Annotated in this window: 110 protein-coding genes, 3 tRNA genes, 2 pseudogenes and 1 other annotated feature (1 of these 116 running past the window's edge); of the genes and pseudogenes, 65 read left to right on the forward strand and 50 right to left on the reverse strand. The window is 53.6% G+C overall.

What is annotated here, in order from left to right; translation table 11 throughout:
* A pseudogene (locus AC0LWE_RS17150) lies at window positions 1–188 on the forward strand (hypothetical protein); the annotation flags it as partial.
* 101 nt (window positions 189–289) lie between these two features.
* Here AC0LWE_RS17150 and AC0LWE_RS17155 read toward each other — a convergent pair.
* Window positions 290–1705 carry an aminotransferase-like domain-containing protein gene (locus tag AC0LWE_RS17155; protein WP_131487319.1) on the reverse strand — a complete coding sequence of 472 codons (1416 nt, stop codon included), beginning with the start codon at window positions 1703–1705 and terminating at the stop codon, window positions 290–292.
* Between the two features lie 176 nt (window positions 1706–1881).
* On the opposite strand from AC0LWE_RS17155, the gene AC0LWE_RS17160 reads away from it, so the two are divergent.
* Window positions 1882–2043 (forward strand): DUF1127 domain-containing protein, encoded by a 162-nt coding sequence (locus AC0LWE_RS17160; RefSeq protein ID WP_202668126.1) that lies wholly within the window; start codon window positions 1882–1884, stop codon window positions 2041–2043.
* Window positions 2044–2093: 50 nt separating this feature from the next.
* On the opposite strand, the gene AC0LWE_RS17165 is transcribed toward AC0LWE_RS17160, so the two are convergent.
* Window positions 2094–2348 carry a DUF4282 domain-containing protein gene (locus tag AC0LWE_RS17165; protein ID WP_059180233.1) on the reverse strand — a complete coding sequence of 85 codons (255 nt, stop codon included), beginning with the start codon at window positions 2346–2348 and terminating at the stop codon, window positions 2094–2096.
* A 100-nt stretch (window positions 2349–2448) separates the two neighbouring features.
* A complete protein-coding gene (pdxR, locus tag AC0LWE_RS17170; protein WP_202668127.1) occupies window positions 2449–3840 on the reverse strand; it encodes a MocR-like pyridoxine biosynthesis transcription factor PdxR in 1392 nt (463 codons plus the stop codon).
* A gap of 102 nt (window positions 3841–3942) precedes the next feature.
* On the opposite strand from pdxR, the gene AC0LWE_RS17175 reads away from it, so the two are divergent.
* The 4 genes from AC0LWE_RS17175 (at window position 3943) to AC0LWE_RS17190 (ending at window position 7210) form a co-directional block, all read left to right on the forward strand.
* Window positions 3943–4422 (forward strand): carboxymuconolactone decarboxylase family protein, encoded by a 480-nt coding sequence (locus AC0LWE_RS17175; RefSeq protein WP_131487321.1) that lies wholly within the window; start codon window positions 3943–3945, stop codon window positions 4420–4422.
* A gap of 177 nt (window positions 4423–4599) precedes the next feature.
* The gene (locus AC0LWE_RS17180; RefSeq protein WP_059180230.1) at window positions 4600–5064 is read left to right on the forward strand and encodes a MarR family winged helix-turn-helix transcriptional regulator; all 465 of its coding nucleotides are present in this window, start codon (window positions 4600–4602) and stop codon (window positions 5062–5064) included.
* A 2-nt stretch (window positions 5065–5066) separates the two neighbouring features.
* Window positions 5067–6131, forward strand: coding sequence for an HlyD family secretion protein (locus AC0LWE_RS17185; protein WP_216980522.1), 1065 nt, complete (start codon window positions 5067–5069; stop codon window positions 6129–6131).
* 2 nt (window positions 6132–6133) lie between these two features.
* Window positions 6134–7210 (forward strand): DUF2955 domain-containing protein, encoded by a 1077-nt coding sequence (locus tag AC0LWE_RS17190; RefSeq protein WP_174342635.1) that lies wholly within the window; start codon window positions 6134–6136, stop codon window positions 7208–7210.
* Here AC0LWE_RS17190 and AC0LWE_RS17195 read toward each other — a convergent pair.
* Complete coding sequence (locus AC0LWE_RS17195) at window positions 7180–8478, reverse strand: DUF445 domain-containing protein (protein WP_202668129.1); 1299 nt, start codon at window positions 8476–8478, stop codon at window positions 7180–7182. The two genes, AC0LWE_RS17190 and AC0LWE_RS17195, sit on opposite strands and share 31 nt — an antisense overlap.
* 148 nt (window positions 8479–8626) lie before the next feature.
* Here AC0LWE_RS17195 and AC0LWE_RS17200 point away from each other — a divergent pair, with 148 nt between their 5' ends.
* Window positions 8627–9997, forward strand: a complete 1371-nt coding sequence (locus AC0LWE_RS17200) for an NAD-dependent succinate-semialdehyde dehydrogenase (protein WP_219347088.1) — start codon at window positions 8627–8629, stop codon at window positions 9995–9997.
* A gap of 136 nt (window positions 9998–10133) precedes the next feature.
* Here AC0LWE_RS17200 and yjiA read toward each other — a convergent pair whose 3' ends face one another.
* From yjiA to AC0LWE_RS17220, 4 genes are all read right to left on the reverse strand, one after another.
* The gene (gene yjiA, locus AC0LWE_RS17205; protein ID WP_219347087.1) at window positions 10134–11087 is read right to left on the reverse strand and encodes a GTPase; all 954 of its coding nucleotides are present in this window, start codon (window positions 11085–11087) and stop codon (window positions 10134–10136) included.
* A gap of 10 nt (window positions 11088–11097) precedes the next feature.
* Window positions 11098–11301, reverse strand: coding sequence for a YbdD/YjiX family protein (locus AC0LWE_RS17210; RefSeq protein ID WP_059180224.1), 204 nt, complete (start codon window positions 11299–11301; stop codon window positions 11098–11100).
* Window positions 11302–11396: 95 nt separating this feature from the next.
* Window positions 11397–13550: a carbon starvation CstA family protein gene (locus AC0LWE_RS17215; protein WP_131487330.1), complete on the reverse strand. Its 2154-nt coding sequence runs from the start codon at window positions 13548–13550 to the stop codon at window positions 11397–11399.
* 203 nt (window positions 13551–13753) lie between these two features.
* Window positions 13754–14665: a helix-turn-helix transcriptional regulator gene (locus AC0LWE_RS17220; RefSeq protein ID WP_202668132.1), complete on the reverse strand. Its 912-nt coding sequence runs from the start codon at window positions 14663–14665 to the stop codon at window positions 13754–13756.
* Window positions 14666–14903: 238 nt separating this feature from the next.
* On the opposite strand from AC0LWE_RS17220, the gene tsr reads away from it, so the two are divergent.
* Complete coding sequence (gene tsr, locus AC0LWE_RS17225; protein WP_202668133.1) at window positions 14904–16568, forward strand: methyl-accepting chemotaxis protein; 1665 nt, start codon at window positions 14904–14906, stop codon at window positions 16566–16568.
* Window positions 16569–16628: 60 nt separating this feature from the next.
* Here the strand turns inward: tsr and opgB are convergent, their stop codons facing one another.
* From opgB to AC0LWE_RS17270, 9 genes are all read right to left on the reverse strand, one after another.
* Window positions 16629–18920, reverse strand: a complete 2292-nt coding sequence (opgB, locus tag AC0LWE_RS17230; RefSeq protein WP_202665581.1) for a phosphatidylglycerol--membrane-oligosaccharide glycerophosphotransferase — start codon at window positions 18918–18920, stop codon at window positions 16629–16631.
* Between the two features lie 271 nt (window positions 18921–19191).
* A complete protein-coding gene (locus AC0LWE_RS17235) occupies window positions 19192–19674 on the reverse strand; it encodes a YjjA family protein (protein ID WP_219347086.1) in 483 nt (160 codons plus the stop codon).
* Window positions 19675–19758: 84 nt separating this feature from the next.
* The gene (gene dnaC / locus AC0LWE_RS17240; protein WP_012015926.1) at window positions 19759–20496 is read right to left on the reverse strand and encodes a DNA replication protein DnaC; all 738 of its coding nucleotides are present in this window, start codon (window positions 20494–20496) and stop codon (window positions 19759–19761) included.
* Entirely contained in the window at window positions 20493–21038 is a 546-nt protein-coding gene (gene dnaT / locus AC0LWE_RS17245) for a primosomal protein DnaT (RefSeq protein WP_059180220.1), read from the reverse strand. The genes dnaC and dnaT overlap by 4 nt, the downstream gene beginning before the upstream one ends.
* A gap of 125 nt (window positions 21039–21163) precedes the next feature.
* Window positions 21164–21592 carry an organic hydroperoxide resistance protein gene (locus tag AC0LWE_RS17250; protein WP_012015928.1) on the reverse strand — a complete coding sequence of 143 codons (429 nt, stop codon included), beginning with the start codon at window positions 21590–21592 and terminating at the stop codon, window positions 21164–21166.
* Window positions 21593–21676: 84 nt separating this feature from the next.
* Complete coding sequence (locus AC0LWE_RS17255) at window positions 21677–22129, reverse strand: MarR family winged helix-turn-helix transcriptional regulator (protein ID WP_202668136.1); 453 nt, start codon at window positions 22127–22129, stop codon at window positions 21677–21679.
* Between the two features lie 41 nt (window positions 22130–22170).
* The gene (locus AC0LWE_RS17260) at window positions 22171–22812 is read right to left on the reverse strand and encodes a TetR family transcriptional regulator (protein WP_059180218.1); all 642 of its coding nucleotides are present in this window, start codon (window positions 22810–22812) and stop codon (window positions 22171–22173) included.
* 66 nt (window positions 22813–22878) lie between these two features.
* Window positions 22879–23352, reverse strand: a complete 474-nt coding sequence (locus AC0LWE_RS17265) for a threonine/serine exporter (RefSeq protein WP_059180217.1) — start codon at window positions 23350–23352, stop codon at window positions 22879–22881.
* Window positions 23343–24119, reverse strand: a complete 777-nt coding sequence (locus AC0LWE_RS17270) for a threonine/serine exporter family protein (RefSeq protein WP_219347085.1) — start codon at window positions 24117–24119, stop codon at window positions 23343–23345. Before AC0LWE_RS17270 ends, AC0LWE_RS17265 begins: the two co-directional genes overlap by 10 nt.
* A gap of 377 nt (window positions 24120–24496) precedes the next feature.
* Between AC0LWE_RS17270 and AC0LWE_RS17275 the strand changes: the two genes are divergently transcribed.
* Entirely contained in the window at window positions 24497–25219 is a 723-nt protein-coding gene (locus tag AC0LWE_RS17275) for a LuxR C-terminal-related transcriptional regulator (protein WP_059180215.1), read from the forward strand.
* 11 nt (window positions 25220–25230) lie between these two features.
* Window positions 25231–25866, forward strand: coding sequence for a DNA-binding transcriptional activator BglJ (gene bglJ, locus AC0LWE_RS17280; protein ID WP_059180214.1), 636 nt, complete (start codon window positions 25231–25233; stop codon window positions 25864–25866).
* A 45-nt stretch (window positions 25867–25911) separates the two neighbouring features.
* On the opposite strand, the gene AC0LWE_RS17285 is transcribed toward bglJ, so the two are convergent.
* Window positions 25912–26370 (reverse strand): YbaK/EbsC family protein, encoded by a 459-nt coding sequence (locus AC0LWE_RS17285; protein ID WP_131487337.1) that lies wholly within the window; start codon window positions 26368–26370, stop codon window positions 25912–25914.
* Between the two features lie 327 nt (window positions 26371–26697).
* On the opposite strand from AC0LWE_RS17285, the gene AC0LWE_RS17290 reads away from it, so the two are divergent.
* Entirely contained in the window at window positions 26698–28041 is a 1344-nt protein-coding gene (locus AC0LWE_RS17290) for a PTS sugar transporter subunit IIC (RefSeq protein WP_059180212.1), read from the forward strand.
* A gap of 79 nt (window positions 28042–28120) precedes the next feature.
* Here the strand turns inward: AC0LWE_RS17290 and fhuF are convergent, their stop codons facing one another.
* The gene (gene fhuF, locus AC0LWE_RS17295) at window positions 28121–28909 is read right to left on the reverse strand and encodes a siderophore-iron reductase FhuF (protein ID WP_219347084.1); all 789 of its coding nucleotides are present in this window, start codon (window positions 28907–28909) and stop codon (window positions 28121–28123) included.
* 97 nt (window positions 28910–29006) lie between these two features.
* Complete coding sequence (locus tag AC0LWE_RS17300; RefSeq protein WP_131487339.1) at window positions 29007–30071, reverse strand: GGDEF domain-containing protein; 1065 nt, start codon at window positions 30069–30071, stop codon at window positions 29007–29009.
* A 216-nt stretch (window positions 30072–30287) separates the two neighbouring features.
* Here AC0LWE_RS17300 and AC0LWE_RS17305 point away from each other — a divergent pair, with 216 nt between their 5' ends.
* Window positions 30288–30557 (forward strand): DUF1435 domain-containing protein, encoded by a 270-nt coding sequence (locus AC0LWE_RS17305; protein ID WP_131487340.1) that lies wholly within the window; start codon window positions 30288–30290, stop codon window positions 30555–30557.
* Between the two features lie 40 nt (window positions 30558–30597).
* On the opposite strand, the gene AC0LWE_RS17310 is transcribed toward AC0LWE_RS17305, so the two are convergent.
* The 4 genes from AC0LWE_RS17310 to rsmC form a co-directional block, all read right to left on the reverse strand.
* A tRNA-Leu gene (locus AC0LWE_RS17310) sits at window positions 30598–30684 on the reverse strand.
* Between the two features lie 30 nt (window positions 30685–30714).
* Window positions 30715–30801: transfer RNA gene (locus tag AC0LWE_RS17315), tRNA-Leu, on the reverse strand.
* Between the two features lie 28 nt (window positions 30802–30829).
* A tRNA-Leu gene (locus AC0LWE_RS17320) sits at window positions 30830–30916 on the reverse strand.
* Window positions 30917–31071: 155 nt separating this feature from the next.
* Window positions 31072–32100: a 16S rRNA (guanine(1207)-N(2))-methyltransferase RsmC gene (gene rsmC / locus AC0LWE_RS17325; RefSeq protein ID WP_131487341.1), complete on the reverse strand. Its 1029-nt coding sequence runs from the start codon at window positions 32098–32100 to the stop codon at window positions 31072–31074.
* A 102-nt stretch (window positions 32101–32202) separates the two neighbouring features.
* Between rsmC and AC0LWE_RS17330 the strand changes: the two genes are divergently transcribed.
* The 8 genes from AC0LWE_RS17330 (at window position 32203) to AC0LWE_RS17365 (ending at window position 38565) form a co-directional block, all read left to right on the forward strand.
* Window positions 32203–32616, forward strand: a complete 414-nt coding sequence (locus tag AC0LWE_RS17330) for a DNA polymerase III subunit psi (protein WP_174342618.1) — start codon at window positions 32203–32205, stop codon at window positions 32614–32616.
* Window positions 32585–33028 (forward strand): ribosomal protein S18-alanine N-acetyltransferase, encoded by a 444-nt coding sequence (rimI, locus tag AC0LWE_RS17335; protein WP_131487342.1) that lies wholly within the window; start codon window positions 32585–32587, stop codon window positions 33026–33028. Before AC0LWE_RS17330 ends, rimI begins: the two co-directional genes overlap by 32 nt.
* Before the next feature lie 14 nt (window positions 33029–33042).
* The gene (yjjG, locus tag AC0LWE_RS17340) at window positions 33043–33720 is read left to right on the forward strand and encodes a pyrimidine 5'-nucleotidase (protein WP_216980515.1); all 678 of its coding nucleotides are present in this window, start codon (window positions 33043–33045) and stop codon (window positions 33718–33720) included.
* 91 nt (window positions 33721–33811) lie between these two features.
* A complete protein-coding gene (gene prfC / locus AC0LWE_RS17345; protein ID WP_219347083.1) occupies window positions 33812–35401 on the forward strand; it encodes a peptide chain release factor 3 in 1590 nt (529 codons plus the stop codon).
* Window positions 35402–35704: 303 nt separating this feature from the next.
* Complete coding sequence (gene osmY, locus AC0LWE_RS17350; protein ID WP_202694431.1) at window positions 35705–36322, forward strand: molecular chaperone OsmY; 618 nt, start codon at window positions 35705–35707, stop codon at window positions 36320–36322.
* Window positions 36323–36405: 83 nt separating this feature from the next.
* Window positions 36406–36567 (forward strand): DUF1328 domain-containing protein, encoded by a 162-nt coding sequence (locus tag AC0LWE_RS17355; RefSeq protein WP_002887716.1) that lies wholly within the window; start codon window positions 36406–36408, stop codon window positions 36565–36567.
* A gap of 148 nt (window positions 36568–36715) precedes the next feature.
* The gene (locus tag AC0LWE_RS17360; RefSeq protein WP_202668140.1) at window positions 36716–37786 is read left to right on the forward strand and encodes a patatin-like phospholipase family protein; all 1071 of its coding nucleotides are present in this window, start codon (window positions 36716–36718) and stop codon (window positions 37784–37786) included.
* Window positions 37783–38565, forward strand: a complete 783-nt coding sequence (locus AC0LWE_RS17365; RefSeq protein WP_219347082.1) for a TatD family hydrolase — start codon at window positions 37783–37785, stop codon at window positions 38563–38565. Before AC0LWE_RS17360 ends, AC0LWE_RS17365 begins: the two co-directional genes overlap by 4 nt.
* Here the strand turns inward: AC0LWE_RS17365 and AC0LWE_RS17370 are convergent.
* Both AC0LWE_RS17370 and AC0LWE_RS17375 read right to left on the reverse strand, forming a co-directional pair.
* Window positions 38560–39420 carry a YjjW family glycine radical enzyme activase gene (locus AC0LWE_RS17370; RefSeq protein WP_219347081.1) on the reverse strand — a complete coding sequence of 287 codons (861 nt, stop codon included), beginning with the start codon at window positions 39418–39420 and terminating at the stop codon, window positions 38560–38562. The genes AC0LWE_RS17365 and AC0LWE_RS17370 overlap by 6 nt on opposite strands.
* Window positions 39395–40942 (reverse strand): YjjI family glycine radical enzyme, encoded by a 1548-nt coding sequence (locus AC0LWE_RS17375; RefSeq protein WP_219347080.1) that lies wholly within the window; start codon window positions 40940–40942, stop codon window positions 39395–39397. The genes AC0LWE_RS17370 and AC0LWE_RS17375 overlap by 26 nt, the downstream gene beginning before the upstream one ends.
* A 262-nt stretch (window positions 40943–41204) precedes the next feature.
* On the opposite strand from AC0LWE_RS17375, the gene deoC reads away from it, so the two are divergent.
* The 4 genes from deoC to deoD are packed head-to-tail and all read left to right on the forward strand — an operon-like array spanning window position 41205 to window position 45418.
* Window positions 41205–41984: a deoxyribose-phosphate aldolase gene (deoC, locus tag AC0LWE_RS17380; protein ID WP_072241949.1), complete on the forward strand. Its 780-nt coding sequence runs from the start codon at window positions 41205–41207 to the stop codon at window positions 41982–41984.
* 57 nt (window positions 41985–42041) lie between these two features.
* Window positions 42042–43364, forward strand: a complete 1323-nt coding sequence (gene deoA, locus AC0LWE_RS17385) for a thymidine phosphorylase (protein ID WP_219347079.1) — start codon at window positions 42042–42044, stop codon at window positions 43362–43364.
* Window positions 43365–43416: 52 nt separating this feature from the next.
* Window positions 43417–44640: a phosphopentomutase gene (deoB, locus tag AC0LWE_RS17390; RefSeq protein WP_219347722.1), complete on the forward strand. Its 1224-nt coding sequence runs from the start codon at window positions 43417–43419 to the stop codon at window positions 44638–44640.
* 55 nt (window positions 44641–44695) lie between these two features.
* On the forward strand, window positions 44696–45418 hold the full coding sequence (gene deoD / locus AC0LWE_RS17395; RefSeq protein WP_012015954.1) for a purine-nucleoside phosphorylase: 723 nt from the start codon (window positions 44696–44698) through the stop codon (window positions 45416–45418).
* Between the two features lie 141 nt (window positions 45419–45559).
* Here deoD and lplA read toward each other — a convergent pair whose 3' ends face one another.
* Both lplA and AC0LWE_RS17405 read right to left on the reverse strand, forming a co-directional pair.
* Window positions 45560–46576 (reverse strand): lipoate--protein ligase LplA, encoded by a 1017-nt coding sequence (lplA, locus tag AC0LWE_RS17400; RefSeq protein ID WP_219347078.1) that lies wholly within the window; start codon window positions 46574–46576, stop codon window positions 45560–45562.
* Between the two features lie 39 nt (window positions 46577–46615).
* Window positions 46616–47260 (reverse strand): YtjB family periplasmic protein, encoded by a 645-nt coding sequence (locus AC0LWE_RS17405; RefSeq protein ID WP_012015956.1) that lies wholly within the window; start codon window positions 47258–47260, stop codon window positions 46616–46618.
* Window positions 47261–47377: 117 nt separating this feature from the next.
* Between AC0LWE_RS17405 and serB the strand changes: the two genes are divergently transcribed.
* The 3 genes from serB (at window position 47378) to nadR (ending at window position 51043) form a co-directional block, all read left to right on the forward strand.
* Window positions 47378–48346, forward strand: coding sequence for a phosphoserine phosphatase (gene serB / locus AC0LWE_RS17410; RefSeq protein ID WP_059180195.1), 969 nt, complete (start codon window positions 47378–47380; stop codon window positions 48344–48346).
* Window positions 48347–48357: 11 nt separating this feature from the next.
* Window positions 48358–49743 carry a DNA repair protein RadA gene (gene radA, locus AC0LWE_RS17415; protein WP_131487351.1) on the forward strand — a complete coding sequence of 462 codons (1386 nt, stop codon included), beginning with the start codon at window positions 48358–48360 and terminating at the stop codon, window positions 49741–49743.
* Between the two features lie 67 nt (window positions 49744–49810).
* Entirely contained in the window at window positions 49811–51043 is a 1233-nt protein-coding gene (gene nadR / locus AC0LWE_RS17420) for a multifunctional transcriptional regulator/nicotinamide-nucleotide adenylyltransferase/ribosylnicotinamide kinase NadR (RefSeq protein WP_174342612.1), read from the forward strand.
* A gap of 181 nt (window positions 51044–51224) precedes the next feature.
* Here nadR and AC0LWE_RS17425 read toward each other — a convergent pair whose 3' ends face one another.
* Window positions 51225–52226, reverse strand: a complete 1002-nt coding sequence (locus tag AC0LWE_RS17425) for a zinc-binding alcohol dehydrogenase family protein (RefSeq protein WP_202668146.1) — start codon at window positions 52224–52226, stop codon at window positions 51225–51227.
* 106 nt (window positions 52227–52332) lie between these two features.
* Between AC0LWE_RS17425 and AC0LWE_RS17430 the strand changes: the two genes are divergently transcribed.
* Complete coding sequence (locus tag AC0LWE_RS17430; RefSeq protein WP_131487353.1) at window positions 52333–53232, forward strand: LysR family transcriptional regulator; 900 nt, start codon at window positions 52333–52335, stop codon at window positions 53230–53232.
* A 94-nt stretch (window positions 53233–53326) separates the two neighbouring features.
* Here AC0LWE_RS17430 and ettA read toward each other — a convergent pair whose 3' ends face one another.
* Window positions 53327–54994 carry an energy-dependent translational throttle protein EttA gene (gene ettA, locus AC0LWE_RS17435; RefSeq protein ID WP_012015962.1) on the reverse strand — a complete coding sequence of 556 codons (1668 nt, stop codon included), beginning with the start codon at window positions 54992–54994 and terminating at the stop codon, window positions 53327–53329.
* A gap of 227 nt (window positions 54995–55221) precedes the next feature.
* Here ettA and sltY point away from each other — a divergent pair, with 227 nt between their 5' ends.
* Together sltY and trpR are read left to right on the forward strand one after the other, a co-directional pair.
* Complete coding sequence (gene sltY, locus AC0LWE_RS17440; RefSeq protein WP_202668147.1) at window positions 55222–57159, forward strand: murein transglycosylase; 1938 nt, start codon at window positions 55222–55224, stop codon at window positions 57157–57159.
* 62 nt (window positions 57160–57221) lie between these two features.
* The gene (gene trpR, locus AC0LWE_RS17445) at window positions 57222–57551 is read left to right on the forward strand and encodes a trp operon repressor (RefSeq protein ID WP_059180189.1); all 330 of its coding nucleotides are present in this window, start codon (window positions 57222–57224) and stop codon (window positions 57549–57551) included.
* On the opposite strand, the gene yjjX is transcribed toward trpR, so the two are convergent.
* Entirely contained in the window at window positions 57542–58057 is a 516-nt protein-coding gene (yjjX, locus tag AC0LWE_RS17450; RefSeq protein ID WP_219347077.1) for an inosine/xanthosine triphosphatase, read from the reverse strand. The genes trpR and yjjX overlap by 10 nt on opposite strands.
* 50 nt (window positions 58058–58107) lie before the next feature.
* Here yjjX and gpmB point away from each other — a divergent pair, with 50 nt between their 5' ends.
* Window positions 58108–58755 (forward strand): 2,3-diphosphoglycerate-dependent phosphoglycerate mutase GpmB, encoded by a 648-nt coding sequence (gpmB, locus tag AC0LWE_RS17455; RefSeq protein ID WP_219347076.1) that lies wholly within the window; start codon window positions 58108–58110, stop codon window positions 58753–58755.
* Here the strand turns inward: gpmB and robA are convergent.
* Window positions 58752–59621: an MDR efflux pump AcrAB transcriptional activator RobA gene (robA, locus tag AC0LWE_RS17460; RefSeq protein ID WP_219347075.1), complete on the reverse strand. Its 870-nt coding sequence runs from the start codon at window positions 59619–59621 to the stop codon at window positions 58752–58754. The genes gpmB and robA overlap by 4 nt on opposite strands.
* Window positions 59622–59832: 211 nt before the next feature.
* Here robA and creA point away from each other — a divergent pair, with 211 nt between their 5' ends.
* Genes creA through creD form a run of 4 tightly spaced genes read left to right on the forward strand, consistent with a single transcriptional unit; the run spans window position 59833 to window position 63853 of the window.
* Complete coding sequence (creA, locus tag AC0LWE_RS17465; RefSeq protein ID WP_219347074.1) at window positions 59833–60303, forward strand: protein CreA; 471 nt, start codon at window positions 59833–59835, stop codon at window positions 60301–60303.
* A 14-nt stretch (window positions 60304–60317) separates the two neighbouring features.
* Window positions 60318–61007, forward strand: coding sequence for a two-component system response regulator CreB (gene creB / locus AC0LWE_RS17470; RefSeq protein WP_174342609.1), 690 nt, complete (start codon window positions 60318–60320; stop codon window positions 61005–61007).
* Window positions 61007–62431: a two-component system sensor histidine kinase CreC gene (creC, locus tag AC0LWE_RS17475; RefSeq protein WP_219347073.1), complete on the forward strand. Its 1425-nt coding sequence runs from the start codon at window positions 61007–61009 to the stop codon at window positions 62429–62431. The genes creB and creC overlap by 1 nt, the downstream gene beginning before the upstream one ends.
* 57 nt (window positions 62432–62488) lie before the next feature.
* Complete coding sequence (creD, locus tag AC0LWE_RS17480) at window positions 62489–63853, forward strand: cell envelope integrity protein CreD (RefSeq protein WP_219347072.1); 1365 nt, start codon at window positions 62489–62491, stop codon at window positions 63851–63853.
* A gap of 47 nt (window positions 63854–63900) precedes the next feature.
* Here the strand turns inward: creD and arcA are convergent, their stop codons facing one another.
* Window positions 63901–64617 carry a two-component system response regulator ArcA gene (arcA, locus tag AC0LWE_RS17485; protein ID WP_006174002.1) on the reverse strand — a complete coding sequence of 239 codons (717 nt, stop codon included), beginning with the start codon at window positions 64615–64617 and terminating at the stop codon, window positions 63901–63903.
* A gap of 95 nt (window positions 64618–64712) precedes the next feature.
* On the opposite strand from arcA, the gene yjjY reads away from it, so the two are divergent.
* From yjjY to AC0LWE_RS17520, 7 genes are all read left to right on the forward strand, one after another.
* A complete protein-coding gene (yjjY, locus tag AC0LWE_RS17490; protein ID WP_042998021.1) occupies window positions 64713–64853 on the forward strand; it encodes a YjjY family protein in 141 nt (46 codons plus the stop codon).
* Window positions 64854–65252: 399 nt separating this feature from the next.
* On the forward strand, window positions 65253–65939 hold the full coding sequence (locus tag AC0LWE_RS17495; protein WP_202665574.1) for a tRNA/rRNA methyltransferase: 687 nt from the start codon (window positions 65253–65255) through the stop codon (window positions 65937–65939).
* 210 nt (window positions 65940–66149) lie between these two features.
* Window positions 66150–66218 carry a thr operon leader peptide gene (thrL, locus tag AC0LWE_RS17500; RefSeq protein ID WP_107704209.1) on the forward strand — a complete coding sequence of 23 codons (69 nt, stop codon included), beginning with the start codon at window positions 66150–66152 and terminating at the stop codon, window positions 66216–66218.
* Window positions 66157–66275: a sequence feature (Thr leader region), on the forward strand. It overlaps the preceding gene by 62 nt.
* Before the next feature lie 24 nt (window positions 66276–66299).
* The gene (gene thrA / locus AC0LWE_RS17505) at window positions 66300–68762 is read left to right on the forward strand and encodes a bifunctional aspartate kinase/homoserine dehydrogenase I (RefSeq protein ID WP_202668152.1); all 2463 of its coding nucleotides are present in this window, start codon (window positions 66300–66302) and stop codon (window positions 68760–68762) included.
* Window position 68763: 1 nt separating this feature from the next.
* Window positions 68764–69693, forward strand: a complete 930-nt coding sequence (thrB, locus tag AC0LWE_RS17510) for a homoserine kinase (protein ID WP_059180180.1) — start codon at window positions 68764–68766, stop codon at window positions 69691–69693.
* Between the two features lie 3 nt (window positions 69694–69696).
* Complete coding sequence (gene thrC, locus AC0LWE_RS17515; RefSeq protein ID WP_059180179.1) at window positions 69697–70983, forward strand: threonine synthase; 1287 nt, start codon at window positions 69697–69699, stop codon at window positions 70981–70983.
* Window positions 70984–71196: 213 nt separating this feature from the next.
* Window positions 71197–71493: a DUF2502 domain-containing protein gene (locus AC0LWE_RS17520; protein ID WP_059180178.1), complete on the forward strand. Its 297-nt coding sequence runs from the start codon at window positions 71197–71199 to the stop codon at window positions 71491–71493.
* Between the two features lie 125 nt (window positions 71494–71618).
* On the opposite strand, the gene yaaA is transcribed toward AC0LWE_RS17520, so the two are convergent.
* Together yaaA and AC0LWE_RS17530 are read right to left on the reverse strand one after the other, a co-directional pair.
* Window positions 71619–72392: a peroxide stress protein YaaA gene (yaaA, locus tag AC0LWE_RS17525; RefSeq protein WP_202668154.1), complete on the reverse strand. Its 774-nt coding sequence runs from the start codon at window positions 72390–72392 to the stop codon at window positions 71619–71621.
* Between the two features lie 66 nt (window positions 72393–72458).
* Complete coding sequence (locus AC0LWE_RS17530) at window positions 72459–73889, reverse strand: alanine/glycine:cation symporter family protein (protein WP_202665570.1); 1431 nt, start codon at window positions 73887–73889, stop codon at window positions 72459–72461.
* Between the two features lie 374 nt (window positions 73890–74263).
* Here AC0LWE_RS17530 and tal point away from each other — a divergent pair, with 374 nt between their 5' ends.
* From tal to AC0LWE_RS17545, 3 genes are all read left to right on the forward strand, one after another.
* On the forward strand, window positions 74264–75217 hold the full coding sequence (gene tal / locus AC0LWE_RS17535) for a transaldolase (RefSeq protein WP_059180175.1): 954 nt from the start codon (window positions 74264–74266) through the stop codon (window positions 75215–75217).
* A gap of 111 nt (window positions 75218–75328) precedes the next feature.
* Window positions 75329–75916, forward strand: coding sequence for a molybdopterin adenylyltransferase (gene mog, locus AC0LWE_RS17540; protein ID WP_059180174.1), 588 nt, complete (start codon window positions 75329–75331; stop codon window positions 75914–75916).
* A gap of 119 nt (window positions 75917–76035) precedes the next feature.
* Window positions 76036–77337 (forward strand): MFS transporter, encoded by a 1302-nt coding sequence (locus AC0LWE_RS17545; protein ID WP_202668155.1) that lies wholly within the window; start codon window positions 76036–76038, stop codon window positions 77335–77337.
* On the opposite strand, the gene AC0LWE_RS17550 is transcribed toward AC0LWE_RS17545, so the two are convergent.
* The 5 genes from AC0LWE_RS17550 to satP form a co-directional block, all read right to left on the reverse strand.
* Window positions 77324–78448, reverse strand: a complete 1125-nt coding sequence (locus AC0LWE_RS17550) for an ABC transporter substrate-binding protein (protein WP_202694417.1) — start codon at window positions 78446–78448, stop codon at window positions 77324–77326. The genes AC0LWE_RS17545 and AC0LWE_RS17550 overlap by 14 nt on opposite strands.
* Window positions 78449–78472: 24 nt before the next feature.
* The gene (locus tag AC0LWE_RS17555; RefSeq protein ID WP_394373371.1) at window positions 78473–79249 is read right to left on the reverse strand and encodes an ABC transporter ATP-binding protein; all 777 of its coding nucleotides are present in this window, start codon (window positions 79247–79249) and stop codon (window positions 78473–78475) included.
* The gene (locus tag AC0LWE_RS17560; RefSeq protein ID WP_131487368.1) at window positions 79246–80319 is read right to left on the reverse strand and encodes a FecCD family ABC transporter permease; all 1074 of its coding nucleotides are present in this window, start codon (window positions 80317–80319) and stop codon (window positions 79246–79248) included. The genes AC0LWE_RS17555 and AC0LWE_RS17560 overlap by 4 nt, the downstream gene beginning before the upstream one ends.
* A 183-nt stretch (window positions 80320–80502) precedes the next feature.
* Entirely contained in the window at window positions 80503–81753 is a 1251-nt protein-coding gene (locus tag AC0LWE_RS17565; RefSeq protein WP_202668159.1) for a chloride channel protein, read from the reverse strand.
* Window positions 81754–81869: 116 nt separating this feature from the next.
* Window positions 81870–82436, reverse strand: coding sequence for an acetate uptake transporter (gene satP / locus AC0LWE_RS17570; protein WP_202668160.1), 567 nt, complete (start codon window positions 82434–82436; stop codon window positions 81870–81872).
* Window positions 82437–82732: 296 nt separating this feature from the next.
* Here satP and dnaK point away from each other — a divergent pair, with 296 nt between their 5' ends.
* From dnaK to nhaR, 4 genes are all read left to right on the forward strand, one after another.
* Window positions 82733–84655 (forward strand): molecular chaperone DnaK, encoded by a 1923-nt coding sequence (gene dnaK, locus AC0LWE_RS17575; protein ID WP_059180168.1) that lies wholly within the window; start codon window positions 82733–82735, stop codon window positions 84653–84655.
* Between the two features lie 86 nt (window positions 84656–84741).
* On the forward strand, window positions 84742–85890 hold the full coding sequence (dnaJ, locus tag AC0LWE_RS17580) for a molecular chaperone DnaJ (protein WP_202668161.1): 1149 nt from the start codon (window positions 84742–84744) through the stop codon (window positions 85888–85890).
* Window positions 85891–86061: 171 nt separating this feature from the next.
* Complete coding sequence (nhaA, locus tag AC0LWE_RS17585; protein WP_202668162.1) at window positions 86062–87237, forward strand: Na+/H+ antiporter NhaA; 1176 nt, start codon at window positions 86062–86064, stop codon at window positions 87235–87237.
* 58 nt (window positions 87238–87295) lie between these two features.
* Window positions 87296–88198, forward strand: a complete 903-nt coding sequence (nhaR, locus tag AC0LWE_RS17590) for a transcriptional activator NhaR (protein ID WP_059180165.1) — start codon at window positions 87296–87298, stop codon at window positions 88196–88198.
* A gap of 57 nt (window positions 88199–88255) precedes the next feature.
* On the opposite strand, the gene rpsT is transcribed toward nhaR, so the two are convergent.
* Window positions 88256–88519, reverse strand: coding sequence for a 30S ribosomal protein S20 (rpsT, locus tag AC0LWE_RS17595; RefSeq protein ID WP_012015991.1), 264 nt, complete (start codon window positions 88517–88519; stop codon window positions 88256–88258).
* 78 nt (window positions 88520–88597) lie between these two features.
* Between rpsT and AC0LWE_RS17600 the strand changes: the two are divergent.
* The 6 genes and pseudogenes from AC0LWE_RS17600 (at window position 88598) to ispH (ending at window position 94597) form a co-directional block, all read left to right on the forward strand.
* Window positions 88598–88840: pseudogene (locus tag AC0LWE_RS17600) on the forward strand (DUF2575 domain-containing protein).
* 7 nt (window positions 88841–88847) lie between these two features.
* Complete coding sequence (ribF, locus tag AC0LWE_RS17605; protein ID WP_059180164.1) at window positions 88848–89786, forward strand: bifunctional riboflavin kinase/FAD synthetase; 939 nt, start codon at window positions 88848–88850, stop codon at window positions 89784–89786.
* A gap of 37 nt (window positions 89787–89823) precedes the next feature.
* Entirely contained in the window at window positions 89824–92640 is a 2817-nt protein-coding gene (gene ileS, locus AC0LWE_RS17610) for an isoleucine--tRNA ligase (protein WP_202694413.1), read from the forward strand.
* The gene (lspA, locus tag AC0LWE_RS17615) at window positions 92640–93140 is read left to right on the forward strand and encodes a signal peptidase II (protein ID WP_202694412.1); all 501 of its coding nucleotides are present in this window, start codon (window positions 92640–92642) and stop codon (window positions 93138–93140) included. Before ileS ends, lspA begins: the two co-directional genes overlap by 1 nt.
* A 55-nt stretch (window positions 93141–93195) precedes the next feature.
* A complete protein-coding gene (fkpB, locus tag AC0LWE_RS17620; protein WP_059180161.1) occupies window positions 93196–93666 on the forward strand; it encodes an FKBP-type peptidyl-prolyl cis-trans isomerase in 471 nt (156 codons plus the stop codon).
* The gene (gene ispH / locus AC0LWE_RS17625) at window positions 93647–94597 is read left to right on the forward strand and encodes a 4-hydroxy-3-methylbut-2-enyl diphosphate reductase (protein WP_012015996.1); all 951 of its coding nucleotides are present in this window, start codon (window positions 93647–93649) and stop codon (window positions 94595–94597) included. Before fkpB ends, ispH begins: the two co-directional genes overlap by 20 nt.
* A 17-nt stretch (window positions 94598–94614) precedes the next feature.
* Here ispH and AC0LWE_RS17630 read toward each other — a convergent pair whose 3' ends face one another.
* The gene (locus AC0LWE_RS17630) at window positions 94615–95520 is read right to left on the reverse strand and encodes a LysR family transcriptional regulator (RefSeq protein ID WP_219347071.1); all 906 of its coding nucleotides are present in this window, start codon (window positions 95518–95520) and stop codon (window positions 94615–94617) included.
* Window positions 95521–95612: 92 nt separating this feature from the next.
* Here AC0LWE_RS17630 and AC0LWE_RS17635 point away from each other — a divergent pair, with 92 nt between their 5' ends.
* From AC0LWE_RS17635 to folA, 9 genes are all read left to right on the forward strand, one after another.
* On the forward strand, window positions 95613–96242 hold the full coding sequence (locus AC0LWE_RS17635; RefSeq protein ID WP_202668167.1) for an alanyl-tRNA editing protein: 630 nt from the start codon (window positions 95613–95615) through the stop codon (window positions 96240–96242).
* Between the two features lie 152 nt (window positions 96243–96394).
* On the forward strand, window positions 96395–97216 hold the full coding sequence (gene dapB, locus AC0LWE_RS17640) for a 4-hydroxy-tetrahydrodipicolinate reductase (protein ID WP_219347070.1): 822 nt from the start codon (window positions 96395–96397) through the stop codon (window positions 97214–97216).
* Window positions 97217–97670: 454 nt separating this feature from the next.
* Window positions 97671–98819, forward strand: coding sequence for a glutamine-hydrolyzing carbamoyl-phosphate synthase small subunit (gene carA / locus AC0LWE_RS17645; RefSeq protein WP_059180241.1), 1149 nt, complete (start codon window positions 97671–97673; stop codon window positions 98817–98819).
* An 18-nt stretch (window positions 98820–98837) separates the two neighbouring features.
* Window positions 98838–102062 (forward strand): carbamoyl-phosphate synthase large subunit, encoded by a 3225-nt coding sequence (gene carB, locus AC0LWE_RS17650; RefSeq protein WP_059180156.1) that lies wholly within the window; start codon window positions 98838–98840, stop codon window positions 102060–102062.
* Window positions 102063–102189: 127 nt separating this feature from the next.
* Window positions 102190–102678 (forward strand): toxin-antitoxin system YwqK family antitoxin, encoded by a 489-nt coding sequence (locus tag AC0LWE_RS17655; RefSeq protein ID WP_219347069.1) that lies wholly within the window; start codon window positions 102190–102192, stop codon window positions 102676–102678.
* 101 nt (window positions 102679–102779) lie between these two features.
* On the forward strand, window positions 102780–103013 hold the full coding sequence (locus tag AC0LWE_RS17660) for a YgdI/YgdR family lipoprotein (RefSeq protein WP_012016003.1): 234 nt from the start codon (window positions 102780–102782) through the stop codon (window positions 103011–103013).
* Window positions 103014–103117: 104 nt separating this feature from the next.
* Window positions 103118–103648, forward strand: coding sequence for a glutathione-regulated potassium-efflux system oxidoreductase KefF (kefF, locus tag AC0LWE_RS17665; protein WP_219347068.1), 531 nt, complete (start codon window positions 103118–103120; stop codon window positions 103646–103648).
* Window positions 103641–105506: a glutathione-regulated potassium-efflux system protein KefC gene (gene kefC, locus AC0LWE_RS17670; RefSeq protein WP_059180153.1), complete on the forward strand. Its 1866-nt coding sequence runs from the start codon at window positions 103641–103643 to the stop codon at window positions 105504–105506. Before kefF ends, kefC begins: the two co-directional genes overlap by 8 nt.
* Window positions 105507–105620: 114 nt before the next feature.
* Window positions 105621–106100, forward strand: coding sequence for a type 3 dihydrofolate reductase (folA, locus tag AC0LWE_RS17675; protein ID WP_059180152.1), 480 nt, complete (start codon window positions 105621–105623; stop codon window positions 106098–106100).
* Window positions 106101–106141: 41 nt separating this feature from the next.
* On the opposite strand, the gene apaH is transcribed toward folA, so the two are convergent.
* Genes apaH through lptD form a run of 6 tightly spaced genes read right to left on the reverse strand, consistent with a single transcriptional unit; the run spans window position 106142 to window position 112864 of the window.
* Entirely contained in the window at window positions 106142–106990 is an 849-nt protein-coding gene (gene apaH, locus AC0LWE_RS17680) for a bis(5'-nucleosyl)-tetraphosphatase (symmetrical) ApaH (protein WP_059180151.1), read from the reverse strand.
* 3 nt (window positions 106991–106993) lie between these two features.
* Window positions 106994–107371 carry a Co2+/Mg2+ efflux protein ApaG gene (gene apaG / locus AC0LWE_RS17685; RefSeq protein ID WP_059180150.1) on the reverse strand — a complete coding sequence of 126 codons (378 nt, stop codon included), beginning with the start codon at window positions 107369–107371 and terminating at the stop codon, window positions 106994–106996.
* A 3-nt stretch (window positions 107372–107374) separates the two neighbouring features.
* On the reverse strand, window positions 107375–108196 hold the full coding sequence (gene rsmA / locus AC0LWE_RS17690) for a 16S rRNA (adenine(1518)-N(6)/adenine(1519)-N(6))-dimethyltransferase RsmA (protein WP_012016009.1): 822 nt from the start codon (window positions 108194–108196) through the stop codon (window positions 107375–107377).
* Complete coding sequence (pdxA, locus tag AC0LWE_RS17695) at window positions 108193–109179, reverse strand: 4-hydroxythreonine-4-phosphate dehydrogenase PdxA (protein ID WP_202668171.1); 987 nt, start codon at window positions 109177–109179, stop codon at window positions 108193–108195. Before pdxA ends, rsmA begins: the two co-directional genes overlap by 4 nt.
* Window positions 109179–110465: a peptidylprolyl isomerase SurA gene (surA, locus tag AC0LWE_RS17700; protein WP_202668172.1), complete on the reverse strand. Its 1287-nt coding sequence runs from the start codon at window positions 110463–110465 to the stop codon at window positions 109179–109181. Before surA ends, pdxA begins: the two co-directional genes overlap by 1 nt.
* A gap of 53 nt (window positions 110466–110518) precedes the next feature.
* Window positions 110519–112864 carry an LPS assembly protein LptD gene (lptD, locus tag AC0LWE_RS17705; protein WP_202694403.1) on the reverse strand — a complete coding sequence of 782 codons (2346 nt, stop codon included), beginning with the start codon at window positions 112862–112864 and terminating at the stop codon, window positions 110519–110521.
* A gap of 240 nt (window positions 112865–113104) precedes the next feature.
* Between lptD and djlA the strand changes: the two genes are divergently transcribed.
* Complete coding sequence (djlA, locus tag AC0LWE_RS17710) at window positions 113105–113926, forward strand: co-chaperone DjlA (RefSeq protein WP_012016013.1); 822 nt, start codon at window positions 113105–113107, stop codon at window positions 113924–113926.
* A gap of 32 nt (window positions 113927–113958) precedes the next feature.
* Here djlA and rluA read toward each other — a convergent pair whose 3' ends face one another.
* Together rluA and rapA are read right to left on the reverse strand one after the other, a co-directional pair.
* Window positions 113959–114618 carry a bifunctional tRNA pseudouridine(32) synthase/23S rRNA pseudouridine(746) synthase RluA gene (rluA, locus tag AC0LWE_RS17715; RefSeq protein ID WP_131487382.1) on the reverse strand — a complete coding sequence of 220 codons (660 nt, stop codon included), beginning with the start codon at window positions 114616–114618 and terminating at the stop codon, window positions 113959–113961.
* A 12-nt stretch (window positions 114619–114630) separates the two neighbouring features.
* Window positions 114631–115343 carry the 3' portion of an RNA polymerase-associated protein RapA gene (gene rapA, locus AC0LWE_RS17720; protein ID WP_219347067.1) on the reverse strand. The gene runs 2194 nt beyond the window's last position, so the window shows 713 of its 2907 coding nt (coding positions 2195–2907); the start codon falls outside the window, past its right edge; its stop codon occupies window positions 114631–114633.

The raw sequence follows: 115343 nt of genomic DNA on the forward strand, positions 1-115343 counted from the left end.
TCGCCGCCCCCTTAACAATCCCGGCTCCCGGCAAGAAAATCGCCGCTACGCGGTACTTTCGTCTTATTCCCTTCGGCTTTCGGGTCGGTCGCGATCCTGCATCCATGCAGGTCACGCCCTCTCCGCGCATCCCTGCGCGTCGCCCCGGCCTTTGGTCAACGACTCAACGATTTACAGCCGGACCATAGCATCGCTGTAATTTTTCTATGTTAAATGAGCCATTTCCATTGCTTCAGAATGAAGATTACTGCGGCCTCCAGCGCTACGGTTGAGGTATCAGGCCACATCTTTACTCCTCCATCGCAATGTGTATCGCCTCGCCCATTTTCTTCAGCGCCTCGCGGTTTTTCTCGTTTGCCGGCAGAGCAACGTTGATGCGCAGGCAGTTGCGATATTTACCTGAGGCGGAGAACAGCGATCCCGCGGCGGCCTGTATTTTCAGCGCGCACAGCTGTTTGCTGACGCAGACCATATCCACCTGTTCCGGTAATTCCACCCACAGTAAAAAACTCCCTTGTGGGCGCGTCACGCAGATCTCCGCCGGAAAATACTGGCGCACCCAACAGGTGAATGTTTCCATATTTTGCTGATAAATCTGGCGCATACGCCGCACATGACGATGGTAGTGCCCATCGCGAATAAACGCGGCGACCGCCATTTGCGTCGCCGGAACGTTAAACCCGCCCGCCGCATATTTCATGTGCATCACCCGGTCATAATAGCGGCCGGGCACAATCCAGCCCACGCGCAGCCCAGGCGCAACAGTTTTGGTAAACGAGCTGCACAGGATCACGCGGCCGTCGATATCGAAAGAGTGAATCGTGCGCGGACGCGGATATTCCGCCGCCAGCTCGCCATAGATATCGTCTTCGACAATCACGATATCGTGGCGCTGCGCCAGTGCCAGAACCTGCCGTTTGCGCGCTTCCGGCATGATAAAACCGAGCGGATTGTTGCAGTTAGGCACCAGAATCACCGCTTTAATCGGCCACTGCTCCAGCGCCAGTTCCAGGGCTTCAATGCTGATCCCGGTTTGCGGATCGGTCGGGATTTCAATGGCTTTGATATCAAACCCGCGTAGCATCTGCATGGTGCCGTGGAATGACGGCGACTCCACCGCCACGATATCGCCCGGCTTACAGACAGAAAGCAGCGCGATCGACAGCGCACCGTGACAACCGTTAGTGATGACAATTTCATCCGCCGAAACGGTCGAACCGCCGTCGAGCATCAGGCGTGCGATTTGCTCGCGTAGCTCCTGTCGTCCTTCCAGCATGTCGTAGCTCAGCATTTCGCAGGGATTATGTTGTGCAATCCGGCTCATCTCGCGCCACAGTGGTTTCAGGCTCGGCTGGGTAAGATCCGGCGAACCGCCGCCAAAAGAGATCATCTCGCGATCGCCACGTGCATCCAGCAGCATCATCACTTCATCCCACTGGGTTACATCGACTGGACGCTGTACCGGGCGCGTCATGGCGGGCACGGGGGGCTGGGCTTTGCGTTGTGAGACAAAATAGCCTGATCGCGGCTGCGGGGTAATGAGCTGGAGATTTTCCAGAATCTGATAGGCCTGCTGAATGGTACTTATACTGACGCCGTGTTCCTGGCTCAATGCGCGCACCGATGGTAAACGCTCGCCGTTACGATACAGCCCTTGTTCAATACGTTCCGCCAGGAGATTGGCCAGATGTTGGTAGCGCGTCATGCTGTATCCTTTGTTTTTGCCATACAGATTATCAAACCAGTACAGATGGCCGCAGAAAACGGCATTCAGATACTGTTTTAGCGGATCTGTATGTTAAAGAAAAGTTTTTTTTGAATCTGTATTGCAGGCGGGTGTTTCGTTGATGATAAGGCCTCTGGCAACGTGAGGAAATCATCATGGAATTTAACGAAAATCGTTCAGCTCGCCCGTTTTTTGGCTTCGTTTTAATCTGGCGGGCATTTAAAAGATGGCGTCACCGCGAACAAACGCGGCGTATTTTGCAGGCAATGAGTGACGAACAGCTGCGGGATGTCGGATTAACCCGTTATGACGCGTGAAAGAGTGGAAACGGCATTTATCTGCACGGTGGCAGATAAATGCCTGAATATTATTCTGCAGGTGTTTTGCTGGTGTTATCCGCAATGCGGCGCAGATATTCGTTATTTTTAAATGCCACCATAATTAATTCAAACATCACGCGACAGCCAATGAGGCTGAAGATCATGCCGAAAAAGCCGGTGAACAGATGTTCGGTAAACATGGAGTACAGGCCGCCAATCAGAATAAACAGCATGGCGATCCAGTAGAAAAAGACTAATACGCGCGGTGTGAGCAGGTAATCAAATCCCAGGATTGATTTCATTTTATTGTCCTTATAATAAAGTCGATATCGACAAAAGAGCGCAGAGTATAAAGAGATGTACGGTCTCGCACACCTACAAATATTTCCCGGGTAGATGCGTTCATTCTAACAGGCGCAATGTTTCAGCTAACGGTTTGCGTAAAAGGATTAACGCTTCTTCATAGCTGCGCACATTGTTATAGCCCATCACCAGGCCATAACGTTTACCGGAGCTGCGATACCATTCGGATAACGCATTGACCTGAAGCTGATGCTGCTGCCAGATACGCGCGACTTCGCGATCGTCACTGCCTTTGGTTAAAAAGGCGACAATGTGCATGCCGCCATCGTTTTGCTCAGTGAAAAACCGCGCGCCGTACACGTCATGGAGCGCGGCGATCATCCAGTCGCGCCGCTGCTGATACAGCGCGCGCATCTTTTTGAGATGGCGGAAAAAGTGCCCATCGCCGAGAAAAGCCGCGAGGATCTTTTGCGTCAACACTGGCTGACCGCTGGTGACGATATCCGCGCAATCGGTAAACGCCGCGACCGTGCTGACGGGCATTACCAGGTAGCCCATGCGCAATGATGGCATCACGGTTTTGCTAAACGTCCCCATAAAAATCACCCGATCGTGGCGATCCAGACTTTTCAATGATGGCAGCACCTTGCGGGTGTAGTGGAATTCGCCGTCGTAATCATCCTCTATAATCCACGCGTCATTCTGACTCGCCCAGTCGAGCAACTGCTGCTTGCGTGGAAGAGAAAGGGTGACCGCCAGAGGACTTTGGTGCGAAGGCGTGACGATGGCAAACCGTGCGTCGCGATGGTGGCGCAGCAGATAATCAGTATCCATTCCAGAACGATCTACCGGCACGGTGTGCAGGCGGGGAACGAGACGTTTAAGCAGTTGCTGACCCATAAAATAGCCCGGATCTTCAAACACCACCTTATCGCTACGGCTGGCAAGCGTATCCAGAATCAGACGCAGACTGCCGCTGTAACCGCTGGTTATCAGCACTTGCTCAGCCGTACAGGATAAACCCCGCGAAATATTCAGGTAGCTGGCGATTGCCTGACGCAGCGGATACCAGCCCATGACGGGCGGGCTGAGCATCTCTTCCTGGCGCATCGAGCGCGTCGCCTGACCTGCCAGCAGCAGCCATTTCTTATACGGAAAACAGTCCAGCGCCGGAATGCCGGGACGCAGAAAACCGGTGCGTTCACGCTGGCTTATCAGTGATTCGGGCAGTTTTCCGGTTGTTTGATCAAGAGGGGCGTTCTGGCTGGCAGGGAGATTAAGATCCGGATTGACCCGCGTCCCGCGCGCGCCCTGACTCACCAGATAGCCTTCACCAATTAAAATGGCGTAGGCCGTTTCGACCGTTTTACGCGCGACTTTTAGCTCTTCGGCCAGCACGCGAATGGCAGGCACTTTATCGCCAGGCTTCAGCACGCCACGCGCAATGTTGTCGCGATAGCGGGTGTAAATATCGTGATAGCCTGATTTCATGTCCTACCTATTTTTATGGATTTTGTATCTTTTTACTATGCCATTAACGGCGTAAATTTGCTCCATCGCATGACACATGCCGCACAAAAAAGAGGAAAGACCATGAGCACTCGCGTCAATCACCACAAAGCCACTCCCGCACTTGCTAAAGCGCTGTCCGACCTGAGCATGGCGATCGGCAAAACGTCCATCGATCCCGCGCTCAAGCACCTGATCGACATCCGCGTTTCCCAGCTCAACGGCTGTACTTTCTGTCTGGATATGCACAGTAAAGAGGCGAAAATTGCCGGTGAACGTGAATTGCGTCTTTATCACCTGACGGTCTGGCGCGAATCGCCGCTGTTCAGCGCCCGTGAAAAAGCCGCGCTGGCGTTCACCGAAGCGCTGACGCAAATTACCCCGGAAGGGGTGAGCGATGAGTTATACCGGAGCGTGTCAGAGCATTTCTCGGATACTGAGATTTCCGAGCTGAACTTTGCCATCGTGGCGATCAACGCCTGGAACCGTTTGGGCATCACTTCGCGCATGGAGCCGGGCGCGATGGATGTGGCGTATGGACTGAATAAAGCGAATCTGGAATAAGTCGGTATTATGTAAATCTTGTCCGCACAATTAGTGATAATCGCCCTTTCCTCATAGAGAGGGCGAACCGCGCCCACCTCTCTCGCCTCTTTCACAATTCCTGCTCTTTCGCCCTTCGTTTCTTGATACTTACCCTGATAACTATTATCTTGTCCGCGAGTGATGAGAGGATTTCCCATGAGCGAAGAAGATCTGTTCTGCCGCAGGCCGATGGGTATGCGGATGGCCATGATTGTGCGTCAGTGGCGCGCGGTGATTGACGACGCCATTCTCGATACGGGGTTAACTCAGTCGAGCTGGACGGTGATGATGCAGCTTGAGCAGTTGGGGGAAAACGTATCGGTGAGCGAGCTGGCGGAAGTGCAGGGTATCGAACTGCCGCCGCTGATGCGCACGCTTACACAGCTGGAAAAGCAGGGCTATCTGCTGCGCACCACATCGCCTTATGACAAGCGCATCCGGCTGCTGACACTCACGCCGGAAGGCAAAGCGGTGCTGAAAACCCTCACGCGTGTGATTGAGGAATTTCAGACTCGCGTATCGCAAAATATTGCGCCTGAACATCTCGACATTTTCAGCGCAACATTAAATCAAATCGCCTGCAATTTGCGGACAATCCGCGAAGAAGATAACAAGATCTAAAAATGACTCCTGAACAAAAGTTTGCCCGTTGGGTAAGGGTGAGTATTGCCTCTTTCCTGCTGATGTTTGTCTACTTTATCGTTGCCGATATCTGGATCCCGCTGACGCCGGACTCCACCGTGATGCGCGTGGTGACGCCGGTTTCTGCGCGCGTTTCTGGCTACGTGGCGGCGGTCCATGTTCACAATAACAGTCAGGTGAAAAGGGGCGATGTGCTCTTTGAACTCGATCCCACGCCGTTTCGCAATAAAGTCGAAGCCGCACAAATCGCGCTTGAGCAGGCGCGGCTCGCTAACCAACAGCTGGATGCCCAGATTGTCGCCGCCCAGGCGAGCTTGAAAACCGCGCAGCTCACCGCGCGTAACGATAAAGTCACGTTTGAGCGTTATCAAAAACTGAGCGCCCTGCAAAACGTGTCGCAGGCGGATCTGGATAACGTTCGCACCGCCTGGCAGAGCAGCGAGCAGTCGGTCGCGAATCTGGACGCCAACATCCATAACCTGCGCATTGAGCGCGGCGAGCGGGATGAAAAGCGTAACGTGACGCTGCAAAAATACCGCAATGCGCTGGAAGAGGCCGAGCTGAATCTGAGCTGGACGAAAGTCTACGCCCAGGCCGATGGCACGGTGAGTAACGTTCAGCTAAGTCCCGGCTTTTACGCGTCGTCCGGCTCCGCCGCGCTGGCGCTGGTGAACAATCAGACCGATATCGTGGCCGATTTTCGCGAGAAAAGTTTACGTCATACGCATCAGGGGACCGACGCCGCCGTGGTATTTGATGCGTTCCCGGGCCGCGTTTTCCGCGCACATGTTTCCAGCAGCGATGCCGGGATCCTGGCGGGGCAGGAGGCGGTAAACGGCGAGCTGTCTGCGCCGGAAACCTCTAATCGCTGGGTACGCGACGCGCAGCGTATGCGCATTCACATCGCGCTGGACGAAGCGCTGCCAAAACATCTGCCGACCGGCGCTCGCGCTACCGTGCAGCTGTATAACAGCGAAGGGCCGTTCGCACGCTTCTTCTCGGGGCTGCAAATTCATCTCGTCAGCCTGCTGCATTATGTTTATTGATCATGTCTATTAACACTCTTGCGCGGGTGTTTACCCCGCACGGCAATATTGTCTATACGGCCAATGATTTTCGCCAGACGTTGCGCATCGTTTTTGCTGGCATGATTGCCCTGAGCATTTCGAGCTTTTACAACACCACCTACGGCGTGTTTTTCGTGGTATATCCGATCATGCTGCTGTCGCTAGTGCCGGTGTTTAATCGTCATGTCGCAAAACAATTTGTTTTCAGCGCGTCGATAAACTGTATCGAAATGGTGATTATCATCGGCTATTTGTCGCAATGGCCGGTAATCATGACGCTTGTGGTATTTGCTCTGTACGTCATGCGTTTTCGCTTTATGAGCCAGGGGCCGCTGTTTCTGTTTGGCTCGATGGGCGTGGTGTGTCAGAGCGTGATGCTGAACTTTATGAGTTATCCCAGCACCAACTGGCACACCTTGTTGTTTTCAAATATCGAAGCCAGCGTGATGGCGGTGTGTCTGAGCGCGCTGATGCACTATTTGCTGCCGGACGTTGAGCCGCGCAAGCCGCCGCCACTGATCGAGAAAAACGCCGCCCGCGTGCGCCACGAATCCTTGCTTTCCGGAACGGTCGCCACGCTAATTTTCGTCGTTTTTCAGATAAGCGATCTAAGTGATTCCCTGTCGGCGCTGATGGCAGGTGTGTTGATTTTATTCCCAATGCACTATCGCGGCGCGGTGATGAGCTCGCTCTGGCGCGTAGTCGGCGTGGTGCTGGGCTGCTTGTACATTCTGGTGATGCAGCTGCTGCTCTACGATCACACCAGCCATATGGTGCTCATGATGCCGCTGATCGGCCTTGGGCTGGCATTTGGCGCGCGTCTGCACGTGATGGAAAAAGTCGGCGCTGGCGTGGGATTTGCCAGTATCACCACCATCGGCATTATGTTTGGTCAGAATATGCATCCGGATGGCGATCTGGTGTTTAGCGATTTGTACCGCATCGTGTCCGTCACCGTGGCGCTGGTGGCCACGCTGACGCTGGTGTTCCTGGTGCATCTGATTCTGAACTGTTTTGAACCGACGCGTTACGTTATCGAGCCACCAAAAGACGCGTAGTGTGACAGCACGGTGGGCAACTGCGACAGCAAGAACAGAATCAGGCCGATGGTGCCGCCCACCAGCGTGCCGTTGACGCGGATAAACTGCAGGTCTTTACCGATATTCAGCTCAATCTGGCGCGACATGTCTTTGGCATCCCAGCTTTTTACGGTGTCGCTGATGTGGCGCGTCAGAAACGTCGCAAAATCCGGCGCCACGCGATGCGCGGCCTGCTCCAGATGCTCGTTCAGAGAGGCGCGCAGGCTGGCGTCAGCGACCAGCGTTTCGCCAAACCACTTTCCGGCGTTAGCGATACGCTGCTTCACGCGGGAGTCATCGCTTTGCATATCGGCTTTCAGCCAGGCACGCAGATCGGCCCACATCTCGCCCAGATAACGGTTAAACGCCTCGTCATTTTTCAGATAGTGTTTGATGTTCTCGCCTTTGGCCGCCATTTCCGGATCGTTCTTCAGGTTGTCGATAAGTTTCAGCGTGGCGCGGTCAAACGCCTGGCGGATCTGATGGGTGCGGTCATGGCTGATATCGTCAAGAATCGAATTGACCGCGTCCGATACCAGCTCGGCGCTCTGATCGCCCAGCCACTCGGTTGGCAGCATTTTCGACTTGCGCGGATGTTCCGTCTTCAGCCAGTGGACGATTTGCGTGGCAATAAATTCGCGTGAACTCTCCTTTTGAATCAGCGTAATCAATTTGGAAATGATGGCATCCAGCAAAATCTGGTGACGGTTGTTTTTGGTCATGCTTTCCAGCATCACCGCGCTGGTTTGGGTAAAATCGACTTTATCGATAGCTTTGTGCACCGCGCGTTTCAGCAAGCGCTGAATGCGTCCGTCGTCGGTGAGTTCCAGAAACCCGCTCATCACCTGGATTAAATGCTGTCCGACCCGCTGGGCGTTGTCCGGCTGGCTAAACCAGTTGCCGATCATTTGTGCCGGTTCGTAGCGGCGGATTAGCGCCACTAATGATTGCGTATCCAGAAATTTTTCCTGCACGAACAAGCCGAGATTGTCGCCAATCCGGTCTTTATTGCGCGGGATAATCGCCGTATGACGCGAAATAAACGGGATCGGCACGCGACGAAACAGCGCAACCACCGCAAACCAGTCCGCCAGCGCGCCGACCATCGCCGCCTCGGCAATGGATTTCACGCCCCGCACCCAGAAGGTCTGCGGCAGAAAGAGGGTGACAATAAAAGTGGCCACTGCAATCAGCAGCAGCGACAGCGCCAGCAGCTTAGCGCGTTTAAGTTCAGCTAATTTTTCCATGGGTTAAGGATAGAGCGGAGCGTGGGGAAAGTGCAAAAAACGTTATCCAGACCATTATCAGAAACCTCTGGATATACCCAACTTTACGTCAAAAGCCAGTCATCTTGACTACCCTTAATCCCCTGAGCGGTAAATTAAGGAGACCCAAATGGCTTATCAAACAGTGAATCCTGCTAACAACCAGCTTATCAAAGCGTATCCCTCTCATACCGACGCTGATGTTGAAGCGGCGCTAAAAACCGCCGATGCGCTGTACCATTCCGAATGGGCGAAAGGGGATATTTCCCAGCGGCTTCCCGTGCTGCATAAATTGGCCGATCTGATCGACAGCCGCACGGAAGAGCTGGCTAAAATTGCCAGCCAGGAGATGGGGAAACTCATTGAGCAAAGCCGTGGCGAGGTGAAGCTCTGTGCGCAAATCGCGCGTTATTACGCGGATAATGCGAAGCAGTTTCTGGCTCCGGTGACCTATAAAACAGAACTCGGCGATGCGTGGGTGGAACATCATCCCATCGGCGTAGTGATGGCCGTTGAGCCGTGGAATTTCCCGTTCTATCAGCTGATGCGCGTTCTGGCACCCAACCTTGCAGCGGGGAATCCGGTGATCGCGAAACACGCCAGTATCGTACCGCATTGTGCTGAGGCCTTTGAGCATCTGGTGCGCGAAGCGGGTGCGCCGGAAGGGGCGTGGACCAATCTGTTTATCTTGTCGGATCAGGTCGCAACTATTATCGCCGATCCGCGCGTCCAGGGTGCGGCCCTGACGGGGTCTGAAAAGGCCGGGAGCGTGGTGGCGGCACAGGCGGCGAAGCACATCAAAAAATCAACGCTCGAGCTGGGCGGTAACGACGTGTTCGTGGTGCTGGACGATGCCGATCTGGAAAAAGCGGTGGAGATCGGCGTCAATGCCCGACTCGCCAACGCAGGCCAGGTGTGTACCGCTGCGAAGCGTTTTATTCTTCACGAAAAAATCGCCGATCAATTCCTCGCGAAATTCACCGATGCGTTCAAAAAGGTGAAAGTGGGCGATCAGTTTGACGAAAGCACCACGCTGGGGCCGCTGTCATCGAAAGATGCGCTGGAGACGCTCACCAAACAGGTGAACGAGGCGGTGAAAAATGGGGCGAAGCTACACTTTGGTGGCAAACCTGTGCAGCGTGAAGGTAATTTCTTCGAGCCGACGATCCTGACCCATATTTCTCGTGATAACCCGGCCTATTTCGAAGAGTTCTTCGGTCCTGTCGCGCAGGTTTATGTTGTGAAAAATGACGACGAGGCGGTCAGCCTGGCGAATGATTCACACTATGGGCTGGGCGGCGCGGTGTTTAGCCGTGATATTGAACGCGCGAAGAAAATGGCGTCGCGGATTGAAACCGGGATGGTGTACATCAACTGGCTGACGGATACCGCCGCCGAGCTGCCGTTTGGCGGCGTGAAGCGCTCCGGCTACGGACGCGAGCTGTCAGATCTGGGAATCAAAGAGTTTGTGAACCAGAAGCTGGTGGTGGTTCGCCAATAATCTCTCAGTGTGGTGATACCGCGGGCGACAGAGATGTCGCCCGTTTTTTTGTGGAGCATAAAGATAAACGCGACCACAACCCGCTATCAGGGTTTGAAACCTTTGGCCGAAAATGCCGTGATAGACAGCGTCAATGTCAGTGGCGTAAGCCTGCAAACGCTGCGCGGATTTCATCTTCCGGCAGTTGAATCCCGATAAAGACCATTGTGCTGTGCGGCGTTTCATCGCCCCACGGGCGGTCCCAGTCGGCGCTGTAGAGGCGCTGCACGCCCTGGAACAGCAGGCGGTTTGGTTCGCCGTCAATCCACAGCATCCCTTTGTAGCGCAGCAGTTTGTCGGCAAATGACAGCAGCAGGTTTTCCATTACGCGCGACACGTCGCTGATATCTACCGGATAATCCAGCTCGACCACTATCGATGACACGTCGTTTTGCTTGTCACCGATAAAATGAAAACGCGGCTTCGACGTGACGTTCTCTTCCAGCATAAAGCCGTTGGTGTTGAACAGTTGAGCCAGATCGATATCGCCGTGCGTCACGGTGTAAATCGGCGCGCGGGCATTGATACGGGTCAGACGTTCGCGCAGCTTTTCGCTGTCGCCCGCGACGTCGGTTTTGGTCAGCAGAATGCGATCGGCATAACCCACCTGCGACTGCGCGATAGTGAACTGGTTCATCTGATCGTCGGCGTGGGCCGCATCAACCAGGGCGATCACGCCGTCCAGCAGATAGCGTTGGCAGAGGATGTCGTGAGAGAAAAAGGTCTGGATAATCGGGCCAGGATCGGCCATGCCGGTGCATTCGATCACCAGGCGGTCGAACTCAATGTCGCCGCGATCTCGGCTGTCGAGCAGATCGAGCAGCGCGTCTTCCAGCTCGCTTGAGCGGGTGCAGCAGATACAGCCGTTGGTCAGGGTTTTAATTTGGGTGGCGCGATCGCCAATCAACTGATCGTCAACGGAGACTTCGCCAAATTCGTTTTCGATGACGGCGATTTTAAAACCGTGCTGTTCGTTCAGGATATGGCGCAGCAGGGTGGTTTTACCCGCGCCCAGAAAACCGGTGAGGAGGGTAACGGCAATCGGTGTCATGGTGTCTCCTTTAGCAGCAGCGTACGCCGCCTTCTCCACTTCCGCCGTAGCGCGCTTCCTGACGCTCGCGGAAGAATTCGTTATAGGTCATGTACGGCTTATCCGGATGGTTGGTCTTCATATGTTCAACGTAGTTGTCATAGTCCGGAATGCCAATCAGCATTTTTGCTGCCTGACCGAGGTATTTTTTTGCTTCGCCTAAGTTACCAAACATTGCACCTTCCAGATAGAAAAAGCCCGGCAGGGGCTGCCGGGCGATGTTTCCCCTTACCCCAACCCTCTCCAAAAAGAAGAGGGGAGGATGGCGGATCAGTGGTGTGAAGAGGTTTTCACGCCACCTTCTGGCACCGGAACGTACGGGGTTTCTTTATCCGTACGGCCGTCAGCGTTACGCACTTTCATCCAGGTTTTGATGCCGTAGAAGATGATGCTGTAAACCACGACCAGGAACAGAATGCTCAGACCGGCGTTGGTGTAGTTGTTCACCACGATATGATTCATGTTGGCAATCTGTTGAGCCGTGAGGTCACCGCTGCCCGCCGCGATTTTCTCTTTGTACTGGTTAGCCATATACAGGAAGCCTTCCAGCTGTGGGTTGGTGCTGAACAGTTTCAGACCCAGCGCCCAGGTGGTGCAAAGCAGCAGCCACATCGCCGGAACCACGGTCACCCAGATGTATTTGGTGCGTTTCATTTTCACCAGAACAACCGTGCCGAGCACCAGGGCAACTGCCGCCAGCATCTGGTTAGAGATGCCGAACAGTGGCCACAGGCTCTTCACGCCGCCCAGCGGATCCACAACACCTTGATACAGCAGGTAACCCCACAAGCCTACGCAGCCTGCTGTACCCATAACGCCGGCGACCAGAGAGTCGGTTTTCTTCAGGAACGGCACGAAGTTACCGAGTAAGTCTTGCAGCATAAAGCGGCCCGCACGGGTACCGGCGTCCAGCGCGGTCAGGATGAACAGCGCTTCAAACAGGATCCCGAAGTGATACCAGAAGCCCATATCCGCCCACGGCAGCACTTTGTGGAACACGTGTGCGATACCGACGGCAAGCGTAGGTGCGCCACCGGCGCGGTTCAGGATGGACGGTTCACCGATGTCTTTCGCGGTCTGCATGATCTGCTCAGGCGAGATCACAAAGCCCCAGGAGCTGACGGTCGCCGCCGCGTGGGCGCTAACGTCTTTCAACTGCGCCATGATCAGCGCGGCGTTGTCACCGCCCATCTCATGCAGGTTTGGCATGGTGATGCCGAGGCCCGCTGGCGGCGTGTTCATCGCGAAATACAGACCCGGTTCGATGATAGACGCTGCCACCAGCGCCATGATCGCCACGAAGGATTCCATCAGCATCGCGCCATAACCAATGAAGCGTGCGTCGGTTTCGTTGGCCATCAGCTTCGGCGTGGTGCCGGAAGCGATCAGCGCGTGGAAACCAGACACCGCACCGCAGGCGATGGTAATGAACAGGAACGGGAACATCGCGCCTTTCCACAGCGGGCCGGTGCCGTCGATGTACTGCGTGACCGCAGGCATTTTCAGTTCCGGGTTGATGATCACGATGCCAATCGCAAGGCCCACGATCACGCCGATTTTCAGGAACGTCGCGAGGTAATCGCGCGGTGCCAGAATCAGCCAGACCGGCAGCAGCGCGGAGATAAAAGCGTAGCCAATCAGGGCAAAGGTAATGGTGGTGTCTTTAAAGGTCAGCGCCGGGCCCCAGTACGGGTCGTGCGCAATAATACCGCCGAAGTAAATGGAGGCGACCAGCAGGACAATCCCAATGACCGACACTTCGCCGACACGCCCTGGGCGTAGGAAGCGCATGTAGATACCCATGAACAGCGCAATCGGTACGGTTGAACAGACGGTGAAGACGCCCCATGGGCTTTCCGCCAGCGCTTTCACGACGATCAACGCCAGCACTGCGAGGATGATGATCATGATGAGGAAGCAGCCGAACAGGGCAATGGTGCCCGGTACGCGGCCCATCTCTTCTTTGATCATTTCACCCAGAGAAGCACCGTTACGGCGCGTCGAGATGAACAGCACCATGAAGTCCTGCACCGCACCCGCCAGCACAACGCCTGCGAGCAGCCATAACGTGCCTGGCAAGTAACCCATCTGCGCGGCAAGCACCGGCCCGACTAACGGGCCCGCACCGGCAATCGCGGCAAAGTGGTGACCAAACAGCACATAGCGGTTGGTGGGAACGTAGTTCAGGCCGTCATTGTTAATGACTGCCGGTGTGGCACGCGTCGGGTCAAGCTTCATGACCTTTTGCGCGATGTACAAGCTGTAATAGCGGTACGCGACCAGATAGACAGAGACCGATGCAACTACGATCCACAGGGCACTGACGTGTTCGCCCCGACGTAATGCAACAACGGCCAAACAGAACGCACCGAGGATCCCGAGGAGTGCCCAGGGTACGTGCTTGAGAAGTTTTTTAGTATCCATAGTTAGACCTGGTTTTTTAACGGTAAAAAGGGGTCAGAGTTCGTTGTGAGGACGTATTGATTAATGCTGAGACGATCTTGCCAGATCTGCGCGCGTGTAAAGGACGGTAAATCGGTGAGTGGTTGTTTGCGGGCGTTAAGCGGTCAAAGCGAGGGGCGAGTGGTTAAGTCTCGCCGCCAGTGGTCAGTATTATGTGATTGAGATCACAGTGTTTCTTCCAGTGATTCAGCGTGGGCGGTCGACAGGTAACCGTCGAGCGTCTCGAAGAGCTTCACCCGCAGCCACTCAGGCTCTAAGACCTGAATATTGGGCAGCCAGTAGAAGATCAGCGGCAGGATCTGGTTCTCATGCGCCGCCTGGCAGTGGATAGTGATCCCGTCATGGCTTTCCGCCACAATTTCTTGCTCAGGCAGCAGATCGCGGCGCTTAAAGTAGTGGGAGATATTCTTATTGGTAAATATTTTCACCTCGAAAGTCTCTTCACTGACCCAGGGGTCGAGATTTCTTTCCAGTAATTCCTGCGTGTCCGGATCCAGAATAAAACTCTCTTTCTGAATATCAAACCAGCTTATTTGGCTCAACGAAAATGATTTTAACCTGCCATTTTCGGTGGCTTGTAAATACCATATATTTTTTTTGTTAATTAATTTGTAGGGATTTACCAATCGCGTTTTGTCTTTATATGTCATCTGGCAAACATTGCGGTTTTTAATCGATTTCTCGATAGCCGTCAGATAGAGGCGAATATCCTTTTGTACCGTATGTTCGGCATCATTGTTGAGGATGAGAATATGGTTCTCTTCCACGCGCGTTTCCAGGTTCTGCCAGAACGTCGCTCCTCTGTCGGGAAAAAAACTATCCGCATTCAGAAGGTTAGCCACGGCGTTGTGCAACCCCTGGCCGCGAGAACTTGGCGTGGCGTGAATCAAACGATATTGACCGTTACCGGCGTGCTGGACAATTGGAGAGAGCGCATTCAGGTCGCGATATACCGTTCGTTCGGTAATTTTAAATTTTTGCATCAGGTCGCTGCGGTGAACAACACCGTTTATATGCAGCTCCATAAGAATATCGACGAGCCGTTCAGCAGAGCGACTCCGGGCAGGAGTTGTCATAATTTATTCCCGTTTATTGACATGAAAAGGTCTGAATTATGCCAATGGCACTGACAGAATATGTCAGTGCCACAAAGCAAAAATTTATCTTATGGATATATAACGGCCCAATTTAGGATAAACATTAATATTTTTTTGCGAAATGACGTGTAGTCACGCAAATCATCAACACGATTTCCTTAAAGTTTTCACTATCCAGGCCGAAAATTCTGTTATCTGTCTGATGGAAAGCGAAAACATGTTAAATCGTATCAAGATTGTCACCAGCTTGTTGCTGGTCTTGGCTATATTCGGCCTTTTACAACTGACATCCGGTGGTCTTTTCTTTAATGCCCTGAAGCATGACAAAGAAAACTTCACTGTTCTTCAAACTATTCGCCAGCAACAGTCCACGCTTAACGGCAGCTGGGTTGCATTGCTGCAAACACGTAATACCCTGAACCGCGCGGGTATCCGTTACATGATGGATCAGAGCAATATCGGTAGCGGTGCAACCGTGAACGATCTGATGCAGATTGCGTCGACTTCCCTTAAGCAGGCGGAAAAAAACTGGGCCGACTACGAGGCCCTGCCGCGCGATCCGCGTCAGAGCGATGCTGCTGCTCAGGAAATCAAGCGTAACTACGATATTTATCACGGTGCGCTAGCCGAGCTGATCCAGCTTTTGGGTGCGGGTAAAATCAATGACTTCTTCGATCAGCCGACGCAGGGCTATCAGGACGGTTTCGAAAAAGAATATGTGAATTATCTGCAGCAGAACGACCATCTCTACGAAACCGCCGTCGCAGACAGCAATAGCTCTTACACTCAGGCTATCTGGGTGCTGATTAGCGTGCTGATCGCCGTGCTGGTGGTGATTGTTAGCGTCTGGCTGGGCATTAAGCAGTCTCTTATCTCTCCGCTGAACCGTCTGATCGACAGCATTCGTCATATCGCCAGCGGTGATTTGGTGAAGCGTATTGACGTCGAAGGCACTAACGAAATGGGACAGCTGGCCGACACTCTGCGTCATATGCAGAGCGAGCTGGTGAGTACTGTGGGTGATGTGCGTAACGGCGCGAATGCGATTTACAGCGGCGCGAGCGAAATCTCCGTCGGTAACAACGATCTCTCTTCCCGTACTGAGCAGCAAGCCGCTTCTCTGGAAGAGACCGCTGCCAGCATGGAACAGCTGACCGCCACCGTGAAGCAGAACGCCGAAAACGCCCGTCAGGCGAGCAATCTGGCGCTGAGCGCGTCTGAGACTGCGCAGAAAGGCGGAAAAGTGGTGGATAACGTGGTGCAAACTATGCGTGACATCGCCGGCAGTTCGCAGAAGATTGCTGATATTATCAGCGTGATCGACGGAATCGCTTTCCAGACCAACATTCTGGCACTGAACGCTGCGGTTGAAGCGGCACGTGCGGGTGAGCAGGGTCGTGGGTTTGCGGTGGTTGCTGGCGAAGTGCGTAATCTGGCACAGCGTAGCGCCCAGGCCGCTCGTGAAATCAAGAGCCTGATCGAAGATTCAGTGGGTCGCGTTGAACTGGGCTCTACGCTGGTAGAAAGCGCCGGTGAAACGATGGGTGAAATCGTCAATGCGGTCACCCGCGTGACCGATATCATGGGCGAAATCGCCTCTGCCTCTGATGAGCAGAGCCGCGGTATCGACCAGGTAGGTCTGGCCGTTGCTGAGATGGATCGTGTGACTCAGCAGAACGCCTCGCTGGTCGAAGAATCTGCTGCTGCTGCTGCGGCACTGGAAGAGCAGGCGAGTCGTCTGACCCAGGCGGTTGCGGTGTTCCGTATTCAACAGGACCAGATGAAATCGCGCGAACAGACGGGTCTTAAAACGCCAGTCGCCTCGGTGAAAGCACGTAAAGCTGCGGCAACCACGTCTGGTGAAAACTGGGAAACCTTCTGATGTAAAAAAGCGCCCTGTTCAGGCAGGGCGCTTTTCCTTTCTCGTGCTTTCTTATTAACGCTAGCCGTCGCTACGCACAACTTTCATTTCGACCATCCCAATCCCCAGTTTACGCGGTGAATGCCCAAGGATATTGCCTTCGTTAGTCGATTGCGGCTCCGGCGGGACAATCACAACGGTACGGCTGCGCGATGGGTTGTCGAAATGCAGCGTAGTGGTAGTGACGTCATTGCCAAGCGTCAGCATCTGTTCTGTATCGCCAATACGCACCGGAATGGGTTTATTAGCGTTTGGACCAAACGCTTTCGCGGTGATCACCAGATCGAATTTCTCGGGCAGCGGCTCGGCATATTCGATTTTAACTTCGTCGCCAAGCTGGGCGTTTGACCAGCGCCCCCACGACTCAGGGCGAGAAATCCCGCTAAACTGCTTCACTTCTTCCGGCGCACCGGCCACGTTAAACACGAAGCTGTCTGCTTTGTAGCGAATGTCGTTATCGACCACTTTGAGCAGATCGACGTTACGTTTGTAGCGATCGGTATCGATCACCGTATCTTTAAACGCCGTTTTGCCTTTCCACTGCGCTTTATCGACATGCTGTACCGTCTGCTGACCCCCTAACTGACCCTGTGATACGCACCAGTCCGTCGAGAGGGACAACGGCTGTGACCAGAGCTGGCCCATTTTGTAGCAGCGGTCGACCCAGACAAAGTTATCCCGCGGGGCGAAGTCAGCAAGCTGGAAGCGCAGCGGGGCAGAATATTCGCTTTCTGGCAGCGGTTCGACGCGGCTGTCCGAGACGCGCAGCAGCAGCGGCAGACGGAACTGGCTGCCTGAAAACGCAATCATGTTTTTCTGCTGGTCGATGGTGAAATCTTTCATCTCTTTCGGGAAATTCCACAGGCGGATCACGTCCGGCTTCCACGCCAGAATTTTTTCTTTCATGTTCAGGAACACTTCTGACAGCGACTGTCCGGAAAGAGTACTGCGCCCCAGCCCGATAAAGTTGTCGCCGCCCATGATGTCCAGCACCGTGGCGCCGTTATCCATGGTATTCCGTTTGGTGGCAATGACATCCTGCTGAGGCTGGTCGCCGCGCAGGACGAAGAATAAATTGCTGCGGTCCTGTTTGTTCAGCGCATCCCATGCGCTGTTTTTCATCGCCAGATGGTCGGAAGAGACCACGACGACCGTATTTTTAAAGTACGGCGATGCTTTGATTTTATTGATTAAGGCGGCGATATGTTCCTGGCTACAGGTCACGGCGCTGAATGACTGATTCGCTTTTCCATTGATGTCGTAGCGTTTGCGCTGGCAGGTGCGTGAAATAAAACCGTCCGGATGGTGCGTATCGACCGTCAGCGCAAACAGAGAAAAGCGCTTACCGGATTGAGATAGCTCTTCAAATTTTTTCCAGGTTTCGTCCAGCACCGTGTCATCGTAAAACCCCCAGTCATTGCGATAAGTAGGGTCAGCAACGGTGGTTTTTAACTCTTCAGCGCCATACAGATGTTCGAATCCGTGGGATTTCAGGAACACGTCTTTGCCTGCGAAACGCAGATTTGCGCCCTGCATAAAGTAGTTTTCGTAGCCGGAGTTTTTCAGAATATCGCCCAGACAAATATTCTGCGGGAAGAAACTCGACATCGACGCGGAGGCGTTGCCTTCGAACGGTGCAAACAGTGGAATACCGCACTGAGACGCAACCATGCCGGCAATGGTGTAATCCGTACCAGGCAGTTGCGCGGTATGGCTAAAGTCCAGCCCTTCGTTTTTAAGTGCACCGAGATCTGGCGTCAGGTTTGGGAACGCATCGTTATCAAAATAGGTGCGCTCAAGACTTTCGCCGTAGATATACACCAGGTTGAGTTTTGGATTGGGAATGGTTTTGGCGGGCTCTTTGTAATAGGCGGTGAAATCCGGGTCGCCATCGCGCGACTGGGATTTTACCAGCTCGGTCACCTGATGAAACGCCGGGCTGGCATCGACCGACCCAAGCGCCAGCATCAATGCCAGCAGACTGTAACCCACATGGTGCGGATGGTGACGGCGACGGCGAAGGATCCACCCAAGCGCCCCAAACACCGCAACCAGCGCCACAACGACACCTACGCCTGGTAGTATGTACTTACTCACACCAGCGCCCGTCAGGCTATTGGTGAGCGTGTAAAGTACGGCGTCATTGATGCCATCACCGGTAAAATAATCGCTGGCGTACAGGGTAATGTTCAAAACGATAAAAATGCCCAATACCAGAAGCGTGGCAACAAACCACCAGGTATTACGGCCCGCTTTCCACGCGTAAATGCCAATGGAAGCCAGGAAAAGGGTAAGGGATATAAACTCTGACAACAGTATTATCCTCAATAGCGCCAGTCTTTTTGCTGGCCAGCCGATGACTTTTTGGGAAACCAATTTAATAGCGAAGTCACACAGCTGCAATTTTAGTGTCACTAAATTGTGCTGTTGTTAGGATTTGGTTTAGAAATTGGAAATTTTGAACGCCGTCGCATCCCGCTATGAGGGAAAGGAGAGGCTGGCAAGTAAGCAAAATCCGACTCTGACGCCGCGGCGCAAGGATAACCTGGCAAACACGGCGTGTTGTGGCAGAAAATGGGATGGATCAGGAGAGGAAATTAACGCCTTGTTTTAGCACCAGATCGCAGGCTTTGGTTTTCACCTTTTTCGCCAGCGCGGAGTCACCCAGGGTGCTCAGATTCAGCTGTTGGCCGTTCTGCGCATTGAGCAGGCCCTGGATACCGTCCATGTAGTTCGTGTCTTTTTTCTGCTCTTGCGTATCCATGCCCAGTTTGCCCAGAACCTGGTTTTTGATGTTCTGGGTATCCGTCACCGATGCCAGTTTCTCTTTTGCACAATAGCCGAGAATACCCGCAGCATTGTTCATGGTGCCTGCGCTCAGGCTCTGATTGCTGTTACCTAACAGGCTGGTGAGAGATGACGCCGACAGGCCACCACTTTCAGCGCTACTGCCTTTGGTCAGCTCATTGGCTGCGCTGGATAACGAGTCCTGCCATGAGGCGGCGTGTGCGGTGCCAGCGAGCAAAACGACGCCGAAAGCGGTGCTGAGAAGACGATTTTTTTTCATGATATTGACTCGAGAAGGGCCCAGATTGGGCAGGAACGGGCACCAGTATATACTGCTGAAAGGTGCGCCATTCCTGGAAATGTCTTAATACTCTTTGCCTGTCACGCGACTGCGGAAGCTTTCCCAGTCAAAAATCACGTACAGACTATTACCGAGCTTCATACGATCCATCACGCGCTCGCCCAACAGACGGGTCATTTCGTCGATATTGTGGTTGGTCAGCATGCCGGTAGGGCGCTTGGATGAGGAGCGGCGATCGACGATCTGATTAATGATCACTTTCTCATAGCGAGATTCCGTTTGAACGCCGATTTCGTCAATGACCAGCAAGTCGACATTGCTTAAATCATTAAGCAGTTGTTCTTCCGTGGTTTCGCGATTGGTGAAGGTGTCTTTCATGGCCGACATGATATCTGCGACGGTGATGATTAATACCGATTTGCCGCGCAGCAGCAGTTCATTGCAAATGGCCGCTGCAAGATGGTTTTTGCCGGTACCTGGCTTACCGCAAAAGATAAAGCTAGCGATGTTGCCGTCAAACTCGTCCACATACTGACGCGATAAATTCAGGGCGTTCATTTGCCCCTGTGATTCCACTTTGTAGTTATCGAACGAACAGTTCTGGTGAAGCGGACGAATGCCGGAGCGGTTAAACGTCCGTTGCATTTTCATCGCGCGGTTCTCGCGAGCCAGTGCCGCAGCGCGAATCTCACCCTGTTCTTTCTGCCAGGCCAGCAGTTCTTCGCCGGTGGTAAAGGCGGGCTTCACATTGGCTGGCATCATTTTTTGCAGACGCTTCATTAGCTCGCCGACATTTTTCATTTAGCACCTCGGAATCCGTGTGGGATCTGTGAATCCGGTTGGGAAAAGGCATTGATATCGCGTTTTGGCTGCCCGCCGTTGCTGGCGCGATTCATCTGCACGCTGCGGGCTAACTTTTGCTGCCACTGCACATGATGAAACACTTTGCCTTCTGCCTGCCAGTAAGCCACGAATGCGGCCAATTCTTCAGGCGTCACGGGCTGCGCGAGCGCGATGCCCCACAGACCTGCCAGCCGCTGGAAATCAGCATCAGGCTGCCAGCCTGCGTACATGGCGAATTTCCCCATCGGGATGGCAATAGGGGAAAGGGCGGGTTCTTCAAAGAATTGTGTGTCCAGAGCAACGTCGCTCGCCGGGCGCGACAGGCGCGCCTCGATTTCCAAAAGCTGGGCCAGACGATCGGGGGTGATCGCGTAAAAAGCCGGCGCATTGTCGGCAAATACGGCGATAGTTCCGCCTTCGGCGTTATTCAGGACGCCGCGGGGGTCGCGCATAAAAGCATCAATTCCAGCGACGCTGGTGGTCAAAATTCTGGAGGACATACACTTTCTCTACTGGATGACTGCGGGCGTGATATGGGCTTATGGTAGCACAGAGAAGAAGGGCGAAGCAGGGGATCGTGCGGGGCTTTTACCCTCTCCAGAGAGGAGAGGGTAGCGAACCAGAATTACGCGATAATATTCAGTGTGACGTCGATATTGCCACGGGTCGCGTTGGAGTATGGACAAACGATGTGTGCAGCATCAACCAGTTTTTTGGCTTCAGCTGGATCCATGCCTTCAACGTGAATATTCAGTTTGGCTTCGATACCAAAACCGGTTGGCAGTGGCCCGATACCCACTTCACCTTCGATAAAGGCGTCTTTTGGCAGGGCAATTTTGTCGCGGTTAGAGACGAACTTCATCGCGCCCAGGAAGCAGGCAGAGTAGCCCGCAGCAAACAGCTGCTCTGGGTTAGTAACTTCACCCCCCATGCCGCCCATCTCTTTTGGCACGCCCAGTTTGACGTCCAGTACGCCGTCAGAAGAGGTCGCACGGCCATCACGGCCTCCGGTAGCTTTGGCTTTGGCGGTATAAACAACTTTTTCTAAAGACATGGCAGATTCCTCATCTTACTTTTAAGTGTGCTATTAAATAGCGTGCGATATATATGGTTAAATCAATACGTATTAACTATAGCTTCAGGCGCGATGGAGTTGCTGGCGTAGTTGTTCAAGCTGTTGCTTGAGTGCGAGCAGGGTTTCAGTATCACATTGCGCGGCGCATCCAACGTCCTGAGGAATATCCTGCGCCTGCTGTTGCAGTGCGCGACCTTCATCGCTAAGCGTAACTGCAACCTGGCGTTCATCCTGGCGCGAGCGTTGGCGTACAATCAAACCGGCGCTTTCCAGTCGCTTCAGCAGCGGGGTAAGCGTTGCCGAATCCAAAAACAGACGTTCGCCAATTTCCGACACCGTGATGTCATCCCGCTCCCACAAAATCAGCATAACCAGATACTGGGGGTAGGTCAGGTTAAGCGGCGCCAGCAATTGCCGGTACAGCTTATTGAGCGCCAGGTTTGCCGAGTAAAGGGCAAAACAGAGCTGGTTATCCAGCAGCAGCGCAGCGTTGGTGTCGGTCGTTTTCGTCTTCATGAGTTCAATATAGATAGTGCACGATTTAATTGCAAGCGATTTTATGGGCAGGTGTAGCGCAGGGCGACCTGAACGGCCATTTTGCGATAGTGCTGACGTTGTGCCTGTTCATCTGCACCGTCTTCAAACAGCAGCGTGAAGGTGTAACTGTTGGCGACGTAGTGAAAACTGAAACTGCTGATCAGGCGGTGTAAATCTCGGGCATCAACGGTTTGATTAAAAAGCTGTTTTTCTTTGCCGCGACGCAGGATCGCGTCGAGTAAATCCAGCGCGCTGCGGTTGACCTGACGCAAATAGCTGGACTGCTGCATGAAGCGACCGCGCTGCATGTTTTCCATACAAATAATTCGGATGTAATCGGGATGATCGGCGTGATAATCAAATGTCGCTTCGACCAAATGCACCAGCGCTTCAACGGGCGGTAAGCCCGCCAGACTGAGCTGTTTTTCACTGGCGCGTATCTGGGTATAAACATACTCAAGCGCCATAAGATAAAGATTTTCTTTGGTTTTATAGTGATAGACCACCATGCGCTTGGTGGTACCGGCTTTCTCGGCAATTTGTTCCATGCGCGCACCGTTCAGCCCGTATTCAGCAAACAGGGCGATCGCGCTTTGAAAAATTTTGTCCTTCAAACTGGAATCGTCATTGTGATCGGGGAATTCGCTGCCAGGGTTAGCCACTTCCTCTCCTTACCTTGCCAAACAGAATGCAGGGATTATCACCATGGCAGCGCGATAACACAAATCTCATACACGTGGGCGCTTGCGGTACAGCCACAAACCCGGGATCGACAGGCCAATGGAGAGCGCGCCGACAATCGATGACGCTTTCAGGAAGTTGCTCAGCAAAAGGATCATTTGCGGTTCGCTGTAGCCAAAATGGCTAATTTTAACCGCCGAGATCATCGCGGTATAAGCCGAAATGCCGGGGAACATGGGGATCACCGCTGCAACAGTAAAGACTTTTGGATGCGCCAGATACCAGCGTGACCACTGAATTCCGATGCAGCCGACCAGCATGGAGGCCATGAACGTTGACCATTCGATGTTAAACCCGGCCGTCATCATCACCATCCGCGATCCGTGACCGATGGCCCCCAAGAGTGCACACCAGGGAAGGGCGCGATGCGGCACATTGAAAACCATGGCAAACCCCACGGCGGGAATGGCGGACAAAGCCATATCTTGCGCCAGTGCAAACAGAAACTCGATTATGCCCATCCGCGCAGCCCCCACAGCGTCATTGCCATTACCACGCCAATGCAGGTGGCGAGGGTGAGTAAACTTGCAATCGCCCAGCGTGCCAGGCCCGTATTGATATGCCCTTTGAACATGTCTGCGACCGAGTTAATCAACGGAAATCCGGGTACCAGAAGCAACACGCTGGCCGCCATTGCGATGGTTGGCGTGTTGGCAAACGTGGGCAGGCGTAAAAGTAAACCGGAGACGGTCGTGGCCACAAACGCGGCGATACAAAAGTTAATTTGTGGATGCATATGTCGCTGGGTGAGGAGCTGTCGAACGTACATCGCGATAGCGCTGGCGAAAAATGTTACGACGGCACCGTCCCAGCCGCCGTTATTGAGTTTGCAAAAGCAGGCGCAGGAAAGGCCCACCATCACGACCACTAACCAGAGTGGATAACGCAGCGGTTTGATCTGATGAAAACGTTTTTCGACGGTATCCCGATCCAGTAGCTTATGCTCAGCCATGATCACAATGTGCTGAACTTCCGTCACCACGTGCATATTAATGCCGCGATCCTGATTTTTACGCGTTGAGGTGAGGCACTGCCCATCTTTAATGGTGGTTAGCACAATAGCATTTGAAGAGATGGAACTCTCGACGTTGTCCATCCCGAGTGCCAATCCCAGCCGTGTGGAGAGCTCTTCGACCAGCGCACTTTCCGCGCCATGTTGCAATAGAAATAGACCGCACTGAATACAGAGTCGCGTGATGGCGCGTTGTGACGACTGATCTGCCTGCATTTGAAACCCTGAAATATGAGAACTGCCAGATTGTCTGGAATGCCTATTTTTAGCACAAACCACGGGCGCTCTGGCTCTGAGTCAGATCAACATTTGTGCAATCAGTTACAGGAGTAAAACAGATTTTATATATTTTGTGAATAATAAAAGTCTATATATAAAATTTCTTAATTAGCCACTGTTGTTTAATATTTCATGTCCATGCTATTAAGTTATATATTTTTTGTACTATATTACTATTCAGTTTAAGGTCGTCATGATAATTAAGTGCTTTGTAAAATAATATCTGTTGTAATTTCGGGGTAAATATCCTTATCATATCTCAAATTGGACTTTAAATATCTTTATAATAGATGAAGAAAGGAATCGGAGAATCTATGTCATCGGTCAAGGGCAAATTTGCAATAGTGATTAGTAAAATCCCCATGGTGCAAATGGGGTTGGGATGCATGATGGCAAGGCATTTTCCTGAATATGAAACGACCTATTGTCGAACGCAAGACGAACTAACAAGCTTGCAGGTAAAAAGATCGGCCGTCATCATTGCTGATATCTCTGGCGAATACGTTAATCCGCGTGGGGCGCTAGAACAATATTATTTATTAATGAGTCAATATAAAGGTATTCACTGGGTATTTTTAATCTCCCGGCCTCTGTACCCCCTGGCGATTGAGTTGCTGATGTGTCCCGAGAGCACGCTCCTGTCGGATATGGGGCCAGTTGAAGGTGTGATCGATGCCCTCAGTGCAGGGCGCGAGCGTGCTGAGCGGATAAGTCAGGCCTTGTTGCTTCCTGAGCCACAGGTAGTTGATAAAGCGCATGAGCCTTCCGTGACGTTGACGCTTTCCGAGCGTCAGGTATTACGTCTTCTGGGTAAAGGTTGGGGTATTAATCAAATCGCGTCCTTACTGAATAAAAGTAACAAGACGATCAGTGCTCAGAAAAATAGTGCGATGCGCCGATTGTCGTTGCATGGCAACGCTGAAATGTACGCATGGATCAACAGTTCACAAGGAATGAGAGAGTTAAACTTAATTTCAGCCTATGGAGAACCAAAGGAATGGAAAAAAATACCGCAGGAAGACACATTGCTGTCGTAGATCCCTGTAATATGAGTGCTGTTGGGCTGGCGCATCTTTTTATGATGGCCTCATTTCGCCAATACCAATTGCATCTGTTTAATAATTTTGAGAGTTTTAATACTGCCCTTTCGCATATTCCTTTTTTCTCGGTGATCTATTCGCTTTCTGACGCCCGCGAAGAGCGACGAAATTGTCTGGTTTGTATGCGCGAACTTGCGTTTAAACACGGTGCTATACAACGCATTATCCTGGCGGGAGATGAGGTTGAGGCCAGATTGATCGCCCAACTTTCGCCCTCTCTCCTTCACGGGATTATTAGCAAATCGTCATCACTGGTCGATCTTCGAAGGCAGCTCATTGCTCTGCTGGGTGAAACGGGAGAAGTTAACAGCAATGCGTTTACCCACTGGCATGGGTGCCACGCCAGGATGTTAAGTCCAACGGAACGGACGGTTTTGCGCTACATGTCGTCGGGTCTTTCCATCCCCGAAATTGCAGTACAGCTAGAGCGCAATATCAAAACTATCCGTGCGCATAAATACAACGCGATGCTAAAACTGGGCGTGAATTCTGATGTTGGGCTTCTCGATGCCGCCGACATTCTCAGGAATCTACCGAAGGTTAAGCCGCGGTTCGCCTTATGGGTTGCGCCATTTTACTCATAGTGCAAAACCGAAGGCCCCCCTGCGCCAGATCCCTGGCGCAACGGTTTAAATGCAAACATCAACCCATGTAGCCGACGTCAGTTCCGCCATTCGTTCAGGCTTGATGCGCACGGCGCTGTGGATTGACCCTGCCGCGGGCAGGACTTCGTCGTATTGCTTGAGCGAGATGTCACAAAAAACAGACAGCGGATTTTCTAGCCCAAAGGGGCAGACACCCCCAACTGGATGCCCGGTTAATGTCACCACTTCATCGCTGCTGAGCATTCGCGCTTTTGCGCCAAAGGTGTCTTTCAGCTTTTTGTTATCCAGGCGCGCATCGCCTTTCGCCACGACAAGAATCACCTCATTTTTGACTTTGAGCGATAACGTTTTGGCTATTTGCCCCGGCTCAACGTGATGGGCGGCAGCAGCCAACGCAACGGTTGCTGTGCTCTGGCTCAACTCAATGACATCAATATCGGGGGCATTGTCAGCAAAAAATTGCTGTACGGACTGCAAACTCATTGTTATCTCCTGACAATTATCCTGCGTAATCTGTCATAAGAAATTATGCTCTGTAAATATCTCTTAAGTAACAAATATCCCTGACACCCGATTTCTGGATCGCCTTCACAATCACGGAAACCGGTTACAGTAACCGGTTGCAGAGCGAGAAAGAGAGATTAATACTGACTGTGTAACGTCCCCTGTATCCAATAATAAGAGTCAATCATGAAACAATCTGTCCCTGTTGTGTCGCTGGTTCATGACCCAGCAAGGTGGTGAAAATGATGTATGGAACACCGTATGACGCGTCTGCGTCGGAACTGATCATCTGACAGGAGAACCATTATGTCTGCCAACCATGCTGCGTTTAATTTGATATTCCGATTTGTCGAAAACTATGTCAGTCCCATTGCCGGGCGGATCTCCTCCCAGCGTCATGTGATGGCCATCCGCGATGGATTTATTTCTGCGATGCCATTCATGATTGTCGGTTCATTCTTATTAGTCTTTGCTTACCCGCCTTTCTCACCTGACACCACCTGGGGCTTTGCGCGCGCGTGGCTGGATATGGCGAAGCAGTTTGAAGGGCAAATCCTCACCCCGTTTGATATGACCATGGGCATTATGTCCATCTACATCTGCGCGGCGATCGCTTATAACCTGGGCAAGCACTACGTTAAGTCGCATCAGCTTGACCCGTTTATGTGCGCGATGCTGTCCTTAATGGCGTTTTTACTGGTTGCAGCGCCAAAAACAAAAGGGGCGATGCCGGTTGATAGCCTGGGCGGGACCGGAATTTTTACAGCGATTCTGGTGGCGATCTACTGCGTCGAAATGATGCGTTTCCTGAAAGCGCATAATATTGGCATCCGTCTTCCGGATCAGGTTCCGCCGATGATCAAAAACTCATTTGATCTTCTGATTCCTGTGCTGGTTGTCGTCCTCACGCTTTACCCGCTGAGCCTCTTTATCCAGTCTCAGTTTGATATGCTCATTCCGCAAGCCATCATGTCTATCTTCAAGCCGTTGGTTTCCGCAGCCGATTCTCTGCCTGCCATTCTGCTAGCGGTACTGATAGCGCATTTACTGTGGTTTGCCGGGATACACGGTGCGGCGATTGTCTCCGGAATGCTGCAAATGTTCTGGCTGACCAATCTTGGCATGAACCAGTCTGCGCTGGCGCAAAGCGCGCCACTGCCGCATATTTTCATGGAAGCGTTCTGGACATTCTTCATCGTCATTGGCGGCTCGGGCGCGACAATGGGGCTGGTCTTGTGTTACTTGCGCAGTCGTTCTGCGCATCTGCGTTCTATTGGTCGTCTGAGCGTCGTGCCCAGTATTTTCAATATCAACGAACCGGTAATTTTTGGTACGCCGATTGTAATGAACCCGGTGTTCTTTATTCCATTCCTGCTGGCACCCATGGTTAACGCCGTGCTTGCATGGGCAGCCATGAAGCTGGATCTTATTGGTCGCGTTATTTCCGTTGTGCCATGGACCGCACCTGCACCAGTGGGCGCAGCGTGGGCGTTAGGTTGGGATTTCCGTGCGGCGCTGTTGGTCATTCTGCTGGCGTTAGTCTCGGGGATTATTTATTACCCATTCTTCAAAGTGTATGAGAAGCAACTTCTGCAGCAGGAAGCAGAGGAAGCATTACGTGCAGAGGAAGAGAGTCAGCAAGTCGCGTAGTGAAAAGCAAAACGGCAACCGAGGTTGCCGTTTTGTGTTTTGTCCTATTTTTCTGGGAGAACGCGTCGCAATGTACGCCCTATTTCAGCGTGCAGTCGCCGCACTGCTGTACATCTGGCAGGCGATAGCGCTGACAGCAAGTTCGACGGACAAGCAGTCCATCGCGTGGAACGACGGTACGGAACAAAGGATTATCCCGTCCATCTGACAGCTGCTTTGCAAAGAAGCAGGACTGGCGTAGCGTGTCGAGGGTTTCATCGCCCAGTAAAGGTTTCATTTCATTCAGATACCAGTGAATCAAATAGCCGGTATTGCTCCAGATGAGTTTTCCGTTGATCTCACCCGTTTTTTCCAGCGCGTCAACGACGGGAATAAGCGCTTGCTTTAGCAGCGTTTCCATTCGTTCCTGCGGCGATTGCAAGGTCGCGACGCGATCCTCATGAACATCAATCCAGATACACGCTGCTCGGCCCGTCTCGTGGAACTCGACGTGGAAATGCTCCGGGGATAAATCCAGAGCAATATCCTGAGTGAGCAAAGCCTGCATGAGCGGGGGCACCATCAAACCGATATACCACTGCGCCCACAGGGAAAGTAACGGTTTATTTTCCCGCGCAAGAGTGGGTTGATTTCGGTAAATATGATCGGAGTAAGCCGCGAGCAAGGACTGCATCTCGGACGGGCGTTGCCATTGCGACAGTGTCATTGCCTGATGCGGGTGTGGCTCATCGAATTTGATGAAATCGAGCAGGTAGGCACGGTTTTCTGTGATCGTATCCCGTATGGAATCCGCAAGCGCAGTGCTCCCGCTGGTAAGACGGGCTCGCCAGATGATGGGATCAATGACTTGTGCGGAATGAGTAGCCATATCGGAATAGGATAGGAATCTAAATGATAATGATTGCCAATCCTAACTATAGATAAAACCGATCGCAAGTCTTTTGTCAGTACAAGGGGGATGGAGTTTATCCGGCAAGAAGCTCAGGGCTGATAAGGATATTGTTGCGCCCTTGGTGTTTGGCTTCGTACAGCGCTTTATCCGCTTTACCGAGCGCACCTTCGATATCTTCGCCCTCAAAAATAGCGATACCGATACTGATAGTGACATTGGTTGCCACGCTCTCGTTAAACATGTGCGGGATCTTGAGGTCGTACACTTTCTGACGAATACGTTCCGCGGTCTGGCGTGCCTGATCGAGGGTAACGCTGGTTAACAGCACCATAAATTCTTCACCGCCAAAGCGCGCAACAATATCCCGTGAACGAACGGCATCGCGAATGGCGGCGGAAACCCGAATCAGTGCCTGATCGCCCATCATATGACCGTAGTGATCGTTGTAGGCCTTGAAATGATCAATATCCAGCAGCAGGACGAAATGCTCTCCCTGCTCCAGCGTCGGAAGATTTTCCAGGCGATTATGCAATCCACGTCGATTATACAAACCTGTCAGCGGGTCCATCATACTCAGATCGTTAAGCGTTTCACGCTCCTCAAGGAGCCGATACAACAGCTGTTGTGCAAAGCGGTCGTTACGTTTTTGAATAACGTGATGGATGGCAATCCCAACCATCGGGAGAGCGAGAGAGTAAATGACCCGCAGCCAGTGTTCATGCTGGCTAAACCACATGCAAACGACAAAAGTCGGCAGCGAATGGAGCGTAAATGCTTTGATATCACTCGCGAAGGCCAGAGAGCCAATAAATAGAACGCTTAATAAGCCCAATAAAAGAAAGGTAAAAGGATCTTCCGTGACCAGCGTAAATTTATAGGCAATATGCCATGCCCATATTCCACCAAAGGTCAGGGAAATCACTGAAATATTGATCTTCCTGGTTTTATTTCTCCAATGCCAGATAAGCAATGCCACACTGAGCGTAAAAATTAACACGACAGGGAGCGTGAGCATACGCACGTTGTACAGCGGGTTCAGCAGAGTAAAAAGTGCTGAAACGGCGTTCAGGAATAAAAATAAACGTAACGATAACTGATATTTCTTGTGGCGTAATGAGCGCCAGGATTGTGATGTCATGTCGGTATGTTTTTATTAATTCTTAATTAAATCAAAATAATGGCAGCCGATTTGAATGTAAAACTGAGAAATAATCAGGGACTTAATAATCAGGAAATAGTTACGTGTAGTTAACAGGTGTGCAATTTATCACCTTCCTCATTTCCTGTCATTACAGGAAAGGTAAAGGTGATGAGATTGTTGCGACATAGACTGACAAATGCGAAAACCTATCATATGATATTGGTTATCATTATCGTATTGAGAGGGCGAACCATGTTGAGTAAAGCGCTGGGAAGTGGATGGGGTGTGTTGCTGCCGGGTCTACTGATTGCTGGACTGACCTTTGCCGATCTCTCACTGGACGTCTGGAAAATGATTATTGTATCGGGCTTACTGATTACGTCAGCAATGATTTGGCATAAGCAATTACGTCACTTTGTGCTGTTGCCGTCATGTGTCGCGCTGATTGGTGCAATGCTGGTAATAACGATGAGTTTAAAATGATTGAGAAAGCAGAGAGAAATCAGGAAGGAGATAAGATAAGTGGTGCGAAGAGGGGGACTTGAACCCCCACGTCCGTAAGAACACTAACACCTGAAGCTAGCGCGTCTACCAATTCCGCCACCTTCGCACTGTTATCTTATTTTTGATATTGCCTCGTTGGTGCGAGGGGGGGGACTTGAACCCCCACGTCCGTAAGAACACTAACACCTGAAGCTAGCGCGTCTACCAATTCCGCCACCGTCGCCCGGTGAGAACAATATCTACATGGTTTTTGGTGCGAGGGGGGGGACTTGAACCCCCACGTCCGTAAAGACACTAACACCTGAAGCTAGCGCGTCTACCAATTCCGCCACCGTCGCATACCATCAATACTTAAAAAGTATTGCAACCACGGAGGCGCATTCTAGATGTTTTCAGCTTTTCGTCAATAGAAAATTGTGTAGGGTGTTTTATTTGCTGCAAAAATGGACATTTACGTCGCCCGGCAGACATTACGCTACCGGGCTGATGGCGATTACTTTTTCGCCTGACGCGTCATGACGGTACGGTAAACCTTAAAGCGACCAGTCTGCGCCAACACTTCGTGGAAGCCGAAAATCTCATCCAGAAGCTTAGGATAAGGCAGGAAGGCGTTTGCAACGATACGCAGTTCACCGCCGCTGCCAAGGTGGCGGACAGCTCCACGAATCAACGTCTGTGCGGCTTCAAGGCTGGTCTCCATACCATCGTGGAACGGTGGGTTGGAGATGATGATATCAAAGCGGCCGGTGACTTCAGAGAACACGTTGCTGGCGAAAACGTCACCTTCCAGCCCGTTAGCGGCGAGGGTCGCGCGGCTCGCTTCAACAGCAGGGGCACTCACATCGCTCAGGGTTAAACGGACTTTCGGTGAATGACTTGCCAGCACGGCGGAGAGCACGCCAGCGCCACAGCCCACATCCAGCACTTTACCTTTGGTGTGTGGCGTGAAAGTGGAAAGCAGCAGTTGACTGCCCACGTCCAGACCGTCACGGCTGAATACGCCTGGGAGGGTTTTGATCGTCAGACCATCGAGCTGATACTCGCCCCAGTATTTTTCCGCATCAAAGGTCGGCTGTTTATCCAGACGACCGTGGTACAGACCACAGCGACGCGCGCTATCAATTTTGTTCAGCGTCGCGTATTCCGCCAGCATAGGCTCTGCGCTTCGCACGCCGCTGCGGTTTTCACCCACGACAAAAATATCGCAGCCCACCGGCAGCATAGAAAGCAGGTTCATCAGCTGGAACTGAGCTTCTGGCTTGTTCTTCGGCCAGTAGTAAATCAGGGTGTCACAGTCGGCGACATCGCTTTGCTCTGCCACCAGGCTGAAGCGTACGCGGTCTTCCATCTGACGGCTCAAAAGCTGCCAGTGGTGGTATTGCTGAGTATGGGCGCGGCTCGCGGCACACTCGAAACGGCCAGGCAGGTCATCCTGCATATCTCCGGCAAAAAGAATACGGCTTTGTTCGAAATCATCACTGTGGCGCAGCAAGACTTCACTTGCCGGGGTAAATGCAGACATGAATTGTTCCTCAATAAACTATGGCGGCGAGTATAGTTGGTTGATGGCGCAGATACGACATATTTGCTATATTTGCGCGCCTGACAGACAGGAGTTTTCGCTATGACATCCCGACGAGACTGGCAGTTACAGCAACTGGGTATTACCCAGTGGGCCCTGCGTCGCCCGACGGCGTTGCAGGGCGAAATTGCTATCTCAATTCCTGCACATGTTCGTCTGGTTATGGTGGCAGAGGCGTTGCCTGCATTGAATGAAACGTTGATCAATGATGTGCTACGCACGCTGAAGGTGAGCCAGGATCAGGTGTTGCAGCTCACGCCCGATCGTGTCGCCATGCTACCCGCCGAAAGCCACTGTAATTTCTGGCAGTTAGGCGTTGAAGAAGTCCTTACGCTTCGTGGCGGCAGACTCTCTTCGCCAGCCCTGGAAGAACTAAAAGCAAACCCAGCAGCGCGAAGCGCTCTATGGCAACAAATCTGCGAATATGAACACGATTTCTTCCCTCACGACGACTGATCTCGCATCGGCGTTCGCGATTGAAACACGCGCCCACGCTTTCCCGTGGAGCGAAAAAACCTTTGCCAGCAATCAGGGCGAGCGTTATCTCAATTTCCGCATGGATGTTGACGGCGAGATGGCTGCGTTTGCCATTACGCAGGTCGTTCTGGATGAGGCAACGCTGTTTAATATCGCTGTCGATCCGGCATTTCAGCGCCGAGGTTTGGGCAGAGAACTGCTTGAATTTTTGATTCGCGAGCTGGAAGCGCGAGACGTTTTCACGCTTTGGCTTGAGGTGCGCGCGTCTAACGCCGCCGCTATTGCGCTCTACGAAAGTTTAGGCTTTAACGAGGCGACGATTCGCCGTAATTATTACCCCACTGCAGACGGGCGCGAAGACGCCATCATCATGGCTTTGCCGATTGGATAAAAAAGGTTGTAACGATGAAATGGGACTGGATTTTCTTTGACGCCGACGAAACGCTGTTTACGTTTGATTCGTTTGGTGGTCTACAGCGGATGTTTTTGGATTATAGCGTTACCTTTACCGCTGAAGATTTTCAGGACTATCAGGCGGTGAATAAGCCGCTGTGGGTGGATTACCAGAACGGAACCATCACCGCGTTGCAGCTTCAACATCAGCGTTTTCAAAGCTGGTCGGAACGTTTGAACGTCGATCCCGATTCGCTCAATGAGGCCTTTCTTAATGCAATGGCAGAGATCTGTGCGCCGCTGCCGGGTGCCGTGTCGTTGCTGAATGCGCTGAAAGGCAAAGCGAAGCTGGGGATCATCACCAACGGTTTTACGGCCTTGCAGCAGATCCGACTTGAGCGCACCGGTCTGCGCGATCATTTTGATGCATTAGTGATTTCCGAGCAGGTAGGCGTACCCAAACCGGATCCGCGCATTTTTGATTATGCGCTGGAACAAGCGGGTCATCCCGATCGTGAACGCGTGCTGATGGTGGGCGATACCGCTGAGTCAGATATTCTGGGCGGCATGAAGTCTGGTCTTGCGACTGTCTGGCTTAATGCGCACAGCCGCGCCTTACCTGACGGCATTCATCCGACCTGGACCGTCACATCATTGAACGAACTGGAGCAACTCCTGTGTAAACAATGATTGCCTGCCCCCCGTTGATGGGTAAAATAGCCGCAATTTCGTATTCCATGATGCGTGGCCAGCTGCCGCGCTTAAATAAGAAGATTCAATTATGACGTTGTCCCCTTATCTGCAAGAGGTGGCGAAGCGCCGTACTTTTGCCATTATCTCTCACCCGGATGCCGGTAAAACGACCATCACCGAAAAGGTGCTTTTATTCGGACAGGCGATTCAAACTGCCGGTACGGTAAAAGGTCGTGGTTCAAGCCAGCACGCGAAATCGGACTGGATGGAGATGGAAAAGCAGCGTGGTATTTCGATCACCACGTCCGTGATGCAGTTTCCGTATCACGACTGCCTGGTGAACCTGCTGGACACCCCGGGCCACGAAGACTTCTCAGAAGATACCTACCGTACCTTGACGGCGGTTGACTGCTGTTTGATGGTGATCGACGCCGCAAAAGGTGTAGAAGATCGTACCCGTAAGCTGATGGAAGTCACCCGTCTGCGCGACACGCCGATCCTCACGTTTATGAACAAACTTGACCGTGACATCCGTGACCCGATGGAAGTGATGGACGAAGTGGAGCGTGAGCTGAAAATCGCCTGCGCGCCGATCACCTGGCCGATTGGTTGCGGCAAGCTGTTTAAGGGCGTTTACCACCTCTATAAAGACGAAGTGTATCTCTACCAGACCGGTAAAGGTCACACCATTCAGGAAGTGCGCATCGTAAAAGGTTTGGATAATCCTGAACTGGAAACGGCCGTCGGCGAAGAGCTGGTGGTGCAGCTGCGCGATGAGCTGGAGCTAGTGAAAGGCGCGTCGCACGAATTTGACCACGAGCTATTCCTGGCCGGTGAAATCACGCCTGTCTTCTTTGGTACTGCGCTGGGTAACTTCGGCGTTGACCATATGCTCGACGGTTTGATCGAGTGGGCACCGCAGCCGATGCCGCGTAAAACCGACACCCGTCTGGTTGAAGCTGCTGAAGAGAAGTTCACCGGTTTTGTCTTTAAGATTCAGGCCAACATGGACCCGAAACACCGCGACCGCGTGGCGTTCCTGCGTGTGGTCTCAGGTAAGTACGAGAAAGGCATGAAGCTGCGCCAGGTGCGTATCGGCAAAGACGTTGTTATCTCCGACGCGTTGACCTTCATGGCCGGTGACCGTTCTCATGTTGAAGAGGCGTATCCGGGCGACATCATTGGCCTGCATAACCACGGCACCATCCAGATCGGCGATACGTTCACCCAGGGCGAAATGATGAAGTTTACGGGTATCCCGAACTTCGCCCCGGAACTGTTCCGCCGTATTCGCCTGCGCGATCCGCTCAAGCAAAAACAGCTGCTGAAAGGTCTGGTTCAGCTCTCCGAAGAGGGTGCGGTGCAAGTCTTCCGTCCTATTTCGAACAACGATCTCATCGTGGGCGCTGTGGGTGTACTTCAGTTTGACGTGGTCGTTGCACGTCTGAAAAGCGAGTACAACGTTGAGGCGATTTACGAATCGGTGAACGTTGCCACCGCACGCTGGGTTGAATGTTCTGACGTGAAAAAATTCGAAGAATTTAAGCGTAAGAATGAAATCCAGCTGGCACTGGATGGCGGTGATAACCTCACCTACATTGCGCCGACCATGGTTAACCTGAACCTCACTCAGGAGCGTTATCCGGACGTTCAGTTCCGTAAAACGCGCGAGCACTAATCCCATCTCAGAGCGCGGCGATCGCCGCGCTCTTCTTAATTCCCTGCTTTATTAATCCCTTGCGGAATTTTCTTAATTCATTGCATTTTCATCTCTATCGCTCATTATTTCGCCGTTTCTGAAAGCAGCCCTCAAATTGTGATCTATATTTAACTCAGTGTTTAGCACCGGGCGCGGATGAAAGCTCTGTTCAATGCGTGTTGATAAGCCTCTCATCCCGACCGTGTGTTTAATCGCAAAACTAATAACTAGTCCAAGGGATGTTTGACGCTCAAATTACGAGCAAACTACAGGAATACATCGATGAATATGACAAGACTGAAGATTTCTAAAACTTTGCTGGCAGTCACTTTGGGTAGCATCCTGGTAAGCGGTTCTGCACTGGCAGAAACCACCGCCACGGACAAAGCGCAATCCACCGCTGATTCCGCAGGGCAAAAAATCGATAGCTCTATGAATAAAGTCGGTAATTTCATGGATGACAGCTCTATCACAGCAAAAGTGAAAGCCGCTCTGGTGGATGATGAAAAGATCAAGAGCACCGACATCTCCGTGAAAACGGATAAAAAAGTGGTCACGTTAAGTGGCTTTGTCGAAAGCCAGGCGCAAGCTGAACAAGCGGTCACCGTGGCGAAAGGCGTTGAGGGTGTCACCTCAGTCAGCGACAAACTGCACGTTCGTGATGCCAAAGATCAGTCAGTGAAAGGCTATGCAGGCGATACGGCAACCACTAGCGAAATCAAAGCTAAACTATTAGCAGATGACATCGTGCCGTCACGTAAAGTGAAAGTGGAAACCACCGATGGTGTGGTGCAGCTCTCCGGTACGGTTGATTCACAGGCGCAGGTTGAGCGTGCCGAAACTATCGCTAAAGCCGTTGATGGCGTGAAAAGCGTTAAAAACGATCTGAAAGCGAAATAAAAACGACATTTGGCTGAACGCTGGTGGGCGTCCTGAGCGCCCACATTAAGCGGCCGATATTAACTATGGTAAAGGAGAGTTCTATGTTTCGTTGGGGCATCATATTTCTGGTTATCGCGTTAATTGCCGCCGCTCTGGGCTTTGGTGGTTTGGCGGGTACAGCAGCTGGCGCGGCAAAAATTGTCTTCGTCGTCGGTATTATCCTGTTCCTGGTCAGCCTGTTTACTGGACGTCGTCGTCCCTAGCTGAGCGCAACAAGCCCGTCGATACGCGAAGCGACATCGACACTCACATCCAAAGCCAGTCCTTGTGACTGGCTTTTTCTGGTTTGAGTAAGGGGTATAGAATGCGCTACTGTGTCCTTACGATAAAAATCAGAACAGGAATGCAGCAGTGGGGCAGAGAATTCCCGTTACGCTTGGCAATATTGCGCCGTTAGCGTTAAAACCCTTTCGTCCCGGTCAGCTCGCGATAGTGTGTGAAGGCGGTGGGCAGCGGGGCATCTTCACAGCTGGCGTGCTGGATGAGTTCATGCGCGCGCAATTTAACCCGTTCGATCAATTTTTCGGGACGTCCGCCGGCGCGCAGAATCTTTCCGCCTACGTCTGCAACCAACCTGGTTACGCCCGCAAAGTGATCATGCGCTACACCACTTCACGCGATTTTTTTAATCCGATTCGCTTTGTCCGCGGCGGCAACCTTATCGATCTCGACTGGCTGTTAGATGCCACTTCCAGCAAGATGCCGCTGGCGATGGATACTGCTGCGCGCCTGTTCGATACGGGCAAAGAGTTTTGGATGTGCGCCAGCCGGGGCGACGACTACACGCCGGGCTATTTCTCGCCGCAAAAGGAGAACTGGCTGGATATTATTCGTGCCTCCAGCGCGATTCCCGGCTTTTACCGTACTGCCGCGGCGCTGGATGGTATTCATTATCTTGATGGCGGGATCAGCGATGCGGTCCCGGTTCAGGAAGCCGCCCGTCGCGGCGCGAAAACGATCGTCGTGATCCGCACCGTGCCGTCGCAGATGTACTACACCCCGCAGTGGTTTAAACGGATGGAGCGCTGGCTGGGCGACAGCAGCCTGCAGTCGCTGGTGAACATTGCGCATCAGCATGAATCCAGTTACAGCGCGATGCAGCGTTTTATCGAGAAACCGCCCGGCAAGCTGCGGATTTTTGAGATCTATCCGCCAAAACCGCTCCTGAGTATGGCGCTGGGCAGCCGTCTGCCATCCCTTCGCGATGATTACAAAACAGGGCGACTTTGCGGGCGCTATTTCCTGGCAACGGTCGGGAAAATGCTGGCTGAGCAACCCCCGATACGGCGCCATAAACGGATCATCACGCCGCCAACCTTAGTGGTTCCGCCTGCTGCTGTCGCGAATGATGTTGTGGCAACGCCGCTGATTGACGCTCCACATGCTAACGACACAACGTTCGATAACGAGGATCTGGCGTGACTTTCCGCTTTGTTGATACCCATTGCCACTTTGATTTTCCACCGTTTACCGGTGATGAAGCGCAAAGTATTCAGCAAGCCGCGGGCGCAGGTGTTCAGGCGATAATCGTCCCGGCGATCGAAGCTGCACATTTCGATCGGGTACTCGATCTGGCCAGAATGCACACGGCGCTGTACGCCGCGTTGGGTCTGCATCCGATTGTGATCGAAAAGCATCTGGACGCACATATTGATGTGCTTGACGACAAACTGCGATCCGGGAGCGAGAAACTGGTGGCGATAGGGGAGATCGGCCTGGATCTGTACCGTGACGATCCGCAGTTTGAACGCCAGCAGACGATCCTGGATGCCCAGCTGAAACTGGCCAAACGGCATGATTTACCGGTGATTCTGCATTCGCGGCGCACCCACGATAAGCTGGCGATGCACCTCAAACGCCACGATCTCCCGCGAACCGGCGTGGTGCATGGGTTCGCCGGAAGCCTTCAGCAGGCACAGCGTTTTATTGCACTGGGTTATAAAATCGGTGTGGGCGGGACGATCACCTACCCGCGTGCCAGTAAAACCCGTGATGTGATGACGCAACTGCCGCTTTCATCGTTGCTTCTGGAAACTGACGCGCCGGATATGCCCCTCAATGGTTTTCAGGGAGAACCTAACCGTCCGGAGCAGGCCGCGCGCGTCTTTACGACATTATGCGATCTCCGCAACGAGCCAGCAGACGTTATCGCTGATGCGCTGTTACGCAATACTCACGATCTCTTTGGGATCACTCTATAAATAGAGCGCTGGGCGGATCACCGTGATCCGATGCTTTTCTAATGCCAGCGCCAGCGGTTCCACATCGTCCGCCGTGGCGCTACGCCACGATGCCGCTTCGCCATACACGCCGTGTGCATGAAACGCGTTGATTCGCACCGGGACAGAACCCAGCGATCGGATAAAGGCCGTCAAAGCACCCAGATGTTCCAGATAATCACAACGATCGGGGATTACCAGCAGACGTAGCTCGGTTAATCGCTGGTGTTGAGCCAGCCAGCGGAGGCTGTGTTTGATCTGCGGATTCTCGCGCCCGGTCAGAAAACGATGATGCTCATTGTTCCAGGCTTTCAGATCCAGCATCGCGCCATCAAAAACCGGAAGCAGTTTTTGCCAGCCGGTTTCACTCAGCAAACCGTTGCTGTCGACCAGACAGGTGAGATGCTTCAGCGAGGCGTCGGCTTTGACGGCGCTAAACAGCGCCACCAAAAACGGCAGTTGAGTCGTCGCTTCCCCGCCGCTGACGGTGATCCCTTCGATAAAGGGCGCGACTTTACGGATTTGCCCCATCACGTCCTCAACGCTTAAGCGCTGCGCCATGGGCGTGGCCTGCTGCGGACACACGTGTAAACAGGTATCACATTTCTGGCAGTCGCTCTCCTGCCACCAGACCCGTCCGGCCTGAATGTTCAGCGCATCGTGCGGGCAATGGAGGACGCAGTCACCGCAGTCATTGCAGCGGCCTATCGTCCACGGGTTGTGGCAGGTTTTGCAGCGCAGGTTGCAGCCCTGCAGGAACAGAGCCAGGCGGCTGCCCGGCCCATCCACGCAGGAGAAGGGAATAACCTGACTAACTAAAGCGCATCTGCTGTTCATGGCTTATCACGCGTGGCTGACGTTCAAGGATACGGGTATTGCGCGCGGCCTCTTCGCCAAGCCAGGTGGTATTGGTGCGTGAACCTTCGGCGCGATATTTTTCCAGATCCGACAGACGCACCATATAGCCCGTGACGCGCACCAGATCGTTTCCGGCAACGTTAGCGGTGAACTCGCGCATTCCGGCATTAAACGCGCCGAGACACAGCTGAACAACCGCCTGCGGGTTACGTTTGATGGTTTCGTCCAGCGTCAAAATATCGCTGATCCCGGAAGGATAGTGTTTATGATGCGGCGCGACGGCGAGCAAATGGCTGATCGGATCGGGCTCATCGCCGTACGGCAATCGTGCCCCCGGCGTGGTGCCGGAATCAGAGCTGATGCCAGACTGGGCGTGCAGCATGGCGCGCTGCTTCCAGCCATGTTTTACCGGCGTATTCTCGACAAAGTGGGCAAGCTGTTCGCTGATGCGATAGCCCAGCGCATTGGCTTGCTCATCTTTCCCGTAACGGCCAGGGTGGCCCGATTTCTCGCACAGCACATTTACCGCTTCTGCCAGACTGTACATGCCAAACATCGGCACAAAACGATCGGCATCAATCAGCCCCTCTTTCACCAGGAAGCTATTCTCAAAGAAGCCGGATTGCTGATACAGGAAATCACAGCGGGCATCGATGATGGCGATCTGCTGCTGGCAGTAATGCGGCAGCGTGCGGTCGAAGAAATCCTCTGTGGACTCGCTGTGCTCGGCGATGGCTTTCAGATTCAGACGTACCAGGGTGCTGCCACCGCCGGCCAACGGCAGCGAGTTGTAGCAACTCACGACGCCAAAACGACCTTTTGTGAAAATTCTATCATTCATCGGACCATTAGAAATATGCGGTTTACTGCACTCACAAATATTTTTCGCGACTTCAAGTAGCAGATCGTCGGGCGTAATTTTCGGATCATAAATAAAGGTAAGATTCGGTGCAACCTGCTTCAGGTCTGCATCTGTGCGTAAAATGGCGCGTGCCACAGGCGAATCTTCCGGACCGATATTGGCATGCATAAAGGCGTCAGGCAGCGTTCTGTCCAGGTAACGCCAGAAGCGTTTTATTCTGCTTTCGATTTCTTCTTGTGTTAGAATTCTAACATAAGGTTGTAGCAGTGCATCGAGATGGCCCAGAAACACCGGCATCGATGTGACGGAAGGAACATGGTGATAAAGAATGGTTAGCAGCGAAAGCGCGTCATCAAGATCCTTTGCGCCTTCGAGCTCCAGCCATTCTGACCCGTTCGCCAGAAATTTGGCGTAATCAGGCAGAACGTAGCGCGGTTTGAAAGGCGCATGGCCTTCAAACATGTCGCAGATAAACCCGTCATCCAGCGCTGAACGCGCCGCGGGTGGCAGACCGGGATAGGGCAGATTGTTTTCCGCTTCCAGCGCCAGAAAATGGCGTTTTTGCTCAGGCGTCAGTACCGGGCTTGTCACAATTTGCTGGCAACGTTGTTGCATAGCATCGAGACCGGAGGTGGACATAGTCGCTTCCTTATTATTCTGCGGATGATGGGCCGATTGTAGGAAGTCATTACGCTGAAGCTATTGATCAGAAGCGGGTGATTGCTGCTTTAGTCAGCAGATTCAGGACTGAAATTTGAAGTAGATCTCATTACAGTAATGCAAATTTGTATGCAGTTTTCATTAACTGTGATGAATGTCGAAGTGTGAGTGCGGGTGAATGTTAGAATACTCACATACCCGCAAGGTGAAAAATTATACGGCGATGCCGTTGGAGATTGTTATGACTGATTTAACCGCAAGCAGCCTGCGCGCGTTGAAACTGATGGACCTGACTACCCTGAACGATGACGACACGAATGAGAAAGTGATCGCGCTGTGTCATCAGGCGAAAACGCCAGTGGGCAATACCGCCGCTGTCTGCATTTACCCACGTTTTATCCCCATTGCGCGTAAAACGCTGAACGCGCAGGGCACGCCTGAAGTGCGCATCGCGACCGTAACCAACTTCCCACATGGCAATGACGATATCGATATCGCGCTGGCAGAAACACGCGCAGCGATTGCTTACGGTGCGGATGAAGTTGACGTGGTGTTCCCTTACCGTGCGCTGATCGCAGGTAACGAGCAGGTCGGTTTTGATCTGGTGAAAGCCTGTAAAGACGCCTGTGCGGCGGCAAACGTTCTGCTGAAAGTGATCATCGAAACCGGTGAACTGAAAGAAGAAGCGTTGATTCGTAAAGCGTCTGAAATCTCTATCAAAGCCGGTGCAGATTTCATCAAAACGTCCACCGGTAAAGTACCGGTCAACGCCACGCCAGAAAGCGCACGCATCATGATGGAAGTGATTCGCGATATGGGCGTGTCTAAAACCGTTGGCTTTAAACCTGCGGGCGGCGTTCGCACTGCCGAAGACGCGCAGCAGTTCCTGGCGATCGCTGACGATCTGTTCGGCGCAGACTGGGCCGATTCACGCCACTATCGTTTTGGCGCTTCCAGCCTGCTGGCTAGCCTGTTGAAAACGCTGGGTCACGGCGACGGTAAGAGCGCAAGCGGCTACTAATATTACTCCTGCGGCGATAGTGTTTCGCCGCATTTAACCTGATTCCTGGGGGCTACTTTGTTTCTCGCACAAGAAATTATTCGTAAAAAACGTGATGGTCATGCATTAAGCGACGAAGAAATCCGTTTCTTTATTAACGGTATTCGCGACAACACCATCTCTGAAGGGCAAATTGCTGCCCTGGCGATGACCATCTTTTTCCACGATATGTCGATGCCGGAACGTGTATCGCTGACCATGGCGATGCGGGATTCAGGTAGCGTTCTGGACTGGAAAAGCCTCAATCTTAACGGCCCGATCGTGGACAAGCACTCCACGGGCGGCGTAGGGGATGTCACCTCTCTGATGCTTGGCCCAATGATCGCCGCATGCGGCGGCTACATCCCAATGATCTCCGGGCGCGGCCTGGGTCACACGGGCGGTACGCTCGACAAACTGGAAGCCATTCCGGGTTTCGATATCTTTCCGAACGACACGCGTTTTCGCGAAATTATTAAAGACGTTGGTGTGGCGATTATCGGCCAGACCAGCTCTCTGGCTCCGGCGGATAAGCGTTTTTACGCGACCCGCGACATCACCGCGACGGTTGATTCCATCCCGCTGATCACGGCTTCTATCCTGGCCAAAAAACTGGCCGAAGGGCTGGATGCGCTGGTGATGGACGTGAAAGTGGGCAGCGGTGCATTTATGCCGACATTTGAGCTCTCTGCGGCACTGGCTGAAGCGATCGTTGGCGTTTCCAACGGCGCGGGTGTGCGCACCACGGCATTGCTGACGGACATGAATCAGGTGCTGGCCTCGAGCGCCGGTAACGCGGTTGAAGTCCGCGAGGCGGTGCAGTTCCTGACGGGCGAATACCGTAACCCGCGTCTGTTCGACGTCACCATGGCGCTGTGCGTTGAAATGCTGATTTCCGGCAAGCTGGCCAAAGACGACACCGAAGCGCGTGCCAAATTGCAAGCTGTGCTGGATAACGGTAAAGCGGCAGAGATCTTTGGCCGTATGGTTGCGGCGCAAAAAGGCCCGAACGATTTCGTTGAGAACTATGCGAAATACCTGCCAACCGCCATGCTCAGCAAAGCGGTGTATGCCGATACAGAAGGCTTTGTCAGTGCAATGGATACCCGTGCGCTGGGCATGGCAGTGGTCTCGATGGGCGGCGGTCGTCGTCAGGCGTCGGACACTATTGATTACAGCGTTGGCTTTACTGATATGGCGCGTCTGGGCGACAGCGTTGACGGGCAGCGTCCGCTAGCCGTTATCCATGCGAAAGACGAAAACAGCTGGCAGGAAGCGGCGAAAGCGGTGAAAGCGGCCATTACGCTTGATGACAAAGCGCCAGAAAGCACACCAACGGTCTATCGTCGTATCACCGATTAGTCGTATACTGATCTGATCGAATTTTTATGAAGCACTGAGTACGGAGAATATGATGAAACGTGCATTTATTATGGTGCTGGACTCATTCGGCATCGGCGCTACAGAAGATGCGGATCGCTTTGGTGACGTAGGTTCTGACACCATGGGTCACATCGCAGAAGCCTGTGCAAAAGGTGAAGCGGATATCGGCCGTCAAGGCCCGTTGAAATTGCCGAACCTGACGCGTCTGGGTCTGGTGAAAGCGCATGAAGGTTCTACCGGTAAAGTGGCCGCGGGTATGGATGCGAACGCGGAAGTGGTTGGCGCATACGCCTGGGCTCACGAGCTCTCTTCCGGGAAAGATACCCCGTCAGGTCACTGGGAAATCGCTGGCGTGCCGGTGCTGTTTGATTGGGGTTATTTCTCCGATCACGAGAACAGCTTCCCGCAGAAATTGCTGGATAAGCTGGTTGAGCGCGGCAATCTGCCGGGTTACCTCGGTAACTGCCACTCATCAGGTACGGTAATTCTGGATCAGCTCGGCGAAGAACATATGAAAACCGGCAAGCCGATTTTCTATACCTCTGCTGACTCGGTGTTCCAGATTGCCTGTCACGAAGAGACTTTCGGTCTCGATCGACTGTATGAGCTGTGCGAAATCGCGCGTGAAGAGCTGACCGAAGGCGGCTACAACATTGGCCGCGTTATCGCACGTCCGTTTATCGGCAACAAGCCGGGTGAATTCCAGCGTACCGGTAACCGTCACGATCTGGCCGTTGAACCGCCAGCCGCGACTGTACTGCAGAAACTGGTTGATGAGAAAGATGGCCAGGTGGTTTCCGTGGGTAAAATCGCGGACATCTACGCTAACTGTGGTATCACCAAAAAAGTGAAAGCCACCGGTCTGGATGCGCTGTTTGACGCGACCGTTAAAGAGATGAAAGACGCGGGTGATAAGACAATCGTCTTCACCAACTTCGTGGACTTCGACTCTTCCTGGGGCCACCGTCGTGATATCGCCGGTTACGCTGCTGGGCTTGAGCTGTTCGACCGCCGTCTGCCTGAGCTGATGGAGCTGGTGGGAGAAGATGACATTCTGATCCTGACTGCTGACCACGGCTGCGACCCAAGCTGGACCGGCACTGACCATACCCGCGAGCACATTCCGGTACTGGTTTACGGCCCAAAAGTGAAACCCGGTTCTCTCGGCCACCGCGAAACCTTCGCCGATATCGGACAGACCATTGCCAGCTACTTCGGCACGTCACCGATGGACTACGGTAAAAACATGCTGTGATGATTTGGGCGGGAGATTCCCGCCCTTCGTACATTTTATTGAAAAGGATAAAACGATGGCTACCCCACATATTAATGCAGAAATGGGCGATTTCGCGGATGTAGTGCTGATGCCTGGCGATCCGCTGCGCGCTAAGCACATTGCTGAAACTTTCCTCGAAGACGTACGCGAAGTGAATAACGTGCGTGGCATGCTGGGCTTCACCGGGACGTACAAAGGCCGCAAAATCTCCGTAATGGGTCACGGCATGGGTATCCCGTCTTGCTCCATTTACACCAAAGAGCTGATCACCGATTTCGGCGTGAAGAAAATCATTCGCGTGGGTTCTTGCGGTGCTGTGCGCATGGACGTGAAACTGCGTGACGTGGTTATTGGCATGGGTGCATGCACCGATTCCAAAGTGAACCGTATGCGTTTTAAAGATCACGACTTTGCTGCTATTGCTGACTTCGGTATGGTGCGTAACGCGGTAGACGCTGCAAAAGCGCTGGGCGTTGACGCGCGCGTCGGTAACATCTTCTCAGCTGACCTGTTCTACTCCCCGGACGGCGGCGAAATGTTCGACGTGATGGAAAAGTACGGCATCCTGGGCGTGGAAATGGAAGCGGCTGGCATCTACGGTGTTGCGGCTGAGTTTGGTGCAAAAGCGCTGACCATCTGTACCGTATCTGACCACATCCGCACGCATGAGCAGACTTCTGCTGCTGAGCGTCAGACCACCTTCAACGACATGATCAAAATCGCGCTGGAATCCGTTCTGCTGGGCGATAAAGAGTAAGTCTCTCTTTCCTCCTCTCCGTGTGAGAGGATAAAAAGTAAGCCTCTCTTTCTTCCTCTCCCTGTTGGAGGATAAAGAGTAAACCTCTTTCCTCCCTCTCCCTGTGGGAGAGGGTTGGGGTGAGGGCATCAGACCGCACGGTTATTTGACCGCGTTAGCAATCCATGCCGACAGTTCTCTCAGCTCCGTTTCCTGCTCCGGGAAATCCACCAACAGCGCATCACACTCCTGTTGCAGCCTATCTGCGCGATACAGACAGCCCTGCAAACGTGCCGCCAGTGCCTCCAGCGGTGCCGGATTCAGACTATCGGTAAACACCTGCGTACGCGTGATATGGCCTCTCTCAACGTCGAAGTGCAGCTCCACGCCGCCCCAGGTGAATCGCTCGTCCAGTAAATGCGAAAAAGCAGGCGCCTGACCAAAATTCCATTCCCAACTGCTCTGACGGGCAAACGTCTCGGCAAAATTCGGCAGATCGGGCGTTTTATCCGGCGAGATAATTTCGGCCTCCACGTGCTCGCCGTAGTGTTCAAAGAACGCTTCGCGTATGGCATCGCAGATCTGTTCGTGAGTGATGCCCGGCATTAACTCCACCAGATTCGCCACGCGACCCCGCACAGACGTAATCCCCTTAGCCTGTAGCTTTTTCTTATCAGGATTGAGGTAATTGACCAGACGGCTCAAGTCAGCATTGAGCAACAGCGTCCCGTGGTGAAATCCGCGATCTTTGGTTTCGCGATAAGCCGAGCCAGACACTTTTCGATCGCCTTCGCGGGTTTTCACCACCAGATCGTTGCGTCCGGAGGCTTCTGCATTGACGCCGAGTGAGTTCAGGGCTTTCAACACAATGGCCGTGGAGATAGTTTTATCGTACTCCGGTTTTCCGGCCATAAAGGTAAAACAGGTGTTGCCGAGATCGTGGAACACCGCGCCGCCACCGCTGCTACGACGGGCGAGGCGAACGTTATCCTCTTCCATACGTCGCGTATTACACTCTTTCCACGGGTTCTGCGCCCGCCCAATCACCACCGTGTCGGCGTTGCGCCACAGGAATAACACGCGTTGGGTGGCAGGCATCTGGCAGAAAATGCACTCTTCCACCGCGAGATTAAACCAGGGATCGTAAGAGTCAGAGATAAGCAGGCGTAACGTCGTCATGGCAGATTTCCTTTTCCGAATCGTTTGCCTACTTTACCATTAATCTTTCTTCTCGCTCTCTTCCTCTTCCGGCACCGATTTGCTGGCGGTGAGCAGGAACGGCGATTGCTGCCAGCGGGTGCGTTTGCCCTGCAACAGCGTGCGCGTCAGTACCACGCCGATCGCCAGCGAAAGCAGCAGCATCAGGCGTAATATATTGGTGGTGTTATCGACCTGTTTGGCCTCGGTCGCCAGCGTGTGAGTATCCAGCGTCAGGCGTAAATAGCCGAGGGGACCATTTTTGCCCTGAATGGGTTCGACAATTTGTTGGTTAAAGTAGCCGCCCGCTTTTTTGCCGTCGAGCGCCAGACGGTCGCGAACGTCAACGTGCTCGCCCGTGCGCGCAATTAACGCGCCTTGCTCGTCGTACACGCCTGCATCCAGAATTCGGCTATTTTCCGTAATCTGGCGCAGCACCTGGCTGATGCGTTTATCGTCCGGCGTTTCGGTGCGCATCGCGGGCGCGATAGTGATCGTGACCTGGCGTGCCAGCGTTCGGGCCAACTCTTCGAGCTGCGGATTACGCTGTCGCTGGTGATTCTGGCTAAACCAGGACGCCCCTTGCATCAGTGCTACCAGCAGTGCGAGACATGAAAGAACAATCACTGCACGATGAAGCCGGAATTTCAGTTTTGCGCGAGCCATATTCCACCTGCTGAAAATTTACCGCTTAATGTTGCCAGAAGTGATGGTTACAAGGTAGCCTCATGCGTTATTTTCCCCCTGGAACCTTCCGGCGCGAACCAATTTACAGGAGCTTCAATGCCAAACATTACCTGGTGCGACCTGCCTGACGATGTCTCTTTCTGGCCAGGATTGCCGCTTTCTTTAAGTGGCGATGAGGTAATGCCACTGGATTACCATGCTGGCCGTAGCGGCTGGCTGCTGTACGGGCGCGGACTGGATAAGCAACGCCTTACCCAATACCAAACGAAACTCGGTGCCGCGATGGTGATTGTGGCGGCGTGGTGTATCGAAGATTATCAGGTGCTTCGGCTGGCCGGTTCTTTGACGCAGCGCGCAACCCGTCTGGCGCATGACGCCGGGCTGGACGTCGCCCCGCTGGGCAAAATCCCACATCTGAAAACGCCTGGCCTGCTGGTGATGGACATGGATTCCACCGCTATTCAGATCGAGTGTATTGACGAGCTTGCTAAATTGGCCGGTAGCGGCGAACTGGTGGCGGAAGTGACCGAACGCGCAATGCGCGGCGAATTAGATTTTGCCGCCAGCCTGAAGCAGCGCGTCGCCACGCTGAAAGGCGCTGACGCGAATATTCTGCGCCAGGTGCGTGACGAACTGCCGCTGATGCCGGGCCTGACGCAACTGGTGCTCAAGCTCGAAACGCTGGGCTGGAAAGTGGCCATCGCATCGGGTGGATTTACGTTCTTCGCGGATTATCTGCGCGACAAGCTGCGCCTGACGACAGTGGTTGCCAACGAACTGGAGATCATGGACGGGAAACTGACCGGCCAGGTGATCGGCGATATCGTGGATGCGCAGTACAAAGCCAACACGCTGATGCGTCTGGCGGAAAAATACGAAATTCCTGTCGAGCAGACCGTGGCCATTGGCGACGGGGCGAACGATCTGCCGATGATCAAGGTGTCGGGACTTGGCATCGCTTATCATGCCAAGCCTAAAGTGAACGAAAAGACGGAAGTGACTATCCGTCATGCTGATCTGATGGGTGTGTTTTGCATCCTGTCCGGCAGCGTGAATCACAAATAAAGAGGTAAACCATGGCGAAAGCTCCAAAACGCGCATTTGTCTGTAATGAATGTGGTGCGGATTATCCGCGCTGGCAGGGGCAGTGCAGCGCCTGCCAGGCGTGGAATACCATCACTGAAGTGCGTGGTGTGGCCGCTTCGCCAACGGTCGCTCGCAACGAACGCCTGAGCGGCTACGCGGGCAATGCAGGCATTTCTAAAGTTCAGAAACTTTCTGACATTAGCCTGGACGAAGTGCCGCGCTTTTCTACCGGATTCAAAGAGTTTGATCGCGTACTGGGCGGCGGTGTCGTGCCGGGCAGTGCGATTCTGATCGGCGGGAATCCGGGGGCGGGTAAATCCACGCTACTGCTACAAACGCTTTGCAGACTCTCAGAGCAGATGAAAACCCTGTACGTCACGGGCGAAGAGTCCCTGCAGCAGGTAGCGATGCGCGCGCACCGGCTTGGTTTGCCGACCGGTAATCTCAATATGCTCTCGGAAACCAGCATCGAGCAGATCTGCATGATTGCGGAAGAAGAGCAGCCAAAGCTGATGGTGATCGACTCCATTCAGGTGATGCACATGGCGGACATCCAGTCCTCGCCGGGGAGCGTGGCCCAAGTGCGTGAAACCGCAGCCTATCTGACGCGCTTTGCCAAAACGCGCGGCGTAGCGATTGTGATGGTCGGCCATGTCACCAAAGACGGCTCGCTGGCTGGCCCGAAAGTGCTTGAGCACTGTATTGACTGTTCCGTGATGCTGGACGGCGATGCCGATTCCCGATTCCGCACGCTGCGCAGCCATAAAAACCGTTTCGGTGCGGTGAATGAGCTGGGTGTGTTTGCCATGACCGAACAGGGGCTGCGTGAAGTCAGCAACCCGTCGGCGATTTTCCTGAGCCGCGGTGAAGAAGTCACCTCCGGCAGCTCGGTAATGGTGCTGTGGGAAGGGACGCGTCCGCTGCTGGTCGAGATCCAGGCGTTGGTAGATCAGTCGATGATGGGCAATCCACGCCGCGTCGCGGTGGGTCTGGAGCAAAACCGATTAGCGATTCTGCTGGCAGTGTTGCATCGTCATGGCGGTCTGCAAATGGCGGATCAAGACGTTTTCGTGAACGTCGTCGGCGGTGTGAAAGTCACTGAAACCAGTGCCGATCTGGCGTTGCTGCTGGCAATGGTGTCCAGTCTACGCAACCGACCGTTGCCGCAGGATCTGGTGGTATTTGGTGAAGTCGGGCTGGCCGGGGAAATTCGCCCGGTTCCGAGTGGGCAGGAGCGTATTTCTGAAGCGGCTAAACACGGCTTCCGTCGTGCGATTGTCCCCGCTGCCAATGTGCCGAAAAAAGTGCCGGAAGGGATGAAGGTTTTCCCCGTCAAAAAACTCTCGGATGCACTCAGCGTCTTTGACGACTTATAATTAACCCCGTCATACTTTATTTCCCGGCTGGGTCCGGCCGGGCAAATCCATTTAGCAGGAGGCTCTTGTGTCATCATTTGACTATCTCAAAACCGCGATCCGCCAGAAAGGCTGTACTTTGCAGCAGGTGGCCGAAGCGAGCGGCATGACCAAGGGCTACTTGAGCCAGCTTCTCAATGCAAAAATAAAAAGCCCCAGCGCGCAAAAGTTGGAGGCGCTGCACCGTTTCCTCGGGCTTGAATTCCCGCGGATGCAAAAGAATATCGGCGTGGTGTTCGGCAAGTTTTACCCGCTGCATACCGGGCATATCTATTTGATTCAACGCGCCTGTAGCCAGGTCGATGAGCTTCATATCATCATGGGTTACGACGACACGCGCGACCGTGCGCTGTTTGAAGACAGCGCCATGTCACAGCAGCCGACCGTATCGGATCGTCTGCGCTGGCTGCTTCAAACCTTTAAATATCAGAAAAACATTCGTATTCATGCCTTTAACGAAGAGGGTATGGAGCCCTATCCGCACGGCTGGGATGTCTGGAGCAACGGCATCAAAGCGTTTATGGAAGAGAAGGGGATTACGCCAAACTGGATTTACACCTCTGAAGAGTCTGATGCCCCGCAGTTCCGCGAGCATTTGGGCACTGAAACGGTGCTCATCGATCCTAAGCGTACCTTCATGAATATCAGCGGCGGACAGATCCGCGAAAACCCGTTCCGCTACTGGGACTATATTCCGACGGAAGTGAAGCCGTTCTTTGTGCGCACGGTGGCGATTCTGGGCGGGGAATCGAGCGGTAAGTCGACGCTGGTGAACAAGCTCGCCAATATTTTTAACACCACCAGTGCGTGGGAATATGGGCGTGATTACGTTTTTTCGCACCTTGGCGGCGACGAGATGGCGCTCCAGTATTCCGATTACGATAAAATCGCGCTGGGACACGCGCAGTACATTGATTTCGCGGTCAAATATGCCAATAAAGTCGCGTTTGTGGACACTGATTTTGTGACGACTCAAGCGTTTTGTAAAAAGTACGAAGGGCGTGAGCATCCGTTCGTACAAGCGCTGATTGATGAGTACCGCTTTGACCTGGTGATCCTGCTGGAAAACAACACCCCGTGGGTGGCCGATGGGATGCGCAGCCTGGGCAGTTCGGTCGACAGAAAAGAGTTCCAGACCATGCTGGTAGACATGCTGCACGAAAATAACGTGGAGTTTGTGCATGTGGAAGAGTCAGATTATGACAACCGCTTCCTGCGCTGCGTTGAGCTGGTGAAAGGATTGATGGGCGAGCAGGGATAGTCCGCTCACCCAACCCTCTCCCACTGAGAGAGAGTGAAAGATACCCGAGTGTTCCCTCTCCCATTGGGAGAGGGGGAAAGACATCCCAGAGCATTCCCTGTCCCTTGAGTAGAGGGGGAAAGATATCCCTGTGCGTTCCCTCTCCTGTTGGGAGAGGGTTAGGGTGAGGGAAAAATCACGCTCAGAACGCCACCACCACTTTCCCGCGCATATGCCCGTCCAGCACTTTGCGGTGCGCTTCCGTGATGCTCTCGACGCTTAAACCGTGCAGCGTTTCGCTGAGTGAACTCTCCACCACGCCGTTATCCACCAGCTTTGCCACCTCATTTAAAATCTCGCCCTGACGCGCCATATCTGCGGTCTGATACATGCTGCGGGTGTACATAAATTCCCAGTGCAGCGCGGCGGATTTTGACTTCAGCGCGTTTTGATCCAGCGGACGATCGTTCTCCACGATGCTGCAAATATGCCCCTGCGGTGCAATCAGATCGCTCACGGCAGCCCAGTGAGCGTCGGTATCATTGAGAATGAAAATGTAATCCACGAATTTGATGTCGTGTTTCGCCAGTTCACCCTGGAGATCGCGGTAATTCACCACCCGATCCGCGCCGCGATCGTAACACCACTGCGCAGAATCGTCGCGAGATGCCGTCGCGATCACCTTAACGTTGCTGTTGTGCTTCGCAAACGGGATCGCCAGCGATCCCACACCGCCCGCCCCGCCGATGATCAGTAGCGTCTTGTCCGCACCGGCGTCCTGAATGTTCAGACGTTCAAACAAGCCTTCCCACGCGGTCAGGGCGGTTAACGGCAACGCGGCGGCTGACGCCCAGTCGAGACGGGTCGGTTTATGCCCCACAATTCGTGCGTCGATAAGCTGGTGGCTTGAGTTACTGCCTGGACGGGTGATATCCCCCGCATACCATACTTCGTCGCCGGGCTTGAATTGAGTGACGCCCGTACCGACGGCGTTGACGATCCCACTGGCATCCCATCCCAGAATACGCGGCGTTTTCAGGCCGGTTTTCGCGATACCGGCATGGACTTTTGTATCAACTGGGTTGATGGAGACCGCTTTCACTTCGACCAGCAGATCGTGTTCACCCGGTTGTGGCATGGGTTGCATGATTTCAATGAACGTTGAAGGTGCGTTCGGGTTCACGGCGATGGCTTTAACTGACATGGTGAGCTCCTCATGAATGACGTTATGTTGAGGCTAGTCTATTCAGCCACCAGACGCGTGATAAGATGGACAATCAAGAACGAAGTGTTCGCTCAGGATGAACAGTATGTTTAAACAGCTTCAGGATATGGCCCTGTTTGCGCTGGTAGCGGAGATGGGCAGCTTTACTGCCGCCGCGCGTAAAGCGGGTTTACCGAAGTCCAGCGTCAGCCAGCGCGTGAGCCAGCTTGAGCAGCAGGTGGGAATTCGGTTGCTAAATCGCACCACGCGCAAGCTCAACCTGACGTTTGCGGGCGAGCACTATCTTGTGCATTGCCGTGAGATGCTGGCGGCGAGTGAACGCGCGGAATACGCCATTCAGCGCCTGCGCGATAACCCCAGCGGGCGACTGCGCATTACCTGTCCTGCGGGGATTGGAGCAACGCTGCTGGCGCATCTGAACGCTGATTTTCAGAGGCGGTATCCTGATGTATCGCTTGAAGTCAGTATTTCTGACGATCTGCTTGATCTGGTGGAATCCGGTTTTGACGTGGCTCTGCGCACCGGTAAGCCGCAAGATTCGTCATTGATTGGCCGCATGATTGGCCACTGTCCGCGCTATATGCTCGCGTCACCTGACTATCTGGCACGCTGTGAGCCGCTGGAACACCCGCGTCAGCTCGTTGAGCATCGTTGCATCACGCACAAAGCCTGGCCGGAGTGGCTGCTGCGCCGGGAAAGCGAAGACTATCGCCATTTGCCGGATAATACCCATATCAGCGATAACCTGGTGTATGCCCGAGAAAGCGCCATCGCGGGGGCGGGGATTACGCTGTTACCGGCTTTTTTGCTGGAAGATAAACGCGAGAATGGCGCGCTGGTGCAGGTGTTACCGGACTGGAACGTTGAGGGCAATGAGCTGTGGCTGGCATATCCGAGCCGCAAGCTGAACTCTCCCGCGCTGATGAGCTATGTGGATTTTGCGATGCAGTATGACGAGGTTAAACGGTTTTATGTGAGTGGGTGAGTGTCGTTGCGGTCTGATGCCCTCACCCCGGCCCTCTCCCACAGGGAGAGGGAGAACAGACTAAAAACGGCAACCGAAGTTGCCGTTTTGTTTTTTACTTGGAGATACGTTTGTACTTGATACGCTTCGGCTCCAGCGCGTCTGCGCCCAGCGTGCGTTTCTTGTACTCTTCGTATTCGGTGAAGTTTCCTTCGAAGAACTCCACTTTACCTTCATCCTGATAGTCCAGAATGTGGGTCGCTACGCGGTCAAGGAACCAACGGTCGTGCGAGATAACCATTGCACAGCCCGGGAACTCCAGCATGGCGTTTTCCAGCGCACGCAGGGTTTCGATGTCCAGGTCGTTGGTCGGTTCATCGAGCAGCAACACGTTACCGCCAACCTGCAGCAGCTTCGCCAGATGCAGACGACCACGCTCACCACCGGACAGTTCGCCGACGCGTTTACCCTGATCCACACCCTTGAAGTTGAAGCGGCCAACGTAGGCGCGGCTTGGCATCTCGGTGTTGCCGATACGCATGATATCTTGCCCGCCGGAGACTTCTTCCCAGACGGTTTTGCTGTTATCCATTGAATCACGGAACTGATCAACGGAGGCCAGTTTCACGGTCTCGCCAAGCGTAATCGTGCCGCTGTCAGGCTGTTCCTGACCGGACATCATGCGGAACAGCGTTGATTTACCCGCGCCGTTCGGGCCGATGATCCCGACAATTGCGCCTTTTGGCACGGAGAAGCTCAGGTCGTCAATCAGCAGGCGATCGCCGTAGGATTTACGCAGGTTGTTCACTTCAACGACTTTATCGCCCAGACGTGCTCCTGGTGGGATAAACAGTTCGTTGGTTTCGTTACGTTTCTGGTATTCGGAACTGTTCAGTTCTTCAAAGCGAGCCAGACGGGCTTTACCCTTAGACTGACGGCCTTTTGCACCCTGACGAACCCACTCCAGCTCTTTCTCAATCGACTTACGACGAGCCGCTTCCTGAGAAGCTTCCTGCGCCAGGCGCTGATCTTTCTGCTCCAGCCAGGAGGAGTAGTTGCCTTCCCACGGAATACCTTCACCGCGGTCAAGCTCCAGAATCCAGCCTGCTACGTTATCGAGGAAGTAACGGTCGTGGGTGATTGCCACGACGGTGCCTTCGAAGTCGTGCAGGAAGCGCTCAAGCCACGCCACGGATTCCGCATCCAGGTGGTTGGTTGGTTCGTCGAGCAGCAGCATGTCTGGCTTTTCCAGCAGCAGACGGCACAGCGCGACGCGGCGGCGTTCACCACCGGAGAGTTTTTCAACTTTCGCGTCCCAGTCCGGCAGACGCAGGGCATCGGCCGCACGCTCCAGCTGTACGTTCAGGTTGTGACCGTCGTGCGCCTGGATAATTTCTTCAAATTTACCCTGTTGCGCCGCGAGCTTGTCGAAATCAGCGTCCGGCTCAGCGTACTTCGCGTACACCTCATCCAGACCTTTCAGCGCGTTAACCACTTCAGAAACGGCTTCTTCGATGGATTCACGTACCGTGTGTTCCGGGTTTAGCTTCGGTTCCTGCGGCAGATAACCGATTTTAAGACCAGGCTGTGGGCGAGCTTCACCTTCGATATCGGTATCGATGCCCGCCATGATGCGCAGCAGGGTGGACTTACCGGCACCGTTGAGACCCAGAACACCGATTTTTGCGCCCGGGAAGAAGCTCAGCGAGATATTTTTCAGAATATGACGTTTCGGCGGAACAACTTTGCCGACACGATGCATGGTATAAACGAATTGAGCCACGTGGACTTCGCCTCTTTTATAGTAGAGAAAATAGAATTCAGCTGCGAAGTGTAGCCTTTTTCAGTGGCTAATCCCAGCCAGGAACTCCGGGAGTGTTAAAACGCGCAAGAAAGGTAAAAAAGTGTCCGCAGCGTGGCGCGTTGTGGTACTCCTGGTTAGCATAAGTGAATGACATTTTTGACGTGGCAAGACGCTACAACTGAAATCAACAATATGAAGGAGAGCTTGTGGAAAAAGCCAAACAGGTGGTCTGGCGTCTGCTGGCTGCCAGCGTGTGCGTGCTGACGATAAGCAACGCCGCGCGAGCTGATTCACTGGATGAACAACGTAACCGCTATGCACAAATCAAGCAGGCGTGGGATAGCAAACAGATGGATACCGTGCAGGCCTTGATGCCCACGCTGAAAGATTATCCTCTGTACCCGTATCTTGAATATCGTCAAATCACTGACGATCTGATGAACCAGCCGACGGTCACCGTCGCGAATTTTATACAGGCAAACCCAACGCTGCCGCCCGCCCGCACGCTGCAATCACGTTTTGTGAACGAGCTGGCGCGACGTGAAGACTGGCGCGGTTTGCTGGCGTTCAGCCCGGATAAACCGGGAACGACGGAAGCGCAATGTAACTACTACTATGCCAAGTGGAATACCGGCCAGGCCGAAGAGGCGTGGAACGGCGCGAAAGAACTGTGGCTGTCGGGTAAGAGTCAGCCGAATGCCTGTGATTCACTGTTTGGCGCATGGCGCGCGTCCGGTAAACAGGATCCGCTGGCCTATCTTGAGCGCATCCGTCTGGCGATGAAAGCGGGCAATACGCGCCTGGTCACGACGCTCGCGGGGCAAATGCCGTCCGACTATCAAACCATTTCCACCGCCGTGATCCAGCTGGCGAACGATCCCAATTCTGTCATGACGTTTGCCCGTTCAACGGGTGCGACCGATTTTACCCGCCAGATGGCCGCTGTGGCCTTTAGCAGCGTGGCACGCAATGACGTTGAAAATGCCCGGTTGATGATCCCGCAACTGATGCAGGTGCAGCAGCTAAATGACGATCAAACCCAGGAGCTGCGCGATATCGTGGCGTGGCGTTTGATGGGGACGGACGTCACCGATGAGCAAGCGCGCTGGCGTGACGACGCGATTATGCGCTCAAATTCCACTTCGCTGGTGGAACGTCGGGTGCGTATGGCGCTGGGCACAGGCGATCGCCGTGGCTTAAACACCTGGCTATCACGTCTGCCAATGGATGCGAAAGAGAAAGACGAATGGCGCTACTGGCAGGCTGATTTGCTGATGGAGCGCGGCCGCGAAGGTGAAGCGAAGGAGATCCTCCATTCTCTGATGCAGCAGCGCGGTTTCTATCCGATGGCAGCGGCGCAGCGACTGGGCGAAGAGTATCAGCTTAAAATCGACAAAGCGCCTGCGAACGCCAGCCCGGCACTGGTTCAAGGACCGGAAATGGCGCGCGTGCGCGAGCTGATGTACTGGAATATGGATAATACCGCGCGCAGCGAATGGGCTAATCTGGTCACCAGCCGCACGACGGATGAAAAGGCCCAGCTCGCACGCTATGCCTTTGATAATCGATGGTGGGATCTGAGCGTGCAGGCGACGATCGCCGGTAAGCTGTGGGATCATCTTGAAGAGCGTTTCCCGCTGGCCTACAAAGATCTGTTCGATCGTTACACCAGCGGAAAAGACATTCCGAAGAGTTATGCGATGGCGATTGCCCGTCAGGAGAGCGCCTGGAATCCAAAAGTACGCTCTCCGGTGGGGGCCAGCGGCCTGATGCAAATCATGCCCGGCACCGCGACGCATACGGTGAAGATGTTTAATATTCCAGGCTACAGCAGCCCTTCACAGCTGCTGGAGCCGGAGACCAACATCAATATCGGTACTCGCTATTTGCAGTACGTTTATCAGCAGTTTGGTGAGAACCGCATTTTCGCCTCGGCAGCGTATAACGCCGGGCCTGGACGCGTGCGCACCTGGCTGGGTAACAGTGCCGGACGCATTGACGCCGTGGCGTTTGTCGAGAGCATTCCGTTCTCTGAAACGCGCGGCTATGTGAAAAATGTGATGGCGTATGACGCCTACTACCGCTACTTCATGGGGCAGAAAGATACTCTGATGAGCGATGCGGAGTGGCAGCGACGTTACTGATTGGCGTGGGTTGTGTTATGCTGTACTCGTCAAAGAGTACAATGGAAAAACGGCGGCATAACATGACCCAGAATTCCCCTTATTCATCGGCGATGGCCGAACAGCGTAATCAGGAGTGGCTTCGCTTTGTGGAGCTGCTTCGCCAGTCCTATGAACAGGATCTGCATTTACCCCTGATGCAGTTGATGCTCACGCCCGATGAACGTGAAGCGTTGGGCACGCGGGTGCGCATTATTGAAGAATTACTACGCGGTGAGATGAGTCAGCGCGAGTTGAAAACCGAGCTGGGCGCGGGCATTGCGACAATCACCCGCGGGTCTAACAGCCTGAAATCTGCACCGGTTGAACTGCGTCAATGGCTGGAATCAGTACTGCTGGGCGTTCAGCGATAAATCGCGTTGTGAAACGGACTTAACGCCAGAATAACAGCCTGATGGTACACGCTTGAACGCGTCAGTGCGCCAGCGGTAAACACGCCGATGGCTCCCTCTTTGCGGCCAATTTCATCAATGCCGGTGTAGCGTGACATCACCGGGCCGAGGGCTTCTCCTGCCCGTACTTTTTCCAGAATGATGGCGGGCAACGGCAGCGTTGCGGAACGGGCTTCTCCACGCTGCTCGCGGTTTTCAATCACTACCCAGCTAAACGTTGCGCCTTCGTCAATTCCCGCTTCAATCGCCACCCAAAAATCGGCTGCAGGGCGCAGCGCTTTTGCATTGATAACGCGATTTCGTGCGCCAGCCCGCGTTTCCTCACTGCCAAACGGCTGTTCAGGGACACCGCTCTCGACGGCGACAGCATCGATATGGCAGGATCCTTCGCCGAAGATCTCCTCAAATGCTCTTAGAATTGCCTGAATTTTGGCAGGATTGGTGGTAGCGGAGACAACCTGGTGCATAATTAAGCTCAGTTTAAAAAAAATTCATCGCAGTATAACGGAAAAATAGCATGTTACAGGTTTACCTTGTTCGCCACGGTGAAACGCAGTGGAACGCCGAGCGACGTATTCAAGGGCAGTCAGACAGTCCTCTCACCGCCAAAGGTGAGCAACAAGCGCGGCAAGTGGCGGAACGTGCCAGAACACTGGGCATCACGCACATCATTGCCAGCGATCTCGGTCGTACCCAGCAAACGGCACGCATTATTGCCGACGCCTGTGGTTGCGACATCATTCTCGATCCGCGTCTGCGCGAACTCGACATGGGCGTGCTGGAAAAGCGCCATGTTGATTCTTTGACTGACGAGGAAGAGGGCTGGCGTCGTACGCTGGTGAACGGTACGGAAGATGGCCGCATTCCTGATGGTGAATCCATGCAGGAGCTGAGCGTACGCGTGCAGGCGGCTCTGGGAGATTGCCTGAAGTTGCCGGAAGGCAGTCGTCCGCTGCTGGTAAGTCACGGTATCGCGCTGGGTTGCCTGGTCAGTACGATTCTTGGATTGCCAGCCTACGCGGAGCGCCGTTTGCGTCTGCGCAACTGTTCTATTTCCCGCATCGACTATCAGGAGAGCCCATGGCTTGCGTCTGGTTGGGTGGTGGAAATGGCAGGGGACATCTCGCATCTGGACGCCCCTGCGCTGGATGAGCTACAGCGCTAGCGGCGAATCGGAACCAGGTATTCCATACGCAGATCGATTGGGCGTTCTTCCGGCTTCACATCGCTGGCCGGAAAGTAACGCTCAATGTCCTGACCTTTACGGCGGTTCAGATTCAGCATTGGCATGCAGGTTCCGTAAACGGTCAGGATGAATTCCTGAACGCCGGTGCCCAGTCCTTCATAGGTGAACATCACGTAGTCACCGCCTTCGATCACTACCGGTTTCGATCCCTGAATATAGCCATTGGCCATTTCTGGGGTGAGTGCGGTGGTGTAAAACACTTCCTGTTCGTCGTCTTTTTCCTGGCTTGGATGCGTCTGGTTCAGACCATACAGCAGTGGTGGAATGGCCGGCGCGTGGCTCAGGAAATCGCGCCAGAACTGCACTCGCATCTGATGACGGAATTCGGAAATCTGCTCCAGCGAACAGGTGTAGCTTTGCGTTGTGCCGATCAGGTGCGTTTCTGGCAGGGTGATAAACTCGTGTTTCGGCATGGCGAATTCACCCAGACGCAGCGGCGGACGCATGCCAAACGAGCTCCAGTCGGGCGAGCGGCGATAGAGCGCAGGCGTCAACGAGAACTGTTTTTTAAAGGCGCGGGTGAACGTTTGCTGCGAGTCAAAACGGTATTGCAGGGCAATATCCAGAATCGGACGTGCCGTCAGGCGCAGAGCGACGGCAGATTTTGACAGTCGACGCGCGCGAATGTAGGCACCGATAGCATGACCGGTGACATCTTTGAACATCCTTTGCAGATGCCACTTGGAATAGCCTGCTTTTGCCGCCACATTATCCAGTGACAATGGCTGGTCCAGATGACCTTCCAGCCAGGTAAGCAGATCGCGAATAATTCCAGCCTGATCCATATACTATCCTCATCCTTAAAACAGCAGGTGCCTGATAACAGGGTAGCGGATAATAGCATTTTTTGATGTTTTAGCATTCAGTGTTTTTTTTGCGCATTCATGCTTTTTGCCGCACATTATCGGGATGAATTTTATAATCCTGTGATCTTGCTAGGTTTTTATCTGGATTATTGAATAATCGCTTAATGCAATTTTAAAGAATGGTAACAATATGAAATACAAGACATTGATCTTCACCGCGCTGATGGTATTAGTCGGGCGCACCGCGCTCGCAGAAGAAGTTGGCTCCGTTGACACCGTATTTAAAGTGTTTGGCCCGGATCATAAAATTGTCGTCGAAGCGTTTGACGATCCCGACGTCAAGAACGTCACGTGCTACATCAGTCGCGCTAAAACGGGCGGCATTAAAGGTGGGCTTGGTCTGGCCGAAGATACTGCTGATGCCGCGATTTCCTGCCAGCAGGTGGGGCCGGTGGAATTAAGCGACAAAATCAAAAACGGTAAAACGCAGGGCGACGTCGTGTTCCAGAAACGCACCTCTCTGGTGTTCAAAAAACTCCAGGTCGTGCGTTTTTACGATCCGAAGCGCAATACGTTAGCCTATCTGGCGTACTCGGATAAAGTGGTCGAAGGATCGCCGAAAAACGCGCTGAGCGCAGTACCGATTATGCCGTGGCGTTAATGCAGGGAATCACGATGCAGCAACCGTTGATTTGGCTGGTTGAAGATGAAAGTAGCATTGCCGAGACGCTCATTTATATGCTTTCTCAGGAAGGATTCGCCGTGAAAGCCTTTGAGCGTGGGCTTCCGGCGCTGGATGAAGCGCGCCGGCAGGCTCCGGCGCTGGCCATTCTTGACGTGGGGCTGCCGGATATCAGCGGTTTTGAGCTGTGTCGTCAGCTTCTGGCGCAGCATCCCTCGCTGCCGGTGCTGTTTCTCACGGCCCGGAGTGATGAAGTGGATAAACTGCTGGGCCTGGAAATGGGGGCGGATGACTACGTCGCTAAACCCTTTTCACCCCGCGAAGTGTGCGCACGTGTCAGAACCATTCTACGACGAATGCAAAAGTCCGCTGCGCCTTCTGACATCGTTCGTATTGGTCAATTTGAACTTAACGAGCCTGCGGCGCACATCAGCTGGTGCGGTCACGCTTTGCCGCTCACACGGTATGAGTTTTTACTGCTGAAAACCCTTCTGAACGCGCCTGGCCGCGTTTTTTCTCGCCAGCAGTTGATGGACAAAGTGTGGGGCGATGAGGGCGATAGTTTTGATCGTACGGTCGATACCCATATCAAAACCCTGCGTGCCAAGCTGCGCGCCGTCAATGCCGAACTTTCACCCATCAGTACCCACCGCGGAATGGGCTACAGCCTGGGATTATACTGATGCGCATCGGTATGCGGTTGTTATTGGGCTATTTCCTGATTGTGGCGATTGCGGCATGGTTTGTGCTGTCGATATTTGTCCAGGAAGTGAAGCCAGGCGTGCGCAGGGCAACGGAAGGCACGTTGATTGATACTGCCACGCTTCTGGCACAGGTCGGGCGTGACGATTTGCTGTCAGGCTCTGCACATAATGGCCGACTGGCGCAGGCTTTCTCGCAGCTTCATCAGCGTCCGTTTCGCGCCAACATTGGCGGCATCCATAAAGTGCGCAACGAATATCATGTTTACATGACGGACGCACAGGGCAGGGTGGTGTTCGATTCGTCCGGCAAAGCGCTCGGCGAAGATTATTCGCGCTGGAACGATGTCTGGCTTACGCTGCGTGGCGACTATGGTGCGCGTAGCACGCAAATTAATCCTGACGATCCGCAAAGCACCGTGATGTACGTCGCCGCACCGATTATCGACCACGGAAAGATTATCGGCGTGTTGTCGGTGGGCAAGCCAAACAGCGCGATGGCGCCGGTTATCCATCGCAGTGAGCGCCGCATTTTATGGGCTGGCGCGGCGCTACTGAGTATCGCCCTGTTGATTGGGCTGGTGGTAGCGTGGTGGATAAATCGCTCAATCAGTTCGCTGTCGCGCTATGCCGATTCGGTGACGACGGATACTCCACTGCCGCTGCCCGATCCGGGAAGTAGCGAATTGCGTAAGCTCGCACAGGCGCTGGAAAACATGCGCATTCGCCTCGAAGGCAAAAATTATATTGAACACTACGTTCACGCGCTGACCCACGAATTGAAAAGCCCGCTGGCGGCCATTCGCGGTTCGGCTGAAATCCTGGCAGAACAGCCACCGCCGCAGGTGGCCGCGCGTTTTGTCGATAATATTCTGGTGCAAAATGCACGCATGCAGTCGCTGGTTGAGAAGCTCCTCGAGCAGGCGCGGCTGGAGAATCGCGTGGAGATCACGCCGAGCCATGTGGATATCGATGCCCTGTTTACACGTTTGAGCGCGGCGCGCGCGGCGTTACTCGCCGCCAAAAATATCACCCTGACCTTGAAAAATTGTTTAAAGGCAGTCGAAGGCGACGAGGATTTACTCGAACATGCGCTCGGTAATCTGCTGGACAATGCGCTCGATTTTACGCCCGAAGGGGGACACATTGAGCTTGCCGCCCGTGAGGTGCATAAAAAAGTGCAACTGAGCGTCACCGATAGCGGCAGCGGTATTCCTGAGTACGCACATACCCGCATCTTTGAGCGCTTTTATTCGCTCCCGCGTGAAAATGGGCTGAAAAGCAGCGGTCTGGGTCTGGCCTTCGTTCAGGAAGTTGCCCGTCTGCACCACGGCGATATTCAGCTTCGTAACCGCGAAGAAGGCGGTGTCGCGGCGTTACTGACACTTCACCGTCCCTTCACATAACTTCAAACTGACCGCACATAGCCTCGTTATCCTCCTTTTATCACAAAGGAGAAGGTCATGAAAAAATCCCCCCTGTTCTGGAAAGTCAGCACCCTGATTGGGTGCATCCTGCTGTTGCTCGTTCCGTTGTTTATGGTGAGTAACCTGATTTCGGATCGCGCCAGCTATCGCGACGACGTGGAAGATACGCTACGACAAAGCACCAGCGGGCCGCAGCAGCTTACCGGGCCGCTTATCGCCATCCCGGTAACCGAGATTTACTACAAAATTGAGGATAAAAAAGAGGTCGAACATAAGCGCAGTTATCTGCATTTTGTGCTGCCGGAATCCCTGGTCATCGACGGAAATCAGCAGGTGCAATCCAGGAGCATCGGTATCTATGACGGACAAATCTGGACCACCGATCTCAAACTCAAAGCGCAATTTAATACTGAAAAGCTGACGCGCTTAAAAGGCGAAACGATCACCCTTGGACAGCCATTTATTGTGGTCGGTGTGGGCGATGCGCGCGGGATCGGCGCGGTAAGTATCTCGAAAATCAACGGCGAAGCGCTAACTGTTGAACCCGGTTCTGGTGTTTCGGGCGAATTGCCGGGCATTCATATTCCGCTGAATGAAAATCACCTCGCGATGAAGACCCTTGCGCTGGACATGTCGCTGAGCCTTAACGGGACGGGCAGTTTTTCCGTCGTCCCGGTCGGGCGTAACAGCGAGCTAACGCTACGCAGTAACTGGCCGCATCCCGGTTTTATGGGTGATTACTTACCGGTTCAGCGCGAAATTAGCGCATCGGGTTTCCAGGCGCAGTGGAAAAGCAGCTGGTTTGCTAACAATCTTGAGAGCCTGTTTGGCGATCAAAATCAGCCTGAGTGGCGACATGTTCCAGCTTTTAGCGTGACCGTGGCGACGCCTGCCGACCAGTATCAACTGACCGACCGCGCCATCAAGTATGCCATTTTGCTGATCGCCCTGACGTTTATGGCGTTTTTTGTCTACGAGACCTTAACCCATCTTCGTCTTCACCCAATGCAGTACCTGCTGGTTGGGCTGTCGCTGGTGCTGTTTTATCTGGTTTTGCTGGCGCTGTCAGAACACGTTGGATTCACGCCCGCCTGGATTATCGCAAGCCTGGTCGGCGCAATGATGAATGGGGTGTATTTGCAAGCGGTGCTTGAAGGCTGGAAGCGCAGTGCGGTGTTTATCCTGGCACTGTTAGGACTTGATGCGGTGATGTGGTTCTTGCTGCGCTCGGAAGACAGTGCGCTGCTGTTGGGGTCGGCCGTACTGGCGATTGCATTGTTTGCGGTGATGTATCTGACGCGTCACTTTGACTGGTATTCGCTTTCACAGTCAAAACGTAATCCACCAGACGGTGGCTCGCTAAATAACACGGATGATGAGGCTTTACGGATCTGGAAATAAAAAAAACGGCGCGTTAAGCGCCGTTTTTTACTGCGTTGAATGCGGGATTATTCCTGCAGATCGCCGCAGAAACGGTAACCTTCGCCATGGATCGTGGCGATGATTTCTGGCGTATCCGGCGTGGATTCGAAATGTTTACGAATACGACGGATAGTCACATCAACAGTACGGTCGTGCGGCTTCAGCTCACGGCCGGTCATTTTCTTCAGCAGTTCTGCGCGGGACTGAATCTTGCCCGGATTTTCGCAGAAGTGCAGCATGGCGCGGAATTCACTGCGCGGCAGCTTATACTGTTCACCGTTCGGGCTAACCAGCGAACGGCTATTAATATCAAGTTCCCAGCCGTTAAATTTGTAGCTGTCGACGCTACGGCGCTCTTCGCTCACCGTACCCAGATTCATGGTGCGGGAAAGCAGATTGCGTGCACGAATGGTCAATTCACGCGGGTTGAATGGCTTGGTGATGTAGTCATCAGCGCCGATTTCCAGACCGAGGATTTTATCAACTTCATTGTCACGGCCCGTCAGGAACATTAACGCCACATTCGCCTGTTCACGCAGTTCGCGTGCCAGAAGAAGGCCGTTTTTACCTGGCAGGTTGATGTCCATGATGACCAGATTGATATCATTTTCTGACAGGATCTGATGCATCTCTGCGCCGTCGGTCGCTTCAAAGACATCGTAGCCTTCTGCTTCGAAAATGCTCTTTAACGTGTTGCGTGTTACCAACTCGTCTTCAACGATAAGAATGTGCGGGGTCTGCATGTTTGCTACCTAAATTGCCAACTAAATCGAAACAGGAAGTACAAAAGTCCCTGACCTGCCTGATGCATGTCACAAATTAACATGACCGGCGTAACGTGACTAAAGTACGTAATTGCGTTCTTGATGCACTTTCCATCAACGTCAACAACATCATTAGCTTGGTCGTGGGTAGTTTCCCTCTGGACCCGACAGTGTCAAAAACGGCTGTCATCCTAACCATTTTAACAGCAACATAACAGGCTAAGTGACACCGGACACCCAATAAAACTACGCTTCGTTGACATATATCAAGTTCAATTGTAGCACGTTAACAGTTTGATGAAATCATCGTATCCTATTGCTAGCCTTTGTCACAAATTTTCAATAAACCAATTAGTTGCAGGTATTGATTAATAAACAACGCGAATCCAATTCGAAAAAGCTATCAATACAGGTATTATCATTAATAAACATACGGATAAGCAATATCTGTTAACATTTTTACCAATAATTCACCCACTGAACAGTTTAACGTTTTTAATTTATAGTGAAACGTTATTTCGGTGATTTGTGTTGCAATTTTGTAAATTCGTGCCGCGTAATATGTTGAGGTGGATCACACTTTCACCCGCTAACTGGTTAATAAGAGAACATAAATGCACTTGTCGATAGTGCTGGTTTCCCCAGCAAGAGCAGAGAATATTGGCGCCGCCGCGCGCGCGATGAAGACGATGGGATTCAACGATTTGCGGATCGTGGCGAGCGAAGCACACCTTGAACCTGCCACGCGCTGGGTGGCGCACGGATCGGGTGAAATTATTGATAATATAACCACTTACGCGACGCTTGCCGACGCGTTGCATGATATTTCCTTCACCGTCGCGACGACCGCGCGCAGCCGGGCGAAATTTCATTACTACGCTACGCCCGCTGAACTGGTGCCGATGTTAACGGAAAAAAGCGAATGGATATCGAAAGCGGCGCTGGTGTTTGGCCGTGAGGATTCGGGCCTCACAAATGAAGAACTGGAGCTCGCCGATGTTCTGACCGGCGTGCCGATGGTCGCGGATTACCCGTCGCTCAATTTGGGCCAGGCGGTGATGGTCTATTGCTATCAATTAGCATCTTTAATGCAAACTGCCGCGCCTGCGTCGAGCAGCGTTGATGAAAACCAACTGCGTGCGTTACGTGTTCGCGCAGACGCGCTTCTGTCGCAACTGAATGTCGCGGACGATCAAAAAATGGTGGAGTGGTTACACCAGCGGTTAGGGCGTCTTGAGCAGCGAGACACCGCCATGCTGCACCGATTGCTTCATGATATTGAAAAAAAATTGGCAGAGTAAAATTCTAGTATTTTAATTTAATATGGTTTATGAGTCGGATTATAAGGGTTTTGTCTGGTCTTATCTGGATGAAAATAAACGGCAAGCAGCGTGACTGAGAAGATGCGTAAATTGTGATCAAATTAGAAATTTATTGACTTAGGATACCGAATCCCTTAACCCTTAGGGATACAGGACAGACAGATAATAACGACAGAGAACACAACATCCATGAATCGCGTTAGCACCACCACCATTACAACAACCATCATCATTACCACAGGTAACGATGCGGGCTGACGCGTAACAGGAAAAACAGAAAAAAGCCCGCACCTAAACAGTGCGGGCTTTTTTTTCGGCTAAAGATTATGAGGTAATACCATGCGAGTCTTGAAGTTCGGCGGTACATCAGTGGCAAATGCAGAACGTTTTCTGCGTGTTGCCGATATCCTGGAAAGCAACGCCAGGCAGGGGCAGGTCGCAACCGTGCTTTCTGCCCCGGCAAAAATCACCAACCATCTGGTGGCGATGATTGAAAAAACCATCGGTGGTCAGGATGCCCTTCCGAACATCAGCGACGCCGAACGTATTTTCACCGAACTGCTTCAGGGGCTGGCTGATTTGCAGCCAGGTTTCCCACTCGCACCGTTAAAAGCATTTGTTGAGCAAGAGTTCGCTCAAATTAAACATGTTCTGCACGGTATCAGCCTGCTCGGCCAGTGTCCGGACAGTATCAATGCCGCGCTGATTTGCCGTGGCGAAAAGCTCTCTATCGCCATCATGGCTGGCCTCCTCGAAGCGCGCGGTCACAAGGTGGCGGTGATTGATCCGGTCGAAAAACTGCTGGCCGTTGGACATTACCTCGAATCTACCGTGGACATTGCCGAATCCACGCGCCGCATTGCCGCAAGCAAAATTCCTGCGGATCACATGATTTTAATGGCGGGCTTTACCGCCGGTAACGAGAAAGGCGAGCTGGTGGTGCTGGGCCGTAACGGTTCTGACTATTCAGCCGCCGTGCTGGCTGCCTGTCTGCGCGCCGATTGTTGCGAGATTTGGACTGACGTCGATGGCGTCTATACCTGCGATCCGCGTCAGGTGCCGGACGCAAGACTGCTGAAATCAATGTCGTATCAGGAAGCGATGGAACTGTCGTATTTCGGCGCTAAAGTCCTCCATCCCCGTACAATTTCTCCCATCGCTCAATTCCAGATCCCGTGCTTAATCAAAAATACCGGTAATCCGCAAGCGCCGGGTACGCTGATTGGCGCCAGCCATGATGAAGACGATTTGCCCGTCAAAGGCATCTCTAACCTCAATAACATGGCGATGTTCAGCGTTTCCGGACCCGGCATGAAAGGCATGGTCGGCATGGCGGCGCGCGTATTTGCTGCGATGTCACGCAACGGCATTTCGGTGGTGCTGATCACTCAATCCTCTTCCGAATACAGCATCAGCTTCTGTGTGCCGCAGGCGGATTGCCTGCGTGCCCGCCGTGCCCTGGAAGAAGAGTTCTATCTGGAACTTAAAGAAGAACTTCTGGAGCCGCTGTCGATTCAGGAACGTCTGGCGATCATCTCCGTGGTAGGCGACGGCATGCGCACTCTGCGCGGTATTTCCGCCAAGTTCTTTGCTGCACTGGCTCGCGCCAATATCAATATTGTGGCCATTGCGCAGGGCTCTTCCGAGCGTTCGATTTCGGTGGTGGTGAGTAACGACGATGCCACTACTGGCGTGCGCGTTACCCATCAGATGCTGTTCAACACCGATCAGGTTATCGAAGTGTTTGTGATTGGCGTTGGCGGCGTGGGTGGTGCGTTACTGGAACAAATTAAGCGCCAGCAAGGTTGGCTGAAGAAAAAACATATCGATCTGCGCGTGTGCGGCCTGGCGAACTCAAAAGCGCTGCTCACCAACGTTCACGGGCTGAATCTGGAAAGCTGGCAGGCAGAGCTGGCTGAAGCCAAAGAGCCGTTCAATCTGGGTCGTCTGATTCGTCTGGTGAAAGAGTATCACCTGCTTAACCCAGTGATTGTCGATTGTACTTCTCATCAGGCGGTGGCCGATCAGTACGCTGATTTCCTGCGCGAAGGCTTCCATGTGGTGACGCCGAACAAAAAGGCCAACACCTCGTCAATGGATTATTACCATCAGCTGCGCACCGCCGCCAGCAAATCGCGCCGCAAGTTCTTATACGATACCAACGTGGGTGCGGGTTTACCGGTCATCGAGAACCTGCAAAACCTGCTGAATGCGGGTGATGAACTGCAGCGTTTCTCCGGCATTCTCTCTGGCTCGCTGTCGTTTATCTTCGGCAAGCTGGATGAAGGCATGAGCCTGTCAGAAGCGACCTGCGCCGCGCGTGAGCTTGGTTATACCGAACCAGACCCGCGTGACGATCTGTCCGGTATGGACGTGGCGCGGAAGCTGCTGATCCTCGCGCGTGAAACCGGGCGCGAGCTGGAGCTTTCTGACATCGTTATCGAACCCGTGCTGCCAGCAGGATTTGATGATAGCGGCGATGTCGCGTCATTTATGGGCCGTTTGTCGCAGCTTGACGATGACTTTGCCGCTCGCGTAGCGAAAGCCCGTGATGAAGGCAACGTATTGCGCTATGTTGGCAATATTGAAGACGACGGCGTGTGCCGCGTAAAAATTGCTGAAGTGGACGGTAACGATCCGCTATTCAAAGTCAAAAATGGCGAAAACGCCCTCGCGTTTTACAGCCACTATTATCAGCCATTGCCGCTTGTGCTTCGCGGCTACGGCGCAGGGAACGATGTCACTGCAGCGGGCGTGTTTGCCGATCTGCTCCGTACCCTGTCATGGAAGTTAGGAGTTTAACATGGTCAAAGTTTATGCCCCGGCTTCCAGCGCCAATATGAGCGTCGGATTTGATGTGCTGGGTGCGGCGGTTGCGCCGGTCGACGGGTCGCCGCTGGGCGATACGGTAACGGTTGACGCCGCCGACAGTTTTAGCCTCACGAATGTGGGCCGTTTCGCCAGCAAGCTGCCGCCCGAACCGCGCGAAAATATTGTTTATCAGTGCTGGGAGCGTTTTTGTCAGGAAATTGGCAAGAACGTGCCCGTCGCGATGACGCTTGAAAAAAGCATGCCGATTGGTTCCGGTCTCGGTTCCAGCGCCTGTTCAGTCGTTGCTGCACTGGTGGCGATGAACGAATATTGCGGCAAACCGTTGAATAACAACCGCCTGCTGGCGCTGATGGGCGAGCTGGAAGGGCGTATCTCCGGCAGCATTCATTACGATAATGTCGCACCGTGCTTCCTCGGCGGTATGCAGCTGATGATCGAAGAGAACGGCATTATCAGCCAACAGGTGCCTGGTTTTGACGAGTGGCTGTGGGTGCTGGCATACCCGGGCATTAAAGTGTCGACCGCCGAAGCGCGTGCGATTTTACCCGCGCAGTACCGCCGTCAGGATTGCATCGCGCACGGTCGTCATCTGGCAGGCTTCATTCACGCCTGTTATACCCGTCAGCCTGCGCTGGCGGCGAAACTGATGAAAGACGTCATCGCTGAGCCGTACCGCACCAAACTTTTGCCGGGCTTCACTGAAGCGCGTCAGGCATCGCTGGATATTGGCGCGCAGGCGTGCGGCATTTCAGGCTCCGGCCCGACGCTGTTCGCATTATGCGATAAGCCTGATACCGCGCAGCGCGTGGCGGACTGGCTGGCGAAAAACTACCTGCAAAATCAGGAAGGCTTTGTTCATATTTGCCGGCTGGACACGGCAGGCGCACGAGTACTGGGATAATTGATGAAACTCTACAATCTGAAAGATCATAACGAACAGGTCAGCTTCGCGCAGGCTGTGACTCAGGGCCTGGGCAAAAATCAGGGGCTGTTCTTCCCGCACGACTTGCCGGAATTTAGCCTGACTGAAATCGATGAAATGCTGAAGCAGGATTTTGTCAGCCGCAGCGCCAAAATCGTCTCCGCATTTATTGGCGATGAAATTCCGCAAGCTGAGCTGGAAGAGCGTGTTCGCGCGGCGTTTGCGTTCCCGGCTCCGGTAAAATCGGTTGAGCCGGATATCGGCTGTCTGGAGCTGTTCCACGGCCCAACGCTAGCGTTTAAAGACTTTGGCGGCCGCTTTATGGCGCAAATGCTGACGCACATCAGCGGCGATAAACCGGTAACTATCCTGACTGCGACGTCCGGTGACACTGGCGCGGCTGTGGCTCACGCGTTTTACGGTCTGAAAAACGTGCGCGTGGTGATCCTCTATCCGCAGGGCAAAATCAGCCCGCTGCAGGAAAAACTGTTCTGTACGCTGGGCGGCAACATTGAAACCGTCGCTATCGACGGTGATTTTGATGCTTGTCAGGCGCTGGTGAAACAGGCGTTTGATGACGAAGAGCTGAAAGTGGCGCTGGGCTTAAACTCCGCCAACTCCATTAACATCAGCCGCCTGCTGGCGCAGATTTGCTACTACTTCGAAGCGGTCGCGCAACTCCCGCAGGAAGCGCGTAATCAGCTGGTGATCTCCGTCCCAAGCGGTAACTTTGGCGACCTGACTGCAGGTCTGCTGGCGAAATCCCTCGGTTTGCCAGTCAAGCGTTTTATCGCCGCCACCAACGCCAATGATACGGTTCCCCGTTTCCTGAAAGACGGCAAATGGACGCCAAACGCGACCAAAGCGACCCTCTCTAACGCGATGGATGTGTCACAGCCGAACAACTGGCCGCGTGTAGAAGAGCTGTTCCGCCGCAAAATCTGGCGTCTGAGCGATCTGGGTTATGCCGCCGTTACCGACGAAACCACCAAAGCGACGATGCGCGAGCTGAAAGCGGTGGGGTACATCTCTGAGCCGCATGCGGCGATTGCGTACCGCGCGCTGCGTGACCAGCTCAATCCAGGTGAATACGGCCTGTTCCTCGGCACTGCGCATCCGGCGAAATTTAAAGAGAGCGTCGATGAGATTCTGGGTGAATCGCTGCCGCTGCCAAAAGAGCTGGCGGACCGTGCCGATCTGCCGTTGCTGTCTCACTCTTTGCCTGCGGATTTTGCCGCGTTGCGTAAGCTGATGATGACGCGCGGATAGTTTTATCACGCGATGATTCAGGCCGGAGGATATCCGGCCTTTTTTATGTCCAAATACGGAGAAAATAAGGAGAGATCGTGTGGGGAAAAAGCAGGAATTCCCAATAAATGCGCCCACGTAGAGAATAGGATTGCAGAGGATAACAACCCGCATACTCCTCGCGTAATCTCCTTTCATCGGCCCGCGTTGGGCAAGAATGAGAAGGAGTACCCGATGTCTAAACTGAAACCTGCTTTGCTTGCACTTTCACTGATGCTGGTGGCTCCCACGGTTGTGCAGGCAGCCGACATCACGCTAGTACCCGCCGTAAAATTACAGATTGGCGATCGAGACGATCGGGGTCACCACTGGGATGGCGGCCGCTGGCGCGACAATGACTGGTGGAAATCGCATTACGAGTGGCGAGATAACCGCTGGCATCCGCATGACGGTCACCGCGATCGTCATGATAATCGCCGTGATAAACATCATGACGATCGTGGACACGGTCCGGACTGGAAGCATCGCTGATTGTTCTGCTTCCTCTCTCCCTAAAAGGGGCGTGAGGGAAAACGGGCGCTGAATTGTTTCTCAGTATTGCATCGTGGCAAAAAGCCCCTCTCCCTGTGGGGAGAGGGTTAGGGTGAGGGACTGAATTACTGCTCGTGGCGCTTAAACACCAGCTCACCTTTCTCGGACGCTTCGCCGTCAAAGAAATAGCCTTCACTGTTAAATGCGGCGAGTTGCTCAGGTTTTGTCAGACGATTTTCAATGATGTAACGGCTCATCAGCCCGCGTGCTTTTTTGGCGTAGAAGCTGATGACTTTGAATTTGCCATTTTTCTCGTCGAGGAAGACGGGCTTAATAATCTCCGCATTCAGCTTTTTCGGCTTCACGGACCGGTAATATTCATCGGATGCCAGGTTGATGACGATATTGTCACCCTGGGCTTTCAGCGCGTCGTTAAGCTTCTCTGTGATGATATCGCCCCAGAAATGGTACAGATCTTTGCCTTTGGCATTTTCCAGGCGGATGCCCATCTCAAGACGGTACGGCTGCATCAAATCCAGCGGGCGCAGCACGCCGTACAGACCCGATAACATGCGCAGATGCTGCTGGGCGAAATCAAAATCGGCCTCGCTGAATTCTTCGGCCTGCAAGCCGGTGTACACGTCACCTTTGAACGCGAGGATCGCCTGACGGGCATTTTTCGGCGTGAAATCCGGCTGCCAGTCGTGGAAACGGGTGGCATTGAGATCGGCGAGTTTGTCGCTGATGCTCATCAACTTGCCGATTTGCGGGGCGGAGAGTTTGCGCGCCTCGCGAATCAGCTGTTGTGAATGCTCCAGCAGTTCGGGCTGGGTATAGCGCTCGGTGGCGAGCGGGCTCTGGTAATCGAGCGTTTTTGCAGGTGAAATCAGAATCAGCATAACCAGTCCTTGCAGGAAATTTAGTGCGACTTTAGCAAAAAATCCGCTTCAGTTGATCGATGGCTGCTATTGCCGTGGCAAATCATCCCAGGTGCCCGGCGCAATTTGTGACTTGATGTCGGGGTAACGAGCCGCGTCAAACACCGGTTTTAGCCCCAGCTTACGCTGGCGTAAATAGTCGCTGGCGATAAGCGCGACAACCGGAGACAGCAGCAAAATGGCCGTCAGGTTAGTGATCGCCATCAGCGCCATAATCACGTCCGCCAGTTGCCAGACCAGCGGTAGGCTCAGCATCGACCCGACCAGCACCATTCCCGCGATCCCAACCCGCAGCAGCCATAACGCTTTGCGCGAATCAAAACGCAGAAAAATCAGGTTAGTTTCAGCATAAATATAATTGGCGACAATTGAGCTGAACGAAAACAGGATCACGATAAGCGACACAAAGCCTGCGCCCCAGCCACCGGCAAGATTCACCAGCGCCTGCTGAACAATCTGAATACCTTCTGGACTGCGGGTATGCGTTACAGGGCCCGCGAGCAGCACAATCATGGCGCTGGCGGAGCAGATAATGATGGTGTCGACGAATACGCCAATCATCTGCACGATACCTTGTGCGGCAGGGTGCGGGGGCCATGAGGCCGCTGCGGCAGCGGCATTCGGTGTGGAACCCATACCGGCTTCGTTAGAGAACATGCCGCGCTGAAAACCCGCCGTCAGCGCCTGGCTCAGGGTATATCCCAGCGCACCGGCTGCGGCTTCTCGCCAGCCGAAAGCGGCTTTGAAAATGGTGGCGATCACATCCGGAAGCTGGTCAAGATGCATGGCGGTAACGACCAGACTGGTGCTGACCCACAACAGCGCAATCACCGGCACCAGCCACTGCATCAGGCGCGCAATGCCTTTGATGCCTGTCACGATGACCAGCAGGGTCGCGGCAGCCAGCATCGCGCCGGTTATCCATTCCGGGAAATCAAACGCGTAGCGCAGAGCGTGCGCCACCGAGTTGGCTTGTACCGTGTTGAAAATAAGACCATAAGCGATGAGTAGCAAAACAGAAAACAGCACGCCCATCCAGCGCATACCCAGGCCGCGCGACATATACCAGGCCGGGCCACCGCGAAACTGACCGTGCCGATCCCGCTCTTTGTAGAGCTGCGCCAGCGAGCATTCGGCAAACGACGTCGCCATTCCGATAAGCGCCGTGACCCACATCCAGAACACGGCACCCGGGCCGCCTGCGCCAATGGCTAACGCGACACCCGCCAGATTACCGCTGCCAACGCGGGCGGCGAGGCTGGTGCAGAGCGCCTGAAAAGAGGTTAATCCATCGGGTTGCGGGGTGACGCTGTTTTTCAGACTTTTGCCAAACTGGCGAATATAGCGAAATTGAATAAAACCGCTGCGTACCGTGAACCATATTCCGGCTCCCAGCAGCAAATAGATCATCACTGAGCCCCACAGGACCTCATTGATAAAGGAAAAGAAATCAGGCATTAACGTCCCTCTTGTTGATGCCACTGCTTACCCGTCATACTTCGAGCCGCAGGTGCGTTGGCTGCGCTCGTTCACCCCAGTCACTTACTCAATGTAAGCTCCAGGGGATACGCTCGCTTGCCGCCTTCCTGCAACACGAATTATTTTGAGTAAGTACAAATCGAGAGCCTGTTGTTAATTAGCAGGCTGTTAATATTCGGAGTTTATCATACTATCCGTTAGCGCACTGTCTGCGGTTGCGCTGCTATTCCGTCGTGTTATCATCAGGGCAGACCGGTTACATCCCCCTAACAAGTAAACCTGTCATTTTTCCGTTGCTGGCATGCTGTCGGTGGCGTGAATTATCCAGGGCACGTAAAAAGAGAAAGACTATCATGACGGATAAATTGACCTCCCTTCGTCAGTTCACCACTGTCGTAGCTGACACCGGAGATATCGCGGCAATGAAGTTGTACCAGCCGCAGGATGCCACAACCAACCCTTCTCTGATTCTTAACGCCGCACAGATTCCTGAGTACCGCAAACTGATCGACGAAGCTGTCACCTGGGCGAAAGGCCAGAGCAACGATCGTGCGCAGCAGGTTGTGGACGCGACTGACAAACTGGCTGTAAACATCGGTCTGGAGATCCTGAAACTGGTTCCGGGCCGTATTTCTACCGAAGTTGACGCACGTCTGTCCTACGACACCGACGCGTCAATCGCCAAAGCCAAACACCTGATCAAACTGTATAACGATGCTGGCATCAGCAACGATCGCATTCTGATCAAACTGGCATCCACCTGGCAGGGCATTCGCGCTGCAGAACAGCTGGAAAAAGAAGGCATCAACTGTAACCTGACGCTGCTGTTCTCCTTCGCTCAGGCGCGTGCTTGTGCTGAAGCCGGCGTGTACCTGATTTCTCCGTTCGTGGGCCGTATCATGGACTGGTACAAAGCCAACACCGACAAGAAAGAGTTCGCACCAGCGGAAGATCCAGGCGTGATTTCCGTGAGCGAAATCTACCAGTACTACAAACAGCACGGCTATGAAACCGTCGTTATGGGCGCAAGCTTCCGTAACGTGGGTGAAATCATCGAGCTGGCTGGCTGTGACCGCCTGACCATTGCCCCTGCACTGCTGAAAGAGCTGGCAGAGAGCGAAGGCGCGCTGGAGCGTAAACTGTCTTACACCGGTGAAGTGAAAGCGCGTCCAGAACGCATCACTGAATCCGAGTTCCTGTGGCAGCACAACCAGGATCCAATGGCTGTAGACAAACTGGCGGACGGTATCCGTAAGTTTGCTGTTGACCAGGAAAAACTGGAAAAAATGATCGGCGATCTGCTGTAATCATTCTGCGTGACCGGGCCTCCGGTCACGCGACTTCTTTCATACCCTGTCTGAATTCCCCCTCTGCGTGTATCATTCCCGTTAATCAGTATTGTTTGAATGGAAATGGATATGAATACATTACGCATCGGCTTAGTGTCGATTTCTGACCGCGCTTCCAGCGGTATTTACGAAGATAAAGGCATTCCGGCTCTGGAAGCCTGGCTGGCGACAGCGCTCACGACGCCTTTTGAAATCCAGACGCGTTTAATCCCGGATGAGCAGGCGATCATTGAGCAGACGCTTTGCGAGCTGGTGGATGAGATGAGCTGCCACCTGGTGCTGACCACGGGCGGAACGGGCCCGGCGCGCCGGGATGTCACCCCAGATGCAACGCTGGCGATTGCCGATCGCGAGATGCCAGGGTTTGGCGAACAGATGCGCCAGATCAGCCTGCACTTTGTCCCGACGGCGATCCTGTCCCGTCAGGTTGGCGTGATTCGTAAACAGGCGTTGATTCTGAATCTGCCTGGCCAGCCGAAGTCGATCAAAGAGACGCTGGAAGGCGTGAAAGCGGAAGATGGCAAAGTGGTCGTCGCGGGGATATTCGCCAGTGTACCGTATTGTATACAGCTGCTTGATGGACCCTACGTCGAAACCGATCCGCAAGTGGTAGCAGCATTTCGGCCTAAAAGCGCAAGGCGCGAAACAATCTCCTGAAATTAGCCCATCTGTGACATAAGCTACAGCTGGAATAGCGTGTTGATAGATTTACGGTATAGTAATTTTTTCTTTACGATCACTGTAAAATTAAATCAACAACGCTGGAAAGGTTTGCTATGTCACATTACACCCGGCCTCTGAATCGTCAGGACTACAAAACGCTTACGCTGGCTGCCCTTGGCGGCGCGCTGGAGTTCTACGATTTCATCATTTTTGTCTTTTTTGCTGCCGTTGTGGGGGAACTGTTCTTCCCGGCGGATATCCCGGAATGGCTGCGCCAGGTTCAGACCTTCGGCATTTTTGCGGCAGGTTATCTGGCGCGTCCGCTCGGCGGCATCATCATGGCCCACTTTGGCGATCTGGTCGGGCGTAAAAAAATGTTTACTCTCAGCATCCTGCTGATGGCCGTGCCAACGCTGGCCATTGGTCTGCTGCCGCCGTACGCCACGATGGGGATTCTTGCCCCTGTTTTGCTGCTGCTGATGCGTATTTTGCAGGGCGCGGCGATCGGCGGAGAAGTCCCAGGCGCATGGGTTTTCGTGGCTGAACATGTGCCTGCGCGTCGCATCGGGATCGCGTGCGGAACATTAACCGCGGGTCTGACCGTCGGGATTTTGCTCGGCTCCGTCGTCGCGACGCTCATTAACACCAGTATGACGACGCAAGCGGTGCATGAGTGGGGCTGGCGTATCCCGTTCCTGCTCGGTGGTGCGTTTGGTCTGGTGGCGATGTATCTCCGCCGCTGGTTGCAGGAAACCCCTATCTTCCTTGAAATGCAGCAGCGTAAAGCCCTGGCGCAAGAACTGCCGGTGAAATCTGTTGTGGCGCATCACAAGAAAGCCGTGGTGATTTCCATGCTGCTGACCTGGCTGCTGTCCGCCGGGATTGTGGTGGTGATTCTTATGTCGCCCGTCTGGCTGCAAAAACAGTACGGCTTTGCCCCCGCAGTCACGCTGCAGGCGAACAGTATCGCGACCATCATGCTGTGCTTTGGCTGTTTGATTGCCGGTGTGGCGGCGGATCGCTTTGGCGCGAGCCTGACGTTTATCGTCGGCAGCCTGTTACTGGCGGGATCTAGCTGGGCGTTCTATCACCTTGCTGGGAGCCATCCGGAACAGCTTTTCCTGCTCTATGGCGTGGTGGGGCTTTGCGTGGGCGTCGTGGGCGCTGTGCCGTACGTGATGGTACGCGCGTTCCCGGCAGAAGTGCGATTCACCGGCATTTCGTTTTCGTACAACGTCTCCTACGCCATCTTTGGCGGTCTGACGCCGATTGCCGTCACGCTGCTGATGGGCGTGTCGCCGATGGCTCCGGCCTGGTATGTGCTGGCACTGTCACTGATGGGGCTGGCGTTAGGGATTTGGTTGCGCGGTGAGCGCCATCAGCTGATGGCGCATACGCCAGTTAGTGAGGGGTAAAACTCAGGATGATGTTGTCATCCGGGATTTGCGTGAAGTTTTTAATCAGTTCGTGATAATCCGCCAGCGGATCGACGTCATTGAAGCGCGTTGGGTAGAAAATTTTGCTCAACGCTTCAATGGCAATAATGTTGTACGGATTGTTATAGAAGTGATGATACAGCGCGCCGGTATGCCCTTGCGCCACGGCCGGAATGCTGCTCACTCCCTGGCGTGACACTAGCGCGTTAAAGGCCGCAGCAACATCGCTTTCCGCCACGTTGTAGCCAAACGGAATAATCGCCGTGCCTTTGGCCGGGCGTTTTGAGCCGGTCATCAGGTAATAATCGGGGTTCAGAGAGATAATCTTTTCAACCGAGACATTTCCGCTCGCGCCCGGCAGCAGCTGTGAACCGATATTCACACCGCCAGCCGCTTCAACCAAACCGCCCCAGCCGTTGCGCGCATGGGTAAAGCAGCAGCCGTTATCCAGCCCGGCAACGCCTGCGATCGGCTCGATGAACACCAGCGGTTTTTTCGCAACTTTAGCCAGGCGCTGGTGAATCTTGTCGAGACGCTGCTGATAGAAATCAATATACGCCTGCGCACGCTCGCGTTGCCCCAACACTTTACCCAGCAGGGCAATGCTCGGAACGGTGTTTTCAACCGGGTGCAATTCGTAATCCACAAAGACCACGGGGACGTGTAGCGCCTCAAGCTTCGCTAATACGCCGCTCTGCACCAGCGACGGTTTGGCGCGGAGCTGGGCAATCATCAGGTCCGGCTGGCGAGAGATCACCGTTTCAAGATCCACATTCCCCTGATCGGAGAATTTCATATCGAGGATTTTTTCTGCTTCCGGCCATTTGCGCTTCAGCACGTTCCAGGTTTCAGTGTCCTGTTTTTTCGGCAGATTATTCCACGCCACGACGTTGGCAAACGGATTGTCGCGCTCAAGCATCGCCAGCGTCAGGATATCGCGGCCATCCTGCAAAATGATGCGCTGCGGCGCCTGCGGGATCGTCACCGTGCGGTTATCAATATCGTTCACCGTCACCGGCCAGTCTTGCGCCATCGCCAGCAGCGGCGAGAGCAGCAGCGCTGCGCCGAGTAATGCCTTCTTGATTGTCATTATTGCCCCGTCATTCCTTTATTTTTATGTTGTTAACCCATCGACCACCACATGCGGTAGCCCTTGCGAACACGTTTCCACGCGCCCCTGCACGCCGTAAACCGTCGCCAGATTCGCGGGGGTGACGACCTCTCCCGGAATACCGCTGGCAATCAGCGCGCCGTTTTTTAACATCACCGCATATTGCGCGTGGCGCAGCGCAATGTTGATGTCGTGAATCACCACGACGGTGACGATATTGCGCTGTCGTGTTTCACGGGCAACGATATCCATAACGTGAAACTGATAGTTGAGGTCGAGCGCGCTAAGAGGTTCATCCAGCAGGAGTAAATCAGGCTGGCGGATCAGCGATTGTGCCAAACCGATCAGCTGTTTTTGGCCGCCGGAGAGCTGGTCGAGATAGCTCATCGCCAGATGCGAGACGCCGAGTTTATGCAAAATGTCATAAGCTTCTTGTTCGGCATTGCCGTGGGTGTCGCCGCCGCTGGCGCGACGCGCAACGATCACCGATTCCAGGGCGTGCAAATGCACTCCTGCCGGAAGCGACTGCGGCAAATACACCACTTTTTGCGCACGCTTTGCGGGTGGCAGGGTCATCAGATCCTCACCGTTGAGGGCGATTTTGCCTTGTGCCGGATTGAGATCAGCCAGCGCGCGCAGCAGGGTTGATTTCCCCGAACCGTTGGGCCCTAGCAGGGCGGTGATTTTGCCGCGCGGCAGCAGCGGGGTGGTAAGCCCGTCGATGATTTTCTTTTTGCGATAACCGGTGTGCAGATCGGTAACGAGTAAACCGTCCATCAGAGCGTTCCCCGGTGGCGAATAATAATGCTCAGGAAGAAAGGCACGCCGACCAGTGACGTGACAATCCCGACGGGAATGATGACGCCAGGCACGATATTTTTAGACAGCACGGAGGCCAGGGAAAGCACCAGCGCGCCGATCAGCATACTGCCCGGCAGGTAAAAGCGGTGATCTTCACCAAACATCATGCGGGAAATATGCGGGGCGACAAGACCGATAAAGCCGACCGGGCCGACAAATGCCACCGTCAGAGCCGAAATGATGCTGATGCGCAGCAGGGTGGTGAGCCGTAGTTTGCGCACGTTGATGCCAAAGCTGACGGCGCGATCTTCACCCAGACGCAGGGCGGTGAGCTTCCACGCGTTTTTGAGCGAGAGCGGGACGACAATCAGCAGCACCACGACCAGAATCGCCAGTTTGTCCCACGATGCGCGTGCCAGGCTGCCCATCGTCCAGAACACTAGCCCCTGTAAGGTATCTTCGCTGGCGACAAACTGCAGAATCGAAATCAGTGCATTGAACGTGAACACCAGCGCAATCCCAAACAGCACCACGCCGGACGTGGCAACGCGCGTCCAGCGGCTGATACCGTCGAGAATAAAGCAGGCCATCAGTGCAAAAACAAAAGCGTTAACGGAGATAAACCACTGATCGGGAATGCCAGGAATCCCTACGCCAAGGATGATCGCCAGTGCGGCACCAAACGAGGCGGCAGACGAAACGCCCAGCGTAAATGGGCTGGCGAGGGGGTTATTCAGGATGGTTTGCATCTCGGCACCGGCTAAACCCAACGCCAGACCGACGACCACCGCCATGAGCGCGAAAGGCAGCCGTAAATCCCAGACGATCACGCGGGTGCCCGCGTCAGCGGAGGCGGCATCAAACAGCGTGTGCCAAAGCGTGGCGACGGAAATTCCGGACGGGCCGAGGGTAAAATCAAGCAGCAGCGAGAGCAGGATCAGCAGCAGGAGAACACCGCCGAGGATAAAGCGCCGCAAGATGATCTTCTTGTAATGCGACGCGACAGCGGCCCCGTCAGGATTAGCCCGGGTGGCTAAAATGGAACTCATTGGCTTACCTTATGCAACACATCAGAACCGTATTTTATCCCAAAACGTTCCTGTACAAAGGCTGCCTGATATCCAATATCCGGGGATGCTGCCGGTGACAATATTCCGGATGATAATGCTTATCAATTGAAAATACAGGAATCACAGATGCCGTTTAGCTACGGTTGCAGTTTCGCACAAAAATTAACCTTCGAGTTTTCGAAACGTCATGTACGCACCGGCTGCACTCAGGGTCACAGGGACCAGAAAGCTATGGTCCATTCGGGTGAATTCCATCATGAGTGCGATAGCGGTAACGGGCATTTGCATGGATGCCGATAAAAAACCTGCCGCGCCCGTCAGCGCAAAACTGGCCATATCGCTCCCAGGAAAGAAGCGGCCAAGCAGGATAAAGAGCAGCGAACCCAGCAGTGCGCCAACGGCGAGGCCGGGCGTCAATAATCCCCCTTCCGCACCGCCGCGTAAAACGGCCCAGATCACGAAGATTTTGAGACACAGAATCGCGGCCGCAAGTTTCAGCGTGACGTCGCCTGCAAGCGTGAGCTGAATCGGGCCTTTGCCGTTGCCGGGCAACTGGGGAAACCACATGGATAACGCGCCGAGTGCCGCGAATGCCACCAGGCTGAACACCGGCATTTGCCAGTTACTGCGCACTTTGCTGCGCGCGCGCTGGGTGATGCGGCGAAACCAAAAGGCGGCAACCCCAAACAGTGGACCGGAAAGTGCGGCCCAGAAGACCAGCGAGCTGGCAGCCATTTCGGTCGTAAAGCGATATTGGTGTTCATCGCCCAGCCCCAGCGTGGCGACCCACGCCGCAAGGGCTGACGTCACCAGAGCGGCAATAGCCGCTTCCCAGCTAAAGCTGATTAAAAGCACTTCGAGGGTGAAAATCGCGCCAGCCAGCGGAACGTTGTACACCGCCGCCAGCCCCGCGCCTGCACCGCAGGCAATCATCAGTTGGATATCTGCTGGCGTCAGGTGCAAACGCCGGGCAACTCCTCCGGCAAATAACGCGCCCACTTCACGCGGTGCAACTTCGCGGCCCAGCGGTGAGCCCATCGCAACGGTGATAATTTGCAGCAGAGCGTGAATAAGCGTGGTGATGCCAGGCATCGGTTTATCGGGCTGGTTGACGGCGGCGCTAATACTGACGCGTTTTTTACCGTAGCGCGCAAGGAGCCACCAGCCGCAGCCCGCAATGAGGCCCGCAGCCAGCAGGGCGAGAAATCTCCGCTGCGCGCTGGCATCCGTCACGCCTTCTAAAAAAGATTGCGGGCTGATGAGCGCTTTCTGGCTGTAGCCGTAAACGAGATGCTGGATCTCGTGCAGAAGCAGGGCGAGCAGCATGCCACCCAGCCCGGCTAAAATGCCGGTGAGCAATAAGGCGATCCAGCGTTGCAGCCAGTAAGAACGAGAGGGGACATTCGCCGTCATATGAGCATCTTTAAGAAAAGAGTGAGAACCAGTGTTCCACAAAGCGCATTAACAGGATATCAATCAGAAGTATAAAGCGGGGGATTTCGTGCCCGCGAGGCGGGCACGAAGGGGGATCAGTGTTTTTCACCAATCGGCAGTACGGCACGGCCAAACTGTTCGTTCAGCACTTCACCCATTGCCAGGTAGATAGCGCTTGCGCCACACACCAGACCAATCCAGCCTGCAATGTGAACGATACCTTCGTTATCCGCCAGATGACCAATCGCCAGCAGGGCGAACAGAACGGTCAGGCTCAGGAACACGAACTGCAGCGCGCGGTTGCCCGCCAGAGTGCCGAAGAACATGAACAGCGTGAAGACGCCCCACAGACCCAGGTAAACACCCAGGAAGTGCGCGTTGGCCGCGTCAGCCAGACCCATTTTCGGCATGATCAGAATAGCGACCAGAGTCAGCCAGAATGAACCGTAAGAGGTGAATGCCGTTAAACCGAAGGTATTGCCTTTTTTATATTCCAGCAGGCCCGCGAAGATTTGCGCGATACCGCCGTAAAAAATGCCCATCGCCAGGATAATGCTATCCATCGGGAAGAAACCGATGTTATGCAGGTTCAGCAGAATTGTGGTCATGCCAAAACCCATCAGGCCCAGCGGAGCCGGATTAGCCAACTTAGTGTTGCCCATAAGTCCTCAAAAGAAATCATCATTAAATGGTGAAGTGGTTAAACCCGCGCCAACTCTCCCTGGCGGGGCGCGGCATCATAAAGGGCGCAACACTCGGCGTCTATGATCTGAACAGGGGGAATTTAAAATATTTTTTATGCTTCCCCCTTGATGGATGCGGTTACGACCCCATCTTGTAGTCAACCGCAGTGAGTGAAGCTGAAAAAAATCAAATCAGGGCAGTTGAAACCGCACGTTTCGCCCTTATTACAGATTCACAACCACATGATGAACAAATTTTTAGTGGAGACGTTTAGATGGGTAAAATTATTGGTATCGACTTGGGTACTACCAACTCTTGTGTAGCGATTATGGATGGTACTACTGCTCGTGTGCTGGAGAACGCCGAAGGCGATCGCACCACGCCTTCTATTATTGCGTATACCCAGGACGGTGAAACTCTGGTTGGCCAGCCGGCTAAACGTCAGGCCGTGACAAACCCGCAAAACACGCTTTTTGCGATTAAACGCCTGATTGGTCGCCGCTTCCAGGACGAAGAAGTGCAGCGTGATGAAGCCATCATGCCGTACAAAATCATCGGTGCAGACAACGGTGATGCATGGATCGACGTGAAGGGCCAGAAAATGGCACCACCGCAGATCTCTGCTGAAGTGCTGAAGAAAATGAAGAAAACGGCTGAAGATTACCTGGGCGAACCGGTAACTGAAGCGGTTATCACCGTACCTGCGTACTTCAACGATGCACAGCGTCAGGCAACGAAAGATGCCGGTCGTATCGCGGGTCTGGAAGTAAAACGTATTATCAACGAACCAACTGCTGCTGCTCTGGCTTACGGCCTGGACAAAGAAGTTGGCAACCGTACTATCGCTGTTTATGACCTCGGTGGCGGTACTTTCGATATCTCTATTATCGAAATCGACGAAGTTGACGGCGAAAAAACCTTCGAAGTTCTGGCAACCAACGGTGATACCCACCTGGGTGGTGAAGACTTCGACAGCCGTATGATCAACTACCTCGTTGACGAATTTAAGAAAGATCAGGGCATTGACCTGCGTAACGATCCGCTGGCCATGCAGCGCCTGAAAGAAGCCGCAGAAAAAGCGAAAATTGAGCTCTCTTCTGCGCAGCAGACCGACGTTAACCTGCCGTACATCACTGCAGACGCGAGCGGTCCAAAACACATGAACATCAAAGTGACCCGTGCGAAACTGGAAAGCCTGGTCGAAGACCTGGTAAACCGTTCTATCGAGCCACTGAAAGTTGCTCTGCAGGATGCGGGTCTGTCTGTCTCTGATATCCAGGACGTTATCCTGGTCGGTGGTCAGACACGTATGCCAATGGTTCAGAAGAAAGTGGCTGAATTCTTTGGTAAAGAGCCGCGTAAAGACGTTAACCCGGACGAAGCCGTTGCAATCGGTGCTGCTGTTCAGGGTGGTGTATTGACCGGTGAAGTGAAAGACGTACTGCTGCTGGACGTTACCCCGCTGTCTCTGGGTATCGAAACCATGGGCGGCGTGATGACAGCGCTGATCAGCAAAAACACCACCATCCCGACCAAGCACAGCCAGGTGTTCTCTACCGCTGAAGACAACCAGTCTGCGGTAACCATCCATGTGCTGCAGGGTGAGCGTAAACGTGCTGCGGATAACAAAGATCTGGGCCAGTTTAACCTCGATGGTATCAGCCCGGCACCGCGCGGTATGCCTCAGATCGAAGTGACTTTTGACATCGATGCTGATGGTATCCTGCACGTTTCCGCGAAAGACAAAAACAGCGGTAAAGAGCAGAAGATCACCATCAAGGCGTCTTCTGGTCTGAACGAAGAAGAGATCCAGAAAATGGTGCGTGAAGCGGAAGCTAACGCCGAGTCTGACCGTAAGTTCGAAGAACTGGTTCAGACCCGTAACCAGGGTGACCACTTGCTGCACAGCACGCGTAAGCAGGTTGAAGAAGCAGGCGATCAACTGCCAGCTGACGATAAAACCGCTATCGAGACTGCATTGAGCGCGCTGGAAACTTCCCTGAAAGGCGAAGACAAAGCGGATATCGAAGCGAAAATGCAGGAACTGGCGCAAGCGTCCCAGAAGCTGATGGAAATTGCTCAGCAACAGCACGCACAGCAGCAAGCGGGTGCAGCAGGCGCTGATGCTTCTCAGAACAATGCGAAAGACGACGACGTTGTTGACGCTGAGTTCGAAGAAGTTAAAGACAAAAAGTAATCGCCCTGATGCAGGGTAATTAATCGGCACGGGCGTAGAGGTTTCCTCTCCGCCCGTGCTCGCATGTTAAGGGGCTGAAAAAACCAATGGCAAAGCAAGATTTTTACGAGATTTTAGGCGTTCCGAAAACCGCGGAAGAGCGTGAAATCAAGAAGGCGTACAAGCGCCTGGCCATGAAGTTTCACCCGGATCGTAATCAGGGTGATAAAGAGGCCGAAGCCAAATTTAAAGAGATCAAAGAAGCCTACGAGATCCTGACCGATGCGCAGAAGCGTGCGGCATACGATCAGTACGGTCATGCCGCGTTTGAACAAGGCGGCATGGGCGGTGGTGGTTACGGTGGCGGCGGCTTTGGTGGCGGCGGTGCTGATTTTGGCGATATCTTTGGCGATGTTTTCGGTGATATCTTCGGCGGTGGCCGTGGACGCCAGCGCGCGTCCCGTGGTGCAGATCTGCGCTACAACATGGAATTGACGCTGGAAGAAGCAGTACGTGGTGTGACCAAAGAGATCCGCATTCCTACGCTGGAAGAGTGTGATATCTGCCACGGCAGCGGCGCGAAAGTCGGCACTAAACCACAGACGTGTCCTACCTGTCATGGTTCCGGTCAGGTCCAGATTCGTCAGGGCTTCTTCGCGGTGCAGCAAGCGTGTCCGCACTGTCATGGTCGCGGTACGCTGATTAAAGATCCGTGCAACAAGTGTCACGGTCATGGCCGCATCGAGAAAACCAAAACCCTGTCCGTGAAAATCCCGGCAGGCGTTGACACCGGTGACCGTATTCGTCTGGCAGGTGAAGGTGAAGCGGGTGAACACGGCGCGCAGGCAGGCGATCTGTACGTTCAGGTTCAGGTAAAACAGCACGCGATTTTCGAGCGTGAAGGGAATAACCTGTACTGCGAAGTACCTATTAACTTTGCGATGGCTGCACTGGGTGGCGAAATTGAAGTCCCGACTTTAGACGGTCGTGTGAATCTGAAAGTCCCTGGTGAGACACAAACCGGCAAGCTGTTCCGCATGCGTGGAAGAGGCGTTAAATCGGTTCGCGGCGGTGCGCAGGGTGACCTGCTGTGTCGTGTGGTCGTTGAAACGCCAGTCGGTCTGAACGACAAACAGAAACAGCTGTTAAAAGAGTTGCAGGAAAGCTTCGGCGGCCCAACGGGTGAAAATAACAGTCCGCGTTCCAAAAGCTTCTTCGACGGCGTGAAAAAGTTCTTCGATGATTTGACCCGCTAAATCGTTAGCTGGTGTGTAAATCACAAAGCCCGGAAGCGATTCCGGGCTTTTTGTTTTTGTGCATATTGCTCGGTAAAACTGAGTTTATACTCAATATTAATCTGTTTTTCCCGAGCTGTTGGCCTTGGTATGATGGTTTTAACGAAGTATCGTCTTTAAGAGAGAACCAAAGTGAAATTACTACACCGTTTCTTCAGTAATGAAGCGTCCGGCGGCATTATTTTGATTATCGCCGCTGCGGCCGCGATGTTATTCGCTAACCTGGATGCGACTCAGGATCTGTATCACGCTTTTCTGGAAACGCCCGTTGAACTCCGCGTGGGTGTTCTAGAAATCAACAAGAACATGCTGCTGTGGATTAACGACGCGCTGATGGCGGTCTTTTTCCTGCTTGTGGGTCTGGAAGTAAAGCGCGAGCTGGTTCAGGGATCGCTCGCTAGCCGCCAACGTGCGGCGTTTCCAGTTATTGCCGCGATTGGCGGTATGGTCGTGCCTGCGTTGCTCTATCTGGCATTTAACTATCAGGATCCTATCGCGCGCCAGGGATGGGCTATTCCCGCAGCAACGGATATTGCGTTTGCGCTTGGCGTACTGGCGCTATTGGGCAGCCGCGTTCCGGTGGCGTTGAAGATCTTCCTGATGGCCCTGGCGATTATCGATGACCTAGGCGCTATCGTGATCATTGCGCTGTTCTACACCAGCGATCTGTCGATTCTGTCGCTGAGCGTTGCCGCAGGGGCTATCGCTGCGCTGGCGCTGCTGAACATCTTTAACGTGCGCAGAACGGGGATCTACATTTTGGTTGGCGTGGTGCTGTGGACCGCGGTATTGAAATCGGGTGTCCATGCCACGCTGGCTGGCGTGATTATCGGCTTCTTTATACCGCTCAAGGAACAGAACGGTCAATCACCGGCCAGTCAGCTGGAACATGTCCTGCATCCATGGGTGGCGTTTATGATTCTGCCGCTTTTCGCCTTTGCTAATGCGGGCGTGTCCTTGCAGGGCGTGACGCTTTCAGGGCTGACCTCCATGCTGCCGATGGGCATTATTGCCGGTCTGTTTATTGGTAAGCCGCTGGGCATAAGCCTGTTCTGCTGGCTGGCACTGAAGCTGAAACTCGCGTCATTACCGGAGGGGACGACTTTCCGACAGATTATGGCGGTGGGCGTGCTGTGCGGAATTGGCTTCACGATGTCCATTTTCATCTCGACGCTGGCGTTTGCATCAATGGATCCGCAGCTGATCGTGTGGGCTAAGCTCGGTATTCTGACCGGATCGTTGCTGGCGGCGTTTGTCGGCTACGCATTATTGAAAGTGAAATTGTCGGGGCAGGTCCAGCCGGTATAACAGGCAGGGGGAGGGCACGGGTCCCTTCCCTAAGACACTATCAGGGAGCGAAGATACGATGTCTCATATCAATTACAACCATCTTTACTACTTCTGGAATGTCTACAAAGAGGGTTCCGTTGTGGGGGCGGCAGAGGCGTTATATCTGACGCCGCAGACCATTACCGGTCAGATAAAGGCACTCGAAGAACGTCTGCAAGGGAAGCTGTTTAAACGTAAAGGGCGCGGAATTGAGCCAACCGAGCTTGGCGAACTGGTGTTTCGCTATGCCGATAAGATGTTCACGCTGAGCCAGGAAATGCTCGATATCGTCAACTATCGCAAAGAGTCGAATTTGCTCTTTGATGTCGGCGTCGCGGATGCGCTCTCAAAACGCCTGGTAAGCGGTGTGCTGGACGCGGCGGTGGTAGAAGATGAACAGATCCATCTGCGCTGCTTTGAATCCACACACGAGATGCTGCTGGAGCAGTTGAGCCAGCATAAGCTGGATATCATCATTTCCGATTGTCCGATTGATTCTACGCAGCAGGAGGGGTTGTTCTCGGTGAAGATAGGTGAATGCGGGGTGAGCTTCTGGTGCATTAACCCGCCGCCGGAAAAACCGTTTCCAGCCTGTCTTGAAGAGCGACGGCTGTTAGTGCCGGGACGGCGATCGATGCTGGGCCGGAAGCTGCTCAACTGGTTTAACTCGCAGGGGCTGAAAGTGGAGATCCTTGGGGAGTTTGATGATGCCGCGCTGATGAAAGCCTTTGGCGAAGCGCATAACGCTATTTTTGTCGCGCCGACGCTGTACGCGCACGATCTTTATATCGATGAGAAGGTAACGGAGATTGGACGAGTGGATAACGTGATGGAAGAGTACCACGCGATATTCGCTGAGCGAATGATTCAACATCCGGCGGTGCAGCGCATCTGTAACCGCGACTACTCGGCGTTGTTTACTCCGCCAGCATCACGTTAAGCCAATAAAAAAACCCGCGTTAAGCGGGTTCTTTAAACAAGCAACAACAAGTGGCGATTAAGCCAGTTTGCTGATCTGCGCGGTCAAGTTTGCTTTATGACGCGCTGCTTTGTTTTTGTGGATCAGACCTTTAGCAGCCTGACGGTCCACGATTGGTTGCATTTCGTTAAATGCGTTCTGCGCTGCAGCTTTGTCGCCAGCTTCGATTGCTGCGTATACTTTCTTGATGAAAGTACGCATCATAGAGCGACGGCTTGCGTTGTGCTTACGAGCCTTTTCAGACTGAACGGCACGTTTCTTAGCTGATTTGATATTAGCCAAGTCCAACTCCCAAATATGATCTATGTGGACAATTCAAAGGCCGAGGAATATGCCCTCTATACCTTCTTTTGTCAATGGATTTGTGCAAATAAGCGCCGTTTAAATGGCGACGCTACGTTACGTAGTGATGGCGCAGGATTCTACCAGCTTGTCTCTCTTGAATACAGTCTTTCGGCACAAAAAACGCAGTTGGCGGGCAGATTTTTTTGCTTCTTAAGATAAGGTCCATGAAATCATGGCCGCTTTCTGAAGTGAGGGAACAATCGCCAGTTAACGTTAACCGCTGTACAAGGTATACTTTGGCGATTTTCACTGTCTTGAGCCTGTCATGAAGCTGATACGCGGCATACATAATCTTAGCCAGGCCCCTCATGGGTGCGTGCTGACAATTGGTAATTTCGACGGCGTACATCGTGGTCATCAGGCGCTGTTGCAGGGATTGCGTAAAGAGGGCCAGGCCCGTGGTCTGCCTGTTGTGGTGATGATTTTTGAGCCGCAACCGCTGGAGCTGTTTGCGGGTGATAAAGCCCCCGCTCGCTTAACGCGACTTCGCGACAAGTTGCGCTATCTGGCAGAGTGTGGCGTGGATTACGTACTGTGCGTACGTTTTGACCAACGTTTTGCTGCGCTTACGGCGCAGGCTTTCGTTGGCGATCTGCTTGTCAAACGTCTGGGCGTGCAGTTTCTTGCCGTGGGCGATGATTTCCGCTTTGGCGCTGGTCGTCAGGGGGATTTCTTGTTATTACAGAAGGCGGGTCTGGAATTCGGCTTTGATGTCACCAGCACCATGACGTTCTGTGAAGGCGGCGTGCGTGTGAGCAGTACGGCGGTTCGCCTGGCACTCGCCGACGACCAGCTGGACGTGGCGGAGACCCTCTTAGGGCATCCGTTCTCGATTTCAGGCCGTGTTGTGCATGGTGACGCGCTAGGGCGCACCATAGGTTTCCCGACGGCGAACGTACCGCTGCGTCGTCAGGTATCCCCGGTGAAAGGGGTGTATGCGGTTGAAGTCAGCGGGCTTGGCGATACGCTTTTGCCCGGCGTTGCCAACATTGGTACCCGCCCAACGGTTGCCGGTGTGCGTCAGCAGCTGGAAGTACATCTGCTGGACGTTGTAATGGACCTTTATGGTCGCCATATAGATGTAATCCTGCGTAAAAAAATACGCAATGAGCAGCGATTTGCTTCGCTTGATGAGCTGAAAGCACAAATCGCGCGCGATGAGTTAACGGCCCGCGAATATTTTGGGCTATCGAACCCGGCTTAACGCCTGAATGAGTTTTAAATACGGAACCGAGAATCTAATGAGTGACTATAAATCGACCCTGAATTTGCCGGAAACAGGGTTCCCGATGCGCGGCGATCTCGCCAAGCGTGAACCGGGAATGCTGGCGCGTTGGACCGATGATGACCTGTACGGCATCATTCGTGCCGCTAAGAAAGGCAAAAAATCCTTCATTCTGCATGATGGCCCTCCTTATGCGAATGGCAGCATTCATATTGGTCACTCTGTAAACAAGATTCTGAAAGACATTATCGTGAAGTCCAAAGGGCTCACGGGTTTTGACTCGCCTTATGTGCCGGGTTGGGACTGCCACGGTCTGCCGATCGAGCTGAAAGTAGAGCAAGAATACGGCAAGCCGGGTGAGAAATTCACCGCAGCGGAGTTCCGCGCAAAATGCCGTGAATATGCGGCCGCGCAGGTTGATGGTCAGCGTAAAGACTTTATCCGTCTGGGTGTGCTGGGCGACTGGTCACGTCCATACCTGACCATGGACTTCAAAACTGAAGCCAACATTATTCGTGCGCTGGGTAAAATCATCGGTAACGGCCACCTGCACAAAGGTGCGAAGCCTGTGCACTGGTGCGTTGACTGCCGTTCTGCGCTGGCTGAAGCCGAAGTAGAGTACTACGACAAAACGTCTCCTTCTATCGACGTGGCTTTCCACGCTGTAGATCCGGACGCGGTTAAAGCCAAATTCGGTGTCTCTTCCGTAAACGGCCCTATTTCTCTGGTTATCTGGACCACCACGCCGTGGACGTTGCCTGCTAACCGCGCCATTTCCCTCTCTGCTGATTTCGATTATGCGCTGGTGCAGATTGAAGGGCAGGCGGTGATCCTGGCGAAAGATCTGGTTGAGAGCGTACTGAAGCGTACGCACATCACGGATTACACCGTGCTGGGTACGGTGAACGGTGCTGAGCTTGAACTGCTGCGCTTTAAACATCCGTTCCTCGATTTTGACGTGCCAGCCATTTTAGGCGATCACGTCACGCTGGAAGCGGGTACCGGTGCGGTTCATACTGCTGGTGGCCACGGTCCGGACGATTACAATATCAGCCTGAAATACGGTCTGGAAATCGCGAATCCGGTTGGCCCGGACGGCGCTTATCTGCCGGGCACCTACCCGGCGCTGGACGGTATCAACGTCTTCAAAGCTAACGACATCATCGTTGACATGCTGCGCACCAGCGGTGCGCTGTTGCACGTTGAGAAGATGCAGCACAGCTATCCATGCTGTTGGCGTCATAAGTCGCCGATCATCTTCCGTGCGACCCCGCAGTGGTTCATCAGCATGGATCAGAAAGGCCTGCGTGCGCAGTCTCTGAAAGAGATCAAAGGCGTGCAGTGGATCCCGGACTGGGGCCAGGCGCGTATCGAATCCATGGTCGCCAACCGTCCTGACTGGTGTATCTCCCGTCAGCGTACCTGGGGCGTGCCTATGTCTCTGTTTGTGCATAAAGAGACGCAGGAGCTGCATCCGAATACCCTGGAACTGATGGAAGAAGTGGCCAAACGCGTTGAAGCCGACGGCATCCAGGCATGGTGGGATCTGGATTCAAAAGAGATCCTGGGCGCTGACGCCGACAACTACGAGAAAGTGCCTGACACCCTCGACGTCTGGTTCGACTCTGGCTCAACCCACTCTTCCGTGGTTGACGTGCGTCCTGAGTTCTCGGGTCACGCTGCCGATATGTATCTGGAAGGTTCTGACCAACACCGCGGCTGGTTCATGTCATCTCTGATGATCTCTACCGCGATGAAAGGCAAAGCGCCTTACCGTCAGGTGCTGACTCACGGTTTCACCGTGGATGGACAGGGCCGTAAAATGTCCAAATCCATCGGTAACACCGTTTCTCCGCAGGACGTGATGAACAAACTCGGCGCGGACATTCTGCGTCTGTGGGTGGCATCAACGGACTACACCGGTGAGATGGCGGTATCGGATGAGATCCTGAAACGCGCTGCCGACAGCTATCGTCGTATCCGTAACACCGCGCGCTTCCTGCTCGCCAACCTGAACGGGTTCAACCCGGTTACCGACATGGTGAAACCGGAAGAGATGGTTGTTCTGGATCGTTGGGCAGTAGGCTGTGCGCAAGCGGCACAGGAAGATATTCTGAAGGCCTACGAGACTTACGATTTCCACGAAGTGGTGCAGCGCCTGATGCGTTTCTGCTCCATCGAGATGGGCTCGTTCTACCTCGACATCATCAAAGACCGTCAGTACACCGCGAAAGCCGACAGCGTGGCGCGTCGCAGCTGCCAGACCGCGCTGTTCCACATCGCTGAAGCGCTGGTTCGTTGGATGGCACCAATCATGTCCTTCACCGCAGATGAAATCTGGGCCTACCTGCCAGGCGATCGCGAGAAATACGTGTTTACCGGCGAATGGTACGAAGGTCTGTTTGGTCTTGCTGAAACCGAAGCGATGAACGATACCTTCTGGGACGAGCTGCTGAAAGTGCGTGGCGAAGTGAACAAGGTTATCGAACAGGCGCGCGCAGACAAGAAAGTCGGTGGCTCTCTGGAAGCGGCAGTGACGTTGTACGCAGAGCCAGAGCTCGCCGCGAAGCTGACGGCGCTGGGTGATGAATTACGATTTGTCCTGTTGACCTCGGGTGCTCAGGTTGCCGATTATGCACAAGCTACCGCTGATGCTCAGCAGAGCGAACTGCTCAAAGGGCTGAAAGTGGCATTGGCAAAAGCCGAAGGTGATAAATGTCCGCGTTGCTGGCATTACACCACCGATGTCGGCCAGGTGGCGGAACACGCAGAAATCTGTGGACGCTGTGTTACTAACATCGCCGGTGATGGCGAAAAACGTAAGTTTGCCTGATGACTAAATCTTTCTGTTCAACAGGACTGCGCTGGCTATGGCTGGTGGTCGTCGTGCTGATTATTGATTTGGGCAGCAAGTTCCTGATCCTCCAGAACTTTTCTCTGGGGGATACGGTACCGCTGTTCCCGTCACTGAATCTGCATTATGCGCGTAACTACGGCGCGGCGTTTAGCTTCCTCGCCGACAGCGGCGGCTGGCAGCGCTGGTTCTTCGCGGGTATCGCGTTGGGTATCTGCCTGGTGTTGACCGTGATGATGTATCGCTCGAAGGCTAGTCAGAAGCTGAACAACATTGCTTACGCGCTGATTATTGGTGGCGCGCTGGGCAATCTGTTCGATCGTCTGTGGCACGGCTTTGTCGTCGATATGATCGACTTCTACGTCGGCAACTGGCACTTCGCGACGTTCAACCTGGCTGATAGCGCCATTTGCATTGGCGCGGCGATGATTGTGCTGGAAGGCTTTTTGCCAAACGCTGCCGCGAAGAAACAGGCGTAATCTTTATTGCCCGGCGAGCGTTATGCCGCCGGGCTAAAACAACTGGACGATTTGCATGTCTAAATCCATACAGAGCAATAGCGCGGTCCTGGTTCACTTCACGCTGAAGATGGAAGATGGTTCCACCGCTGAATCTACCCGCAACAACGGCAAACCTGCGCTGTTTCGCCTCGGAGATACCTCACTTTCTGAAGGCCTTGAACAACAGCTTTTAGGTCTGAAAGAAGGCGAGAAAAAAGCCTTTTCGCTCGAGCCGGATGCTGCGTTTGGCGTGCCGTCGCCGGATCTTATCCAGTATTTCTCGCGTCGCGAATTTATGGACGCGGGCGAGCCGGAAATCGGCGCAATTATGCTCTTTACCGCTATGGATGGCAGTGAAATGCCTGGCGTGATCCGCGAGATCAACGGCGATTCCATTACCGTCGATTTCAACCATCCGCTTGCCGGGCGTACCGTTCATTTTGATGTTGAAGTGCTGGAGATCGATCCGGCACTGGAGGAAACAAATGCAGATCCTGTTGGCTAACCCGCGCGGTTTTTGCGCCGGCGTTGACCGCGCTATCAGCATTGTTGAAAACGCGCTGGAAATCTACGGCGCGCCTATTTATGTGCGTCACGAAGTGGTGCACAACCGCTATGTGGTTGAAAGCCTGCGTGAGCGCGGCGCGATCTTTATCGAGCAGATCAGCGAAGTGCCCGACGGCACGATCCTGATTTTCTCCGCGCACGGTGTGTCTCAGGCGGTTCGTAACGAAGCAAAAAGTCGCGATCTGACCGTGTTTGACGCGACCTGTCCGCTGGTGACCAAAGTCCATATGGAAGTCGCCCGCGCCAGCCGTCGTGGTGAAGAATCGATCCTGATTGGTCATGCGGGGCATCCGGAAGTCGAAGGCACAATGGGTCAATACAGCAACCCGGAAGGGGGCATGTATCTGGTCGAGTCGCCGGAAGACGTATTGACGCTCAACGTGAAAAACGACGCTAAGCTGTCGTTCATGACCCAAACCACGCTCTCCGTTGACGATACGTCAGACGTCATTGACGCTCTGCGTAAGCGATTCCCGAAAATCGTCGGGCCGCGCAAAGATGATATTTGCTATGCCACCACGAACCGTCAGGAAGCGGTACGCGCGTTGGCTGAACAAGCTGATGTGGTGCTGGTTGTCGGTTCTAAGAACTCGTCTAACTCTAACCGTCTGGCCGAACTGGCGCAGCGTATGGGGAAAACGGCGTTTTTGATTGACGATGCGACCGATATTCAGGAAGCGTGGGTTAAAGACGTGAACTGCGTGGGCGTCACTGCTGGCGCTTCCGCGCCGGATATTCTGGTGCAGAACGTTATCGCCCGCCTGCAAGAACTGGGCGGCGGAGATGCCATTCCACTCGAAGGCCGCGAAGAGAATATCGTTTTCGAAGTGCCGAAAGAGCTGCGCATCGATGCGCGAGAAGTCGAATAAAATACCCAAAATGCCAGTCACTGAATGACTGGCATTTTTTCGCTCAGGTAGTTAATCATCGCTCGCATTCTGGCTGGCATATGTTTGTTACGTGTCCAAAGAAGCCAGAGATCACCTGAATAGCTACTGATAAATTCCCATTCCGGCAGTATCTGCACGATCTCCCCACACGCCAGCGCTTCACGAGCGGTAAATAGCGGTAAGCTACCAATACCCAAATGACGTTTTACCGCATCCAGCCGCACGCCCGTGTGGTTGGCGGCATAGCGTCCACGCGTTTGCACAGTTTCTGTTTTCCCATGAAGTGAAAACTTCCAGCGAGAATCGGCAGGGGTTTCGCCTAACGAAATACAGCTATGCGTACGCAGATCCTGCGGATGCAGCGGTATGCCTGCCCGACGGAGATATTCTGGCGTTGCGCCAATTATATGGGTCACGGGCATCAGGGCTTTGCCATACAGACCCGGAGACGGTGTATTAGTGATTCGTAAGGCAAGATCCACACCGTCATCGATCAGATCTATATAGCGGTCTTCAAGACGCAGACACACATCAATTTGCGGATGACGATTGAGAAATTCCGGGATCAGTGGATGAATGACAAATCGCCCCACCGCCTTGGGCACACTCAGCGTCAGCCTTCCTTGCGCAACGGTTTGCAGACTGCTGCCAGAATCGAGTGCTTGTTTCGCTGCCTCAAGCATATCCAGTGCGTGTTCATATACCGATTTCCCGGTTTCGGTAAGCGCCAGCTTACGCGTGGTTCGATGCAGCAGTTTGCCGCCCATCTCCTGTTCCAGCCGCGAGACGCAGCGGCTCATTGCGGACGGCGTGGCACCGATAATTCGGGCAGCAGCAGAAAAGCTCTCGTGTTCAACAATGGCAACAAAAGTCGCAAGATCGGGAAGCAATGTCGCTTTCATTTGTGTTTCTCAGGCAAAAGTTCATTGTTTAAGAGGCTAATTATCAACGTTCACGTAATGAATATACTGTCATGATTAAGAGGAGAACAACCATGACAGAGCGTCTTTATTACATCAAAGATATGACAGCGGGCCGGGCGCAGATCGTGCGTTGCACCGAGGAGCAGGATGGTCGCTATGCCATTGAGCTGGATCGAACCCTTTTCCATCCGCAGGGCGGTGGGCAACCGGCGGACAAAGGCTGGATAGCAGGGGTCACGGTAGAAGAGGTTGTTCAGCGTGGCGAGAATATCGTGCACATTCTGGCGCGTTCGCTTGCCAGGGGCGAAGTGGATATCCAGATCGATGCCGCCGTGAGAGATCTTCATTCCCGCTGGCATACGGCTGGTCATCTGATTGGCTATGCCGGGGAGCGCTTTGGCTGGCGTCCGGTAAAAGCTCACCACTGGCCAGGCGAAGGGCGGATCACGTTCATACCGGGTGAAGACGGTGCTGCACCCAGTGCCGACATGTTCAAAGAACGTATCGATGGCTGGCGATCCGAGAAACTCATGCGAAACGTGGAAATGGACGAAGGCCGCAGGAAAGTGTGGTTTGGCGATTTACCGGCCTATTTATGTGGCGGTACCCATATTTCCGATCTCAGTAAACTGGGAGAGGTGGAGATAAGTAACGTTAAGCAGAAAAAGGGACAGCTCATCGTGAGTTATCGCGTTCTGTGATGGTGTTCCGCTCCCGGCTCGAATCATGCCTTTTACTGATATCTCTCCCTGTTTATCATAAAATTCTAATTATCGGCGTTTTAGATGGCAGCCTTCTCAAAGGCTGGTTAATCTGAAAACGATTTACATACTTTTAACGTAAGAGAATAACTATGCATGATGCACAGGTCCGTGTCGCGATTGCGGGCGCGGGTGGACGTATGGGCCGTCAGCTGATTCAGGCTGCGCTGCAGATGGAGGGCGTTGTGCTGGGTGCGGCGCTGGAACGCGAAGGCTCTACGCTTTTGGGTACGGATGCGGGTGAGCTGGCTGGCGCAGGGCATTCAGGCGTTACGGTGCAAAGCAGTCTTGAGGCGGTTAAAGCTGATTTTGATGTGTTCATCGATTTTACACGCCCGGAAGGCACGCTGGATCATCTGGCTTTTTGTCGCCAGCACGGTAAAGGGATGATCATCGGTACCACGGGTTTTGATGATGCAGGCAAGCAAGCGATTAAAGACGCCGCTCAGGATATCGCGATTGTCTTTGCTGCGAACTTCAGCGTGGGTGTCAACGTTATGCTCAAACTGCTGGAAAAAGCAGCCAAAGTGATGGGCGACTATACGGATATCGAAATTATCGAAGCGCATCACCGCCATAAAGTCGATGCGCCATCCGGAACGGCTCTGGCGATGGGCGAAGCGATTGCTTATGCACTCGATAAAGATTTAAAAGACTGTGCGGTTTATACACGTGAAGGTCACACCGGTGAACGCGTGCCGGGGACAATCGGTTTTGCAACCGTGCGTGCAGGCGATATCGTCGGCGAACATACCGCTATTTTCGCCGATATTGGTGAGAGAGTAGAGATCACTCACAAAGCCTCCAGCAGAATGACCTTCGCCAACGGCGCTGTGCGGTCTGCATTGTGGTTGAAATCGAAAGAAAACGGCCTTTTTGATATGCGAGATGTGCTTAATCTCAACGAATTATGAGTTTATTTACCCTTCGTGATGTGGTTATTGTAGTCATAATTAATTGATTACACAGGGCAATAATTTATTGCCCTTTTATTTTAACCATTTCAATTCAAATTCTATGTGTAATGTGTTTTTTAATATGATTTCTTCATTTTATGTGTTGCGTTACTGTGAATTTTGACCATTTGGTCTGGTTTTTGCCGTGGCAAGCTGTAGAAATTAATTAAACTCCGTGTACAAACGTTTTCCTCCGTGATTTGGTTGATCTTTTTATCGCTTAAGTCGCTTTGTTATCACCAGGTGGCTAAAAGAATACGTAAAATATCCGTTTTCAGTTGACATTGCCCCTACAAATCCCGAGAATGCCGCCGTTTGCCGAAAATCCACTGGCAGCAAATTTGCGTTGCTTCATGACCTTGTTGTGAATTAATATGCAGATAAAGTGAGTGAATATTCTTTGGAGGGTGTTTTGATTAAGTCAGCGCTATTGGTTCTGGAAGACGGAACCCAGTTTATCGGTCGGGCCATAGGGGCAACAGGTTCGGCGGTTGGGGAAGTCGTTTTCAATACTTCAATGACCGGTTATCAAGAAATCCTCACTGATCCTTCCTATTCCCGCCAAATCGTCACTCTTACTTATCCCCATATCGGTAATGTCGGCACCAATGAAGCCGATGCAGAATCTTCCCAGGTCCACGCACAAGGTCTGATTATTCGCGACCTGCCGCTGATTGCCAGTAACTACCGCAGTACGGAAGACCTCTCTTCTTACCTCAAGCGTCACAACATCGTGGCGATTGCCGATATCGATACCCGTAAGTTGACCCGTTTATTGCGTGAGAAAGGCGCACAGAACGGCTGCATCATTGCCGGGGACAACCTGGATGCTGCGCTCGCACAGGAAAAAGCGAAAGCCTTCCCAGGCCTGAACGGCATGGATTTGGCAAAAGAAGTCACCACCTCCGAAGCATACAGCTGGACACAAGGCAGCTGGACGCTGGCGGGCGAACTGCCAGAAGCGAAGAAAGAAGATGAGCTGCCGTTCCACGTCGTCGCGTACGATTACGGCGCTAAGCGCAACATTCTGCGCATGCTGGTGGATCGCGGCTGCCGCCTGACGGTTGTTCCGGCGCAAACGCCTGCAGACGACGTGCTGAAGATGAATCCGGACGGGATTTTCCTCTCAAACGGTCCTGGTGACCCGGCGCCGTGCGATTACGCTATCGACGCAATCAAAACCTTCCTTGAAACCGATATTCCGGTATTTGGCATCTGCCTCGGCCATCAGCTGTTGGCGCTGGCGAGCGGTGCGAAAACCATCAAGATGAAGTTCGGTCACCACGGCGGTAACCATCCGGTGAAAGATATCGATAATGATACGGTGATGATTACCGCCCAGAACCATGGTTTTGCGGTTGATGAGGCGTCAATGCCTGCCAACCTGCGCGTAACGCACAAATCGCTATTCGACCAGACTCTGCAGGGTATTCATCGCACCGATAAGCCCGCGTTCAGTTTCCAGGGACACCCGGAGGCGAGCCCAGGCCCGCACGATGCCGCGCCGCTGTTTGATCACTTTATCGACCTTATTGAGCAGTACCGTCAGACCGCTAAATAATCAGGAGCCCAGAGAATCATGCCAAAACGTACAGACATAAAAAGCATCCTGATCCTTGGCGCTGGCCCGATCGTTATCGGCCAGGCCTGCGAATTCGACTACTCCGGCGCGCAGGCGTGTAAAGCCCTGCGCGAAGAGGGTTACCGCGTCATTCTGGTGAACTCCAACCCGGCGACGATCATGACCGACCCGGAAATGGCCGATGCAACCTACATCGAGCCGATTCACTGGGAAGTGGTACGCAAAATCATTGAAAAAGAACGTCCGGATGCGGTTCTGCCAACCATGGGCGGCCAGACTGCACTGAACTGTGCGCTGGAGCTTGAGCGTCAGGGCGTACTGGCTGAATTTGGCGTCACCATGATTGGTGCGACTGCCGATGCGATTGATAAAGCTGAAGACCGCCGCCGTTTCGACGTGGCAATGAAAAAAATCGGCCTCGACACTGCACGTTCCGGCATCGCGCACAACATGGAAGAAGCGCTGGCGGTTGCCGCTGACGTGGGCTATCCGTGCATTATCCGTCCTTCCTTCACCATGGGCGGGACCGGCGGCGGGATTGCCTACAACCGCGAAGAGTTCGAAGAGATTTGCGAGCGCGGTCTGGATCTCTCCCCAACCAAAGAGCTGCTGATTGACGAGTCGCTGATTGGCTGGAAAGAGTACGAGATGGAAGTGGTGCGTGATAAAAACGACAACTGCATCATCGTCTGCTCGATTGAAAACTTCGATGCGATGGGCATCCACACCGGCGACTCCATCACCGTGGCGCCTGCGCAGACCCTGACCGACAAAGAATATCAAATCATGCGTAACGCCTCGATGGCGGTGCTGCGTGAAATCGGCGTCGAAACAGGCGGCTCTAACGTCCAGTTCTCCGTGAACCCGAAAAACGGTCGCCTGATTGTTATCGAAATGAACCCGCGCGTGTCACGCTCTTCCGCGCTGGCGTCCAAAGCAACTGGCTTCCCGATTGCGAAAGTGGCGGCGAAACTGGCGGTGGGTTACACCCTCGACGAGCTGATGAACGACATCACCGGTGGCCGTACTCCGGCATCATTCGAGCCGTCCATTGACTACGTTGTGACGAAAATTCCTCGCTTTAACTTCGAGAAATTTGCGGGCGCAAACGACCGTCTGACCACGCAGATGAAATCCGTCGGCGAAGTGATGGCGATTGGTCGTACTCAGCAGGAATCCCTGCAGAAAGCGCTGCGCGGCCTGGAAGTAGGCGCGATGGGCTTTGACCCGAAAGTGAGCCTGGATGACCCTGAAGCGCTGACCAAAATCCGCCGTGAGCTGAAAGACGCGGGTGCCGAGCGTATCTGGTACATCGCCGATGCGTTCCGCGCGGGCCTGTCCGTCGATGGCGTGTTCAACCTGACCAACATCGACCGCTGGTTCCTGGTGCAGATTGAAGAGCTGGTGCGTCTGGAAGAGCAAGTTGCGGAAATGGGTATCACCGGACTCGACGCGGACTTCCTGCGCATGCTGAAGCGTAAAGGCTTTGCCGATGCGCGTCTGGCTACGCTTGCAGGCGTGCGTGAATCAGAAATTCGTAAGCTGCGCGACCAGTACAACCTGCACCCGGTCTACAAACGTGTAGACACCTGTGCTGCGGAATTCGCGACCGACACGGCGTACATGTACTCCACGTACGAAGATGAGTGCGAAGCGAACCCGTCAGTTGACCGCGATAAAATTATGGTGCTCGGCGGCGGTCCAAACCGTATCGGCCAGGGCATTGAGTTTGACTACTGCTGCGTACACGCCTCGCTGGCGCTGCGCGAAGACGGTTACGAAACCATTATGGTCAACTGTAACCCAGAGACAGTCTCCACCGACTACGATACCTCTGACCGCCTGTACTTTGAGCCGGTCACGCTGGAAGACGTGCTGGAAATCGTGCGCATCGAGAAGCCAAAAGGTGTCATCGTGCAGTACGGCGGCCAGACGCCGCTGAAACTGGCGCGTGCACTGGAAGCCGCTGGCGTTCCGGTTATCGGTACCAGCCCGGATGCGATTGACCGTGCAGAAGACCGCGAGCGCTTCCAGAAAGCGGTTGACCGTCTGAAGCTGAAACAGCCTGCAAACGCCACGGTGACGGCGATTGAAATGGCCGTTGAAAAGGCAAAAGAGATCGGCTACCCGCTGGTGGTGCGCCCGTCTTACGTGCTGGGCGGCCGTGCGATGGAAATCGTCTACGACGAAGCTGACCTGCGCCGTTACTTCCAGACCGCTGTCAGCGTCTCGAATGATGCGCCAGTCCTGCTGGACCGTTTCCTTGACGATGCGGTGGAAGTGGATGTGGATGCTATCTGCGACGGCGAAACCGTACTGATTGGCGGCATCATGGAGCACATCGAACAGGCTGGCGTTCACTCCGGTGACTCCGCGTGTTCTCTTCCGGCTTATACCCTGAGCCAGGAGATCCAGGACGTGATGCGCCAGCAGGTGCAGAAACTGGCCTTCGAGCTGCAGGTTCGCGGTCTGATGAACGTGCAGTTTGCCGTGAAAGATAACGAAGTGTATCTGATTGAAGTCAACCCGCGCGCGGCGCGTACCGTACCGTTTGTCTCTAAGGCCACCGGCGTACCGCTGGCGAAAGTGGCGGCACGCGTGATGGCGGGTCAGACGCTGGCGCAGCAGGGCGTAACGAAAGAAATTATCCCACCGTACTACTCGGTGAAAGAAGTGGTGCTGCCGTTTAACAAATTCCCGGGCGTTGACCCGCTGTTAGGGCCAGAAATGCGCTCAACCGGTGAAGTCATGGGCGTGGGCCGCACTTTCGCAGAAGCATTTGCGAAGGCGCAGCTGGGCAGCAGCTCTACCATGAGAAAACAGGGGCGCGCGCTGCTCTCCGTTCGCGAAGGCGATAAAGAGCGCGTGGTGGACCTGGCAGCGAAGCTGTTGAAGCAGGGCTTTGAGCTGGATGCCACCCACGGCACCGCCATCGTGCTGGGCGAAGCCGGCATCAACCCGCGTCTGGTTAACAAGGTGCATGAAGGCCGTCCGCACATTCAGGACCGTATCAAGAATGGCGAGTACACCTACATTATCAACACCACCGAAGGGCGTCAGGCGATTGAAGACTCCAAGCTGATTCGCCGCAGTGCGCTGCAGTACAAAGTGCATTACGACACCACCCTGAACGGCGGTTTCGCCACGGCGATGGCGCTGAATGCGGATGCCACCGAGAAAGTGATTTCAGTGCAGGAAATGCACGCGCAAATCGCGAAGTAACACGTCTCAGAATCATCCCAAAACCCGCTTCGGCGGGTTTTTTATTGCCTTTCCAGCCATTTTTGGCGGTTGCGTAGCGCGCGCGTTAGCCGCACCTTTTATGCATTCAAAATAAAAGGAGTGTGTCGTGAAACGTTCACTTGTCGTGATATCTCTGGTTTCTCTGCTGTCTGGCTGTGCGGGTTTTGCCTCTTCAGTGACCAACACGATTGATGGCATGGGCATGACGCCTGATTATGCTAAAGGGCTGCAGGACGATCTTCAGCCGCAGAAAAAGCTCACCACGCCAGTCATCAACGTGGCGGAAACCGTGCCGGAAGGGAAACTGATTGAGAAATATGACAACGGCGGCAAGAAGTTTGAGACCGTGGTGAAGAACCGTTGCTTCAATGAATACATTGATATTTACTATCCGAACGGCACGTTAAGAACGCATACCCCGCTGGTGAACTGTAAGGCAGCAGGGCTTTCTCAGGGCTATACCCAGGAGGGAAAACTGCGCACCACTATTACCTTCAAGGATAGCGTCGCGAACGGCGAAGCGAAAACCTACGATGCGAACGGCAAGGTTTTACAAACAGTTATCTATAAAGACGGTTTTCCGCAGAAACGTTAAGGCGCGGCTTCAGAGTGTTCTGCATTTTTCCTGGCGGTCGGATATTGCCGCTAAAGTGTAGGGTCAGAAGGTAAGAAATGACGTTCAACAGGGAGAACACCATGAAAAACAAACTTTTGCTGACATCCATTTTTGCAGCCGCAGCGCTCTTTACCGTAGCCGGTTGTTCATCGAATCAAGCGGTGAAAACGACCGACGGCAAAACGATTGTCACCGATGGTAAACCGCAGGTTGATGACGACACCGGACTGGTGTCCTACGAAAATGCGGAAACCGGCAAAACCGAGCAGATTAACCGCGACCAGGTGAAATCGATGGGCGAACTGAAAAACTAAGTCAGTTTTATCCATTTGCCTCGTCAATAATATTCACTATTAGCCTGTTGAATTACTGACTACACTCTTTTGTTAAAAGAGGCAGTAAAACAACAGGCTAATTGATGATCTTAATTATTTATGCGCACCCTTATCCGCGTCATTCGCACGCCAATAAGCGGATGCTTGACCAGGTAAAAGCGCTCGATGGCGTAGAAATACGCTCTCTTTACGAACTCTATCCCGATTTTAATATCGATATCGCCGCCGAGCAGGAGGCGATTTCGCGTGCCGATCTGATCGTCTGGCAACATCCAATGCAATGGTACAGCACGCCCGCGCTGCTGAAATTGTGGATCGACAAAGTCTTCTCCCACGGCTGGGCGTATGGGCATAACGGCCAAGCATTGAAAGGCAAAAGTGTGCTCTGGGCTGTCACCACGGGCGGTGGCGAAGCGCATTTTGATATTGGCTCTCATCCTGGTTTCGACGTACTGGCGCAACCGCTCCAGGCGACCGCGCTTTACTGCGGGCTGAAATGGCTCCCTCCTTTTGCGATGCACTGCACGTTTGTCTGCGACGACGAAACGCTACAGGCTCAGGCGCGTCACTACAAACAACGCTTACTCGACTGGCAGGAGACGCACAATGGATAGCCATACGCTCATACAGGCGCTGATCTATTTGGGTGCGGCTGCTCTCATCGTGCCCGTTGCCGTGCGGCTCGGTTTAGGTTCCGTGCTCGGCTACTTGATTGCAGGCTGCATTATCGGTCCGTGGGGTTTCCGCCTGGTGACCGATGCCGAGTCGATTTTGCATTTCGCTGAAATCGGCGTGGTGCTGATGCTCTTCGTGATTGGTCTGGAGTTGGATCCCCGGCGTTTGTGGAAACTGCGCGCCTCGGTCTTTGGCGGTGGGGCGTTGCAGATGGTTGCCTGCGGTGCGTTGCTGGGCGGTTTTTGCATCTTATTGGGAATGGACTGGAAAGTTGCGGAGCTGATCGGCATGACGCTGGCGCTTTCGTCGACGGCCATTGCGATGCAGGCGATGAACGAGCGTAACCTGACGGTTTCCCAGATGGGGCGCAGCACTTTTTCTGTGTTGCTGTTCCAGGACATCGCGGCCATCCCGCTGGTGGCGATGATCCCGCTCCTGGCGGCAAGCGGTTCATCGACCACGCTGGGTGCCTTTGCGCTATCGGCGCTGAAAGTCGCGGGGGCATTGGCGCTGGTGATTTTGCTCGGGCGTTATGTGACGCGCCCGCTGCTGCGCTTTGTCGCGCGTTCCGGCCTGCGCGAAGTGTTCAGCGCCGTGGCCCTTTTCCTGGTGTTTGGCTTTGGCCTGCTTCTCGAAGAGGCGGGTTTATCCATGGCGATGGGGGCGTTCCTGGCAGGCGTTTTGCTGGCAAGCTCCGAATATCGTCATGCGCTGGAAAGCGATATCGAGCCTTTCAAAGGTTTGCTGTTGGGGCTGTTCTTCATCGGTGTCGGCATGTCTGTAGACTTTGGCACGCTGGTGACGCATCCGCTGCGGATCCTCATCCTGCTGGTCGGTTTCCTGGTCATTAAAATGGGGATGCTGTGGCTGATTGCTCGCCCACTGAACGTCCCGAACAGACAGCGCCGCTGGTTTGCCGTGCTGCTGGGGCAGGGAAGTGAGTTCGCATTCGTGGTCTTTGGCGCGGCGCAAATGGCAAACGTGCTGGATCCGGAATGGGCGAAAGCGTTGACCCTCGCCGTTGCGCTGTCGATGGCCGTGACGCCGATTCTGCTGGTGCTGCTAACTCGCCTCGAACAGTCGGGCAGCGAGCAGGAGCGCGAAGCGGATGAAATCGACGAAGAGCAACCGCGGGTGATCATTGCCGGGTTTGGTCGTTTTGGTCAGATCTCCGGTCGTTTGTTGCTCTCCAGCGGCGTAAAAATGGTGATTTTGGATCACGATCCTGACCATATCGAAACGCTGCGTAAATTCGGCATGAAAGTCTTTTACGGCGATGCCACGCGCGTCGATCTGCTTGAGTCTGCAGGTGCGGCAAAAGCGGAAGTGTTGATCAATGCGATTGACGATCCGCTCACCAACCTGCAGCTGGCAGAACTGGCGAAGGAACATTTCCCGAATCTGAAAATTATTTCGCGAGCCCGCGATGTCGATCATTACATCAAGCTGCGTCAGGCGGGCGTTGAAACGCCAGAGCGTGAGACGTTTGAGGGGGCGCTCAAAACCGGGCGCATGGCACTGGAAGGTTTAGGCCTGGGGGCATACGAAGCGCGGGAACGCGCCGATCTGTTCCGCCGTTTCAATCTGGATATGGTCGAAGAGATGGTGGAGATGGCAGACGGGGATGCTTCATCCCGCGCCGCGGCGGTAAAACGCACCAGCGCGATGCTGACGGAAATCATCAATGAGGACCGTAATCACCTGTCATTGACCCAGCGTCACGGCTGGCAGGGTACGGAAGAGGGCAAGCACACAGGCGATCCACGTGATGAGCCGGAGAGTAAACCGACGGTGTGACGTGGCTTTTCCAGCAATATTGAAAAATTTCCGCTTCTTTACTCTGGCTGTAGTCGACGAAAGATTAAGCTTTACGTATAGTGGCGGCAATTTTTTGCATCCGGGAAATTTTCAATGATCAGTCTGATTGCAGCGCTGGCGGTAGATCGCGTAATTGGTATGGAAAACGCCATGCCATGGAATCTCCCAGCCGATCTCGCGTGGTTTAAACGTACGACGTTAAACAAGCCGGTAGTGATGGGCCGCCTGACCTGGGAGTCAATTGGTCGTCCATTGCCGGGGCGTAAAAACATCGTGATCAGTAGCCAGCCTGGTACTGACGATCGTGTTGAGTGGGTTAAGTCTGTCGATGACGCGATTGCGGCCTGTGGCGACGCCGACGAAATTATGGTGATTGGCGGGGGGCGTGTGTACGAGCAGTTCTTGCCAAAAGCGCAGAAGCTGTATTTGACGCACATTGATGCGGAAGTGGAAGGGGATACCCATTTCCCGGACTACGATCCGGATGAGTGGGAATCCGTGTTCAGCGAATTCCACGATGCTGATGCGCAGAACTCACACAGCTATTGCTTCGAAGTTCTGGAACGTCGCTAAAATTGGTCTCCCTCTCCTGCTCGGGAGAGGGAACTTGTCCGTCAGGAGGCGACCGCCTCACCTTCTCCTAAATCCAGTTGCCGATTCGACGGCTGAATAAAGTAGGCTTTGTCTTCCCAACGCAGACAGGTCATATCCCCACCCCAGCAGCAACCCGTATCCAGCGCGTAGATATTCTCTGGCGTGCCTTTACCTTCGAGCGATGCCCAATGGCCAAACACCACGCTGTATTCATTGGTGACGGGACCCGGAATCGCAAACCACGGCTTGAGCGGTGAAGGGGCGTTTTCCGGCGTGTCTTTACAGTACATATCCAGTTGCCCGTTCGGGAAGCAGTAGCGCATCCGCGTGAAGGCGTTGGTCACGAACCGCAGACGTGCCACACCGCTTAACTCAGGACTCCAGTTATTCGGCATATCGCCATACATCGCATCCAGGAAAAACGGGTACGAGTCACTCGCCAGCACCGCTTCTACATCGCGTGCACACTCTTTTGCCGTTTGCAGATCCCATTGCGGCGTGATCCCGGCGTGGGCCATGACCAGCTTTTTCTCTTCGTCAATCTGTAACAAAGGCTGTCGACGCAGCCAGTTGATCAGCTCGTCAGCATCGGGAGCTTCAAGCAGCGGCGTAATGCGATCTTTGGGTTTATTGCGGCTGATCCCGGCAAAAACAGCCAGCAGATGCAGATCGTGATTGCCCAACACCAGGCGCACGCTGTCGCCCAGTGATTTGACAAATCGGAGCACGTCCAGCGAGCCAGGGCCACGCGCGACGAGATCGCCCGTCAGCCAGAGGGTGTCTTGTCCTGGTGTAAAATCCACCTGCTTTAACAGCGCGATCAGTTCATCGTAGCAACCGTGAACATCGCCAATGAGATATGTAGACATGTTTTAATGGATAAATGTAGGAACAGCGAGGCGGAAAACAGGGACCGCAACACGGAACGTATTGCCGTCGACATCAACCATTTCATAATGGCCCTGCATGGTACCCATCGGTGTTTCAATAACGGCACCGCTGGTGTATTGAAACTCTTCGCCAGGGGCGATGTGGGGCTGTTCGCCCACCACACCTTCACCCTGGACTTCGATTTCGCGGCCATTGCCGTTGGTGATAAGCCAGTAACGCCCGAGCAGTTGCACAGGCATCCGCCCCAGATTGCGAATGGTTACGGTGTAAGCAAAAACAAAACGTTCATCGTCCGGCGTGGACTGCGATTCGATATAGACGCTTTGTACCTGAACACATACGCGGGGCGAATCGATCATGGCTTAGCTCTCCTTTGGCGGCGCGTTATCGCTAATGTAATTCGCTAACTTACAGTACTGCTCAACGGAAATATTTTCCGCACGCATGGCCGGGTCGATACCTAATTCAGTCAACACGTCCACGGTAAAGGTATTACCGAGGCTGTTGCGAATCGTTTTACGGCGCTGGTTAAACGCTTCTGTGGTGATGCGACTCAGCACGCGTAGCTCTTTGACCGGATGCGGCATGACAGCGTGTGGAACCAGGCGCACAACTGCAGATTCCACTTTCGGCGCTGGCGTAAAGGCCGTTGGCGGCACTTCCAGCACGGGAATGATCTGGCAATAATATTGCGCCATCACGCTTAATCGACCATACGCTTTACTGTTTGGCCCTGCAACCAGTCGGTTGACGACCTCTTTTTGCAGCATGAAGTGCATGTCAGCAATGGCATCAGTATAGCTAAACAGATGGAACATCAGCGGCGTGGAGATGTTATACGGCAGGTTACCGAACACACGCAGCGGCTGACCCAGTTTCTCCGACAGCTCGGCAAAGTTCATGGTCATGGCGTCTTGCTGATAAATGGTCAGCTTTGGCCCCAGGAACGGATGCGTTTTCAGACGTGCAGCCAGATCGCGATCCAGTTCGATAACGGTCATTTCGTCGAGACGTTCGCCTACGGGCTCAGTCAGGGCTGCAAGGCCTGGACCGATCTCGACCATCGCCTGGCCTTTTTGTGGATTGATGGCTGACACGATGCTTTCGATAACGAACTGATCGTTAAGGAAGTTTTGCCCGAAGCGTTTGCGGGCTAAGTGGCCCTGATGGACTCTAGTATTCATTGAGTATTAATAATCATTTTGATGGCGAGATTAAGCGCCGTAATAAAACTGCCGACATCCGCTTTGCCTTTTCCTGCCAAATCCAGCGCAGTACCGTGGTCAACGGACGTTCGAATAAAAGGTAAGCCGAGTGTGATATTCACTGCACGGCCAAATCCCTGGTATTTTAGCACGGGCAGGCCCTGATCGTGGTACATCGCGAGCACAGCATCCGCACTATCAAGATATTTAGGCTGAAAAAGGGTATCCGCTGGCAGCGGCCCGCTCAGATTCATCCCTTTCGCGCGCATCTCATTCAGCACCGGAATGATCGTATCGATCTCTTCCGTACCCATATGCCCGCCTTCGCCCGCATGTGGATTGAGGCCGCAGACCAGTACGTGCGGATCCGCAATACCAAATTTGGTGCGCAGATCGTGATGCAAAATCGTAATGATTTCACGCAGTAGTGCCGGCGTAATGGCGTCGGAGATAGCTTTGAGCGGCAAATGCGTTGTTGCCAGTGCAACGCGCAGCTCTTCCGTTGCCAACATCATGACCACGTTATCGCTGTGCGAGCGCTCTTCGAAGAATTCGGTGTGCCCGGTGAAGGGAACGCCTGCGTCGTTAATGACACCTTTATGAACCGGACCAGTAATCAGCGCCGCAAATTCGCCATTCAAACACCCATCACAGGCGCGAGCGAGCGTCTCCACAACGTAATGACCATTATCGGTGCTAAGAACGCCGGGCGTAGCAGGTTTGCGAAGCGAAACCGGGAGAAGCGTTAATGTGCCTTGCTGCTGCGGAACAGGTGGCTTGTCGGCGTGATAGGTCAAGAGCCTTAAAGGCAGACCGAGCATAGTTGCCCGGTCTTGTAATAGTGTTGCGTCTGCGCAGACCACCAGCTCAACCGGCCAGCTACGCTGCGCAAGCTGGACGACGAGTTCAGGACCAATCCCGGCGGGTTCACCGGGAGTGATGACAACACGCTGTGGTTGCATTAGTTGCTCAGTACTTTTACGTATGCGCTGGCGCGTTGTTCCTGCATCCAGGTTGCCGCTTCTTCAGAGAATTTGCGGTTGAACAGCATACGGTAAGCTCTGTCTTTCTGCGCTGCGTCGGTTTTATCCACGTTGCGCGTATCCAGCAGTTCAATCAAATGCCAGCCGAAAGTCGAGTGGACCGGTGTGCTCATCTGGCCTTTGTTCAGCTTCATAAGCGCATCACGGAAAGCCGGATCGTAGATATCTGCCGCTGCCCAGCCAAGATCACCGCCCTGGTTAGCAGAACCCGGATCCTGAGAAAACTCTTTTGCCGCGTTAGCGAATGAGGTTTTTCCGCTCTTGATATCAGCCGCAATCTGCTCCAGCTTCACGCGAGCCTGATCGTCCGTCATGATTGGAGAAGGTTTCAGCAGAATATGACGAGCATGCACTTCCGTTACGGAGATGTTCTGACTCTGACCACGCATGTCGTTCACTTTAAGAATGTGGAAACCCACACCTGAACGAATCGGACCCACGATGTCGCCTTTCTTCGCCGTGCTCAGCGCCTGGCCAAAAATAGAAGGCAGTTCCTGAATTCGACCCCAACCCATCTGGCCGCCTTTCAGCGCCTGCTGGTCAGCAGAATAGGTAATCGCGAGTTTACCGAAGTCACCGCCGTTACGCGCCTGTTCAACGATAGAACGCGCCTGGCTTTCAGCTTCAGCGGCCTGATCGGACGTTGGGTTTTCCGGCAGTGGAATCAGGATGTGGCTCAGGTTCAGCTCGGTGCTGGCATCATTCTGATTACCCACCTGCTTCGCCAGCTGATCCACTTCCTGCGGCAGAATGGTGACGCGGCGACGCACTTCGTTATTGCGTACTTCTGAGATCAGCATCTCTTTACGGATCTGATTGCGGTAAGTCGCATAGCTGATGCCGTCATAGGCCAGACGGCTGCGCATCTGATCTAACGTCATATTGTTCTGTTTAGAAATGTTAGCAATCGCCTGATCGAGCTGCTCGTCAGTGACTTTCACGCCCATTTTCTGGCCCATCTGCAACATGATTTGATCCATGATCAAACGTTCCAGGATCTGATGACGCAGCGTGGCGTCATCGGGAAGTTGCTGGCCTGCCTGGCCCGAGTTGAGCTTCACAGATTGCATCATACCATTCACGTCGCTTTCAAGGACTACACCGTTATTTACAACGGCGGCGACTTTATCAACAACCTGTGGCGCGGCGAAGCTGGTATTCGCAACCATGGCGATACCGAGCAGCAGCGTTTTCCAGTTCTTCATACTTTTTCCATTTCAATTAACCGCAAAGCGGATTACGTTGTAAATCAAGCACATTACAAGGAACTACGATACGGCAGAATGTTCGAACGCAGCATCTGCTGAGTACCCAGACCGTAGTTGGAACTCAGGCCGCGCAACTCGATATTAAAGCCAATCACGTTATCGTATTTGCTCTGATTGTTGCTGGTATCCCAGCCGTTAAGTTTACGCTCGTAACCGACGCGAATGGCATAACAGCAGGAGTTATATTGCAAACCTAACATCTGGTCAGCTGCCTTGCTGGTATTGGTATCGAAGTAGTACGCTCCCACGACAGACCAGCGATCGGCGATTGGCCAGCTTGCAGAGCCACCCACCTGAGAAATACCTTCTTTATACTGCTGAGCAGTAAAGTTCGGCAATGTCGCCTGGATATATTCCGGGCTGGCATAACGGTAGGTTAACTGCACCAAACGATCTTCATCACGACGATATTCAAGGGAAGTACTGCTCGTCGAGACATTATTCAGGCGCGTATCGTATTGCACCCCACCGCGAAGACCCCAACGATCGGTCATGCGCCAGTAAGTGTCACCCGCCCAAACCAGCGAACCGGTTTTGTTGTCTTTTTCCCAGTTGATATCATCATCACCGGTGCGCGACTCGGTGAAGTAGTAGATTTGACCCACAGAAACGTTAAAACGTTCAACGGCAGCATCATCATATACGCGGGTGGTGACGCCAGAGGTCAACTGGTTTGCTGATGCGATACGGTCGAGACCACCATAGGTACGGTCGCGGAACAGGCCGCTGTAATCCGATTGCAGGAAGGCAGAGTCGTAGTTATTGATGTTGCTTTGATCGCGATAAGGCACATACAAATACTGCATACGCGGTTCCAGCGTTTGGGTATAACCGCTCGCCAGATTCATATCACGTTCGAAAATCAGTTTCCCGTCCATTTTGAATTGCGGCAAGGTACGGTTTACGGATTCTTCCAGATCTGCGTTATTAGTGTTGTTGTAATTATCGAGATTCTTTTGCTGGTAATGCGTTGCCATCAGCTTGGCTTCGGTATCCAGACTCGCCCAATCGTTTGACCACGGCAGATTTATTACCGGCTCAATGTGTAAACGCGTGGCTTCCGGCATATCTGAATTGGTATTAACAAAATGCACGGCCTGACCGTAGATGCGGGTATCGAACGGGCCAACGTCATTTTGATACCAGTTAACGTCCAGCTGTGGTTCTGCACCGTAGGTGCTCCGCGTCTGGTTGCTAAAGACCTGGAACTGTTTGGACGATACCGTGGCGTTGAAGTTTTGAATTGCATAGCCTGCGCTGAATTTCTGCGTCGCATAGCCATCGGTACTGGAACCGTACTTAGAGGTAAAGTCGTTAAAGTAGTTTGGATCGCTGACTTTGGTGTAATTGACGTTGAAGCGCCACACCTGATCCATGACGCCAGCATGTTGCCAGTAGTACAACCAACGGTGGCGATCGCCCTCAGTAGGGTGTTCATCTTCATAAACTTTATCTGAAGGCAGATAATCCAGCTCCATCAGACCTGCACCAGCTTGGGTCAGGTAGCGGAACTCATTTTCCCACATAATATTGCCGCGCTTGTGAATATAGTGCGGCGTAATCGTGGCGTCCATATTGGGCGCAATGTTCCAGTAATACGGCAGATAGAACTCAAAATAGTTCGTGGTGCTGTATTTGGCATTCGGGATCAAAAAGCCCGAGCGGCGCTTATCGCCGATCGGTAACTGTAAATAAGGGCTATAGAAAACGGGCACGGGGCCCAGTTTAAAGCGCGCATTCCAGATTTCAGCGACCTGTTCTTCTCGGTCGTGAATCACTTCGCTTCCCACCACACTCCAGGTATTTGAGCCAGGAAGACAAGAGGTGAAAGAGCCGTTTTCCAGAATGGTATAGCGGTTCTCACCGCGCTGTTTCATAAGGTCCGCGTTACCGCGCCCTTGACGGCCCACCATCTGGTAATCACCTTCCCAGACGTTAGTATCTTTTGTATTCAGGTTTGACCAGGCTTTCGGACCTTTCAGGATGACCTGATTGTCGTCATAGTGCACATTGCCCAGTGCATCGACCGTGCGTACCGGAGCAGCCGCGCCTTCGGGCTGCTTCTGATGAAGTTGAACTTCATCTGCCTGCAAACGGCTGTTGCCTTGATTAATGTCGACATTGCCCGTAAACGTGGCGTTATCAGGGTAATTACCCTTCGCATGGTCGGCAGTAATCGTGACAGGCAAGCTGTTCGTATCGCCCTGCACCAGCGGGCGATCGTAGCTTGGGACGCCCAGCATACACTGCGAGGCGAGATCGGCGGCTAGCCCCTGTTGGCTATACAGGGCCGCACCAATCATGGTGGCCAGGAGGGTGGGGATACGTTTTTTCATACGTTGTATTTAGTGTTCCATCATCAGTGGCGTTACGCTGGCAAACGGTCAGAGACTATCTTACTCATCAGCGCAGTACCAGCGTTAATCCTGCCCGTTTGCGAGTCAGAGTGTTAGGCTCGCTATCGAATGGCGAGTATGATAATGCAAATTATAGGCGATGTCCCTCAATTGACCGTGGCTCGACCACTGAGATAATGAAGTTGAGTCGGACCAGGAACATGACCGTACGGGGAGTATATGCAGTATTGGGGTAAAATAATTGGCGTCGCATTCGCATTATTGATGGGCGCAGGGTTTTGGGGCGTCTTACTGGGCCTGATTATCGGGCATATGTTTGATAAAGCACGCAGTCGCAAGATTGCGATGTTTGCCAACCAGCGTGAGCGTCAGGCGCTGTTTTTCGCCACCACTTTTGAGGTGATGGGGCACTTAACCAAATCGAAGGGGCGGGTTACAGAAGCAGACATTCAGATCGCTAGCGTATTCATGGATCGAATGAGTCTGCACGGTGAATCTCGTGTGGCGGCGCAAAACGCCTTTCGCATCGGTAAAGCGGATAATTACCCGCTGCGCGAGAAAATGCGTCAGTTCCGTAGCGTCTGCTTCGGACGGTTTGATTTGATTAGGATGTTTCTGGAAATCCAGATTCAGGCGGCGTTCGCCGACGGTTCGCTGCATCCGAACGAACGAGACGTACTGTACGTGATTGCTGAAGAGCTGGGTATTTCCCGTATGCAGTTCGATCAGTTCTTGCGCATGATGCAGGGCGGCGCGCAGTTTGGCGGTGGCTATCAGCAACAGCAGCAATCCGCGGGTGGCGGCTGGCAACAGGCGCAGCGTGGTCCAACGCTGGAAGACGCCTGTAACGTTTTAGGTGTTAAACCGACTGACGATGCGACCACCATAAAGCGCGCCTATCGCAAGCAGATGAGCGAGCATCACCCGGATAAACTGGTTGCTAAAGGGTTACCACCGGAAATGATGGAGATGGCGAAGCAGAAAGCGCAGGAAATTCAGAAAGCGTACGAGCTGATTAAAGAGCAGAAAGGCTTTAAATAATGCGGTGTCTGCCCGGCAAAACCGGGCGGACATTAAAAGTCGGCAGGCGTTTTAAACGTCATCGACGTGCCAAACGCCGGATGGGTAATGGTCAGCCTCTCAGCATGCAGCTGCAAACGCGGCGCCATTGCCAGCGCTTCCGGTGTCGCGTAAAAGCGATCCCCCAGAATCGGATGACCTAGCGCCTGCATGTGCACACGCAGTTGATGCGAACGTCCCGTAATCGGTTTGAGCAAAATGCGCGCGGTGTTATCCGGCGCATACTCCAACACTTCATACTCCGTCTGCGCGGCTTTGCCGGTCTCAAAGCACACTTTTTGCTTTGGTCGGTTCGGCCAGTCACAGATCAGGGGTAAATCTACCAGCCCTTCCGCTTTTTCCGGATGTCCCCAGATTCGCGCGATGTACTGTTTCTTTGGCTCGCGTTCGCGGAACTGACGCTTCAGTTCGCGCTCGGCGGCTTTGTTCAGAGCCACGACAATCACACCGCTGGTCGCCATATCCAGACGATGCACAGATTCTGCCTGCGGATAATCGCGCTGTACGCGGGTCATCACGCTGTCTTTGTGCTCCTCCAGACGGCCTGGCACGGACAACAACCCGCTCGGTTTGTTGACCACCATAATATGCTCATCCTGATACAGAATGACCAACCAGGGGTCCATTGGCGGATTGTAGGTCTCCATGATCATGTCGCGCTCCGTTTATTGATGCGTCACAACGATCAGACGCAGCGCGTCCAGTCGCCAGCTCGCCTGATCCAGGCTTTCGAGCACCTGCTGACGGTTGCTTTCGATAGCAGCCAGTTCGTCGTCACGGATGTTCGGGTTCACGGCTCTTAACGCTTCCAGACGAGAAAGTTCTGCCGAGAGTTTTTCATCGGCTTCGCGACGTGCGGAATCGATGAGCGCTCGCGCGGCTTTCTCAATTTGAGCTTCGCCCTGCTGCAATATGGCGTGGACGTCCTGTTGAACGGCATTCACCAGCTTGCTGCCCGTATGACGATTCACCGCGCTGAGCTGACGGTTAAAGCTCTCAAACTCCACCTGAGCCGCCAGATTGGTGCCATTTTTGTCCAGCATCAGGCGTACCGGTGTCGCAGGCAGGAAGCGGTTAAGTTGCAGCTGTTTTGGTGCCTGTGCTTCAACGACATAGATCAGTTCAAGCAGCAGCGTACCTACCGGCAGGGCTTTGTTTTTCAGCAGCGAAATGGTGCTGCTCCCGGTATCACCGGACAAAATCAGATCCAGGCCGTTACGAATCAGCGGATGTTCCCAGGTAATGAACTGCGCATCTTCACGAGAAAGTGCCACGTCACGCTCAAAGGTGATGGTGCAACCATCTTCCGGCAGGCCTGGGAAATCAGGCACCAGCATGTGATCGGACGGCGTCAGAACAATCATGTTTTCGCCACGGT

This window comes from Lelliottia sp. RD5 (assembly GCF_056032945.1).

Bases quoted from the DNA above. Each gene is read 5' to 3' on its own strand.
- AC0LWE_RS17155 (WP_131487319.1), bottom strand. From the start codon at position 1,705: ATGACGCGCTACCAACATCTGGCCAATCTCCTGGCGGAACGTATTGAA.
- AC0LWE_RS17160 (WP_202668126.1), top strand. From the start codon at position 1,882: ATGGAATTTAACGAAAATCGTTCAGCTCGCCCGTTTTTTGGCTTCGTT.
- AC0LWE_RS17165 (WP_059180233.1), bottom strand. From the start codon at position 2,348: ATGAAATCAATCCTGGGATTTGATTACCTGCTCACACCGCGCGTATTA.
- pdxR (WP_202668127.1), bottom strand. From the start codon at position 3,840: ATGAAATCAGGCTATCACGATATTTACACCCGCTATCGCGACAACATT.
- AC0LWE_RS17175 (WP_131487321.1), top strand. From the start codon at position 3,943: ATGAGCACTCGCGTCAATCACCACAAAGCCACTCCCGCACTTGCTAAA.
- AC0LWE_RS17180 (WP_059180230.1), top strand. From the start codon at position 4,600: ATGAGCGAAGAAGATCTGTTCTGCCGCAGGCCGATGGGTATGCGGATG.
- AC0LWE_RS17185 (WP_216980522.1), top strand. From the start codon at position 5,067: ATGACTCCTGAACAAAAGTTTGCCCGTTGGGTAAGGGTGAGTATTGCC.
- AC0LWE_RS17190 (WP_174342635.1), top strand. From the start codon at position 6,134: ATGTCTATTAACACTCTTGCGCGGGTGTTTACCCCGCACGGCAATATT.
- AC0LWE_RS17195 (WP_202668129.1), bottom strand. From the start codon at position 8,478: ATGGAAAAATTAGCTGAACTTAAACGCGCTAAGCTGCTGGCGCTGTCG.
- AC0LWE_RS17200 (WP_219347088.1), top strand. From the start codon at position 8,627: ATGGCTTATCAAACAGTGAATCCTGCTAACAACCAGCTTATCAAAGCG.
- yjiA (WP_219347087.1), bottom strand. From the start codon at position 11,087: ATGACACCGATTGCCGTTACCCTCCTCACCGGTTTTCTGGGCGCGGGT.
- AC0LWE_RS17210 (WP_059180224.1), bottom strand. From the start codon at position 11,301: ATGTTTGGTAACTTAGGCGAAGCAAAAAAATACCTCGGTCAGGCAGCA.
- AC0LWE_RS17215 (WP_131487330.1), bottom strand. From the start codon at position 13,550: ATGGATACTAAAAAACTTCTCAAGCACGTACCCTGGGCACTCCTCGGG.
- AC0LWE_RS17220 (WP_202668132.1), bottom strand. From the start codon at position 14,665: ATGACAACTCCTGCCCGGAGTCGCTCTGCTGAACGGCTCGTCGATATT.
- tsr (WP_202668133.1), top strand. From the start codon at position 14,904: ATGTTAAATCGTATCAAGATTGTCACCAGCTTGTTGCTGGTCTTGGCT.
- AC0LWE_RS17235 (WP_219347086.1), bottom strand. From the start codon at position 19,674: ATGAAAAAAAATCGTCTTCTCAGCACCGCTTTCGGCGTCGTTTTGCTC.
- dnaC (WP_012015926.1), bottom strand. From the start codon at position 20,496: ATGAAAAATGTCGGCGAGCTAATGAAGCGTCTGCAAAAAATGATGCCA.
- dnaT (WP_059180220.1), bottom strand. From the start codon at position 21,038: ATGTCCTCCAGAATTTTGACCACCAGCGTCGCTGGAATTGATGCTTTT.
- AC0LWE_RS17250 (WP_012015928.1), bottom strand. From the start codon at position 21,592: ATGTCTTTAGAAAAAGTTGTTTATACCGCCAAAGCCAAAGCTACCGGA.
- AC0LWE_RS17255 (WP_202668136.1), bottom strand. From the start codon at position 22,129: ATGAAGACGAAAACGACCGACACCAACGCTGCGCTGCTGCTGGATAAC.
- AC0LWE_RS17265 (WP_059180217.1), bottom strand. From the start codon at position 23,352: ATGGGCATAATCGAGTTTCTGTTTGCACTGGCGCAAGATATGGCTTTG.
- AC0LWE_RS17270 (WP_219347085.1), bottom strand. From the start codon at position 24,119: ATGCAGGCAGATCAGTCGTCACAACGCGCCATCACGCGACTCTGTATT.
- AC0LWE_RS17275 (WP_059180215.1), top strand. From the start codon at position 24,497: ATGTCATCGGTCAAGGGCAAATTTGCAATAGTGATTAGTAAAATCCCC.
- bglJ (WP_059180214.1), top strand. From the start codon at position 25,231: ATGAGTGCTGTTGGGCTGGCGCATCTTTTTATGATGGCCTCATTTCGC.
- AC0LWE_RS17285 (WP_131487337.1), bottom strand. From the start codon at position 26,370: ATGAGTTTGCAGTCCGTACAGCAATTTTTTGCTGACAATGCCCCCGAT.
- AC0LWE_RS17290 (WP_059180212.1), top strand. From the start codon at position 26,698: ATGTCTGCCAACCATGCTGCGTTTAATTTGATATTCCGATTTGTCGAA.
- fhuF (WP_219347084.1), bottom strand. From the start codon at position 28,909: ATGGCTACTCATTCCGCACAAGTCATTGATCCCATCATCTGGCGAGCC.
- AC0LWE_RS17300 (WP_131487339.1), bottom strand. From the start codon at position 30,071: ATGACATCACAATCCTGGCGCTCATTACGCCACAAGAAATATCAGTTA.
- AC0LWE_RS17305 (WP_131487340.1), top strand. From the start codon at position 30,288: ATGATATTGGTTATCATTATCGTATTGAGAGGGCGAACCATGTTGAGT.
- rsmC (WP_131487341.1), bottom strand. From the start codon at position 32,100: ATGTCTGCATTTACCCCGGCAAGTGAAGTCTTGCTGCGCCACAGTGAT.
- AC0LWE_RS17330 (WP_174342618.1), top strand. From the start codon at position 32,203: ATGACATCCCGACGAGACTGGCAGTTACAGCAACTGGGTATTACCCAG.
- rimI (WP_131487342.1), top strand. From the start codon at position 32,585: ATGAACACGATTTCTTCCCTCACGACGACTGATCTCGCATCGGCGTTC.
- yjjG (WP_216980515.1), top strand. From the start codon at position 33,043: ATGAAATGGGACTGGATTTTCTTTGACGCCGACGAAACGCTGTTTACG.
- prfC (WP_219347083.1), top strand. From the start codon at position 33,812: ATGACGTTGTCCCCTTATCTGCAAGAGGTGGCGAAGCGCCGTACTTTT.
- osmY (WP_202694431.1), top strand. From the start codon at position 35,705: ATGAATATGACAAGACTGAAGATTTCTAAAACTTTGCTGGCAGTCACT.
- AC0LWE_RS17355 (WP_002887716.1), top strand. From the start codon at position 36,406: ATGTTTCGTTGGGGCATCATATTTCTGGTTATCGCGTTAATTGCCGCC.
- AC0LWE_RS17370 (WP_219347081.1), bottom strand. From the start codon at position 39,420: ATGAACAGCAGATGCGCTTTAGTTAGTCAGGTTATTCCCTTCTCCTGC.
- AC0LWE_RS17375 (WP_219347080.1), bottom strand. From the start codon at position 40,942: ATGTCCACCTCCGGTCTCGATGCTATGCAACAACGTTGCCAGCAAATT.
- deoC (WP_072241949.1), top strand. From the start codon at position 41,205: ATGACTGATTTAACCGCAAGCAGCCTGCGCGCGTTGAAACTGATGGAC.
- deoB (WP_219347722.1), top strand. From the start codon at position 43,417: ATGAAACGTGCATTTATTATGGTGCTGGACTCATTCGGCATCGGCGCT.
- deoD (WP_012015954.1), top strand. From the start codon at position 44,696: ATGGCTACCCCACATATTAATGCAGAAATGGGCGATTTCGCGGATGTA.
- lplA (WP_219347078.1), bottom strand. From the start codon at position 46,576: ATGACGACGTTACGCCTGCTTATCTCTGACTCTTACGATCCCTGGTTT.
- AC0LWE_RS17405 (WP_012015956.1), bottom strand. From the start codon at position 47,260: ATGGCTCGCGCAAAACTGAAATTCCGGCTTCATCGTGCAGTGATTGTT.
- serB (WP_059180195.1), top strand. From the start codon at position 47,378: ATGCCAAACATTACCTGGTGCGACCTGCCTGACGATGTCTCTTTCTGG.
- radA (WP_131487351.1), top strand. From the start codon at position 48,358: ATGGCGAAAGCTCCAAAACGCGCATTTGTCTGTAATGAATGTGGTGCG.
- AC0LWE_RS17425 (WP_202668146.1), bottom strand. From the start codon at position 52,226: ATGTCAGTTAAAGCCATCGCCGTGAACCCGAACGCACCTTCAACGTTC.
- AC0LWE_RS17430 (WP_131487353.1), top strand. From the start codon at position 52,333: ATGTTTAAACAGCTTCAGGATATGGCCCTGTTTGCGCTGGTAGCGGAG.
- trpR (WP_059180189.1), top strand. From the start codon at position 57,222: ATGACCCAGAATTCCCCTTATTCATCGGCGATGGCCGAACAGCGTAAT.
- yjjX (WP_219347077.1), bottom strand. From the start codon at position 58,057: ATGCACCAGGTTGTCTCCGCTACCACCAATCCTGCCAAAATTCAGGCA.
- gpmB (WP_219347076.1), top strand. From the start codon at position 58,108: ATGTTACAGGTTTACCTTGTTCGCCACGGTGAAACGCAGTGGAACGCC.
- robA (WP_219347075.1), bottom strand. From the start codon at position 59,621: ATGGATCAGGCTGGAATTATTCGCGATCTGCTTACCTGGCTGGAAGGT.
- creA (WP_219347074.1), top strand. From the start codon at position 59,833: ATGAAATACAAGACATTGATCTTCACCGCGCTGATGGTATTAGTCGGG.
- creB (WP_174342609.1), top strand. From the start codon at position 60,318: ATGCAGCAACCGTTGATTTGGCTGGTTGAAGATGAAAGTAGCATTGCC.
- creC (WP_219347073.1), top strand. From the start codon at position 61,007: ATGCGCATCGGTATGCGGTTGTTATTGGGCTATTTCCTGATTGTGGCG.
- creD (WP_219347072.1), top strand. From the start codon at position 62,489: ATGAAAAAATCCCCCCTGTTCTGGAAAGTCAGCACCCTGATTGGGTGC.
- arcA (WP_006174002.1), bottom strand. From the start codon at position 64,617: ATGCAGACCCCGCACATTCTTATCGTTGAAGACGAGTTGGTAACACGC.
- AC0LWE_RS17495 (WP_202665574.1), top strand. From the start codon at position 65,253: ATGCACTTGTCGATAGTGCTGGTTTCCCCAGCAAGAGCAGAGAATATT.
- thrA (WP_202668152.1), top strand. From the start codon at position 66,300: ATGCGAGTCTTGAAGTTCGGCGGTACATCAGTGGCAAATGCAGAACGT.
- thrB (WP_059180180.1), top strand. From the start codon at position 68,764: ATGGTCAAAGTTTATGCCCCGGCTTCCAGCGCCAATATGAGCGTCGGA.
- thrC (WP_059180179.1), top strand. From the start codon at position 69,697: ATGAAACTCTACAATCTGAAAGATCATAACGAACAGGTCAGCTTCGCG.
- AC0LWE_RS17520 (WP_059180178.1), top strand. From the start codon at position 71,197: ATGTCTAAACTGAAACCTGCTTTGCTTGCACTTTCACTGATGCTGGTG.
- yaaA (WP_202668154.1), bottom strand. From the start codon at position 72,392: ATGCTGATTCTGATTTCACCTGCAAAAACGCTCGATTACCAGAGCCCG.
- AC0LWE_RS17530 (WP_202665570.1), bottom strand. From the start codon at position 73,889: ATGCCTGATTTCTTTTCCTTTATCAATGAGGTCCTGTGGGGCTCAGTG.
- tal (WP_059180175.1), top strand. From the start codon at position 74,264: ATGACGGATAAATTGACCTCCCTTCGTCAGTTCACCACTGTCGTAGCT.
- mog (WP_059180174.1), top strand. From the start codon at position 75,329: ATGAATACATTACGCATCGGCTTAGTGTCGATTTCTGACCGCGCTTCC.
- AC0LWE_RS17545 (WP_202668155.1), top strand. From the start codon at position 76,036: ATGTCACATTACACCCGGCCTCTGAATCGTCAGGACTACAAAACGCTT.
- AC0LWE_RS17550 (WP_202694417.1), bottom strand. From the start codon at position 78,448: ATGACAATCAAGAAGGCATTACTCGGCGCAGCGCTGCTGCTCTCGCCG.
- AC0LWE_RS17560 (WP_131487368.1), bottom strand. From the start codon at position 80,319: ATGAGTTCCATTTTAGCCACCCGGGCTAATCCTGACGGGGCCGCTGTC.
- AC0LWE_RS17565 (WP_202668159.1), bottom strand. From the start codon at position 81,753: ATGACGGCGAATGTCCCCTCTCGTTCTTACTGGCTGCAACGCTGGATC.
- satP (WP_202668160.1), bottom strand. From the start codon at position 82,436: ATGGGCAACACTAAGTTGGCTAATCCGGCTCCGCTGGGCCTGATGGGT.
- dnaK (WP_059180168.1), top strand. From the start codon at position 82,733: ATGGGTAAAATTATTGGTATCGACTTGGGTACTACCAACTCTTGTGTA.
- dnaJ (WP_202668161.1), top strand. From the start codon at position 84,742: ATGGCAAAGCAAGATTTTTACGAGATTTTAGGCGTTCCGAAAACCGCG.
- nhaR (WP_059180165.1), top strand. From the start codon at position 87,296: ATGTCTCATATCAATTACAACCATCTTTACTACTTCTGGAATGTCTAC.
- ribF (WP_059180164.1), top strand. From the start codon at position 88,848: ATGAAGCTGATACGCGGCATACATAATCTTAGCCAGGCCCCTCATGGG.
- ileS (WP_202694413.1), top strand. From the start codon at position 89,824: ATGAGTGACTATAAATCGACCCTGAATTTGCCGGAAACAGGGTTCCCG.
- lspA (WP_202694412.1), top strand. From the start codon at position 92,640: ATGACTAAATCTTTCTGTTCAACAGGACTGCGCTGGCTATGGCTGGTG.
- fkpB (WP_059180161.1), top strand. From the start codon at position 93,196: ATGTCTAAATCCATACAGAGCAATAGCGCGGTCCTGGTTCACTTCACG.
- ispH (WP_012015996.1), top strand. From the start codon at position 93,647: ATGCAGATCCTGTTGGCTAACCCGCGCGGTTTTTGCGCCGGCGTTGAC.
- AC0LWE_RS17630 (WP_219347071.1), bottom strand. From the start codon at position 95,520: ATGAAAGCGACATTGCTTCCCGATCTTGCGACTTTTGTTGCCATTGTT.
- AC0LWE_RS17635 (WP_202668167.1), top strand. From the start codon at position 95,613: ATGACAGAGCGTCTTTATTACATCAAAGATATGACAGCGGGCCGGGCG.
- dapB (WP_219347070.1), top strand. From the start codon at position 96,395: ATGCATGATGCACAGGTCCGTGTCGCGATTGCGGGCGCGGGTGGACGT.
- carB (WP_059180156.1), top strand. From the start codon at position 98,838: ATGCCAAAACGTACAGACATAAAAAGCATCCTGATCCTTGGCGCTGGC.
- AC0LWE_RS17660 (WP_012016003.1), top strand. From the start codon at position 102,780: ATGAAAAACAAACTTTTGCTGACATCCATTTTTGCAGCCGCAGCGCTC.
- kefF (WP_219347068.1), top strand. From the start codon at position 103,118: ATGATCTTAATTATTTATGCGCACCCTTATCCGCGTCATTCGCACGCC.
- kefC (WP_059180153.1), top strand. From the start codon at position 103,641: ATGGATAGCCATACGCTCATACAGGCGCTGATCTATTTGGGTGCGGCT.
- folA (WP_059180152.1), top strand. From the start codon at position 105,621: ATGATCAGTCTGATTGCAGCGCTGGCGGTAGATCGCGTAATTGGTATG.
- apaH (WP_059180151.1), bottom strand. From the start codon at position 106,990: ATGTCTACATATCTCATTGGCGATGTTCACGGTTGCTACGATGAACTG.
- apaG (WP_059180150.1), bottom strand. From the start codon at position 107,371: ATGATCGATTCGCCCCGCGTATGTGTTCAGGTACAAAGCGTCTATATC.
- rsmA (WP_012016009.1), bottom strand. From the start codon at position 108,196: ATGAATACTAGAGTCCATCAGGGCCACTTAGCCCGCAAACGCTTCGGG.
- pdxA (WP_202668171.1), bottom strand. From the start codon at position 109,179: ATGCAACCACAGCGTGTTGTCATCACTCCCGGTGAACCCGCCGGGATT.
- surA (WP_202668172.1), bottom strand. From the start codon at position 110,465: ATGAAGAACTGGAAAACGCTGCTGCTCGGTATCGCCATGGTTGCGAAT.
- lptD (WP_202694403.1), bottom strand. From the start codon at position 112,864: ATGAAAAAACGTATCCCCACCCTCCTGGCCACCATGATTGGTGCGGCC.
- djlA (WP_012016013.1), top strand. From the start codon at position 113,105: ATGCAGTATTGGGGTAAAATAATTGGCGTCGCATTCGCATTATTGATG.
- rluA (WP_131487382.1), bottom strand. From the start codon at position 114,618: ATGATCATGGAGACCTACAATCCGCCAATGGACCCCTGGTTGGTCATT.